This is a genomic window from Nostoc sp. PA-18-2419 (genome assembly GCF_005869855.1).
Classification (GTDB): Bacteria; Cyanobacteriota; Cyanobacteriia; order Cyanobacteriales; family Nostocaceae; genus Nostoc.
This window is the reverse complement of the sequence record NZ_SZNH01000004.1, coordinates 1-115,343: the sequence shown is the minus strand read 5'-3', so window position 1 is coordinate 115,343 and position 115,343 is coordinate 1. Positions and strand designations below refer to the sequence as shown.

Below are 115,343 nucleotides of genomic sequence, written 5' to 3'. Positions count from 1 at the left end.
AGTTTGGGATGCCGAAGTTAGTCAGGACGCTCGGATCTTAATTGTTGGTGGAGGTATTGTTGGTATTCTGATTAGCTTTGTTCTCAGTAAAGAGTATGGTATTGGGGCAGACTTTTTAGAACAGGATAAGCAGCGAATTCAATACCTAGAACAACTACCTTGGCTGCAAAATTCTCGCTTAGCAACCGACTTCAAAGAAGACAATTACAATATCGTCTTTCATACCAGCGCTTCTGCTTGTGGACTTCAAAGTGCGATTGATGCCCTGACTTTTGAAGGTCGCTGTATCGAACTGAGTTGGTACGGAACGCAATCAGTTTCCTTGCAATTGGGTGGTTCGTTTCATTATCAGCGCAAACAAATTATCGCTTCTCAAGTTTCGGCGATCGCCAAACCCATGCGAAACTTAATTGACTATCGTCAGCGCAAAGAACGGGTTTTGCAATTGCTTGGAGATGCGGCTGTAGATATTCTCCTAGAGCCTGTGATTGCTTTTAAAGACTTGCCCGAATTTATGTCACTGTTATATCAGCGTCAAGTACAGCCAGTTTCGCCGTTAGTTGAGTATTAAAAATCATGTTTTCTGTTGCAGTAAAAGACCACATCATGATTGCCCATAGCTTCCAAGGGGAAATTTTTGGCCCCGCTCAAAAGCTGCACGGAGCAACCTTTATAATCACAGCTGAATTTAAAGTACCATCATTGGATAAAGATGGCTTAGTGATTGATATCGGTCAGGCGATCGCAATTCTCAAAGAAGTTCTAGAACCTATAAATTACCAAAATCTAGATACTCTCGAACAATTTCAGGGGATAAATACAACCACAGAATACATAGGTTATTATATCCACCAGCAAATTAGCAAACACGTAAGTTCCTTTTTCAAAGGCTCTCTGAAAATCACCCTGGAGGAAAGCCATATCGCTTGGGGAAGCTATGAAGCAGAGGTATGAACTCAAATACGATCTATTTTATTCAGCCGAAACTAAGTTTCACCTCAGGAGGTTCACTCTACAATGTAGAAATTGTCAAGCGCTTAGAGCAGGAAGGTAAAGGAGAGAATTTATATTATCCCTTAGATGGATCTGTTTCTGGGCTGCTTGAACAATTGAGTGCTTTACCTTCTGATTGCATCCTTGTGATTGATGCACTCTACTTGACAATTTCCGAGTTCAATGATTCCTTGAATGAATTTCTTCCCTATGCTCAACGAACTTACTTGATGCTCCACCATCTTGAGTCATTGAATACCTACTACTCGACTCAGGAAAAGAAAGCTCTCTGGAGTGATGAAGCGCGATGGTTAAAAGCGATGAAGGGTATTATCGTTCCTAGTTTCCAATTGCGCAATTATATCTTAAGTGGTGGGATCGAAACAGACAAAATCGTGGTAGCATCACCAGGTATCGATCAGGCGCTTTACCTGCCTAATCTCAAACAGCGATCGCAAGAGCAGATAACTCTCATTAGCATCGGAACTTTCTATCGACGCAAAGGGCAACTTGAATTAGTAGAAATGTTAGCCCAGATGGAAACAAAGAATTTTAGGCTCCATTTGATTGGTGATTGCGAAGAAGAAGCTTACAAAGATAAAACTCTCGCCTTAATCAAGCGTGCGGGACTGCAAGATGCCGTCATTGTTCATGGCCGTGTTCCTCAGAAGACTATGTTGGAGTTGTTGTCTCAATCTGACCTTTATATCTCCGCATCTACCTATGAAAGTTATTCTATGTCCACTGCAGAAGCAGTTGCTAACGGGCTACCAGTATTAGCTTATGCAACTGGGGCAATTGCAGACTGGATTGAGGATGGAGTCAATGGGATACTGATTGAGTTAGGCAAGCACGAACAATTTTTCATGGCACTCAAAAAATTGCTTACAGATCGTAATCAACTTAATCAGTTAGGCAAAGAAGCTTTGAATCGCACTGCGAATCTATCCTTTAATACTTGGGAGCAAAGTTATCGAGATTTTTTACAAGTATTTACATACTAGTTAGTAATCTTAATATTTCTTCAATCGCTAGAACTACTGAATCATCAGCAGGAAAAAATTAATATGTCATCTTTATCGCAGCAGGTGGGGATTCTTCGCTCATTAATAATGTACTACGGTATTCCCTTTCGCATCCGTCAGTTATCCGGCTTTTATTCACTGTTTGTCCAACCAGGCGACCTTTGTTTTGACATTGGTTCCCATGTTGGCAATCATCTTCTTGCCTTGTCTCGCCTTGATGCCCATGTTATTGGCATCGAGCCTCAACCTCAGTGTATGCAACTGTTGAAACGCTGGTACAGCAATAATCCCCGGATAACCCTTATTGAACAAGCTGTTGGCTTAGTTCCTGGGACGCAAGACTTATTGGTGAGCCAACGTACCCCAACTGTAACCACCCTCTCCCGTGATTGGATGGAAGCTGTACAACAGGTTGATTCTTTTGCTCATGTGCGCTGGGATACAACCGTGTCTGTTTCGGTAACAACTATTGATAGCCTCATCGCTCAATATGGTAAGCCCGCTTTCTGCAAGATTGATGTTGAGGGTCACGAACTAGAAGTTCTGCGTGGCTTGTCGCAACCTATTCGTGCCCTTTCGTTTGAATACACTCCGAGTGCAATAAACATTGCTCTAGCTTGCATTGAACAATTGAATTCTTTGGGGCCTTATGAATTCAACTGGAAACCCGCAAAATTTGGTGAATCGTATCAATTGCAATCAGCTAACTGGCTTAATTCTCAGGAAATGGTCGCTCAACTTAAAAGTTTGCCTGTTGATGCAAACTCTGGTGATGTATATGCACGTTGTCTGCTTAGTCTCGATACAGTGTAAACTAGCCGTTACTTTACCCTGAAGAGTGTTAATGACTTCTAAAAAATAAATTATAGCGATTGGAGTTAAGTGAGGTACAAAAATAATGTTTTTAAACGCAGAGGGGCGCAGAGTCAAGCGCAGAGTTACGCTGCGAAAAGTTTGAGCGTCGGCTTCCGGCGTAGACACCCGGAGGGTGTCTTGACGGTTCGATAAATTAAGGTTTTCGGCAATTTTTACGTAAGTTCTATTTCAGTAAATTAATGGTTGCCAAAATTCAGCAAGTATTAAATCTACTTTTGTAGAAATTTTCTCTTTTCTTTGCAAGAAGTCCAATGAATAAAAACCAGAAATTTGCCGAATGGCTAGAATTGCGTATCCCTTATGATGCCAAGGGGCGTAACTCAACTGTGGAAGCAAGCTGCCAACAATACCTGAAAAAGCACAAAAGCGTTAAAATCGTTGATTTGGGAGCTGGTACGGGTGCTAACTGTCGCTATTACTTGAGTAAAATTTTTCAGGATCAGGAGTGGTTTTTAGTTGAACAAAATCAAGAACATTTGGAAATTGGCTTTGATAGGCTAATCGTCTGGGCACAGGAAAATGGATATGATTCACAATTGCAAGACTCAATATTAGTCATAAAAAATGAAGTCCGTAAAATTACTATTCACAGAATTGTCGGCTCTATTTTGGATCTGGAGAATCTCATAGACTTAAAGACTTTTGACTTAGCTGTGGCTAATGCAGTGTTCGATTTATTTAGCGAAAAGCAGTTTCAAACACTACTAGAATGTTTAAAAAAGTATCAATTACCCCTTCTAGCTACTGTTAACTATACTAGTACAAATTTTATTCCTCAAAGCGAGGGTGATTCTTCCTTTGTAGAATACTACAATCAGCATATGCAGCGCCCTCAAGACTTCGGCAGGGGAATGGGGCCTGACTGTGGTGACTCTATCGGAGAGGTAATGAAACGTATCGATATGAAGGTCATACAAGGAGAAAGTCCCTGGGAAATTAGTAGCAGCGATCCTGTGTTTCTTCAGTTCATGTTAAAGTTTATGGAAGAATCAATTCCAGAAATTCTTGAAGAAGCAACTTTACAGCATGAGCTAAACACCTGGTTACAAAAAAAACAACAGATGATTGCTCAAAACCAACTTAGTTGTAACGTCACACATCAAGATTTTTGGGGTTACTGGGAGTAGCTATAATTTAAGAATCAAGAATCCAGAAGCACAAATTTGATAACAAAGATGTTTTGCTAAAAATGTCTCACATCAAACAAACAAAACAACAGCATAAAATCTTCCAACAACTCAAATGGCGTGTAGGAATATTTTTTGCTGTTGTATTGGGTATCTTTTTGCTTTCCACCCCGCCAGCCATATCAGAGGAACTAGTAGTCTTGAATCTGATGATGAATGCTAGTGATGGCGAACTTTGGAAGCAAAGCATTATCAAAGATTTTGAAGCAAAAAATCCGGGCATTCATATCAATATTATTGAAGGGCCGAGTACATCAAATTTACAGGAAGACCTGCTGACTTCAGCATATATCTTAGGAGATTCTCCCTATGACATGGTATTGATGGATGTCATTTGGACGCCTAAATTTGCTGCTGCTGACTGGTTGTTAGATTTGAGCGATCGCTTACCAAAAGAAGAGTTAGCAAAATTTTTTCCCGCACATATAGAAGCCGGGCGTTACGAAGGTAAACTCTACAGAATTCCCATGTATGCTACTGCTGGAGTTCTCTACTACCGTAAAGACTTGCTCGAACAAGCAGGTTTTCAACCACCAGAAACATTCGCAGATTTATTGAGAATTTCTCAGTCATTACAAGAGCAAAGAAAAGTTAAGTGGGGTTACCTTTGGCAAGGTCGCCAGTCTGAAGGACTAGTTGCCATGTTTTTGGAAGTCTTGCAAGGTTTCGGTGGATTTTGGATGAATCCTAATAATTTAGAAGTCGGGTTAGATAGACCTGAGACATTAAAAGCGATCGCTTTTCTCAAAGATACTATTGAACAAGGAATTTCTCCGCCTGGAGTCACAACATATATTGAAGAAGATACAAGACGCATATTTCAAAGTGGTCAAGCAGCATTTTTACGCAGTTGGCCTTATGTTTGGCCTTTAGCTAATGCTGATGATTCCCCTGTAAAAGATAAAATAGCTATGAAACCAATGGTTGCTACTCCTGGTAATAGTCCAGGAGGATGTTTAGGTGGTTTTGGTTTAGGAATTAGCAAATCTTCAAAACATCCTCAAGAAGCTTGGAAAGCAATTCAATTCATTACCAGTGAAGAAACACAGCGCAAATTTATTTTTAAATCGGGTTTTGTACCAAGCCAACGTTCGCTGTTTACAGACCCACAAGTTGTTAGCAAATATCCTCATTATCCTCAAATACTCAACATAGCTGATAAAAGCATTTTACGTCCGTCCATTGCCCAATATGCTCAAGCATCTGATATTTTACAACGTTATCTGAGTGCTGCACTCACAAATCGCATGACTCCTGAAAGTGCAATGCAATCAGCCGCCAATGAGACTAGACTACTACTAAAAGTCAAAGGGTAATTGACATATTTATGTCTTACTGACACTAGCTTTTCCACTTAGTAAAGAATCGATTTCTACAACAAATTTAGCGGCTTCACTCCAATCATATGAAATCCGGATGTCTACTTACTGTTTTTATTGGTCGTGGGGTGACAGCAACGGGACTTTTTGATGTTTGCTGGGAAGCACTGCGAGCGGGTGGACGTTTGGTGGCAAATGTAGTGACGGTAGAGGGCGAACAAACTTTATTTCAATGGCACGAATGAGTTGGTGGTGATTTGATTCGTATTGCCATCCAGGGGGCGGAACCTATTGGTAAATTTTTGGGCTGGCGAGGAATGGCAGGTGTGACGCAATGGGTAGTTGTAAAGTCTGAAATTAAGTGAATGCTTTTGTAGTTTCTTTATAGCTGTTAAAACGAGATATTTAACGACAAGCCTTGAGCGCGTCTGTGCTAGTTTATCTAGGCAAAACCTGAAAAGTAGCATAAAATCTCAGTAATATTCCCCTTGCGCCCAGTTGAATTTATGGATAAGCACGCAAGACTGCCTTTTTTAGGATTGCTGAAAGTTTCTCTTTTAGGAGTTGCATTTCCCCTGTTGTTGACAAGTCATAATTGGGCGCAAGCAAATATTGAGCAAGATAATAGGCTGCTGTACGCTCAAACACCAGCGCAGTCTACACCCCAACCGAGTAAATCTGGTGAGGTAAAAAAGACAAATTCACAACCTCCAGAGAAAAAACAACAAGAAGGGGAAAAATCGGATGAAGAAAAAAAGCAGGATCTACCTTGGACTGTAAAAGCTGCTGCACTTGGGGTTGTAGTAATTTTGTATTTGGGAGTTCTTCAGTTTTTCCCCCTGTTACTGCTATGGCTACCTGCTGAATTCACGATTCCAGAAAGACTATTGGGAAAAGAGTGTAAAGTCCCACTTGGTTTTGTGATTTGGCTCAAGTACCGTCCCAAAGTACTGGATGCTTGGGTTAAAAAATACATTGATAAATTCGATCATAAATTCCAGGCGTATGAAACTGTTGATGAACGCAAGGATTATGTTTCTCTCTCAGTGCTATTAAATGATAACCCAATAGACGAACTAACAGCAGAAACCTTGAGAGAAACCTTTGCCCAAGAAAAGCGAGTACGACTGTTAATTTGGGGAGAGGGAGGTACGGGAAAAACAACGATTGCCTGTCAGATTGCTAAATGGGCAATGATGGAAGACAAAGATAAAAGACTGACTGAACACTTGATGTTACCAATTCTAATTGAACAAGAACTGAGATCACAATCAGGAGAAGGTATAAAGCCTCTGATGGAAGAAATTGTTGGAAAAATCCAGGAGATAAGCGACAGCGAACAAAAGATTGTTGATGAATTGCTAGTAGAACAACTCCTGCGACAGCGCCGCATTTTCTTGATTGTGGATCATTTCTCTGAAATGAGTCGAGAAACCCGTGATCGGATTAATCCTGAACTCATAGAGTTTGCCGTTAATGCTTTAGTTGTTACTTCACGCAATGATGAAACATTTCAAGGAATTGACCTCAAGATAAAAACTATGCCTTTTGGTGCTGTTAAGTTGGTCAATTTTACCGAACAGTACTTAAAACAGCGTCAAAAATGGCATCTTTTTGAGAACGAACAGACAGAGTTTCTGGAAGAATGCAACCAACTTGCAAAATTATTGGGCGATCAAGAAATTATAGTATTTCTGGCTAAACTATATGCAGAGCGAATGATTAATATTAAAGAAAGAAATCTTCTAGGTGAAAATCGCTCTCTTGACAACATTCCTGACTTAATAATTGACCATCTGGAGAAGCTTAATCGCCTGGGTGAAATAAGAACTAGGAATCAATATCCTACTGTCAAAGAGGATGCCAAACTGATTGCGTGGAAATGTCTGGAAAAACATTATAATGCACAACCTGTAGACAAGACTTCTGTTCTTACAGAGTTGAAGAAAGATAATACAGAAGATTCCCTTAATAATGCAAGAGCGTGCCTTGTTTATTTTGAAAATACTCTCCATCTCATTAAATCAATTGGATACAGTAACGAGCAAATCCGTTTTACCCTAGATCCATTGGCTGAGTATCTGGCTGGGCTATACCTGATAAAGCATTACAGCGACAAGGAACAATTATGGCGTGATTTTTTGACAGAAGCTAGAAATAAATCACAGCAAGAAATTAAAGGTTTTTTACTAGCACTCAGAGAATGCTCTCTTACCAAAAGCGTGGCGGTAAAGATACCAGATTTTGTGGCAGAGGATTTAGGCAAACTTGTAGGAATAAATTTAGAAGCAGAAAAACAACAAAAACTGAAGCAAAATATTAGTTACCTGATTAAGCAGCTTAAAGCTCTAAAGTTAAAAGATAAGCTCAGAGCTGTTAAACAATTACAGAAGATGGCAGCAACAGACCAATACGCCCTTGATGGTCTCCTTATGGCCCTCGAAATTGATGATATTACTGTGCGTGGCGATGCTGCAAGAGCATTGGGCAACTTAGGCAATACCTCGACGGAAGTACTTGATAAGCTATTGCTACGCTTAAAAGATGACGAACTTAATGTACGTAGTAATATCCTAGTGGCATTAGGCAAGTTATGCAACAACTTACCCAGTCCCTCTGTGAATTTAGTTGATGAGCTATTAACAATTCTGAAAGATAAAGATGAGTCTGCTTCTTTGCATGAAAATGCACTAAAGGCGTTGGTGAACTTAGGTGATGTCTCTAACCAAGTACTTAAGGAGCTATTGTTATGTCTGCAAGATAAAGACTACGATTTTAATGTGCGCCAAGCTGCCGCAGAAGCGTTGGGCAAGTTTGGTAAAGTCTTTGACGGACTATTTGATGGGCTATTGTCATGCTTAGAAGAAAAAAATGATGATGCTAATGTGCGTCAAGCTACCGCAGAAGCATTGGGCAAGTTAGGCAAGTTAGGCAAGTTAGACAAGGACGTTGAGGAAATATTGAGTAGACTATCGGCAGTCGTGGAAAATAAACATAATGATTTTAATGTGCTTCAAGCTGCCGAAGAAGCGTTGGAAGTATTGAAAAAATTTAATAATTCTCCTGAAAACATTTAGTTACAAAAATTACTATTTCCCCACAGTCAATTGCCAGAGTTGCAGCACTGCGATGTAAAACTGAACGAGTCGGTTCGGCATCAAGTTGATTAGCAATCAGTCCAGCTGCTTGAGATTCTTTCTCAAAGGCTTGTTGAGATAGCTGATTGGCTTGCTCTAGGTTACCTCTGAGTTTAACAGTGAAAGCTGCTTCGGCCAAATCCATCGCTTGTTTATGCAACTCTTGAATCTGACTCATTTTTCTACAATAAAAGATAAGGGTTTGCTGAATTCAACAGCAATAATCTAGGCAGGAAATGTGCCATCTGAAGGATTAGTTTGGTCAATTTTTTGTTTGACTCTGGCTCTAACTCTCCTATCATCTGCTTTACGTATTCCCGAAACTTCTAACCGTACTTTATTTTGAAATAGAAGTTCACCTGCTATATCTTCGCTACCTAACCAGTAGTCAAATCCTGTACCTTTACGCGATCGCTCAATCACTGTCAGCTCAGTTAATTGTCTGACAAGCATAAAGGCAATACCATAGGCTGCTTGTTCTGTGGTGAACTCTTTATCATTCCAGCAGCGAAGCATTTGCTGTGTAACAGGTTGCCAATATAGGCTGAAGATGGTATTAAAGTCCCCATTAACTGTGAGTTCTACACCCTGTAAATGACCTTGTTCCTGCAAACACACCGCACAAGCTTCTGCTAAAGCTGCTCCAAAAGATGAAGTTATAACGGGTAATCCTTCTCCTAATTTAGTTAATACTAACTCTTGGGGCTTATTCAAGCTAATGAGAGTCAAATCTTATTGTGATTAGTTTGATTGTACTCGATTGCATAGAAGGTGGTGCGATCGCAACAATTATTACTTATTTTCCTCTAATATTAATGTGGACTCAGCTGTACGTCCAAATTCTTCTGGTGCATATTGCAGATGAACTTGGGCACCAGGCCAAGAATATGTCCCAGGTGTCACAGAACGGACTAAATAATGCAGGCTGTAAACTCCTGGTTCCAAGTGGTCGGCGTAGGCGATAATGCGATCGCGATAAATATTTCTAAACCCAACTTCCCAGCTATCGGCTTTTGCTTGTAATGCAGCCGTGGTAGTTTGAAAACTCGCATCCACGGCTTCAAAACCTGCTGGTAACGGGTCTTTAATTACTATATGATCTACGGGGCGATCGGCGATGATTTCTAAACCAATATCAAATACTTGTCCAGGGGCTAAAGTCAAGGGTTTATCCAAAGCATAAAGCCCTGTTTTTTGTAAAACTTTCTCTTCATTTACTTGACTAATTTCTCGTGTTATGCGTAATCCATTAAACCTACCTGGTTGATTTCCTTGCAAGCGATAATTATAAGCAACCAAATAGTGTAAATTGCCATTACCTGATTTTTGTAGTGTTAAATCGTGACGACCACGAGGTAATTGATTCATCGGTACATTGAGCTGTAAGCTAGGATTTTTGTAACCTTCAAAGCGATTTTCTCCTAACTTTTTTCCAGCTAATTGGACTGTGGCAACAAAATTAGGTGGTATGGGTTGCAGTTGGCTATATTCTACTAAAGCTGTTAATGCTTGGGCATTATTATAGTTAGTTTGCCATGTCCCATCCCGCCGCAGTGCCAAAAGACTTTGGAATAACTTATCTATTACTTCGGGTTTGCTTTGTTTGGCAATAAATAATCGTAAAGCTTCCGCCTGTGTCGCGGTAGATGAACTCATCCATCCCCAACTAGATGGTAAACTGACAACTGCTGTGCGACCAGTTTCATAGATATTCTGTTGCAGCTTGTTTACTAGTTGCTGAGATTCGTCTTGCCATTCTGGAAATTGAGATAAATACCGCGCTAGTTTAATTTGAGTGACTAAATCAAAATTATTGCGCTGTTCGTAAATATCTCCCAGGAAAGTATTGCGTTTTTCACCTAATTCTGCTATAGCAATTAAAGCATTCAATTGCAGTTGTCTTTTACATAGTTGCTGTTTGCAAAAATCGTATTCTCCAGGGTTGGCTAAAACTTTTTGCAAATAAGTTTTGAGGCGAGACAACATTCCAGAATTAACTAAATTCGAGAATGTCTGATTTGCTTTCACCAGAGATTCAGCCGTATATGCAGAAACCCAAGGATCAGATTTTTCTTGTCCTGGAAAAGCAGCGAAACCACCATCGGCAATTTGCAGTTTTTGTAATTGTTCAATTGCTTGATTTGCTTGTTGACTGGGATTAAAATCTGCAAATGTTTGACCGTATTTTTGAGCAATAGTTGGCAGGTTGGCAGCAATTATTAACTGACTCGCTGCGGGTTCTGCAAAAGGTAAATCATTATCTTCTAAAACCTGCTTTGCTGGTGCTTTAATATCAGAAATCAAAGTACTCGCCAATTGAATATCTAAACCTCCTGCGTCAGGAAAGGTATTTTTATCAACATTCAAGGGAATTTTTATTTGTTTTACAGTTACACCAGTTTCTACAACTTGTTCGGTAATTTCAATTGGCTTAATTTCCAAAGGTACTTCAAAAGCATCTGCAGCTGTATTATTTAGTTGAGTGGTAAAGCGAACTTTCCCCATTCCGACGCTATCCGCCACCATTGGGAAGCGATAAGCGTGAGTTGCAGATTCAGCTTTGGTTTGTAAAGCAGCAGTCGTAGGGTTTTTGTCAGCAAATTTAACCGTACCGCCAAGTTCGCCATTAATTGAGAGATTTCCTGTGTTCCCAGTGTTGTTGGTGACGGATAAGCCAGCGAGAATGCGATCGCCTGGACGGGCAAACTGTGGCAAAATAGCATTAGTTAGTAGTGGTTTGGTGCTGATAAAGGTCGCATCACCATTAGCAAAACGCAGATTTCCATCAGTAGCGACAGCCATCACCCGCCATGTAGTTAAGTCATCCGGTAATTTAAAGGTTATCTGTGCATTACCATTAGCATCGGTAAGGACAGAACCGTTGTAGTAAGCTAACGCTTGAAAATCCGTGCGAGTGCGAGTATTTGCTGCACCAGTTGAGAAACCACCCCCATAACCCCAACCTTTGGGTTTCGCTACATCTTGTGGTTGTAAAATGACATCTGGTCGATTATCGCTAAAACGGGTAGAAATCAGTTGTTCTGCATAAACTGTATCTACCAAATTCGGCGGACGATAACCAGAAAGTTGTAACACCGCTTCATTCACCACCATGACTGTAAACTGTCCTTGGGCGGGATTTCCTTGATTGTCCTTTAATTCTAGTTGTACTGTTTCCTGGGCACCAGGTTCTAATGATGCTTGTAATGGCTTAACTTGTAGTTTTAAATACTTATCTTCTAAGTTAACTTTAAAAGGCGTAAAACCAATTTTCACCAAATTATCTAAACTTCCTGCTTCCACTTGGTTAATCGGTTTACCTTGCCTGACTAATACAGCTTCGATGGCTGCATTTGGCAGCATTTCTGGCGTCACTTGGAATTGAATTTGTGGTGCGCTTCCCTGAACTTTAGTAATTTGCTGATAAATAGGTTTGTCTTTGATGACAGCAAAGTATAATTCTGCATCTGGATAGGGAGATTGAATTAAAGCAGTAGCAGTTTCACCAGGTTTAAACTCTTTTTTATCTAGCTTAACTTCTAAAACATCTTTTTCTCTCGAACCCCAAAATACTGGATTTTCTCCAGTTGCCCAAATTTGTAAATCTGTGGCGCTGAATTCGCTTTTTTCATCACTAAAATTAGTTCTAATTCGGTATGAACCAGATTCAGGAGGTGTTAAATTTATCGACTGCGGATTACTCGCAGATGTAATTTCTGCTTGTTGGACTGTTTTATATTCAACTTGATTTTTTGGCGTCTGGCTACCTTCAACTAATTGGGTGACGCTGCTGTATTTAATCTGTTGTAATTCTACCCTCACCCGTTGACCTGTTATCGGTTTTCCTGTAGGGTCAGTAACAATCGCTTCAATGGGGAAAGGTTTCCCAGCATCAGCAATAAAATTACTTTTTAAGCCTATCAGGCGATTACTTGGTAAAGCTGTGAAAGTTTGAGAATTGGCGACAGATAAATTAGAAACATCTGCAACTTGTACATCTACCTGATAAGTCATAGGGTATGGTAAATCCTTCGCCACAGTTACCGTTTGACTACTTTTACCATCGGCATCTAGTTGGGCATTAGTTTGCAACACATCACTAGATACAGTGGGAGATTCTTCTGGCCAAAACCATTGCTTACCAAAAGTAAATTCGTTCCAACCTTTGGGAATAAAATTAGCTTGTTGGCGAGTGATAAAGTATTTTGCTTCTCCACCTTCTACGGGTGCGCCAAATAAATAATTGCTGCTAGCTTTAATATCAACTTTCTCATCAATCAAAGCGAATTCTTTATCTAAATTGAGTTCTACTTTAAAATTGGGTGGCTTAAACTCAGCTACGCGAAATTCTCCCGAAATCTCTTGTCCATTATTCCCTTTCGCCTGGATTGTATAATAGCCTAAACGTTGAGTTTTTGGGATGGGCAATTCTAGAGAAAACGTACCAAAGTCATTTGTAGTTTGCGTTCCTAAGTTAGTCTTTTGTCCATCAGGGTTAAGAAGAGTTAACTGGTAAACCGTATTTTTATCTTGCTGAATTGCACCATTTTGTAAATAATCGGCAAAACCAGTCAACCAAGCTTTTTCGCCTGGTTGATATAACTGTCTATCAGAGAAAATTACCCCGCGTGATTCTGGTTTGTTATCTTGCCAACCCGCATCAATACCATAGCCATAAACGCCGCTATATTCTTCGGTTCTCACAAATGCCCAATCTTGATTTTCATGGGCAATTACTAATACTTGTGGTGATTTGACAGAACTTTGATTTTCAGAATTACATCGCTGCAATTGTTCGCGATTAACTCTAAAAGTACCATTTTCATCAGTTTTTCCAATTGCACAAGGTACAGGTTCGGGACGCGATTTTGCTTGTAATTTTGATTGATAAATTTCAATAGCAGCTGCTTTTACTGGCGAACCATCAGTAAGATGATTGACACGAATTAAGCCTGATTCTGGAAACCACTGAGTAAATACGCCCAAATTTGTCAATTCAACCATGCCATAGGTTGTGGGTTCCCGCCACAATTCCTTACCATTGTCCTGATATTTATTCGTGCGGGCTTGCACTCCATAAGCTAACATTCCTGTAGCAGCATTTATTTTTTCTCGCAAAGGAACAGCAGCGTCAACTAATTGATTTTTTTTAGACGATACTTTGAAACTTTGCCACTCAGCAGGTTTTGGTAAGAAATCATTACTATAATTAAAATAAACTAAATCTGTCGGTTTAACTACTTGATAAGCTGCTTTATATTTCGATTCTGGCAGATTTACCGTACTAATATTTAACTGTAAGTCTTTACCTGTGGGGAAAATATTTAAATCAGATGGTATCCAAATATCTCCAGCTACATCTCCAGTCTCGTATTTGATTGTGACAGGTTTACCTAAAGTCTGTCCAAATTTATCTTTCAGATTTCCATTAATAGTAATTATATAAGTCTTAGCTGGTTCTAATGCATAAGGATTGATACCGATAATTCTATCTTCATCGTTTACTTGCAGAATTCTGGCAATAGCTTTTGGTGCTGGATTAATGCTAATATTTTCTTTTGCGGAATCTGCTACTAAGATGTTATTAAATTCTAACTGGGGACTACCTTTAATAAATCTTCCATAAGTTCCAGCTGCATCTGGCTGTCCATAAAAGTTAATTTGCTTAAATGCCAAAGGCGAATAAGTTGCTACCTTACTAGCAAATTCWTTATTTGTTGCTAAATTGCCATAAGCAGGAAGTATTCCAGGAGAAAATACTAAGMGATAACGGGTTGCTTTTTCGAGATTTTGTTGTGGGGTAAGGTTATAAATCCAATTGCGTGCTGAAGGATCAAATTTTTCTAAAGGTTCTTCATCCTCGGATGGTTTTTCTTCTTTGTTTAATTCGACTTGGAAACGCACACCCTGATTTTTCCCTTCAGGAGTTAATTGTAAATGTTTTTGTACAGAAGCTAAATCTAATTCTACATTGGAAGTAAATTGTAACTTTTGTTGTAAGTCAATAGGTTCAGTGTCAGCTTTTTCGATAGGATTAACACCGGGTAAATTAGTTAAGTTGATAGATTCAGTGTTGAATGTCCAAGCTAAATCTTTATCTAATCGATGATTTTTTAAATCTGCTAAACCTGCTTTCAAGGTAACTTGTAATCGTGTGGCTTTGGGAAGTGCTTTCTCGGCTTGAAATCCTACCATACGCGGTGTCAAAAAGCGAAATTGCCCAGGTAAAGGCGGCCAAAGTGCAAATTTTTCTAATAATTTCTGCTGTTCTGGGCTATCAAGACTTTCAACTGGGATTAAAGCTTCTTTGAAACGGATGCGGATTTGGTTGAGGGGTTTGGCATCTCCAATGGGACTTATTTGTTCAATCCAGTCTGGTAGTTTTGGTGGGGTGAGTGGGGAGACTGTTGGGAGTTGTTCTTTGGTTGAGGTGATACCAAAAAAGTTACATCCTGATATTCCTAGTAAAAGTGTAAAGATAAAAAGATATTGGATAAAAGTTCTGATAATCATATTTTTAGTAATTCATAATATCTGGTTTTTTCTCTGAGTCTATGTTGTTTCTACGGTTGAAAAAATCACGCAGAGACGCAGAGGCGCAGAGAGGAGTTAAAGGGGTAGTTATGAGTTTGAGCGAGGATTATATGTTTCTTTATATAGATAACTAATTCAGTATGATTGTTCCCAAAATAACTACAATTCTTAACTATTAAGAAGTATTTAAAGTTTGCAAATATTAATTTATATCTGGTAATTAAAACTCAATTATTAAGTGTTTGACATATTTGCTGATGTATATGTGATGGGTGCGTCAGAATTAAGGTAAGTTTTCTTGACCACTGATGAAACTCATTTTACGATCGCTATTCAAAATCAACCACACCAGTAAAATTATCCTGGCTGTGCTGCTAATCTGTCTGGTGGTGCGCTTAGTACCTTATTTTGCACCGATTCGTGCCGCAGATATCGCCCAAAATCAATTGGCAATGGAATTTAGCGATCGCAATAATTTACCATTAGGTACGTTGCTGACTCGTGACCAAGAGCATACATCAGTAGTTGCGCTAAATCAAGTTTCGCCGCAGTTTATCCAGGCAATTTTAGCTGCTGAAGATGGTAGCTTTTACCATCATGGCGCGTTGGATATGAAAGCAATTGTCCGCGCTATTAAAGAAGCTATTCACGCTAAACAAATTGTTTCTGGTGCTTCTACAATTACTATGCAGTTGGCGCGGATGTTAAATCCTGTCTTGCGTAGTCCCTCAGGTAAAATGCAAGAAATTTGGCTAGCTTGGCGGTTAGTAGCGGGGATGAATAAAGATGAAATTCTCACTGCATATATCAATCGGCTGCCAATGGGAGGGAATATATATGGTGTGGAAGCTGCGGCGCGGACTTATTTTTCCATCCCAGCGAGTGATTTAAATCTTGCCCAAGCTAGTTTATTAGCTGCTATTCCCAATAATCCTACTTATTTTAATCCTTACGAACATTGGGAACGACTCAAGCAACGACAAAAATATGTCCTCAATCGGATGGTACAAGAAGGGTATATTAGCGAGGCGAACGCAGCACGAACATCTAGCGAAAAAGTTGTCTTTCAATCTCGCCAACAGGGAATTATCGCCGCACCACACTTTTTATTTTGGTTAGCAAATCAGTTTGATAAAACGCAAACACCACAAACCCCGCGTCTGGAAAATTCTCCCATCCGCACAAGTATAAATCGTCCTTTACAGCAATTTGTCGAAGCACAGGTACAGCAAGTAATTTCTTCTTTAGCTGCTAATAATGTCCACGATGCAGCTGCGTTGGTAATTGACAACCACACTGGAGAAGTTTTGGCTTATGTTGGTTCACCCGATTATTTTAATCAAGCCAAACTCGGACGCAATGATGGGGTACAGGCGCTACGTCAACCAGGTTCTACCCTCAAGCCTTTTGTCTATGAACTCGCTTTAGAAAAAAATTTAATTCGCCCAAATACTATTTTGGCAGACGTACCCGCCCATTATGCCATTCCTGGCGCAAAACTTTATAGCCCAACTGATTATACTGAAAGATTTCTCGGCCCGGTGCGGGTGCGAATCGCCTTAGCAAACTCTTTAAATGTACCCGCAGTGCGCGTGTTAGAAAAAGTAGGTGTGGAAACTTTTTTACAACGTCTGCATCAACTGGGGTTTGAACACCTCAATCAAACTCCAGAATATTATGGTTTAGGTTTGACTTTGGGTAGTGGCGAAGTGAGTCTTTGGGAGCTAGCCCGTGCATACCTAACCATAGCACGTCAAGGAGATGCTATCCCTCTAATAACCACATTTTCCAATCCGCCACTGGCTACAGACGCGATTAATCGCGTCTCTACATACTCACCACTTGCCAATCAGACAATTTGGCAATTAATTACTAATATATTAAGTGACAATTATGCTCGTGCAACCGCTTTTGGTGTAGACTCGGTGTTAAATTTATCCTTTCCGGCTGCTGTTAAAACTGGCACTTCTTCTAATTTTCGCGATACTTGGACAGTTGGCTTTACGACAGATTACACCGTCGCTACTTGGGTAGGTAATTTCAACGGCGAACCGATGCGCCAGGTTTCGGGTGTTACAGGTGCAGCACCTCTGTGGAATCGAATTATGTTACATCTGCACGAACATCAAGAACCAGCAGCTTTTCCGCCTCCAGCAGGTTTAATCCAACTACCTGTTTGTGCAATTTCTGGGTTACGACCAACATCATATTGTACCTCAGTGGTACAAGAATATTTCTATCCCGAAGATAAAAATAATTACGAAGCTAAAAATCAATTTGATTTGCCGCCAGAGTATGATGAGTGGTTGGCAAAACAACAGCGATCGCATTTAATTTCTAATAATTTGAGAATTTTATCTCCCCATAATGGCGACTTATTTTTACTGTATCCAGGTGAAGCAGGACAGCAAAAATTAGAATTTAAATTAGCAGGAAATCAATCTACGTTTGTGGAATGGTGGTTGAATGGGGAAAAGTTAGATACAAACTCAGCTAATTCTTTGTTTTGGAATTTGCATCCTGGTAATTGGACTTTGGAAGCAAGAGGTGGGGAAATGAGAGATAAGGTAACTTTTCAGGTGGAGTTAGCTAGTATTAAACCTACGCGTCGAGGATTTTCTATTAGTAATTCTCAGGTCAAAGGAAATCGTCCATAATATTGTCTTTACTTTCTCGAGCAGTTTCTACTTCATGAAAATGCTCTTTTGACCACTGGCACAGTAACCTGAGTGGCTCAACTAATGTTTCTCCCAGCGATGTCAAAGAATACTCTACAGTAGGAGGATTAGTAGAATATACTTTGCGCTTCACAAGACCATCCCTCTCCAAATTACGCAGAGTACGGGTTAGCATTCGTTGTGAAACATCTCCAATTTCTCTATTTAACTCACCATAGCGTTTTGTACCTTGGGACAGAACGTAGATGATTGCTGTAACCCATTTGTCAGATACCAATTCAAGTGTCTGCCGTAAATAAGGATGTGAGTCGAGGATTTTAGGTGATTGAGGCATGTTTAGGATAGATGCTACGTACATTTGTGTTCCTACTTGTGCAATCCCTGATGTTCGTTTGAGAATGAAGTTTAGAAATCTCTAACACAATCTCAGCGATCGCTGTAGCAGACTAACAAAGCATTCAAAAAAAACGGTAGGTGTAACTCTATTTGATACAACTTCCGACTCATAGTACTAACTAATTGTATTAATGACAACAATACAGGAAAATAACATCATGAAATTTTCTGACTTCACTCAAGAAAACTCGGCCATGCTTCTAATCGATCATCAGGTTGGCACCATGAAGCTGATCAAAAATTTACCTCTAACGGAAGTAGAAAAAAATACTCTTGCACTTGCAAAAGTAGCAAAAGTGCTTAATATACCTGTGGTTTTAACAAGCAGTCAAGAAGAACGGTTTCAAGGCCTCCTAATGACTTCTCTAGCACAGAGCTTACCGAAAGCCTACGAGGCAAGAGTCAAACGTGCAGGCATTGTCAATGCTTGGGATGATGAGAATTTTGTCAAAGCAGTCAAAGATACAAATCGCACTCATTTAATTATGGCTGGCATCACCACGGATGTTTGCTTGGTTTATCCAGCTATTAGCGCAGTGCGCGAAGGCTATAGTGTTCAAGCGGTCATGGATGCTTCTGGTTCACCATTTTATCTTTCGGAAGATTTAGCACGCCAGCGGATGCGTGATGCTGGGGTTGTACTAACTGCTACCATCACTTTGATTGCTGAGTTGGTTCAGGATTGGAGCCGTCCTGAGGGCGTTGAGTTACAGCAATTATTGTTTAGTGAGGTATTACCTCCTGAATTCATCGAAGGCACTGGCACTCCATATTAATCGTTGGTGATTCTACTACGGCATTGTAAATTAATGTAGGGACAACCGGATAGGAGAATTTGGGGGTTCCTGAATCTCATTATGTCCGGTTTCAGATTTATCATATAGCCTGACGCAGGAACTCAAAGAGATTTTAATGATAAGTGATTAGCGGACATGAAATCAAATTAATCTCTTGGTTCCTTGTTCATGATTTAAAATCTTGTTCCATTTGCAGATATTTAGGAACCCCGACGAGTTCTTGAAAATCTTTAAATTTAACTAAGTTGGGCAAATTAGCTGTGGTTCCTTGTTCTTTGAGATGCTTCAAACAAGTGTTCATTACTTGTGTGACAGCTAATAAAGCTGTGAGAGGAAAAAATGCAATTTTGAAGCCTAACTTTTGTAATTCATCTGTGGAAATTTCTGGAGTTTTACCACCTTCAACGATATTAGCTACTAGTGGTACATCCGGGAAAGCAGTAGCGATCGCCTTTAACTCTTCAACAGATTGGGGAGCTTCCACAAACAGTATATCTGCTCCGGCAGCAATATAAGCTCGACCGCGAGTGATCGCTTCTGCTAAACCCAACGGCGCACGCGCATCGGTGCGAGCAATAATTACTAAACCGCTATCGCCACGCGCTTCTACTGCGGCGCGAATTTTTCCCACATGTTCGGCTTGGGAAATAACTCGCTTCCCTTCAAAGTGTCCGCACTTTTTCGGCCATTCCTGATCTTCCAAGAGTACCCCAGCAACGCCCAACTGTACGGCATCTTTAATCGTGCGAATTACATTTAAGGCGTTACCATAACCTGTATCCAAATCAGCAATCAGCGGAATATTAATTGATTGAGCAATCCGCCCCACACTATAAAGCATTTCGGTAGCCGTGAGAAAACCGTAATCTGGCAAACCCAAAACAGAAGCCGCAATTCCAAAGCCACTGCTAGCCACGACTGCAAAACCTTGTTTTTCGGCTAACTTCGCTCCCAAACAATCATAAACACCAGGAATTACAATAATTTCCGGACGCGCTAGTAATTGCCGTAGTTTTTGGGTAGCAGACATAAAGTAATAGATAAAGTAAAAGCATCCCCCTTTTGAGAATACAGCAACACGCACTCAGGACGTACAGCATATATTATTCTGGAAGCAGTATGAGTCCAGATGACGTGAAAAGTCAGAGTTTCAATAACAAGCAGTTTAAACTTTCTATATATAAAACCAACAAACTTCAACCATGACTCAGCAACCAACCAATCTAAATAATAAAGCTGTTTTTGAGCAGTTGTGGGAGATTACAAAGGAACTTTACCAAAAATTGCAGGCTCGTTTTGAGTTAAATCCAGATCCTTCAGTGGAAGATTTACAGCAATACAGCAGCCTTGATGGTAATATCAACGGTTCCCTGAGCGCATTTTCGGGAAAAGAAATTGATTGGTTAGTGCATTCATGGTTAGGAAACCCGGAAAAATCTAACTTTAGTACCATGCGGCTCACCATTTGGTTAGCATCGCATATTCAGGTTCCACATTTGGCGTTTGAGTTTGGCACCCTTCCAGACGGAAATATTTTATTTTATATAGATTACATTGCTCGGACTGAGCTTTCAACTGATTTAGCATATCTTGATCGCTACTACGAACCAGTTAACCAAAAATTTTTGAAGTTGCAAGAAGATCCGCGGCTGAAGTTATTTATTAGCAAAAGTGTCTATGTTCGCCTGTTTCAATCTCCTGTCAGTCTGTGCTACACCGCCGTACCTACTTCTGAAACCCTAGAAATAACTCGTACACTCGCACACGAAACACTAGAACGCTGGCTAACTTGGGTAGACGCAGCTGAACCAGTCTCAGAAGATGCACGGTCAGCTTTAGCTACTCGTGACTTATTATTACGCCGTATATCTGCTGAACGCGACCCAGGAAACAAATTTGCTGCTCAACTTTTCGGCACCCCATTAACAGATAAACTAGTACGAGCGCTCTGGGGTGGGGATCGTAAAATTCGTAATTCGTAATTCGTAATTCGTAATTCGTAATTATGACTCCATACCTAAAGGTAAGTAGGTCGGTGTAAATATTTATCGTTGGGATGAGGCAGGAGGTAGAAGGCAGTAGGGAAGAGGGTTTGAGTCTATTTAATTTTTCTTAACATAGTTTAGTTTTTCCACATCGTTCTACTTAGTTGCTTTGAATAATGATAATTGTTAATTTTTTAATGAAAAAACTATAGAGCTTCTACCCTCAATAAATTAATTACGAATTACGTTAGCGAAGCGTCGCAACGAGCGTCATTACGAACTACGAATTATTCTAACTTTCCATGCCCAATAATTTAGAATCATACCGTGCTTTAGCACTGCAAGTTACCTGTCACGCAGTCAATCAAGCAAGCGATCGCCACGAAGCGCGAGTGATGATGCAAAACTCTACCAATCGCTTGGGGCAACAAATTGCAGCTAGTATTGCTTTTATTGGCTTTGATTGTCGTTTAATTGTGCTGCCAGAATATTTTCTCACGGGTTTTCCGATGGGAGATACTCTAGCAGGATGGGCAGAAAAAGCTTGTGTGGAAATGGCTGGTGCTGAGTATGAAGCACTGGGAAAAATTGCCCAAAAGCATAAAATCTTTTTAGCTGGTAACGCCTACGAAGTTGACCCCAACTTTCCTGGATTATACTTTCAAACCTGCTTTGTACTTGACCCCTCCGGCTCGATTATCCTACGCTATCGACGATTGAATTCGTTATTTGCCCCTACCCCTCATGACGTTTGGGATAAATATCTCGACTGCTATGGTTTAGAGGGAGTCTTCCCCGTTGCCAAAACTGACATTGGTAATTTAGCAGCTTTAGCATCAGAAGAAATTTTGTATCCAGAAGTAGCACGGTGTCTAGCGATGCGAGGAGCAGAGATTTTTCTGCATTCTACTTCAGAAGTGTATAACAAAAACCTCACACCCAAAGACGCCGCCAAAATTACTCGTGCCGTGGAAAATCTAGCGTATGTCGTATCAGCTAACACCGCAGGTATCGCTAATATTGCTATCCCCATCGCTTCTGCTGATGGAGGCTCAAAAATCATCGACCATCGGGGAATAGTTATAGCCCAAACAGATACAGGCGAGAGCATGGCAGCATTTGCAGAGATTGACCTAGCAGCATTACGCCGCGATCGCCGCCGACCAGGGTTAAATAATTTACTTTCACGCCAACGATTTGAACTCTACGCCGAAAGTTATCGCCAGTTACACTTTTACCCCGCTAATACTATGCTGGAAAAAGAAGTAGACCGCAAACACTTCCTGCAAACCCAGCAAGCCACCATCGAACGGTTAGCGAAATTGGGGATAATTTGAATTGGGGATTGCAAATATTGTAGAGACACGATTAATCACGTCTCTACTAATGACTAATAACTAATAACTAATGACTAATACAAAACCAATAGAAGTCCGCAACCCCCGCACTGGTAAATATGACTACGTAATTATCCCGCCGCCGCCCAGGCTACTTGTACAGCAATGTAAGCGCACGCGTCGGGCGCAGGTTTATTGGCAAGAATTGGGTATAGAGGGAAGAATAGAAGCTTTACAACAGTGGAAGGAAACCATATTATCAGAACGCGATCGCTTAACGGAAGCTTTGGTAAATGATACGGGCAGACTATCAACTTCAGTATTAGAAATCGATTCCTTCCTTTCTAGCATTGACCGTTGGTGTAAGTTAGCACCGGAATTGCTGCAAGAATCTGCAAAAAATACAGCAATTCCCTTTATCGCTTTACAACAAGCATCTGTACCTTATCCTTTAGTTGGGGTGATTAGCCCGTGGAATTTTCCGCTATTACTCTCTACTATTGATACCATTCCCGCATTGTTGGCGGGTTGTGCAGCGATTGTCAAACCCAGCGAAATTGCTCCCCGCTTCGTAGCACCGTTAGTTACAGCACTCAACGCCGTGCCCAAATTGCGCGATGTCTTAACTTTTGTTGAAGGAGCAGGGGAAACCGGAGCTGCTTTAATCGAGAATGTAGATTTAGTATGTTTTACAGGCAGTGTGGCAACAGGACGAAAAGTAGCCCAGGCAGCTGCTAAACAATTTATTCCCACTTTTTTAGAATTAGGCGGAAAAGATCCAGCGATCGTTTTAGAATCAGCCAACTTAGATTTAGCAACCTCAGCAATATTGTGGGGTTCCGTCGTCAACGCCGGACAATCATGCTTATCAATTGAGCGAATTTATGTTGCCGAATCGATATTTGAAAAATTTTACCATCTACTAATAGCTAAAGCCCATCGCCTTGAATTAGCTTATCCCACACTTGAAAGCGGAGAAATTGGCCCCATCATAGCCGAAAGACAAGCAGCAATTATTAGCGACCATCTCTTAGATGCAGTGGAAAAAGGAGCAGTAATTCACTGAGGCGGTGTCATTGAAGACTTAGGAGGAGGTTGGTGGTGTCGTCCCACAGTGCTGACTCAGGTCAATCATTCCATGAAAGTGATGACTGAAGAGACTTTTGGCCCGATTATGCCAGTCATGCCTTTTGCTAAAGTTGAAGAAGCAGTATCCTTGGCAAACGATTCAATTTATGGACTGAGTGCTGCTGTTTTTGCTGAGTCCGAAGCAGAAGCTTTAGAAGTTGCCCAGCATATAGATGCGGGTGCCATCAGTATCAACGATGCTGCACTCACCGCCATCATGCACGAGGGAGAGAAAAATGCCTTCAAATTCTCCGGTCTGGGAGGGTCACGCATGGGTGCGGCAGCGCTGAAACGGTTCATGCGGAAAAAAGCATTTTTGATTAAAACTAATGTTAGTAATGACCCTTGGTGGTTTGGGAATGGGGAGTGATATCGTGTCTGGTTGAAGACTGATCGTTTAGATTGACAGGGAGACACATCGCAAAATGATCGCATTCTCATCTTGTTCAAAATATCTATTTTACTAAAGGCGATCGCCTGTGCCATAGCTTCGCCTACAATAACCAAAGCATCTGGAAGAATTTTGATGTTTTAGTCCACTACACAAGTCCATTGGTTCACAACACAAGTCTTAGCAGATTTCCGGCAAGCTTGGCACGAACCCATGACTGGGCAAACTATCCCGGTGGCTCAACTTTGGGAACGGCTAGAAAATGATTGATCGGGCTTTGATTGAAGTTGAAGCTTCCCCAATGCCCACTCCCCATCCATAATATGCGAACATAATTAAGTTGTAGCTGACCACCTGCACAGAGGTTAAAAGTGGATACCATTGCAATCCCTGCTCTGAATCGTCCAGTAGATGCCACGGTAGAGATTCCTGGTTCTAAAAGTATTACTAATCGGGCATTACTTGTCGCTGCGTTAGCCCAAGGTGACTCTATTTTAGAAAATGCCTTATTTAGTGAAGACAGCAATTATTTTGCCAAATGTTTAGAGCAATTAGGCATCCCTATTACCCTGAATCCTGACCTGGCTCAAATTCAAGTAGCAGGAAAGGGAGGCGAAATTCCCGCGAAGCAGGCAGATTTGTTTGTTGGCTTAGCAGGTACAGCAGCAAGGTTTATTTCGGCGCTGGTAGCACTAGGTAATGGCGAATATCGCTTAGATGGCGTTCCCCGAATGCGAGAACGACCGATGGGCGACTTACTAAAGGTGCTGCAAAGTAGTGGAGTAACCGTTAACTTTCAAGGAAACCCTGATTTTATGCCTTACACCATTTACGGTGGGCAATTTTTTGGGGGACATTTTCGCTTAAAAGCTAACCAAACAAGTCAGCAACTTTCGGCTTTATTAATGATTGCGCCTTATGCTCAACAAGACACAATCATTGAAGTTGAGGGGACATTGGTTTCTCAATCTTATGTGAAAATGACTTGTCGGTTGATGGCTGATTTTGGTGTGGAAGTAAACCAAATTGGCGAAAATCAATTTCAAATTCAAGCAGGCCAGCGTTACCAGCCTCGACATTACACAATAGAACCTGATGCGTCAAATGCTTCTTACTTTTTTGCCGCCGCCGCCGTCACTGGTGGACGAGTGCGGGTTAAACATTTGACTAAACAATCTTGTCAAGGTGATATTCTTTGGCTCAACGTTTTAGAACAGATGGGTTGTCAAATTCGTGAAGGTGATGATTACACCGAAGTCACAGGTCCAGAGCAATTGCAGGGTATCGATATTGACATGAATGATATCTCAGATTTGGTGCAAACCTTAGGAGCGATCGCTCCCTTCGCCACCTCACCTGTTACCATTCGGAATGTCGAACATATTCGCTATAAAGAAACCGACCGCATTCATGCCGTAGTGACCGAATTGCGTCGCTTGGGAGTTCAAGTTGAAGAATTTGCCGATAGACTGAAGATTGAACCTAGCCCGATTACCCCAGCAGCAATTGAAACTTATCACGATCATCGCATGGCAATGGCATTTGCTGTCACAGGCTTAAAAGTTCCAGGAATTGTAATTAAAGACCCAGGTTGTACAGCGAAGACCTTTCCCGATTACTTTTCTCGATTTTTTAAAATGTTAGAACAATAAAAGGTGAATAACGATGTCTAATATTAAAGAAGAAATGCCCGTGCTGGTCCGTCATGAAGGAGATTGGGTAGGCACTTATACATTAGTTGATACAACCGGAAAAATCCTCGACAGTTACGAATCTCATTTAACTTGTCAATTCCCAGAAAACGGCGCTCATCCCTATTACCAAATCAACCGCTACAACTGGGCTGATGGCAAAAAAGAAGAATACGAATTTCCCGGAATCTATAAAGATAATAAACTTTGGTTCGACACTGATCGCATTGAAGGCAAAGCCTGGGAAGCCGACGATTCTATTGTGATTTTGTGGTTTGTTTATAAGACAAACCCAGAAATGAGTTTATATGAAATGATTTACATTAGTCCAGACAATAACAATCGTGCCCGAACTTGGCATTGGTTTAAGAACGGTCAAATTTTTCAACGCACTCTCATTCAAGAACAACGGCTAAAATAAAACAATCGAGCAGAATTCAGAATTGAGAATTTAGCTTTAATTTGGTAGGGTGCGTTATGGACGTAAGTCCTAACGCAGCGAAAATCTCAAATCGTGCGTTAGCCTACGGCATAACACACCCTAGTGCGACAATATGATTCAGGGTTGGTTTAACGATGATGATTCCCAATCCAAAATCAATCTTGAAAAGTTTTTAAAGCCTATGTCTTGCTGCCCTATGCGCGTCTAGGCAGGAAACCTCCGCTCAAACTTTTCGCAAAATCTCAAATCTAAAATAGTATCAAGTATGGCAAAAGGTGACAAAATAAACTTTTCTACTCCCAGCGGTTTCCCAGAATTTCTGCCTAGCGAAAAGCGCTTAGAATTATATCTCCTAGACACTATCCGTAGAGTTTTTGAAAGCTATGGATTTACGCCCATTGAAACCCCAGCAGTAGAACGTTTAGAAGTCTTACAAGCGAAAGGAAACCAAGGTGACAATATCATTTATGGAATCGATCCCATTTTGCCACCAAATCGCCAAGCTGAAAAAGATAAATCTAGCGAAACTGGTTCAGAAGCAAGGGCATTAAAGTTTGACCAAACAGTACCATTAGCAGCTTATATTGCTCGTCACCTCAATGAGTTAACTTTTCCCTTTGCCCGTTATCAAATGGATGTAGTTTTTCGGGGGGAACGGGCAAAAGATGGGCGTTTTCGTCAATTCCGCCAATGCGATATTGATGTAGTTGCGCGTCGCGAACTGAGCTTACTTTATGATGCTCAAATGCCTGCAATTATTACTGAAATATTTGAAGCGATTAATATCGGTGATTTTATTATCCGCATTAATAACCGCAAAGTTCTTACAGGTTTCTTTAAATCATTAGGAATTGCCGAAAACCAAATTAAATCTTGTATCAATGTTGTTGATACCCTCGAAAAAATTGGTGAAAATAAAGTCAAACAGGATTTAGAAAAAGAAGGAATTTCAGTAGAGCAAGCGGAAAAAATTATTGAATTTATTAAAATACATGGTTTAGTCGATGAAGTATTAGATAAGCTCAAACACCTGGCAAATCTTCCAGAAACCGAGCAATTTAGCCTGGGAGTTAGTGAATTAGAAACAGTAATTACAGGTGTGCGTAATCTGGGAGTTGCCGAAAATCGTTTTTGTATTGATTTATCAATTGCCCGTGGACTTGATTATTATACTGGTACAGTTTATGAAACAACTTTATTAGGACATGAAGCCTTGGGTAGCATTTGTTCTGGCGGCAGATATGAAGAATTAGTAGGGGTGTTTTTGGGTGAAAAGATGCCTGGTGTTGGCATTTCTATTGGCTTGACTCGCTTAATTAGTCGATTGCTCAAAGCAGGTATTCTCAGTACCTTAGCTGCAACACCAGCGCAAGTTATGGTAGTAAATATGCAAGATGATTTAATGCCTACTTATTTAAAAGTTTCTCAACAACTGCGTCAAGCGGGAATTAATGTTATCACTAACTTTGATAAGCGTCCTTTAGGTAAACAATTTCAGTTAGCAGACAAACAGGGAATTCAATTGTGTGTAATTATTGGTTCTGAGGAAGCCGCAGCACAAAAATCCTCTCTTAAAGATTTGAAAACAGGCGAGCAAGTAGAAGTATTATTGGCAAATTTGGCAGAAGAAGTTAAAAGCAGACTTACTTAAAAATTAGTTTATAAACCAATACGCTTCGATTAAGGTATCAAACGTGATAAATCGCCGTTTCTAYAATAATCAATCTCTTATAGAGACGGCGATTTATCGCGTCTTTATTGCGATTAATAAGTCGATTTAGCTAAAATATAAAAATCGAATTTTTTCAACATCTCTAAAAATGTAAATACCGCAGGTACTTGTAAACCATTAGATAAAATTGCAGTTGCAATTACTCGCTCAATCGGTGCAGGTAAACTGTATACCTGTACTTTTGGCGGAATGGGTACAGCTGCTAAACGAGGCATAATAGCAGCTCTCAGTCCTTGATTTACCATACTTACAACTGTGGAATCTTCTTGAATATCGGTAGCAGTACTTATGGGAATTGCTAAATTCTTGAGATGGTTGTGAACAATACGTCCACATGGTGTACAAGGAAGTAAAACTGGTGGATAGGCTGCTATGTCTTCCCAAGTAATATCTTTGCTGTTAATTTTGCTCTGTGGTGGTAGTAAAGCCAAATATTCATCCCGAAAAATTTCCCAAGTCTCAAACTCATCACTAGTTGGTAGACAGGTAATACCAATATCAGTACGTCCGTCACGCAAACATTGTTCTACATCTGTGAAAGTAGCACACTCGATAATGGTGACAGCAACTTCTGGGAATCCATCGTGAAATTGAGCGATCGCTTTTGGTAATAAATGAGTAGCAACGCTGCGAAAAGCCGCAATCCGCACATGTCCACCATGTAAACCTTTATGTAGGTTTGCTTCGTGTTGCATCATCTCTAGATGTTGCATTGCCTGACGTGCATGATCTAGTATACGCTCGCCAGCAGGTGTCAGCACTGCACCGTGACGACCTCTGGCAAATAAAGGTACACCTAATTCTTCTTCTAAGGTGGCGATCGCATGACTAATTGCAGGCTGCGAAAGCTGCAATTCTAAAGCTGCCTCACTAAAGTTACCACGTTCTGCGACTGCAACGATGGCTCGAAGTTGGGAGAGTTTCATGGGCAATTCATGAGAACAAGGGTACACGCATCCTAATTTAATTGTGACAAAAACCTGGGATTAATGATTTCTCATATCTATAAATCATATTTATAGAACCTATACAAGCCATGATTTGATTCCTGAGTGCGACGTTGCTACTGTTTTATTTGTAGAGCTTTCAAGAATAATTTTATGAACAATAGCATTAAATGCTTACAACTAAAAAAAATAAATTCTAGCACCTTATTCCCTAAAAAAGTTAACTCCAACTTTTGGGAATCTCTGCATAGTATCTGGAAAAAATTTCTCAATCAACTCTTAGCAGACCCTAAGGAATTACAAGTAACACAAAAGGTTGACCGTCACGGTAATATTTATTGGCAAGCTTACGACCCTGTAACTGGAAAATCTTTTGCTTCCGGTTCGGAAGTAGATGTGTCTATATGGATTGAACAACTTTACAGGTACTAAAAATATGACACAATTAACTTTAGTAATTGGCAATAAAAATTATTCATCTTGGTCGCTTCGTCCTTGGCTGGCGATGAAACAATTTAGTTTAGAATTCGATGAAATTCGGATTCCACTTTACGGTTCGGATTCTTCAGCAAAAACTCGGCAATACTCTCCTTCAGGAAAAGTACCTGTACTATTACACGATACGGTAACTGTGTGGGATTCTCTTGCTATTTGTGAATACCTAGCAGAAACATTTCCKATGCAATGGTGGCCAGAAGATAAAACAGCAAGAGCATTTGCCCGTTCTATCACTGCCGAAATGCATTCTGGTTTTCAAAATTTGCGTCAGAATATGCCAATGAATTGCCGGACTAAATACCCTGGCAAAGGTTTAGCATCTGGCGTACAACAAGATATTGATCGCATTACGAGTATTTGGAAAGAATCACGTCAAAAATTTGGGTCTACTGGCAATTTATTATTTGGCAATTTCACAATTGCGGATGCGTTTTTTGCTCCAGTCGTCTTACGATTTGTAGCTTATAATGTGCAATTGGATACTGTTGCTAAAAATTATGTAGCAGCTATTCTGGCATTAAGCACAATCCAAGAGTGGATAAATGCAGCAAAAAATGAAACAGAAATTCTTCCCCAATTTGAGTTGTCATGAAATAGGAAGCACAAATATTTTAAGAAAAATCAATTTTCATCTTCAAAGAAATTCCGCCAACTCGGTTGATTGTTTCGCTACCGGGGACGACTGCAAAACCTAATCTTTGATATAAAGCAAAGGCGGGATTTGTCGCTCTAATGCTGAGAGATATTGATGGATAGGATGTTTTTGCTGCTGCTAATAAATACTTGAGTAGCTGCGTTCCTATGCCTTGATTTTGATATTCAGGGAGAATTGCGATCGCTAATTCAGGAGTGCGATCGCTAATATAACCATATCCTTTATTTTCACCCGTTAATAAACGCAGCCATGCTGCTCCTACTGGCTGATTACTACTTACTAAAATAGCAACAAAGCCACTATCATCTTTATGTCCCCAATTTTTCACATATTTTGCTAAGTCAGGATGATTCATGAGATCCTGCACTGTCAAATTACCTTCTCTTTCCAAATGTGCTGCTTCGTAAAGCATTTGCCATAGAAAAGGCTCATCTTTCGCTATAAGCGAACAAATAGAATAATTCATAAATTGCTATTATACCAAGTTGTCAAAGTTAATATTATTAAAAATCAAAGCAGCTATGTAATACTAATTTGAATGGTGATTGCCATACCAAAAGCTTGCCCTGTAACTTTCTCACACTCCAAAATCAATCCCAAATTTAAAATTATAAATAGGATAACTGCTTTTGAAGTAAATATTATCTCAGTCAACTTAGTATAAATCCTGTATAAAATCCTGCTTTTGTAAAACTTAAAATAATTTACTGAGTGGAGTCGATAAACCATCAAGGCTGACGATATTTTTCTGCTGTTGATATTCTCTAACTCCCTCTTCACCTTTTTTACTAGCCCAGTTTACTAGAGTCTGGCGCTGACCTTGATATTCATAGAGTGGTACGCCAAAACCACAGGAAGTCTGTACTTCTTGGATATCGGCGACGATAATTTGACGAGTTCCAGGTATTTCTGGAAATAAAGAGTACAGTGAGTTCCAGTCTGGAGAAGTCGGTAAAATCGTCTTTCCTTGACCATAAAGACGCAGAATACAAGCAGGTTCCTTAAAGGCGCAAAACATGAAAGTAATTCGTCCATTTTCTTGTAAATGGGCGGAAGTTTCGTTACTACTGCCTGTAAGATCTACATAAGCTACTTGATTGGGAGAGAGGATGCGAAAGCAATCCAAACCTTTAGGAGACACGTTAATATGACCTGTAGGACTCAAGGGTGCAGAACCAACAAAAAAAAGGTGTTGGGCACTAATAAAGCCTTGCAGTTCCTCAGTAATACAGTCAAAAAATTTAGCCATAGACTGTCTGATTTGTGTTAGTTTCCCTTCTTCTCAGCCTATGTCCTAGCTAAGAATCTAGCAAGGCCTATTTGCCGATGTCTAATGACAAGCGGCTTATTCTGGGGAGTGGAGAGTGTGGGGATGTGGTTCAACTTCTCTACCAGACGCTCCGCCTTGCTTAAGAGTAGGGGTACGCTCACCAAGCAGGGGATGAGGAGTGGGGAGAAGTATTATTGTCTTATGTAACGACTGGCCATTTGCAAGGCGTCGGCAATATCAACATCACCATCACCGTCAGCATCTAAGAAGGAATTTAGTACAGAATTACCGCCAGTTTGGGGATTTTGACTATTGGCACCTGATTGCAAAAAATTGAGTACTAAAGGTACAGCTAAAGGGAGCAATTGTTGAATCATACCAGGAGCTAACCCAGTACGCAGGGCAGCAATTTCAGCTATCTGCTGTTGTATACCAGGAGAAAATAGCGAATCGACTGCTTGGGGGTTAGGAGAAGTACCAGCGTATTGATTCACTATAGTTTGTGCGGCTTCATTACCATCTGTGACTTGCTTGTGTTGTAAAGCCGAGCGAACTTGACTACCGACAATTGATAAAACGGATTGGATGGTAGAAGGGTCAGCACCAGTACGATCGCTCAGTTGGTTCACACTATTGATAATACTTCCTAGTTGACCTAAGCTGCCCTGTTGATTGGGATTAGTAACAGCACCGAGAATTTGATCAAAAAGTCCCATAAGTTTCTTTTTCCGTTTGTTGTGAACAAGCCTGCCAAAGCTAGCTTTAAATTCTTTGATCTCAGCGAACTTTCGTAAGTCCACCAAGAAATTTTGACACACAAGCTTTTACTTGTTGCCAATCATTATGAAAAAATCAACTTCCAAACGCTAGTATCCCAAGGTGGAAGTTAAAAGAAAATTTAGAATTTAGAATTTTCCAGTTTGACGTTAAATTGACACTAATGTACAGCTAGCTGTACGGCCTTATAACCAATTCATGTATTGCAAAGGTTTTTCTTAATGGTATTTGAGCCTCAGAAGGTGAAACTTGAGCCTCAGAAGGTGAAACTTGAGCCTCAGAAGGTGAAACTTGAGCCTCAGAAGGTCAAAAATTTATTTCCCTAACATCTCGTAGCACTATACCAATTTTTTAAAAGACGGCTACAGATAATGATGCGGTGAGGCGAAGATTAAACTGTTGCCAGATTATAGAGAACAGTGTTAGTAAAATTAATTCTAGTTTGAAAAATATTTTCAGGATGTAGAGAGACTTTTAACTTTTGATTCGCTTACTACTCTGGTAAAAAATACTGAAACTATTAAGATTAAAAGCATGTGCCTACTTCATATCTACTAACCTTTGCCAGCCATGCCTCTGTCACGTATCGTAACGCTGATTGTTGGTCTAATTGTCATTTTGGGGCTAGCTTTATGGCTAATTGATTCGCTATCACGGCTTTATTGGCAATTGTCCTATTCGCCGTTGTTAGGCAATTTGCTGCTGTTGCTGCTGATTGTGCTGATTGGAGCGTTGGTTGCCGCTTTTGTTTATTATGTATTAGTGCTTCAAGCTGGGGAAAAGCGATCGCGTCGCACTCGTTCTCGTGTGACTCCAGCCCAAATCCCAGCCGGCAAGTCTGACGCAGCTTCTACGACTCTGGAAGCTGTGCGCCAACAAGTAGCCCAAATTCAAGATGAAGTCGCACGCCAAGCTTTATTAAGCAAATCGCGGGAAATTGAAGCCAACCTAGCACGAGGTGAAATTCAAGTGGTGGTATTTGGTACCGGGAGTGCTGGTAAAACTTCCTTAGTAAATGCCATCATGGGGCGCATGGTCGGTCAGGTGGATGCACCGATGGGTACAACCCAAGTTGGGGAAACTTATTGTTTGCGGTTGAAGGGATTGGAACGCAAGATTTTAATTACGGATACGCCGGGAATTTTAGAAGCGGGTGTGGCGGGGACGGAACGGGAACAAATGGCGCGAGAACTGGCGACAGAAGCAGATTTACTGTTGTTTGTGGTGGATAATGATTTACGACGCTCGGAATATGAGCCGTTAAAGGGATTAGCAGAAATTGGTAAGCGATCGCTCTTAGTTCTCAACAAAACTGATTTATATACAGATGAAGATAAAGAAGCCATCCTCGCCAGGTTACGTCAGCGGGTGCTGGGATTTATTGCTACTAATGATGTAGTAGCGATCGCTGCTAATCCTCAATCAGCACAACTAGAAACTGGCGAAACCTTTCAGCCAGAAGCAGATATTGTTCCTTTGMTGCGGCGCATGGCTGCGATTTTACGCGCCGAAGGTGAAGATTTGGTAGCAGATAACATTCTTTTGCAATCTCTACGCTTAGGTGACGAGGCGCGAAAACTCATTGATGGCCAGCGCCGTCGTCAAGCTGACAAAATTGTAGAACGGTTTCAATGGATTGGGGCTGGCGTAGTCTCAGTGACTCCTGTACCAGTGGTAGATTTATTAGCAACCGCCGCCGTCAATGCTCAAATGGTCGTCGAAATTGGGCGAGTATATGGTTGTGAATTGAATATGGAAAGGGGACGAGAATTAGCCCTTTCTTTAGCCAAAACTATTGCCAGTTTGGGCATTGTCAAAGGCGCGATTCAATTATTATCTACAGCTTTGCAACTCAATGTTGCCACCTTTATTATTGGTAGAGCAATTCAAGGTGTTACCGCAGCTTATTTAACGCGAATTGCTGGTAAAAGCTTTATTGAATATTTTCGTCATGACCAAGATTGGGGTGATGGCGGGATGACAGAAGTTGTACAGCGACAGTTTCAAATCAATCGCAGAGATGAATTTATTAAAGCTTTTGTTCAGGAAGCGATCGCCAGAGTAGTCAAGCCGCTACAAAATAAAAGTGAGGTGATGGAGGAACAAGAGAATGTAGAAGAATCTCGCTAATTAAGTAAACGGACATAATTAAATTCAGAATACTTTGTTGCTTGTAATTGACGCTTAAGCGCCAACTACAAATTTGAAGCTATACAGTTTAAGACGCTTTTCGTTTGCGTAACCACAAACCTGCAACACCAGCAACCACTACGCCGCCAAGGAGATCGGGTTCTGGAACCGTGGCTGAATCAACATTTAGCACAAGTTTTGCAAACGTACCATCACCACTTTCCGAGAACAGATAATCGTCTGAAAGTTCAATATTACTTAGAAGCGCACCTCCGATTGAGAAAAATTTCCCACTTCTAGTGTTAATATCTGCAATAGCGTCGGAGTTAAGAGCAAAATTCAAAATCTCGTTTGAATCGCCAGAACTACTGACATTGAAAGTTCCATAGTTTTTACCGCTTCCCAAATCGTTATAAATAGCGTCATTGGGACTATTCTCTTTCTGAGAGAGTACATTATTAGGTGTTGAAACATCAAACAAACCTAAAGTCTTTACTCCACTTTCTGAACCCACAAATCGTTGAACTTGCAGGGTTGCTGAGGAGACTTGTGCTACATTATCAAGATTGAATGTAAAATAGTCACGTAAATCTGTAGCGCTGATATTTCCAGTTATGTAGTTAGTATTGTCATTAGAATTTCCTCCAATAAATCCGCCTTCAGCAGCCCACGAACCTTGGTCTGAGGCACTCACACTCAAAGTTGCTGCTTGCGCTGTACTCAGCGTTCCTAATCCAAATCCAACAACAGCAACCGTAATTGCCAATTTATAATACTTTTGCATTGGTTATTTACCTTTGACTTAAACCTGTTTACTTTAAACCCACAAAACTTTTCTCTATACTAATCATTCCTTGTTTAAGGAGGCGCTTTGTTTAATATTTAAAAGTGACTAAGCTTAGTAAACAATTTCGTGTTGACTAGCGTTTTATTAACACTGAAAACTTTGTATTAAATTAAAAAATATTGTTAACAACCTCATATATTCTACTAAAAACCTAAATTGTTAAGTATAAATACACAAAATTTATATAAATTTTACACTATTTTCATATAGCTAAGATTTATCTATTGTTCTCCCACTCCCTACTTTGCCAAAGTGAAAGTTATAGCTAAGATGTGCAGATTGATATCAGTTCATGTATTCATGAACGAACTGCGATATTGACTAGCATAAATCCCCAAATAATTGCAGAATAAATGCAATTCGTCATTATTACTACTTAGAAATGCCGACTACACTTGCTGACGCCCAAAATTTGCTTTCGGATCTGATTGCCCGTTACTCAAAGCGTGTAGATTATTTAATGATTCGCCTTGAAGAAGCAGAAGGGACTGATATCTTATTGCGTGGCGACAAGATAGAAACCCTCAGTGAAGGCATCTCGATTGGTGGACATATTCGCGCTTGCTATAAGGGTGGATGGGGCTTGAGCTGCTTTAATCAACTTTCCACAATTAAGGATCGTATAGAAGAAGCGATCGCTGCGGCGCGGATGGTTGGTGATGAAGAAACTTTACTCGCACCCATTGACCCAGTGCAAGTAGTATGCAAATTGCCCCTTGTCGGCACCGATCCTCGAAAAATTCCACTTTCGCAGAAAAAACAATTATGCGATCGCTACACGGAATTACTCAAAAGCGTTGATCGCCAGATTACCACTACCTCAGTGCGCTATGGAGACAGCGCTCAAAGAGCAATCATTGCTACCTCTGAAGGCACTTTCATCGATCAATCTTGGGTAGATATGGAAATGCGCTTTGCCGCCACCGCCAAAAATGGCGAAACTGTACAAACTGGAAGGGAAACTACTGGTTCTCGCAAAGCCTACGAAGATTTAACCCATTTGGATCGACAAGTCGAAAGTGCCGCTCAAAGAGCAGTCGCAGCTTTATCTCTGCCATCAGTTAAAGGCAATACCTACACCGTAGTCATCGATCCAGTTCTCACTGGTTTGTTTGTCCACGAAGCCTTCGGACACCTTTCTGAAGCTGATATGGCTTATGAAAACCCCGATTTGCTGGAAGTGATGACCATTGGAAGGCGGTTTGGCCCAGAAGAACTGCAAATTTTTGATGGTGCTGCTCCACAAGGACATCGTGGTAGCTATTTTTACGATGATGAAGGCACTCCTGCCACTACTACTCAATTAATTCAAGACGGAGTTTTAGTTGGACGTTTGCATTCTCGTGAAACCGCAGGCAAATTAGAGGAAACGCCTACGGGTAATGCTCGCTGTTTGAGCTATCACTTTACCCCAATTGTGCGGATGACAAATACCTGGATTGAACGGGGTAAAACACCAGTAGAAGATTTATTTATCGGTATCACAGAAGGAGTCTATGCCCGCAATTGGTTGGGTGGAATGACGAATGGGGAAATGTTTACCTTCAGTGCTGGGGAAGCATGGATGATTAGAAACGGCAAAATTGCTGAACCTGTAAGGGATGTGACACTTTCAGGAAATGTATTTCAAACTTTAGCTGATATAGAAGCAATTGGTGATGACTTTTATTGGGATGAATCTGGTGGTTGTGGTAAGGGAGGGCAAAACGGCTTATCAGTGGGTTGTGGTGGCCCAAGTCTACGAATTCGAGATGTAGTCGTTGGTGGAGAAATATAAAAATTATGAGGTGACAAAAATGGTGCGTTGCGCTGCGCTATAACGCACCCTACAAGGACAAATGACAAACACCATCACAAGAATTTTCACTTGATCCTGCAAGGATTGCTATCGGATTATATTTATTAAACTACTTGCTTGAGTAAAGCTATCCACATATCAGACGGATAGGAGTAGTAATCAATTTCCTCAATTTGATATTGATAAGATTCAGTACCTTGTCGTAAAATGATGCGATCACTAGCTTTAATCCCGTTGCCTACTCCAGTCATGTAGCCTATCGTTCCTTCATTTACTCGCTCAAATATGTAGTCACTTCCCCAAACTTGTCGGCTGTAATCGTGTATTTTCTTCTTCTTTTTTAATTCTTTGGCTGGAGAGTTAACTAAAGCCAACTTATTGAAAAAGCTTAAACTTAAGTTCATAACTATGATGCTAAAAATAAGATAAAAATATTGTTTCCAAATAATTCTTAATTATTAATTAAGTTTTTTGATAACTTAATTGCTAGCAATGCTTACTTGCCTTACATTTTGCTCAAATACTTATATTATCTCAATTTTTTCTGCCGAGCCTAATATTGATTACTTTATTTTCTGCAATCTTGAGCATTTAGTACAACACCAGAGATGATAGTGACTATTTGTTTACTAACTATTTAAATTTATAGTACTACTAACCTTAGTCTCAACTGTAAAATCACCGAATTATTAAACAACTTTGGCTCAAATATGAAGACTTTTTACTGAATTTATAAAAATTAATTTATCAAAATATTATGTCTTCAGAATGTCGTATATATGTCTTTTTTAAGATAAATATGCTTTCCCTTATAGTAAAGTTTTTAGGGCTACATCTATCTGTTTGAGTAATACTTCTAGAGTAGAAGAGTTATCTAAAACCACATCTGCACGAGCCACTTTTTTTGTCAGAGATAATTGACTATCTATGCGAGCTTGTGCTTGTTCTGTATTTAAATAGTTTCGTTGGATCAATCTTTGTAGTTGTTGTTCTTGGGAACAACATACTACCCAAATTTCTGTAACCAAATCAGTCATTCCAGCCTCAAATAAAAGAGGCACAACTAACACCAGTGTTTGTGAGGAAGATTGAGCAATTGCTTTCATAAAGCGATCGCGTACATCAGGATGAATCAAATTTTCTACCCAGTTGCGCTCATCTTGACGATTAAAGATAATTTCACCTAGCTTTTGGCGGTTGAGGCTACCATCAGCTAGTAAAATTTGTTGCCCATAACGTTGAGCGATCGCACTAAGAATAGGCGAACGTAAAGATACTGCCTCTCTAGCATAAATATCTGCATCCAAAATCGGCAGATTATAAGTGCTAGCTAAATAATTTGTGACAGTAGTTTTGCCTGTAGCAATTCCTCCGGTTAAGCCGATTATGCGTTTTGTCATTAGTCATTAGTCATTAGTCATTGGTTATTCCCCATCTCCTGGCTGGTGAGCGTACCCCTTGCTCTTAAGCAAGGCTGGGCGTAGCGTCCGGTAGAGAAGTCGAACCACATCCCCTCACTACCTCACCTAAGAACTTGTCGCCCAGATTATCAATGCTTCGGTTAAACCATCCAAAGTATATTCTTGGGCTTCAACATCTACACGTCCGAATAAGGAATGACAAGTTTTAGAGGTTTGAGGCCCAATAGAGGCAATAGAAACACCATCTAAGAATTCACTAGTATGAAAGTTACTCTCAAATATGTTGTTAGTAAGTTGGTAGAAAAATTGTACAGTTTTAGAACTGGCAAAAGTGATTACATCTATCTTGCGGTTTTGGAGAGCTAATTTGGCCGCAGCTGGGATACTACTGGGACAACAAGATTGATATGCGGCAACTTCTATTACCTCAGCTCGTTTGGCAGTTAATTCTTTAACCAAAACTTCTCTGCCGCCGCTTTCAACTCTGGGAAATAAAACCTTTTTACTATATAATTCTTCAGGGAAATTTTCTACTAAAGAATCGGCAACAAAGTTGGGGGGAATAAAATCTGGTTGTAGAGAATATTGTTTGAGACTTTGGGCTGTTTTTTCACCAACAACAGCAATTTTCACGCCAGCCAAAGCACGGATATCTTTACCTTGGGCAATTAGTCTTGTAAAAAAGTAGTCTACCCCATTGCAAGAAGTGAGAATTAACCAGTCAAAGTCAGATAAAGTAGTGATCGCATGATCTAAATCTTCCCAACTTGAAGGCGGGCAAATTTCTAAGGTAGGCATTTCGATGACAGTTGCGCCTAAGGCCATGAGGCGATGGCTAAATTGATTCGACTGTCCGACTGAACGTGTTACCAAAATTGTTTTACCAGTGAGGGGAGATGAGGGAGAGGGGGGAAGGTTGGTTGACATAGGTTGGCGTGTGGGAGTACTGGCGTGCTTTTCTCTATATATATTCTCAGGTTGCAAGTACTTGCACAGCCCAACAACTTCGCCAATCACAATTACTGCTGGAGAAAGGGATAATCCGGTGACTTGTTGAGAAATATTGCCCAGTTGTGCTGTCCAAATTTGTTGCTTAGGAGTTCCTGCCCAACGGATGATGGCTATGGGTGTTAAATGCGATCGCCCATATCGCAACAGCTGATGTACAATTTCCGGTAGATGTTGCCCTCCCATCAAAATTACTAGTGTCTCTAACCGCGATAGCGCCTCCCAGTCTAAAGCCTCTGGTTCGTGAGCTGTAAATACTGCAAAACAACGGCTTAAAACCGGATCTGTGAGCGGAATTCCTGCCAATAACGGTGCTGCAAGGGCTGAAGAAATTCCTGGTACGAGTTCAAAATCACAACCAGATGCTTTCAGGGCTTCAATTTCTGAAGTGCAGCGCCCAAAAATCAAAGGATCGCCTGATTTGAGGCGTACAACTTGTTTCCCTTGTTGGCAATACTTTATTAGTAACTTGTTAATTTCTACTTGGCTTGTACTGGCTTTACCACCGCGTTTGCCAACATCTAATTTCAAGCAATTAGGTGGTACACACTCCAATAATTGAGTATCTACCAAAGCATCATAGATTAAGACCTCAGCAATAGCCAAGAGATTGTAAGCTTTTACGGTTAAGTATGCAACATCTCCAGGCCCAGCACCTACTAGGTAGACTTTGCCTCTGTCATTTGTCATTTGTCACAAAAGATATAGAAGTATAAGAGTAGGGGAAAAATCATAATTTTTAACTATTAACTCGTAACTTCTTTTTTTAATTCGTTTGCGTATTAATTTTTTGAATAAGCTGATCGATTCGCTCAACCATCTCATTGTTCTCCTCGGCTTGGAATAATTCTCTGGCTTTTTTGAAATTGACGATCGCTTCTTCTATTTGTTGTTCTCTTCCCAGAGTGATGGCTAAATTATAGTAAGCGTATGCATAATCGGGTACGAGGCTAATGGCTTTTTTGTAATGGGCGATCGCTTCTTGAGGCTTACCTCGATCGTCCATCGCATTCCCTAAACCAGTGTAAGCTTGTGCGTGTTTGGGATTGAGGCGAATGGCTTCGGTATAGTCGGCGACTGCTTCGGCTAACTTGCCTTGAGCATAGAAAGCACTTGCTAAATTATAGTGAGCATCTGCATCTTGGGAATCGATGCTAATGGCTTGTTGATACTGGGGGATGGCTTCTTCTAGTTTGCCTTGGGCATAAAAAACATTTCCCAAGGCATTATAACTTGCACTATTTTTGGGTTCGAGACGAATCGCTGTTGTATACTCTGCAATTGCTTCTGGCGGCTTTCCTAGAGCATAGAAGGCGTTCCCTAAGTAATAGTGAGCTTCTGCGTCTTGGGGATCGAGGTTAATAGCTTGTTTGTATTCGGCGATGGCTTGTGGAAAATTGCTTTGAACATAGAAAGAATTTCCTAAGTAATAGTGAGCTTTGGCAGATTTAGGATCGAGGCTGATGGCTTTTTGATATTGGGCGATCGCTTCTTGTGGTTTACCTAGTTCGTTGAGAGTATTTCCCAAACCAATATAAGCTTGAATAAACTTTGGTTCTAGTTCAATTGCTTTGCGAAAAGCCGCCTCTGCTCCTTTGAAATCTCCTTGTTTGTAGAGATTGGTTCCTTGCTCAAAGTTAGTAATTGCCTTTTTGTTCTCAGGAACTGCGGCTTGGGGTGAGTTTTCGAATTTTGCTAAAACAAGGCCAACATCTTTACCAAAAGCAGCATTCGCACCGCTCAAACACCAGCAGATAATGGCTGTAGCTAGTATATTATTTATTTTCAGCATTTTTATTACTCGACTGGAATTATTCAGAACTTAGGAATCATAAGTCAGAATGAATTGAAGCACGACTGGGTAATAGCAAGTCCGCAAGCATCTAAGTATTGCTTTAAAATCTTGCCTATTATGTATGGGCAAAAAACTATCTATTAAATACTAATATTATAAAACTTTCTCCTTTCATGGGTAAATAATTCTAAATTCTGAATTTCGACTCCTTATTATCATGATTTTGCATTCATCTTATCCAGAAGTTTAGCGATTTTTGCAGCTTTTTCCGGTTGGCGTTGTTTTTGCAATAATTCTTTAGCTTGTAGGAGATTATTTTTCGCTTCATCTCGTCTGTCTTGTTGCATGAAAACATTTGCTAGACGCAGGTAAGCATCAGGGTTTTTTGGGCTGCGGCGAATTACCTCACAAAATAATTCTTTTGCCTCCTCTACTCGGTTTTGCCGATTTAAAACATCTCCCAGAAATAAACGCACCATATCGTTTGTTGAATTGAGAGAAATAACTTTGCGAAAAGCTGCTTCTGCACCTTTGTAATCTTCTGATTGAGCCAGATTGATTCCTTTTTGAAATAAATCTGAGGTAATCAAAGTTTTCCAAGCGAAATATCCCAAGATTACCAAACTGAAAGCAACTATGCCGCCAGCAATAATAGAATTAATTGGCAAGGTTTCTAACATTGTCTAAGCCAAAAGACAGGCGATAGGGAAAATCAGATATTCGATAAAAAAGAGTTTCCAGATAAATTGATAAAACTGAGCGATCGCACTTTTCTCTTCTAAGTCTACCGTTAAACTCCGCAACCACATCCAAACGAGCAATCCTAAATGAGTAACTACTACAAATATAGGGTTAACCGAGGCGAGGTGTAGCACACTAACTACAATTATGCCCAAATAGCAGACAGTTATCGTCCAAAGAGCGAGATTAAACACAGCTTTAGCGCCGAGTTCGATAGTGAAAGTAGAGATATTGTAAAGGCGATCACCTTCCATATCTGGGATATCTTTAAAAATGGCGATCGCAAACGTAAACACCAAAATAAATAACGTCAACGCCCACACCGTAGGTACAATAGCTTGGCTTTGCTGCAATGACCAACTGTAATGTAAATACAATCCCAAATTCACAATCGTACCGCGCACCGAAAAAATACACAGCGCTGCCCAAACAGGAAATTGCTTCAAACGAATTGGCGGTAAAGAATAAGCAGTACCAATCGTTAAACTAATTGCCACCATCCCAAACAAAAAGGGCCCGGTTAGCCACGCCACAATTAGGGCCAAAATGCCAGTACAAGCAACAATTAATTGCCCAGTTTTATGAGAAAATTCCCCAGAAGCTAAGGGTAAATGAGGCTTATTAATCTTGTCAATTTCAACATCCTCTAATTGATTCAGCCCCACAATATAGACATTCCCACACAAACAAGAAATCCACGCCCCCAACAGAGATAGCAGGGAACTTGTAGAGAGGCGATTTATCGCCTCTCCACTAACCGCAATCGCAATTAAATACAAACCCAGCACACTCAGACTTGTACCAATAATCGTGTGCGGGCGAGAGAATTTCCAGAAAGCATATAACCAATCAAAAGAAAATGGAACGGGTTTGCTTGACAAAGAACTGTTTTGAGAATGGCTCATGAGTAGCTTGGATTCACTATTCCGGCTTACTCTTAACCATTGTCACAGAATTTGGGCATTGGTCATTATCGAAAACTGGGAAAAGCAGGATGAATCTGAGCATTTGCGGACGATACATCATCGGATTTGTTGGGATAAGCACAGTGTTAGCAAGTTGCTAAGACTATATCAGCAGATTTACCGCAGGGAGAAATTACAGCAGATGATAGTGCTGAGCAAATGAAATTGCAATTATCGGGTTTAGTATTTAAACACCAGGGTAAGCTAAGAGTTTTTAACCGTATTTACGAGCTTGTGTTTAATCAAGCCTGGGTTGAAAGAGAGTTAGGGAAAGCAGATTTTTAGTAAGTTTCTCGTTCTCCCCCACTACAAGCTAAAATTGTAATTGGGTCATTTTCATCATTCTGAATATTGAGCCATTCAATAAAACTTGAATAATCAGGACGCGATCGCGAAGTTCATCAAGTGTGTTCAATACCTGACCGTCAATGTAAGATTTAACAAACAGCCAGAATCTTTCAATGGGGTTAAGTTGTGGAGAATGGGCAGGTTGACATAGGGGAATAATATTTTCAGGTCATTTCAAGTTATAAGACAAATGTGCTGCGGCTTGGTCTATTTGAAGGAGTGCAATATCTTCTCCAAGTTGAGAGTCAAGCGCATCTAAAAACTCTTGAAAATGTTGTCCAGAAAGCTAAAATAAGAACTTAAGCAAACTATCAGCCATTTTCTTCTGGAACCCTTGGGTACGCCGAATTTTGGGTATCAGCTATGTAGGCTTTCTCCTCGCCTAGGTTCCGTTCTTGCGCCGCAAACTTTTTGAGCCCTTCCAACCTTCTCTATTAGCAGATGCAGGCTTAGATAACTTTATATAGACTTCTTGCAAAAGTAGTTTTTTCGCATTCTTCTTTGCACCTTTGCCTCAGGCAAAAAAATATTTATGTATAGCCGTAGTCACACCCTTTAGGACATTTTGAAAGGATGAATTCTAGGAATAGTAATAGTTTTACCTCCTGCCCCCTGCCCCCTGCCCCCTGCCTCCTGCTATAAGAGGTCTAATTTTGATGGTGCGTTTGACGCGATAACGCACCCTACTAGCGTGACCGGGCTAAAATAGTGCATTAGCTTGACTCTTGTGGGATGGGCGTCTCGCCCGTCCAGTGCGGGCTAGAAGCCGACACTACAAGAAAATTTATTGCAACATTTTAGCCTTGCCACGCCACTACTCCTGAAAATTACGAATTACTCGCTTCTTGTACGCGATTCATCCCGTCTCATGTCTTTTCCCTACTTATTCCCGCACAACAAACCAAACCGAATCAACCCCCGCTGATAACCGCGACGCATCAATCCCAACGACAATGCCCCTTGAATAGTACTCCAACCAGCATTTAGCAAACCCCAAAGCGCTTGGGGAGTAAATGCCGAATCAATCACTACATTCCAAAATGGGGCGACAGCTTGCGACCAGTCAGCAGTGCGGAGATTATTTAATGGAAGTTGACGCGCTATGCTTGCATACTCTGGCAAAGAAATCACATAAGGCAAAAAATACACCCGATAAATATCCTCTAAGTGCTTTTCCTCATCCGTTGTCAGTGGTGACTCCTCAGTTGCTCGATGACACCAAGTCACCATAATAAAAGTACCACCAGGTTTCAATACCCGATAGCACTCCTGCATAAACTTGGTTTTATCTGGCATGTGTTCGCCACTTTCTAACGACCAAACCAAGTCAAAAGAATTATCAGCAAAAGGCATTGCTTGAGCATCTGCTACCTGAAACTGTGTTCTTTGACTCAAATTTGCCTCTAAGGCACGTTCTGTTGCTCTAGCGGCTTGCACAGGACTCAATGTAATCCCTGTAGCTTGAGCATTAAACTTTTCTGCTAAGTATAAAGAACTGCCGCCAATCCCACAACCTACATCCAGAATATTTGATGCTGCCTCTACCCCAGCCCAAATCAGTAATTCTTCAATCAAATCAATTTGCGCTTGACGACGGTCTTTTTTCTGACTACCATCAGTCCCATAGTAGCCGTGATGCATGTGTTCCCCCCAAATCTGTTCCCATAGACCAGAGGAAGCATCGTAAAATCGTTGAATTCGTTGATAAAGTGTTGCACTCATGAAAAGGCAGTCTCAAAAAGCATAGTTTAAAATTAATTTCTAATTGGTATGAATTGCAAAGAAATCTATTCACTTTAGTTGTACGTGATTATATCGTACAAAATTTTACTAATACTTGTCATGATTAGTAAATATGAATGACTGTTTTCTGTTTCATGCAACAAAGCCATTACTATGTACTACTACCGACTATGGAAGAGGTTCTATTGCAATTAAGAGATAGCTCTAGCTCAAAACCCGTGTCATAATTTCTTTTTTAGAGGTAAACACAAAGGTGTTCCTACCACCGGGTCTGGTACAATTCGACAAGCTAATTCAAACACCTCCTGGACCATTTCTTCTGTCATCACATCTGCTGGAGTTCCATGAGCCATAACAGCACCATCACGTAAAGCTACTAGCTGATCAGCATAACGACACGCCTGATTTAGATCATGCAACACCATGACAATTGTTCTTCCTTCAAGTTGATTCAAATCCCACAGCAACTCCAGCACCTCCACTTGATGAGCTAAATCTAAGAAAGTTGTCGGCTCATCCAATAGTAAAATCTGCGTATCTTGCGCTAAAGTCATGGCTATCCAAGCACGTTGCTTTTGTCCACCAGAAAGGGTATCTACAGTTCTATGGGCTAATTCATTGAGGTCTGTAGTTGTTAGTGCTTTGCAGACTTGACGTTCATCTTCAGGTGTCCAAGATTGCAGCCAACTTTTTTGATATGGATAACGACCAAGTACAACCAAATCTCGCACAGTCATTCCTTCTGGTGCAACTGGCCCTTGAGGAAGAATACCGAGTTGTTGTGCAACTTTGGTCGTTGACTGTCGAAAGATATCAGCACCATTGAGATATACATTGCCAATATGGGGCTTGAGTAGTCTGGCTAAACCTCGCAGTAGAGTAGATTTCCCACAACCATTGGGGCCAACTAGAGCAGTAATTTGTCCTGTGGAAATTAATAGGTTAAGACCGGATATAATCTGTTTGCCATCGTAAGCCAGGCTCAGATGTTGAGTTTTAAGGGCTGTATTTTCCATAGGGCTTTGGGAGCGCAAGCTTAGGATATAAGTATTTAGTTTGTCTACAGTATGATTTCATTTGATGCAGTGCAAGCGATCGCCTAACACGGCAGTGTATTGTTACAATTGCTAGAGGGTTGAACTTTTGAGTCATCACATACTAAGCTTTTCCTTAAAAACCGCGATTGCCCTTCAGTGTAAATATTTAAATATTTTAAATCATATTGTTATATCATTACCAACAATATTGGCTAATAAGTGCTGGACTTGGTAAAGATACCCTGATCAAAGATTGGGATCGACTTAACAAAATTTGAATTTTTCTAAGACGGCTAAAACTCAGTATATGCAAAGGTTTGTCGCTTTAAAGAATAAGGTATATAGTTAATTACCATGATAGTTGGTAAAATTTTATAAAACTGTTCAAATGATTACATTTATCGTTGCAAGTACATGATAAGTTTAACAGCAATTTATAATACCTAGCCTTAAAAAGGCTACTTAATGCCTGCTAACAAAACTTTTAACTTTCAAAAGTTTTTAATATGTTTTTGCAATTCGATTTAAATTGCAATTTTTGATGTGCTTGTATTTATTATTGAAAACCTTATTATACCAATTCTCTATGAAGATGCACATAATCAAGACCCCCCTGTAGTCCTCCTAAGGCATCGGGGGGACGACGTAGCCGGGGGATATATGCAGCTTCATAAAGAAACAGTATTAGATAGTTGCTGATGACATTAATCCCATCATCATCCGACTATTGGAAATTATTTTATGAAACAGAGCTAATTGAGCAAAAAGGGAATTGCGATCACTACCAATTTAAACTAATTTTAGTAACATGACACTTATCCTCTCGTACGCAGATTACGTAGAACTACTATACCAAGCAGAAATAATTCAGAATCATGATAGTTCAGATAATTTTGATATTACCAGAAAGTATCAATTTGGCGAAGGATATTGGCGACAGATTCAGCTACGAGATAGCATATCTTTAGATATTTCCTATTATCAACAACCAAAATCATTCATTTTAAAACTTCATGAGCGAAAGCATCCATTAGAATTTCGATTCCTTATTTTGTTAGAGAGCGAATTTAAAAACCTTGAGTTCAAGACAGGAGAATACTTTTTAAGTGGTAGTGGTATGGCATCTGAGTGCGCTGTATTAGAGCCATTAGCGCGAGTAGTAGAAGTAGCTATTCACATACATCCAAATGTGTTTCATAGCTTTGGAGAAAATACATCTGGTAAACTCCCAAAAGAATTACAACATCTAATTAGACGTTGGGATCAACCAACTTATGAACGCAATGGAACTCAAACTCCTGCAATGCTTTTAGCGGTGCAGCAAATTCTTCAATGTCCGTACCAAGGCTTTACTAAACAAATTTATCTTGAAGGTAAGGTTTGGGAACTGGTAGCAATGCTAGTCGAGCAAGAGCTACAAATAAACCAAGGTTGCTTTCAGATTAATAAACTCAAGCCATCAGATATTGACCGCATTTATCATGTTAGAGAAATTGTGTTGAAACATCTAGACAACCCACCATCTCTTATTGAACTAGCACGACAAGTAGGTTTAAATGATTGCACAATGAAGCAAGGCTTTAAGCAGGTTTTTGGGACTACGGTGTTTGGCTATCTGCATCACTACCGAATGCAACTAGCTTATAAACTGCTTATTGAAAGAAATATGAATGTCACAGAAGTAGCTAGAACAGTAGGTTATGCTAGCTTACCTTCATTTAGTAATGCTTTTCGTAAGAAGTTTGGAATAAGTCCTAAGTCCTGTCAGAGATAAAAATTCCCGATGGAATAAAAAAAATTCCGGCTCGAATAAGACGCAAACACTGAAAAGTTATATATTTTTACAATAATTAAGTTGGTATAAATATATTTTTTACCAATTTAGTCAGTAATAATTGGGAGCTATGGACTGAAAGGAAAATTATACTTAATTCTCAATTTTAATACTTAGTGTTCACTTAATGATGTGTATAAAAATGTTTATCAGACTACCATACCCTGCTGTTTGCTGGTTAATATCTGTCGTTTCTCTAACTTTAGCCAATCCAGCATATTCTGAACAACCGTTAGTCAAAAAAACTTTAGTACGCTCAGGCGAAGTTTTTAAAGAAATTCAAACATTGAATCAGTTACAGCTTCCTAAAACTAATGCTTCATATTTATGGAGAGTACCCAGACAGAATAAATTTCCTGAACTTAGTCAAGCAACTACAGATGTGGTATTAGTTACGGATGTTCAGGTGAACTCTACCGATAAAGGGATAGAGTTAATTTTAGTTACAGCTAATTCTCTGAAATTACAAGTTATACCGAAAACTGAAGGTAATTCCTATATTGCAGATATTCCTAACGCCAAGTTGCAACTAAGAAGTGGGGATTTTAGACAATCAAAGCCAGTAGCCGGAATTGCATTAATTACAGTTACAAATTTAGATGGGAAAACCTTGCGAGTAACAGTGACTGGGGAAATGGGTGCGCCTGCGGTGGAGTTGTTTGATAGTACGAAAGAGGGTTTAGTTTTTGGAGTGACCCCTAGTACTTCTACTGCTCAACAGCCAACAACAGAACCAGAAAAGCCTATTGAGTTAAATGTGACTGCTCCACCAGATACAAATTATCGGGTACCAGATGCAACTACTGCAACGAAAACAGATACACCATTGCGTGATGTTCCTGCTTCGGTTCAGGTGATTCCTCAACAAGTTATCGAAGAGCAACAACCGCGTAACTTAATTGGGATACTCTCAAATGCTGGCGTTGTCCAAAATAATTTTTCATCTCGAATTGCAGACACTTTTTCTATTCGAGGTTTTAGAGCCAGAAACGTTTATAGAAACGGTGTCAAAGACCGCTTTGCAGATGTTGCTGCTTTATCAAGTTCGCTGACAAATATAGATAGAGTAGAAGTTGTAAGAGGCCCAAACTCTGTAATTTATGGTCAAGTCAATCCAGGTGGGATCATTAATATAGTTACTAAAAAGCCTTTGAGTCAACCTTACTATGCCTTAGAGGTAAGGCGTGGTGCTTATGAACTTTTTGAACCTTCACTTGACCTTTCTGGTCCTGTGACAAAAGATGGCAGTCTGTCGTATCGTTTAAACACTTCTTACAGAACCACAGAAGACTTTACTGATTTTTATCATGAAAAGCGTTTTTTCGTTTCGCCTGTTGTTAATTGGCGTATCGGGAAAAATACAAATCTAACTTTTGATACAGAATATGAAGACATCCAACAGTCGCTAGGTACTGGTTTGGAGCAGATTGCTAGTGCAACTATACTTCCTAACCCAAATGGCAAAATCCCTATTAACCGTTATTTAGGGGAACCGACTGATTTCTATAACCGCCAGCTTCATAGATATAATTACAATCTAGAACATCGCTTTAACGATAACTGGTCTATTAGTAATTCATTTCAAGCTGCATTTTTAACCCTTGATTTACGTGAAACAGGTGTTACCAGTCTGCTGGAAGCAGACAACCGCACTGTCGAAAGAGATCTGACTACTTTTCCAAAGCCAACAGAGTATGAAGCTTATACTTTAGATACTCATGTTATTGGTGATTTTAACACTGGTAATATAAAACATAAACTTTTGGTGGGGTTTGACTTATTTAGACAAACCCGAAGAACTAGTGTACTTAGAACAGCTGCCGCCCCTCTTGATGTCTTTAACCCAGTGTATGGTCAACCACTAGGTGATACTCTTGGAGGAGTTGATGTCTTCTTTAGAGATGATGCTTTAGGCTTTTATCTTCAAGACCAAGTGACAGTTGCCAATAACCTCAAATTGCTTGTGGGTGGACGTTATGACTTAGTAGAGAATGAGTTTGCTAATCGGATTGCTTCAACCTCAAGTGTCCAGTCTGATTCTGCCTTTAGTCCAAGAGTAGGCATCGTTTATCAACCCATAGCGCCTGTCTCACTCTACGCCAGCTACAGCCGCTCTTTTGAACAAGTAACGGGTGCAGATAAAAATGACAACCTTTTTAGACCACAACTAGGTACTCAGTATGAAGTGGGCGTTAAGACTGATTTATTTGATAACAAACTCTCAGCAACACTTGCTTTATATGATCTGATACTAACTAACATTTTGACTACCGATCCTACCGATTCCGATTATAGTGTGCAAACAGGAGAACAAAGAAGTCGGGGAGTAGAACTGAGTGTCACCGGAGAGATTCTTCCCGGTTGGAATGTGATTGGCTTCTACGGTTATACAGATGCACGCATTACCAAAGACAATGATCTTCCAGTCGGGAATCGAGTAGAAGGAATACCACAGCATGTCGCTAGTTTGTGGACAACTTACACTTTTGGTGCTGGCTCTCTCAAAGGTTTTGGAGGTGGAATTGGCTTTAACTACGTTGGAGATCAAATGCCAGATAATTTGGATACATATACAGTCCCAAGCTACTTTCTCACTAATGCAGCTCTGTACTATCGTCAGAATAACTTTAGCATTGGACTCAACTTGAATAACATATTTAATGTTCGATATTATGAAGCAAGCTTTGACTATCTCCAAAGAATTATTCCTGGTCGTCCCTATACAGCAGAGTTGTCAGTGAAGTGGGAATTTTAATGAGAACAACTCATTGGTTAGCCAAGTGTTTTGTCCTATTCCTGCCCCTTTTAGGATTGCTTGCTGTGGTAGTGTGGCTAAACGGTTATTTCTTTTTTAATTACCCAAAAGTTAGCGATTCTAAGAGTGTTTCTTCTTTAAGTCAGGTTCGAATAGTTCAGCACTTTATGGGTAAGACAATAGTTCCTGCTCATCCTCAACGAGTTGTTGTGCTTAGTGGTGATTGTTTAGAAAATGCTTTGGCGTTGGGGATCAAACCTATAGCTGCTTCAAAGTCATTTGTCTCACAATTGCAGCGATTAGTAGGCCCGCTATCAGGTATTGAAGATGTAGATTGGCTCTCTCCTAGTATCGAAAAAGTCTTGTTTCTCAAACCAGACCTAATTCTTGGTATGCATTTTCATCAAGATATTTATCCACTGTTATCACACATTGCGCCCACTGTTTTGGCTCCTCCTGGAACCACTGGAGCTTGGAAAGAATCTTTTGCTTTCACAGCCCGTGTTCTGGGTAAAACTAAAATAGCCCAGCAGGTAATGGATAATTATTATGCACGTTTGGCACGGTTCAAAGCAAAAATGGGCGTTCGCCTGAACACAACTTTAGTCTCGGTTGCCGAATTGCGTACTGATGCACTTTGGCTGTGGGCGAAGGCAAGTTTTTCAGGAGTTATTCTCAAAGATGCGGGTATTGCACGTCCTTACTCTCAAACTTTGGATAGTCAAGCAACTCTGAGTATAGGGGGTGGCCCTGCTGCATACGCTTTATCAGAGGAACTCCTAAGTAAGTTAGATGGGGATATTTTATTTCTAGTATCAGAAGACGCACTGGGCAAAAGGGATTTACACCCAATACTTGAGCAACTGAAAGCAGAACCGTTGTGGTCGAAGTTGAAAGTTGTCCAACAGGAAAAAGTTCATAACGTGGGGTTTTACTGGGTTCAGTTTGGCCCCCTTGCAGCCAATCGGATGATAGACGATTTGGAGCGATATTTAGTTAAACAGCAATAGACTATTTGAAAGTTTTTTAAGAGGCATCATGTTGAACTTAAGTGCAATTAGTAATGCAACTATGCAGTCAATTCCTTATAAATGGATTGTATTTGAAAACTTGCTTGACACTTCAGTACAATCTGAATTAGCAAATAGTTTTGCTACTACAAACTATAAAGAATATCATGCTAGAGACTTCGAGCCAGATGGATACCCGGAATATACATATGATGACTACAGGTTTTTTGCACGCTGCATTCTGGATGAAAGTAAGTACAAAGGTATACAAGATATCAGCGATTTGAGTCTTAATTGGCAAAAATTGATTGAAGAACTTCTTACTCCTGATTATCGAGAGGCAATGGAGCATCTTACTAATTTGGATTTAAAAAACCATTCATTAACAATTTATTTAACAAGACATGATTTAGGGTTCTGGAACCGTCCTCATACAGATATCCCGCGTAAACATGTAACTCAACTTTTCTATTTCAATGAGGGATGGAACCTAGAGTGGGGAGGGCATTTCCGAGTTCTTAAAGATAATCAGACTACTTCTGTAGTTAAAGAAGTTCCACCATTGCCGCAATATTCAGTTGCTATTGTACGTTGCGATCGCTCTTGGCACATGGTTTCTCCTATTTCCTTGAATGCAACTCAACACCGTTTGCATCTACAGACTTGCTTTTGGCTGCCAGAGTCTTAGGTTTTTGTTGAGCAAATTTTGACATTTATACTAAAGCTTCATCACCGCCGCCTTTGATAGAGTAAATAGATAAAATAAGGCGCTCCCAAAGCAGCAGTCAGCAAACCACAGGGTAATTCTGTGGGAGAAAATAAAGTTCTACCCAAAAAATCTGCTGCTGCTACTAATAGTCCTCCAATCAAGGCAGCGACTGGTAGTAAATTTTGATGTATTGAGCCGACAAGTCTGCGTGCTAAATGGGGAGCCATTAATCCCACGAAACCAATTGTACCGGCGATCGCCACACTTGACCCAGCCAGTGCCACACTCACTAACAATAATTTGCTTCTTTGCCATGTGACTCGGCTACCGAGTCCTTTAGCCACTAAGTCACCCAATTGCAGAGTATCCAGTTCCCGCGCTAGCAGTAAAGCTAAGGGAACGAAGACAACTATCCAAGGTAGCAGTTGCCAAAGTTGCTCCCAACTTTTACCAGCAACACTACCCGCCAACCATACCAATGCTCTAGTAACGTCATTAATTTCGCCAAAAGTCAACATCAAGGTAGTAAAAGCTCCCATAATTGCTGCGAGTGCTACTCCCACCAACACTAAGCGCAGAGGTGATTTTTCTCCCGTACCAGCCAGTAAGTAAATTAAACAGCCCACAATAAAAGCACCACCAAAGGCAGCAAAGGGCAAATACATAGTGGGTACAGCCGGAAATACTACGATTAAGGTAACAGCTGCAAAAGCTGCACCTGCATTTACCCCAACAATGCCAGGGTCAGCTAAAGGATTACGTGTCAATCCTTGTAAAATTGCACCAGCAATTGCCAAACCGACTCCTACCAACCAGGAGATTAACACTCTCGGTAAACGCAAGGTGACAACAACAAAGGGAGATTCTGGATCTTGAGTTGGTAAACCAACAACAGCTTTCACTATATCTGCTGGCGGGACAGGATAATCTCCCAAACTGAGGCTCATCCCTAAAACAGCGAGGGTAAATAATAGCAGTAATAACAATACTCTAGTTACAGACTCCTTACCAAGTATTAAATTTTGAATTTTGAATTTTGAATTTTGAATTGTTATCATCCTCTTTTTACCTGCCAACGGACTAAATACAACAAAAAGGGCGCTCCTAACAGTGCTGTCATCACGCCAACAGGCAATTCTTGGGGTCTAATTAACCAACGGGCTGCTAAATCTGCCCATACCAGTAAACCTGCACCAAACACAGCTGCACCAGGCAATATCCAACGATAATCAACACCCATTACCCCCCGCGCCAGATGGGGAACTAGCAGACCAACAAAGCCTATAGGTCCTGCTAATGCGACAGCGCTTCCTGCCAAGATGACAACGCTCGATGCTGTTGCCAACTTGATCCAACCTGTTTGCTGACCTAAGCCTGTGGCTATTGATTCTCCTAAACTGAGGACGTTGATTTGTCTACTCAAGGCAAAAGCTGTTAATAATCCTACTACCATCCAAGGCAGTACAGTCAGGAATAGATTGAAATCTCGTCCGGCTAAAGAACCTGCTAACCAGAAGCGGACTTCTTCTAAAGTGCGATCGCTTAAAATTAATATACCTGTGGTAATTGAAGATAACAAAGCAGTTAAAGCTGCACCAGCAATAGTCAGATTCAATGATGTTGAGCCTCCTTGCCCTAAAGAACCGAGGGAATAAACTGCTAAGGCTGCTATTAAGGCTCCGATAAATGCTACAAGAGTAATTAGAGGTGCTGAAGATGTACCTAAGCCAAAGACCACTGTCACCACTGCTAAAGCTGCACCTGCATTGATCCCTAAGATTCCTGGTGCGGCTAGGGGATTTTGAGTCAGTCCTTGCATTAACGCTCCGGCTATAGCCAAACTAGCACCAACCATACTTGCAATCAGTGTACGCGGTAGGCGCATCGAGCGGATAATTATATGTTCGGTAGAGTCATCATAGTTAATAAATGCAGTGAGTATTTTGGCAATGGGAATGTCAGCTGCACCGTAAGAAATGCTGGCAAAAATACCCAATAATACTATTAATATCCCGATGCCTAAACTGAAAATCCGAATGTAGTATTTTTCCGAGTTAGAAATATTTATATTCATGGATTTGTGACAAGAGTTAACTTCGTACCTCTGCTTTGACTAAATTTTAAGCATAATTACTAATTAATCATAATAACTCTGCCAATTTACGAGAGTGAGTTGATATATGAACTCCCATTTTTCTTAAGTTAGGCAAAAATAATAGTCCTAAATTACTTCCAGGTTTCTCACAAGGCTTTTTTAACGTACTTCACATAAGATAAAGGTTTGAAAGTCCAAACTACCTTATAAGCTGAACGTTTATATATGAGTGATTTTGTCATTTTTGCTAAAATTTTTGTAGGCTATTATTTTGGCAAAGGTATTGAATAAATATAAGTATTATCAAAGGTGTCTCACGGCTATGGAGCTTATTTTACAAATATCCTAGCCTTTTTTTCTCTCCGCCAGTTGAATATTACCAAATTAGTAAGTAAAATAATAGATAAATTTTTGATACAAATCTTAAAATAGTATTCATTGGCTTGCTGCTGTGCTGGGGAAAACTCATTATTGAACTACTCAAGTTGAGAACTGATGCACTTTTTAATTAAAATCTTTGGGAAAGTGCTGTTAGGTTGTTCCAGTTTTTTGTCAGAGTATGTTTACCAAGTGCAAGAATGATTAGTTAGTATTGATGACACGCCCTAGAAAAATATCGGCAATGCCGGACTTAAGAGAAAATTAATTAAATCATTATTAAGTTAGTTAACTATTGCCTTTGTGAGCAAAATACTCCTCTGGGCGAAGGTATTGCGAACCTACTTAGTAATTTGTGGGGCAATCTGACTCTTAACTGAAAAACAGTTAACTAATTAGTTGAATTCACACTAATTTATTCTGACTGCCGAATTCTTCTTTATTGTCCAGAGTTAATTGAACTGGACTGTGGTTCGACTGAAACAGGCACATTATTGGGACTGGCGGGCGTTTGGGTAGGAGTTTCGGGTTGATTTTGCGTTTGTGGCACAGCAGTTTGTTCTACATTACTTGTAGAATTTGGAGTCTGGGAAGGAGTAGCAGTTTGATTGGCTGGATGTTGGTGTTGCTCTTTGTTGTGAGCAATTTGCTGCATTAGCTGTTCAATTTTCTGCACTTGTTCGATATTACCTTGCTGGCGATATTCGTTATGGGCACGTTTCAATGCTCCATTGGCTTTTTTGATTTCGCCCTGATTATATAAAGTTACTCCCAAGTTATAGTAAGCTGAGGCATTTTTAGGATTTTGGCGAATCGCTTGCTGATAAACGGAAATCGCCTCAGCAGCTTGACCATGAATTGCCAGCAAACTTGCCATGTTGTTGTAAGCTGTGGCATTTTTGGGGTCTAGCTGTAAAGCTTGGCGATAACTAGCGATCGCAGCTTCTATATTTCCTTGTTGTTGTAAAGTGATCGCCAAGTTAAAATAAGCTTTGGTGTTACTGCTATCGAGATTAATTGCTTGCTGATATGCAGCGATCGCTTGTTGTAGCTGCCCTTGTTCATACAATACCAAACCCAAATTATACAAGGTGGCAGCGTTTGTCGGATTGATAACCAGGCTTTGGCGATAAGCAATAATCGCTGCTTGCTTTTCTCCTTGTCGGTGCAACACGAATCCCAAATTGTAATAAGCTTCACTAAAATTAGGATTAATTTTTATCGCCTCTGCATATTCTTGCACAGCCATATCCAGGCGATTTTGCTGTAAGAAGATATTACCCAGATAGTTCCGTGCTGTACTCAGATTAGGATCTTTCTGCAATGCTTGACGAAACGCATATTCTGCACCCTCTAAATCATTGCGGTTGTAGCGTATGACTCCCTGTTGAAAAAAGCTTGCTGCTTCCAAGTCCTGAGAAATGGCGTTATCTGCTAGCAGCTTACTTCCTGGGTAATTAATAGTTGTTGATGCAGCTAAGACCAAAAATACAGAAAAAGCAAATAGAAATCTCAACAAAGGCTTTCGCTCAGCAGAACTCCTATAAAATGCCACTTTCAATAACTGATGTAACCACTGATGAGATTGATTATTTTTAGACAGGAGTGGCATATTTGTACTTACACTTATATGTTTATAAGTCAGAGTACCCACCAGAGCATGAAAAATTACGAATCAAAAATTAAGAATTTTTTACTCTTCCAACATTCGACAAAAACAATTCCTAATTTGTAATTAAAACAACTATAGCAATCCTAAATGATTCATTAGAAAATACCATATTCATGTAGCTTAGGAAAATCAAAAGTTTGACAATCGATTAGCCACTTTATTATAGATAAGCGTTGCTCTGGGCTTAATAGCCCAACACTTCCTCAATGAGCGAGTTTTAAACCTATTTAAAGAAAAACCACAAATAATTACAGTGTACAGATGAGAATTTCAGCCAACAGTATTGCYTTTACTCCTGAGTTGGGGCTGTTGTCGCTTCCGGTAAAATTAGCATGGCATCACCGAAGGAATAGAAACGGTACTGAGAAGCGATCGCTTCATTATATATATTCAATAACCTTTGTCTGCCAATGAGCGCACTCACCAACATCAGCAAACTAGAACGTGGTAGGTGAAAGTTTGTAATTAAACCATCAACCACCCGCCATCGGTAACCTGGATAAATAAACAAGTCTGTCTTACCACAAAATGGTTCTAAATGACCAGCTTGAGCTGCCCCTTCTAAAGCACGTACTGCTGTTGTCCCCACAGCAATAATTCGACCGCCAGCCGCTTTAGTGGCGCGGATTTGCTCTACTGTAGTGGCGGGAACTTCAATCCATTCTTCATGCATTTGATGGGTAGTTACGTCCTCGACTTCTACAGGGCGAAATGTACCTACACCAACATGTAGCGTTATAAAAGCTTGATTAATTTGGCGATCGCCCAACTTTTGTAACAGTTCTGGAGTAAAGTGTAATCCTGCCGTAGGAGCTGCGATCGCTCCTGGCTTTTGGGCATATACTGTTTGATACTGCTCGCCAGCAGCTTTGGAAGTAGTAATGTATGGTGGTAGCGGTACTTCACCAAATACCTCTAACAGTTGCACCAAAGATTTTCCCTGTGGCACATCAAATTGTAACAAACGCCCTCCAGTTGCAGGGTCTATTTCCAAAACTGTAGCCGTGAGTTGGGGACTAGTGGGTAGGAAAGAATCTTTCCAATCGCTAATCCCTAATTGCCTCACTTCAAAAATAATCCTCGCTCCCTGTTTAAGGCGTTTTCCTGGCTTGACTAAAGCTAACCAACAGTTATACTGCCTCTCTTCCAACAGCAACACCTCGATTTCGGCACCAGTGGATTTATGACCATAAAGCCGCGCTGGAATAACTTTTGTATTATTCATTACTAGTAAGTCCCCAGATTGCAGCAGTGTAGGCAAATCAGAGAAAATGTGGTTTAAGGGTGCTGTTTCGGCGCCTGTAGCGGGAGAATCAACCACCAATAACCGAGACCTATCTCTCGGAACTACTGGATTTTGAGCAATCAGTTTTGGAGGTAGTTCATAGTCATACACAGCTACCGAACAATCTAATTCCAAATCTTTGGCTTGTGAACTCAAGCTGTTGTGAAAATTTAATTGTGTTATTTTTTTTTGCATTTTTTAGTATTTATACTGATTACAAAAGATTAATTTGAGCTTATGTAAAAGCAACTCTAAGACATTCCTACTCAATTTTATTTTTAGACCAAAAGATAGATATTATTAGGTAACACGCAAAAATCAACATAAAATTTGGGTAAACCTCCCCATCTAAAAACGGGGGCTTTTACCCTACCGAGAACAGGCATAAATTTACGAATATAGATATGTAGGATTGGCTTTGATCCCAAGCACCAACAAACATGGAATACTTGTATTATTTGGCTAATGCCAGTCTAACTCTGAGGGTCGTTCAATACCTGCACGCCAGACCCCAGACAACTGTTTCGTTCGTCACCGTAATTCATCAAATTGATGGCTGGGTGGTTAGGATTAAACTTAAAGGTCAAGTCTCGCCTCAACAAGATGGTGACTTTCGCGCTTTTCTAAATGAATTAGGAATTAGCTACGAGCCACCAATGAGGGTGCAAATGGCACTTTGGAGTTTGGAAGCGGGACAGTGCCCCGTGGATGTTATGCGTCGTTATCAGGTAGCGATCGTCTCTCATGGTAGCCCAGAGAAAGATGAAATTGAGGCTTTTCGGCAACAGTTTGTCCGAGGCTTAGGCTACTGTCCAGAAACTTTGGCATAATCTAATTTGGTTGTCACGCTAGTACAATTATATTGGTTATTGGTAATTAAAATATTTTATCTATTACTGATTAACCATTGTCATTATCGATTAAACAGTCGAAAGCTGCCGGAATGTATTCTTGCAGCCTAAACTGATATCCGGCAGCCGATGAAGTAGCGAGAGCTTCTTGAGCTGTAACCCCAGTCATTTTTTTTGATTCTTGATAGTAGACAATGGCAACATCAAATCGGCAGGAATAATCTGCTTTTTCAGGATACTGGGCTAAAAATATTCCTGCTGTACGCGAAATTTTGGCTTGCTTTTGTGGCGTGATTGCACTTCTTCCCCCTGCATCCCAACTGCCCAAACTGCGGGTTTTGACTTCAACAAATGTCAGTATTGAGTGGGCATGGGCCATTGGAAGTGTGGGGTAATGGGGTGGTAGGTTGGTAGGGGTAGTTTCGCCTATCTCTCCATCTCCCCATCTCCTTATCTCCTCGCCTCCTCCAGCATGTTCAGCGATAATATCAATTTCTCCCCAACGGCAACAAAAGCGACGATGTATAATTACCCAACCTGTAGATTGCAACCATTGGGCTACTAGGTCTTCTCCAAGAGAACCAATATTTGGATAATGAGATGGAGGAAGGTTAGTCATTGACCAAAAACATCATGAATTCCACGAATTCTAGGTTAAGCGATCACATAATAGTTTCTAAACTCAACTCATTCCATAATCAGTTGAGATTAGAGCATAAAACAAGTTATTGGATTTGGGCAACTATATTCAGCTTATTCCTTTGGGGAATAGTCGGCATTACCGCAACCGTGGGTTTTGCTCCCACAGCTTTGGCACTCGAATACAATAAAGAAATTTTGGTCGAGGCTGATTTTTCAGGACGTGATTTAACAGACTCCAGCTTTACTAAAGCTAATCTTCGCCAAAGTAACTTCAGCAATACTAATTTACGCGGTGTCAGTTTCTTTGCAGCAAATTTGGAGTCTGCTGATTTGTCAGGATCTGACTTGACAAATGCTACTTTAGACTCAGCTCGCCTGATCAAAACAAATTTGACAAATGCAGTTTTGGATGGGGCGTTTGCTGCTAACACCAAATTTGATGGTGCAATCATTGATGGAGCAGATTTTACCAATGTGCTGCTACGTCCGGATGAGCAAAAAAAATTGTGCAAAGTTGCTAAAGGGACTAATCCAATTACAGGACGAGATACGCGTGACACCTTATTTTGTCCATAAGGAGTAGGGAATAACCAGTAAGGAGTAGGGGAACAATTTTAACTTCTAACTCCTTACTCACTTACCAACCACGAGCGCCAATCTTTTCACAGACAAATTGCATTCCTTTGCCTGGTGAAGAATCTGCGACAAAAGGTATTTCTCCTTTTTCCTTATCTTCTTGAAGTAGCTCTCCCCCCGAACTGTAAATTGCTATGTGATTAAGAAAAAGCCGCGATTCTGTACACGATGCATTGAATGTAGTCTCGAAGATGCCATCTCCATACATGCCGTAAAGTTTGTATGTCGTACCTTTAATAGTTTTTGTGTCTAAAGCTATACTGTTTCCTAACTTATCGTGCCCTACAGTAACATACCTTTGTGAATCTTCGGCGAACGCTGCGCCACTGCCCAACAAAATAGTGATCGCTCCTACAATAGGACCTATTTTAAAAGACATAGACTTTAAATATACACATTTTATCTATTTCTACTCGTAGTCCTAKGGATTTTGGCACTGTACAAGCACTGAAATCCAGATATAGCAAGGTGTTGTACTAGCTCGTAATACCTTATAGGAAGCGTAAAGCACTACATAAATTTGTCATTAAGACAAGCATGAGTGGAACACTTGCTAATATTGCCATACCGCCTCAATTTCCCGATCGCACTACAGAAGTCAAACAGCTTGAACAAAGACTTATGGCAATATTAAGCAGGAACTAGGTAAAAAATAGCGATCGCACTCCACCAAATACAATCAGGGTAGAACTCTAGTTGTAGCTTTATTATTTAACACTCCTAAACCACTCAGTAATCCCCTGAGCGATCGCATTTGCCATTTTCTTCTGTTCTTCTGGATTCACCACCTGCTCAAATTCATCGGGATTGCTCATAAAACCCAATTCCAACAACACTGATGGCGCGGCGGCTGGACGTGTCAGCGCTAGGTTATCCCAAAATACACCATAGTCAGGTCTGCCGAGGTTTTTGACCACATAGTTTTGTAAAAATACTGCCAGGCTATGGGCTTGGGGTTGATACCAAAAAGCGGCGAATCCCTTGGTTTTTTCGGCATCGCCATCATCGGGTAGGGAATTGTGATGTATGGAAATAGCGATCGCTGGTTCTTCTTGACTAATTATTGCTTGACGTTGTGCTAATGAAACTTCCTTGTCGTCCTCCCGCGTCATCACTACCGTCGCCCCTCGCTTCACTAACTCGTCTCGGAGCAACTTGGATACTACCAAATTGACATCTTTTTCTAAATATCCAGTTGGGCCACTGGCACCAGATTCTTTACCTCCATGCCCTGGATCGAGTAGAATCTTGAGATTAGCTAAAGGCTTTCGTCTTGTGTTGCCGATTTCAGGCGGATGACGCAAAGCCAAAACCAGGGTTGTACCGTCGTATTTCAGCTTATATCCCCACTGTTGAGTTTTTTTGAGATTAAAGGTGTATTTTACTCGTTCTGGTGTCTCTTGCTGCCAATCTAGGCGAGCAATTAGGGGGTCATCGTCTAGGCGAATGATGTCAGTTTGGGCAGTAGTATTGTAGAGAGTGAGAGTAAAAGCGCGATCGCTCTGTTGCACGCTCACAGGTACGGGGACTTGTAAGGGGAAAACTATCTCTGTCGCACCAGGGAGTTGACGGTATCCGACACTGCGAATTATTGTTTGTGGCGGAACTGCACCAGGTAAAGTGCGGGTTTCCTGACTATTAATCCAAGCTCCATAGTCTAGGCGCAACCATTCACCTTCCTTCCCTGTAACTGTTGCTCGTGTGCCTTTGGGCAGTGGTGTGAGTCGAGAATAGTCGGTACTAGGGCCAGTGCGTGCTACACCTGCGTCTACCGTCACCTCAGCAACTGGTAACTCTGCTTTTGAGAGGATTTGAATTTTACCATTTCCTGGTTGAGTTATCGTCTTGCCATTGAGCGTCAGTTGAAACTGGGGTTGTCCCAAATTGCCAGGAGTCGCTACTGTGGTGCAACCTTCGTAGTTGCCTACGCTAGACTGGCCATGAGGCTGATTTTGCCCCGTCAAAGCTGCCAAATTATTTGGCAGTTCGGCTTGCTGGGGTTGAGACGAAAGGGTAATAGTTTGATTAGCTAGGTGAACAGATACACTGGCGTTAGGGGGTGCGATCGCGCTAAAACAAATAAGTTCTCCCGGTAGTCTGGCAATGTCAGCACCGGGAGTGAGGGAATCTTTTACAAAGGCTAACCCCTGTGGAAGTTCGGGTTGAGTGGCAAGCCTTGTCACCTTAATCTGGAGTTCTTGATCGCGCTGACGTACAGTAAACAGATTCTCTCCCAAGTGCAAGGGTAAACTCGGAGAAAAATGACCAGCTTTGCTGCGGCTAATTGGCTTACCATTGATCGAGACTTCTCCATCGGGAGATGCTGTGCCCAGAAAAAAGATTTTTTGGGCATTTGTTTGGTAGTTCGTTTGGGGAAAAACTACTACAAGAGATGGCTCTGCCAAGGCTACAGAGGAGGTGACAATACAGCCTAATATTACTAATCCTAAGAGGTTTTTCACGGCAAGATCGCGGAAGATTTGACCACAGTGACTATGGCACAATGACGGGATGTATTTTTAGAAGTTGTTAGAAATTCAAACTACTATGACTAAGTTTATCTTTGTAACTGGAGGCGTAGTTTCCAGTATTGGCAAAGGCATTGTAGCAGCAAGTCTGGGGCGTTTGCTCAAGTCGCGGGAATATTCGGTGTCGATTCTCAAACTTGACCCTTATATCAATATAGATCCTGGGACGATGAGTCCTTTTCAGCATGGCGAAGTGTTTGTTACCCAGGATGGTGCGGAGACAGATTTAGATTTGGGACATTACGAACGCTTTACCGATACTTCGATGTCGCGATTGAACAGCGTGACTACTGGCTCGATTTACCAAGCAGTCATCAATAAAGAACGGCGTGGAGACTATGAAGGTGGCACAGTACAGGTAATTCCTCACATTACCAATGAAATAAAAGAGCGAATTCTCCGAGTTGCTAAAAGTACAAATCCATCTGTAGTGATTACAGAAATTGGCGGTACGGTGGGAGATATTGAATCGCTGCCATTTTTGGAAGCAATTCGTCAGTTCCGCAAAGAGGTGGGACGGCAAAATGTCTTGTACATGCACGTAACCCTAGTGCCGTGGATTGCTTCTGCGGGTGAAATGAAAACGAAGCCAACACAGCATTCAGTCAAAGAACTGAKATCCATTGGCATTCAACCAGATATTTTAGTTTGTCGCAGCGATCGCCCCCTACCCACAAAATTAAAGCAGAAATTGTCTGGATTTTGTGATGTGCCAGAAGAATGTGTCATCACTTCTCAAGATGCCAAAAGTATCTATGAAGTACCCCTGAATCTGGAATGGGAAGGACTGGCAGAACAAGTGCTAGATTTGCTGCAAATGGAACAACGTACACCAGATTTGACCCAGTGGCAAACCCTAGTCAAGCGATTACATAGTCCCAAACACGAAGTAGAAATTGCTATTGTCGGTAAATATGTGCAGTTAAGTGATGCTTACTTATCTGTAGTCGAAGCACTCAATCATGCTGCAATCTCGACCTATGGCAAATTGCGCCTGCGTTGGGTGAACTCAGAAATTTTGGAAACAGAACCAGCCGAAACCCACCTTGAAGGTGTTGACGGCATAGTTGTTCCAGGAGGTTTTGGACTTAGAGGAGTGGATGGAAAAATTGCTGCCATTAAATATGCGCGTCATCGCCAAATCCCCTTCTTAGGCCTATGCCTGGGAATGCAATGTTCTGTAATTGAATGGGCAAGGAATGTAGTGGGATTAACAGACGCCAATAGTGCTGAATTTGACGCTTATACAACCGATCCGGTAATTAATTTATTGCCAGAACAGCAAGAAGTAGTCGATTTAGGGGGTACAATGCGCTTGGGACTATATCCTTGTCATGTTCTCCCTGATACTTTAGCTTTTAAGCTCTATCAAGAAGACGTGATTTATGAACGACATCGACATCGCTATGAGTTCAACAATGCTTACCGCGATTTGTTGTTGAAATCTGGCTATGCAATCAGTGGGACTTCTCCCGATGGACGCTTAGTTGAAATTGTGGAATTACCCAAGCATCCATTTTTTCTCGCTTGCCAATTTCATCCAGAATTTCAATCACGCCCCAGTAACCCTCATCCTTTATTTAAAGGGTTTATTCAAGCAGCGATTTCTCTGTCAACTTCTGTTACCCCAACACCATTGGAGGTGTGATAAAAAATCATAATTCATAATTGAAAAAATAATTTAATTTTCAATTAGTGCATAGCAACATTAACTTAGGGCTTGGGTAGATTTGAAATACAGGGTGCATTATTCGTAAGTTTCAGAGTTGAGGAGATGTTGTGACGTACTGGGTGAAAATCCTTTACGAGAGGAAAGAATATGTAGTAAATTTTGAGCGTGTCCATGCTTTTTGTTATGAACGAAATGGCAGGGTTACTTTTTGGTTACCCGATAGTGCTATCCCGATAGTGATTAACCCGCAAAGTAACCTAGAAGACTATCAAAAGGTTCTCAATTATTTAGAATGCGTCACGGAGTTGGAATTAAACTACTCTCACTGGGTAAAAATTATTTACGAAAAAAATGAATATATAATAAACCTCGATTGCATCAGTTCCTTTTGTCATGAGCCAAACGGTAGGATAACTTTTTGGTTGCCAGATGCTACTATTCCCATCATCATCAGCTCTCTAAGTAATCCAGAATCATATCAAAAAGTTGTGAAATACGTTGAGAAAGCAACAGGATATTTTTTATCTTGAAATTATTGTGCAGCAGAACAAAGCAACAATAAATTTAAAAAAATTTAGTAAGTAGAACGGTGTGAAAAAACAAAACTATGTTAATAAAAATTAAATAAGCTTAAACCCTCTTCGCTCCTACTCTCTGCCGACGCTCTCTAGGAGACGCGCAAGGGATGCGGACATGGCTTAGCTGCGCTATCCTGCCTCATCCCAACGATAAATATTCACACGAACCTACTTATTTGCTTTAGTTTGACTGGCTCAATATTGCTAATTTCTTTATTTATTTTGTAAATAAGTTGGTGTCTGTAGCAAGCTCCAAACCAAATTTTTTTAATCAGTAAAGACTGATTTCTCTAGCTAAGATTTTTTGAACCATAATCTAATATTCTGAATAGTGTTGCCATGCTAACTTTGCTGCACCTACCATCCCAGCAAATTTTCCTAACTGAGCTGGCAAAATTTCTAAACCCTCTCGTGATAAAGGCTGCACTCGCTTCTCAATTTCTGCCTTTACTGCTGGAAAGAAAAATTCAAAGCTACCACTGATACCGCCGCCGATGATGATCGCTTCTGGTGTCAGCACATAAACCAAGCTTGTCAAACCAATACCCAAACATTTACCGTATTCTTGCCAAAAGGTCAAGGCGGCTGGATCTCCTTGTTGGGCAAGCAAACCCAATTCGATGGGTTCCTTGAGAGTACGACGACGAATGGCAGTCGCAGAGGCATATTGTTCCAAAGAGCCTTGATTGCCGCTATTGCACATTGGCCCGTCAGGGTTGAATGAAATTAAACCGAGTTCACCAGCAGCTCCTTGATGTCCAACGAACAATTTGCCATTGAGGATAATTGCGCCACCAACCCCAGTTCCTAAAGTTAGGAGAATCAAATTTTGAAAGTCGCAACCGGCTCCCAACCAAGCTTCTCCCAAAAGAGCGCAATTAGCATCATTACCAATTACAGTCGGTTTGCCAGTTTTACTTTCCAACCAGTCTGCGAAAGGTACATCGATCCATCCAGGCAAGTTGATAGCAATTTTTGCAATCCGCGCTGCCGCATCGGCTGGGCCAGGAGTCCCTACACCAATACCAACACTTTGATTATCTGGATCGATTTGAGCGATCGCATCTACCAACACCGCTAGCACCGCCTGTGGCGTTGTTGGTTGGGGAGCTGTCAAAGTCAAAGATTGCAGGCAAGTACCATCAAGTGTAAAACGCCCCAACTTGATTGCTGTTCCCCCCACATCAATGCCAATTACGTAATTAGTCATTAGTCATTAGTCATTAGTCATTAGTCTTTGGGCATGGGGGAGGCAGTGCTGTCTTGGAGTCTCCCCAAGTGGAGCAACTGCCCTCATTGGGCATTGATTATTCCCTGCGTCCACACGTCTCTCCATCTCCCCACTCTCTAGTCTCCAGTTCAAAATCAACAATTCCTCAGGGTTTTAGGATTTTGGTACGAAAAAATTCTAAATTTTCTGTCTTATTGGGTATGAGTCGTAAATCAGCAACAGTCATGGTGCGAATACTTGATTGCTCTTGCCAAGCTGTGACTGGAGTACCTCTTAAGATACCAGCAAGGGCAACAGAAAGCATAAACCCGCCAGTAGCGGCGGCAATTAATGTCAGGTTATCTTTCACACAAATCTCTCTACTATTTGTTATTTGTCAATTGTCCTATCTTACAAAGTTCCGATCGCCGCAAGCCGGCGCTCAGACTTTGCGCTTTGTCAGTTGTCCTTTATCCTTTGCCAATGACTAATGACTACTTTCGGATTCTATTCTCTCTTCGTAAACGAGGATTGACAAATTCATTTAACCCTTCACCAAGTAGTGATAACCCTACTACCATACATGTCATTGTCAAACCAGGGAAAAGAGTAGTCCACCAAATGCCAGTGGGTAAAGCTTCTAGTGCTTGTTTTAAATCGTGTCCCCATTCTGGCACTTCTTCTGGAAGTCCTAGTCCTAAAAAGCCCAAGCCGCCCAACACTAAAATTGCATCAGCGGCATTGAGAGTGAATAGTACAGGTACACTTTGAATGACGTTGAAAAATAGATATCGAAAAAGCACAGTCAAAGTGGAAGCCCCCATTGCTTGAGCCGCTTCGATGAACACTTCAGTTTTAACGCTTACAGTGTGGTTGCGAACAACGCGGTAATATTGGGGAATGTAAGCAATGCTAATGGCGATCGCTGCATTCAATATCCCACGCCCCACCACAAAAGCCAGCGTCACAGATAACAGTAGCCCTGGTAAAGTGTAGATGCTATCCATAATAAACAGCAATACTTTATCCAATTTCCCACCGAGATAACCACTCAGCATCCCCAAAGGTACGCCAATAATCATACTCAACGCGGTTGCCAAAATCACCACTTGCAAAGCAGCTTGAGCGCCGAACAGCGTGCGGGAGAAGACATCGTAACCCAGGCGACTAGTACCAAACCAATATTTAGCTGACGGTGGCTGGTGAATTGGATTGGAGAGAAAATCTTTAGGGTTTTGTAGCCATCCCCAAGCCTGGAATACGGGAGCAAAGAATGCCAGGAAGATGAATAATAGGGTAATGGCTAACCCTACGAGCATGAGTTTTTGGGAAAGATTGGGATTTTTAGGAAACAGGAAAAATATTGGCAATTGCCGTTTTGTAATGGCCATAAAGCGATCGCCCGGATCAAGCAAGATACGCTGACCATTTTACATATCAAAGTGGACATTGGGTATTGGGAAGCCGCAGACGCTCCCTCTCCGGTTAAGAGTTCACAGTTAGTAATATATTCTTTCCCTGTTCCTCATCTCCATACCCCATGCCCTATTCCCCATTCCCTAAAGATTACTCTCAATCAACTGCCGATATTCGCTCTTTTGCTTCACGCCTTTGACTTCCTTCACTAGTTCCTTGTTTTTAAACAATTGAACCGTTGGTGTTCCTGTAACATTAGCATTTTCAGCAATATCTCGGTCTTTGTCGATGTCAATTTCCACAAAGTGAATTTTGCTGTCAAATTCATCCACCACTTTGTTTAAAATTGGCTTCAGGGTATGACAAGGGCCGCAGCCAGGAGAGACATATTTAACAAGGAGTAGGCGATCGCTTTCATGGAACAATTTCCGTAAAGCATAACCTCCCTGATGGCGGGTTGTATCCAAATTAAATCCAGCTTCTTCTTCGGCTTCAGTTTTCTTGGCAGCTGGCTGATGTTCTAATTCGTTATCTGCTGTTTCTGTCTGCTGATGGAATTCCTGAATCAAGCCAGTGGATGATAACCAACGTTCTGCCAACATCGCCGCCATACACCCAGTACCCGCAGCAGTAATTGCTTGGCGAAACTCATGATCTTGTACGTCACCAGCAGCAAAAACGCCTTCTACACTGGTTTCTACAGAACCAGGCTTAGTGACAACGTAACCTACCTCATCCAGTTCTAACTGACTTTTAAATAAAGAAGTGTTAGGAGTATGACCAACCGCGTAAAATAAACCTTTAGCGTGTAATTGGCTCTCTTCACCAGTTTTGGTATTGCGGACTTTCACGCCTTCCATGTGACCATTACCGTATATATCCACGGCTTCTGTGTTCCAATGCACCTGGATTTTCGGGTTACTCAAAACGCGGTCTTGCATGGCCTTAGAAGCCCGCATCTTATCGGTGCGTACCAACATATTTACCTTAGAACCGTATTTGGTAAGGTAAATTGACTCTTCTGCTGCCGAGTCGCCAGCACCAATTACAGCCAATTCTGCACCGTGAAAAATCGGTGTTGCACCATCACAAATTGCACAAGCGGAGATACCGCGACTCCAAAACTCGTGTTCGTTAGGTAAACCTAAACGTTTTGCTGTCGCACCAGTAGCAATAACTATACTGTTAGTTTTGATTTCTCTTTCTTGCGATCGCACTGTAAAGGGACGCTGACTCAAGTCAACTGATGTAACGTCTTCAGTATATAGCTCTGCCCCCCAACGCTCTGCTTGCGCCTTCATTTGATCCATCAGTTCCGGCCCGGTAATACCTCGAGGAAACCCAGGAAAGTTCTCAACTTCGGTCGTTGTCATTAATTGCCCACCAGGCAAACCCCCGGTTTGGAAACCTTCAAATACAATGGGTTTCAGGTTAGCACGTCCAGCATAGATGGCGGCTGTATAACCTGCTGGACCAGAACCGATAATTACTAAGTTTTCTACTGTGGGGTTAGTCATGAATATATCCGAACTCATAACGACTACGTTTAATATAGCATAACAAATTGGGATTGGCTAGTCGCGCAAGCTGGGACGTGTAACTGGTTCTAGCGGTGGGTTTATTCTGCCAAGTATAGAAGAGGAGTCTTTCGTAGGCTAGCACAGAGCTATGCTACCCTCCCGTGTATGGTATCCGAACTAAAACCACTATATTTATTTGGTCAAAAAATTTTTAGCTGGTGTGATAAAAAAGCGATCGCAACTGGGTAAGTTACATATAGAACACCCAAGCACTTCCTACCCCAGGGAAAACACTTATGAAAAGCGAATTGAAAGCAAAGTTTCTTCAACACATCCTTGATAAAAAAAAGGGAGATGAAGGTTTTACACTTATAGAATTACTAGTAGTAATTATTATTATCGGCATTTTATCGGCTATTGCTCTACCTTCTTTCTTGAACCAAGCTAACAAAGCTAAGCAGTCAGAAGCCAAGCAAAACGTTGGTGCTATGAACCGACAACAGCAAGCCTATTATTTGGAGAAGAATACTTTTACAAGTAGCTTGGCAGATTTGGGTCTTGGTATTAAAACAGCAAGTACGAACTATCAGTTTACAATTTCTTCAGTCGCTAGTGGTGGTACGGTAGGTGTAACCAACCAAGCACAACGAGTGACTTCAGCTGCTCCCCTAAAAGCTTATGTTGGTGGTGCAAACGTAGGTACTGTGTCAGCAACGAGTGAAGCAACCACATTAACTGTGTTATGTGAAGCAACTAATCCTGGTACGGTATCAGGTGCTGCAACTGGATCGGAAACAGTTAGTTATGCTGCTGCTGGTCCTACCTGTCCTAGTGGATACACAGCTCTTAACTAGAATTTATTAAAGAAGTTTGGGATTTGCACGAGGAATGACAAACTACCTCAAGTTGTCAAAATTTAATTCCTAACTTCTATCAATGGCCAGTTACAAATAAGTGGATAGATTGTTCTATCCACTTATTATATTTTTTAGGTAATTTATTTGTATGAATCATCAATCTTCTTTGTCTGAGATGCTTAACTATCAAGAGCAAGCCTTTCAATATCTTGTAGAAAATCAGTATACAAAAGCTGCTAGTTTATATGAACAATTAATAAATACAGAACCAGAAGTAAGTTCTCACTACTGGTATTTGGGGCTTGTACTACTTTTACAAGGTGAAGAATCAGAAGCCCAAATGACTTGGCTACTGAGAATCGGAAAAGCCCCATTAGAAGAGGTAGATCTATGGACAATTGAACTGATACAAATCCTGCAAATAGAAGCAACCAGACAAGAGACTCTGGCAAATTATTCTGTAGCTTGGGCAATTCGTCAGTACATCAAACAAATTAATCCTAATGAAGTTAATAATCTTTTAAATATTCTTAAACTTCAAATAAAACTAGAAAATTTTACAGATGATGATTTAAGTGATTTAGGAATAATTGAAATATTTAAAACAGAACAAGATATAGAGCTTGACTGTCAATTATTATTGCAAGTAGTGCAGGAATTATTAGAATCTGCACCCTTAGAGCCAGGGACTTTAGAGTTATTAGAGTTATGTTTACCGTACTTTTCAGATAATCAATCTATTCTTAATATTTTACTGCCTGCATCTATGAAAATTGCTTATAATTTAAAGCAACCTCATATAGCAGCAGACATTTTAGAGTTTTATTTGCGTTTAGATGCCGAAAATAGAGAAGTATTGCTATGTCTAGCAGCATTTTATCAAAACTCAGGCAATTATTTAAAAGGAATTAAAACTGCTAAAATCGGATACTCATTAGCAGAAAAATTAACAGATAAAATTTTTGGTATTTTTGTGATATTGCGGGGTTTATTAAGTGCAGGTGGTTACTGGGAAGAGGTTAAAAGTGCTTGCCAAGATTTAGAAAATCTCATGCTTACACTCATAGATAATCAAAGTTTAGCACTATTTGAAGAACTAAGTTTTCGCTTAATTACTTCTTTCTTTTGTGTAACTCATGTTAAAGATGACCCAGCTATTGTTAGACATATTTTAAATAAATTATCCCAAATTATAGAAGTGCATACTCAATCTAAAGCTGGTGATACAAGTAAGCGATATTATCAACAAAATCTCAAGGTTAAAAAGACTAAAAAAACTCAAAAAAAATTAAGAATTGGATATTTATCTCACTGTCTAAGAAGACATTCTGTAGGTTGGCTTGCTCGTTGGCTAATTCAGCATCACAAGCAAGAAAAATTTGAAGTATATCTGTATTTTGTTAATTATAACTTACTAGAGGATCATCTTCAAAATTGGTATGAAAATCAAACCTTATATTCTCGCCGATTAGGCACAAATAGCTGGGATATTGCCGAACAAATACATCAAGATGAAATTGATATTTTAATCGATCTTGATAGTGTAACTCTAGATATAACCTGTGAAGTAATGGCACTCAAGCCAGCACCACTTCAATTAACTTGGCTGGGTTGGGATGCATCCGGAATACCGAATATTGATTACTTTATTGCTGACCCTTATGTATTACCAGATTTGGCGCAGAATTATTATACAGAGAAAATTTGGCGATTGCCACATACTTATATAGCTGTTGATGGATTCGAGATAGGAGTTCCTAACTTACGGCGAACAGATTTAGAGATTCCTAACGATGCTGTTGTATATTTAAGCGCTCAACGGGGATATAAACGTCATCCTGAAACCACAAGGTGGCAAATGAAAATCATCAAAGAAGTCCCAAATAGCTACTTTTTGATTAAGGGCGATGCTGAAGAAGAAGCTATTAGAGAGTTTTTCTATACAATAGCAGCAGCAGAGGGTGTAGAGTCCGATCGCCTGCGGTTTTTACCCTTAGATCTCACTGAAGCGATTCATAGAGCTAATTTAGCGATTGCTGATATTGTATTAGATACTTATCCATATAATGGAGCGACAACAACTCTAGAAACATTGTGGATGGGTATCCCCTTGGTGACACGAGTCGGTGAACAGTTTGCGGCTCGTAATAGCTACACCATGATGATAAATGCAGGTATCACAGAAGGTATCGCGTGGACTGATGAAGAATACATAGAGTGGGGTGTGCGCTTGGGTAAAAATGAAGCTTTACGCCAGCAGGTGGCTTGGAAACTGAAATCATCTCGACAAACAGCGCCCCTGTGGAATGGTAAACAATTTACTCAGGAAATGGAGAAGGCCTACGAGCAGATGTGGCACAAGTATATTGAGGATAAATAAGCTTATAGTGAGGGTTTCAACCTTCACTATAGATGTTAATAGCTTACTACACAATACATCCAGTTAAGATTAGAAACTAATCCTACACAGGTTGAATTTTACGTAGTGAAACGCAACAAAATTCCGAAAATGTTGGGTTGAAGAACGAAACCCAACCTACTTTTGATTTTAACTATTAAAAGGAGAATTTAACCTTGTAAAACATAGGCTTTAGTCTGAAATGTATCGAGTTGAAAATATTGCAAATTTTCTACGGGCAGTTCTGCTATAGCTTCTTTGTTTTCATGTTCTAAAATAATTCTGGCAGAGATGCTAGATAACAGAACTTTCCACTGAATATTAGCCAAGGGTAAAATTATGGAAATTTCTATTGTTTCGCTGATATCTAATTCTTCTTCTATTAACAAGTTCATAGTCACCGTGGAGAGCAAAAGTTCGACATAATCAGTATCAATATTACTGACATATATTAGTAGAGTCATTTGTTGACTTTCAGGTTGAATCGCCAACATTTTAATTACATTTGCTAATTCTTCACATAATAAATCTTCTAGCTGATTCCAATCTGGAAAAATAATTAAGTTAGTATCTCTTAAGTTAAGATTTTCATTGAGATGCTCAGCCTGCTTCTTAATGAAAAGATTTTGTAATAACACTTCTATATCAGCAGAGTAAGAGCGACTATCCAGAAATCTAGGGAGTAACTGTATTTGCTTATAAATTTGATTCTTTTTATCTTGGCTGAATTCTGGTTTCGTTCCCAAGGTAATTGCTAGCTGAAGATATGATTCTTCTGTGTCAGCAATTAAATCAAAGATATTAATTTCTTGCAGCAGCGATGAACTAACTTTAGAATCAGCAGTATCACCTGCCATCACTACAGTTGGTAAGCCTATTTCCAAAGCGGCAATTAAAGAAGTTTTATCAGAACATGGATAAGTATCTAAATAAATATTTGCAAGCTTTAAGCAAGCTTTTAACTCAGTACGGTTTTGAATAGGTTCAAGAATTATTACTCTATCTTCAGTCAGATTGTATTTTTCAAAGGTAGCTGCTAAACGCTGCTTGAAAGCCTGAAATGGATAGGAGGATGAAGAAAATTTAAGATTAAATAGGTAAAGTACCAGTTTTGAGTTAGGAACACTAGCAATAACTTTTGCCCAAGTTGCTTCTACTTCAGGAAGAATCGTGTCAGCACCAGAAGCACAGATATAGACAATATCATTTTCATCAATACCTATACTTTGACGGCTGATACTTGTTGTACTAATCCCCTGTGCTTCTGTGGCAAAATCCCAACAAATCCCAGAACCACTCAAGGTCATTAATTTTTCAGTATAATGCTGGGTTGCTGGCCTTTCTAACTCACTCAATTTCCCAGAAATATAATAATCAACATTGCGTATTCCTGTTGTGACTAATGAATTAATATCGGCAATCTGGACTCTTGCCAGCCGATGTAAAGCCATGAAACTAATCTGAGTAGTTTTTAGGGTGATATTGTCAGCTATGTAGAGTATATCTAAGTCGTCGTCTCGGATAGTTTTAACCTGATTTTCTAAATCTGCAGGAAGTTGAATTCCAGCATCTGCATGACCAGAACAATAACGTTCCAAACGATGGCCGTTAGACCAGAAAGAATAAATAACGATTTCAAATATATCTCTATTCAAGTATTTATATAGAGGTAGAGTGGTGAAAGTTTCTGGACGTAGACCAAAACTTTCAGTCAGTATCCCTAAGCGAATTTTATTTCGTCCTGGCATTCTTTGGGGGAAATTATAATCTATTTCATAACCCTGATATTTTAGGGCAAACTCCATAATTTCGGCACGCTTAACACAAAGATATTTTAAATTTACTTGTGCTAAATAAAAAGGTATAAAACTAATCTGTTTTGTAAACACTATAGCAACTGTTTGCCAAAACTCAGAATTTGGTTGATTAAAAATTTGATTATGTAAATAATTTACCCATCGTTCCAGATACTGAGCAGATTTATTTACCTGTCCTATTTCTTGAAATAAGTAGGGATGCTCGAAGGTAAATTTCAAATAATCATCCAGGAGCCAATTAGGAATCTTTGTGAGGTCATACTGCAATGGTAATTGATATGGATAACAATACAGCATACTAGCTAGTAAATGCTGAATTGCCTTAGTGTCATCATATTTTGTATGCATTAGTGTGATTAATTCCTTTTGAATTAGTGTTTCAAGTGCAATAAAATTTTCATCTTTAATGCTACTATTGAGAAGATTTGTAATATATGTTTGGTTATATTGACTCGCTAAATTATCTTCAGTAAGATTAGACCACCAATGAGCAAGTCTTTTTCTTAATTCTGCTGTATCCCCACCAAACATTACTTTTTTGGTAAAATTATCAGCTTCGGCATCTCGAATTACAAATTCTGGGTGTTGTAATGGATAACTCATTGCCTTCACAGGTGTGTTAGCAAATGGACTTCTATTATCTTTGGTATGAACAGCATCTGCATTAAAGCCAATATTAGAAACTAAATTAGTACTGGGAATAATAGTTAAACCACTCTGAATCCAGCAAGCTAGTTTCCAGCGATAAGCCCAAGAGTTTATATATCCATCATAAGTATTTTGAAAAACATGTGTCCAATACTCTACTTCTTCAGAGTCTTGTAGTATATCAAAAAGCCAATTATTTTCTCTAATTTCTGGCCACTGTTTCATTTCAAAGTCATAATGTTGCCATGCTCGCTTCCAAGTTGCCCATCCCCAACAATCTATGTAGCGAGAAAAATAGTAACTATATTCCGTTTGCTGTAGCCCAAACTGGAAGTTAGTACCAGTAATTAACATAACTCGGTTATCATGGCGATAGTATTCTAGTAAATCTTCACAAAAACGAAAAAAAGTTGGTTCTGGCAAACAATCATCTTCTAGAATTATCGCTTCTTCAACGTTATTAAAAACCCAATCTAGTCCAGTGGAGACTCTTCGCTTAAGTCCCATATTTACATCAGAAAAGTTCTTGAGAACTTGACATTCCCAATCTACTTCGTCAATAATTGCACGGACAGCAGCACACTTTTCTACCTCACCTAATTTGTCAATTCGAGGCCCGTCTGAAACCACTAATAGTATGGGTGGTTTTACTTGGCGAATTGTCTGAAATACTTTTTCAGTAGTATCAGGTCTATTAAAAACAATTAAGCAGACAGGGGTTTTGATTTCCAAATTAATCATTGATAACTCTTAAGTAGAAAATGTTTGTTATTTTGTTAAAATTCAATTTTTAGGCAAATCAGTAAAAAAAGCTATATTTTTTGGGCATCTAATATTAGTGAAGTGTAATTAAGCTTGCCATTTATATTTCTTTCATCAAACCTGCTCGATCTATGTATCATCCCATCATCAGGATTCCAATCTCTAAAATAAAATTCTCCTTGCTCATCAAAATATTCAAGCAAATTGACTTTAAAACCTGCTATTTCAAAAATCTCTTTTAAGGAAATATAATTATAGAGAATTTTGTGATCTAGGGCACCAGCACCTACTCCTCCTGGTTTAACCCAGCTAATATATTCAGAATTTGGATGAAAACCATCTGGAACTGCAACTCTTATGTATCCACCAGATTTTAGGTATAGATAACAGTTTTGTGCTGCAATGATAGCCTCATTTTTAGTTAAATGTTCCCAAACGTGTTCGGCAAGAATTACATCTATTACCGATTTTGAGAACATATTTTGCCAATCTTCTGGTCGGAGCATATTTAGGTTATCAATATCTGTAGAGATCCAGCCAGTTTGGTTAACTCCAGCAGAACCAATAATAATTTTTAGTGCAGATGATGTATATTGATAACTATATTTAACTATATAGTTGGTTTGTTTTATAATAAAATTTAGTATTTCTTGTGTAGGAACAAAAGCAATGTAATTTTGATAAAAAGAATGTGAGTCTGTTACAATTTCACCTATTTCTCCATTGACCGTTATCTGATGGCACTCATAATCATGGTTTATAAGAATATCAAATGTATCTTTTGCTCTCCGAGACATACCTTCTAACATTTTTTGAGAAATTTCAAACTGGAGAAAGCGAATAGCTTTTTTTTGTAATAGTTGAATTGCCCCCTGTAAAACATCACTTTCTGCTCCTTCTACATCAATTTTGATAAAGTCTATATTTTGGATATTATTTTCTTGACAAAAAGTATCAATAGTCATACCTTCTATTTTCATACTTTTTGCTAGCGGTACATAATTTGATAATGTTGTTGGATCGATCATTTGAGGCTTACCTAAACTATTCCATGATGAGTACTCATCAGAAAATAAATTTATTTCCATTGGTTTATTTTCAGAATATACTACTCTTTGGTAAACATTGACGTTGATGCAATTATAAGCATCAAGGTTATTTTTCAGCTTTTTGAATGTGTTTGGTGTTGGCTCAAATGAATATACTTTGCCTGTATTGCCTACAAGTTTGCTTAACAAAATTGAATAACTGCCAATGTGAGCGCCAACATCAAAAACTGTCATACCAGGTTGCACTAATTTTTGCACTAGCAATTGTTCAGCTTTTTCATGAGCTAATAGAAAATCAGCTTTTGTAGGTAACTGGATTGGTGCATATCTATTAGTTTTACTATCTGAATGAATTTGGTATTGATCGTTGGCAGCTGTAATTGTTGTGCCTCGAATACTATTATGCAGAGAGACTTCAGGAAATAAAGGTGATACTTGTGCAGTTACATCTGTTAACGTGCGAATATATACTCCAAAAATATCTCTGAATATCACACTATGGCTAATCCGTTGGCACTGAAAACCTGGGTTAAGATAATAGTTCCAAGGTCTTATTTTATCAAAACTATGAAAATGATAGAAAATTAGGTATTTTTCATCAATCCACACATGATTGTTGTGTGCATTGACTTGGTATTGATCGATATTCCAACTTGCAACATTAGCTCCTTTATGCTGCAAAACAACAACATTTTCAAAACGAATAGTCCAGTCATCCAAGTATTTTTGATCGGCAAATCGATTGTCTTCTACTCGGTCATAACACCATTCAAGACAACGTTCCCGATACCAACGTAGGCATGATAATCCAGAATCATCGCGTCTGAAAGAAAGCCAACCCACATTGTAAATACCAAACTTGACTAAGTGTTGTAGTTCAGGGGAGAAACGATGCTCGATAATTGCTATAGAGTTATTACTAATTTCTTGATAAAGTGGGGCTGGACTTGAATAAAAATATAAATCAGCATCTAAATATGTAATTAAGTTTACCTCTGAACAGTTATTGAGAATGTATAATGGCAAAATTGGGGTGCAGGTAAAATAATATTCAATTAATGTTCGGTTTTGCTTGGCTATGAGAAGTTGGTTATCATGTTTTTCCAAATCTTCTAAAGAAATTAAATAAATGTCTGGTAAATTTAGTTCTGTAAGAATGTTATAGCAAGTCTGGTTTAAGCATAAAACCCAAAGTTTAAATTCAGGGCAATACTCTTTTAAAGAACGATAAAGAGCTAATCCTCTTGGTAAGTAGCGATGATCGAAGTAGGTGCAAAAATAGTACATTAATTTGTCTCCAGTTTCTGGTTGTGCCAGAGAGCAATGACTTCACTGATGTATTCAGCTTGTTCAGCATTTATATAAGGATGCATTGGTAAGCTTAAAATTTCGCGGCTAATTTGTTCAGTATTGTTGAGTTCTTGTTTGGCTATCAGTACGCGGCTTTGATAGGCTGGCTGTAAGTGAACTGGGACTGGGTAGTGAATTAGTGTACCGATCGCGTATTCTTTGAGAAATGCTTTAATATCATCTCGCTTTTGGCTACGGACAACGTACTGATGATAAACATGCTCTACTTCACTCTGTTGCTCAGGTAAAACTAAGGATGTAGTAGCAAGTAGTTGATTGTATGTATTAGCTAGTTGGTGACGTTGGGCGTTTTCTCCATCGAGATATCGCAGTTTTACTCGTAAAATAGTGGCTTGGAGTTCATCTAATCGAGTATTCATTCCTGGGATTTTGCTGATATATCGCTCATGCCAACCATATTCCCGTAGGGATCGTACTTTTTGTGCCAAGTTCAGATCGTTTGTCACTACTGCTCCACCATCACCTAAAGCACCTAGATTTTTGGTAGGATAAAAACTAAATGCAGCTAAGTCTCCCCAAGTGCCAGTTTTACGCCCCTTATACTCGGCACCGTGAGATTGGGCACAATCTTCAACTACATACAATTCATAACGTCTGGCTAGTTCTGTGATCGCTTGAATATTAGCTGGATGACCATAAAGATGAACCGGAATAATCGCCTTGAGCAAAGCTTTTGGCGATTTTGTATTTAATATCTCGACAATGGTTTCTTCTAGACAATTGATATCAAGGTTGTAAGTTTGGGGATCGATATCTACTAAAACAGGGGTAGCTCCAACCAGTTCAATCGCCGCTACAGTGGCCACAGCTGTATGAGATACAGTAATCACAGCGTCACCTACTCCAATACCCAAGCTGCGTAAGGCTATTGCTAATGCATCAGTACCATTAGCAACACCAATTGCATTTTTAACATTAAGATAAGAGGCGAACTCTTGCTCAAAAGCTTCTACTTGCTGACCTAGTATGTACCAACCGCTATTTAATACCTGATGGATAGCGGCATCAATTTCGGACTGATGGGCTTGATAACTAGCTTGAGGATCTGTTTGGTGAATCGGAGTTTGGCGTTGGACGATCATAGATATTGCATTAAATTTTGACGGTAAAAACTTAAGGTTTTTGCTAATCCCTCATGCAGAGGCACTTTTATCTGCCATCCCAGCACAGAGTGAATTAGGCTGTAATCGGCATAGTAATCTCCAATATCAATCCGTTGGCGCTCTGCTGGAAATGAACGCACTGAGTACTCTCCACCGCCATTAATTTTTATTAACAAGTCTGATAATGCCTTTAAGCTAATCGCACAATCTCCACCCAAATTAAAAACTTTACCCTTAGCTTCTGGACTAGAAGCCGCTAGCAAAAGAGCATCTACTGCGTCATCTACATAAGTGAAATCTCGCAACTGCTCTCCGTCCCAAACTTCAAAAGGCTTGCCTTCAACCAAACAGCGAATCCAGATGCCTAAAAAGGTTTGGCGAGTGTCTTTGATTCGCATATGTGGGCCATAAGTATTAGTCAAACGCAATGCACAACTACGAATGTTGTAGACATTGTTATAGAGAATGTGATACCACTCACCCGCCATCTTATTGATACCGTTCACGTCTACTGGACGCAGGGGGTGCTTTTCATCTACAGGAAGGTAATCAGGTTTGCCATATATTTGACGAGTACTGGCAAAAACAATTTCAATTTCTGGGTTGTATTTGCGGCAGGCTTCTAAAATTGCAAGTTGCGATCTGCAGTTAATTTCTAAATCCGTTTCTGGATCTTTCATCGAATCCAAGTGGCTGGTTTGCCCTGCAAGGTTAAATAAGTAATTCTGCCCATTTAGTAAATAGCGCATACTATGTGGATCCCGCACATCAGAAATATTAACTTGTACTTTGTCTTTTAACCCAGCAATATTTAACAAATTACCACCATATTCTGGAATCAAGCTATCAATGAGAGAAACTTCAGATCCCAGTTCCACTAATCGTCGAGCTAAGTTACTGCCGATAAAACCTAAACCCCCTGTAATCAGAGCCTTACGCCCTTTAAAAATATTATTCATATTTTTGAACTATCCATTTGTGGACGAAAAAGAAACCCACGACATTCGCCTGCTTCTGGTGCGTCGTGTACCACAAATCTTTCTTCAATCAGGAACTCTCTGACTAACTTCATCTGTAAATTAATTACATAATTTAAAAACTCTTCCCGATTCAGGAACCACCCCATATATTCGGTATGATATCCATATATATAAGGTCTTTGAACAACTACAAACGATGCTGCTCGATGAACGATTGGCATCCGAGTAATATACAAATAAGAACGACTGACAGCAGCAAGTTTTTTAGCAATTTGCTGCCAAAATTCTGAGTATTGTAAGGACGAGCTTGCTAATACTAAATCATAACTTTGCTCAAAGCAATCTTCTTCGTCATCAAAAAATTTTACTTGTGGTAATACTTCTCGACCGCCTTTACAAATAACAGGTAATTCTTTGCAGTAATAATCTATTTCTAAATGAGGCATTAGTATTTTACTAATTAGGTAATAATTTCCTATACCTCCGCCCCAATCAAGGATAGAAATGCGATCTTTTTGATGTGCAGCTAAAGCCAGAACATACGCATAAATTATATAGGTGTTATGCACTGAATAGCTATTTGTCAATGGACTAGAAGTTTCAAGTAGTTTCAAAAGTTCACAAAAATTTTGGCGACGGATTTGCAATATGCTTTCAACATCCCAGCCTTTTATATGAAAGTCTTTAGTCGCCCAACCATTTGGTAAATACTCCCAATCTCGGGGTGTAACACACTCATACTGCATTGCGACTATTTCATCCACAAAGGCTTGTTCTACTTTTGTTAAAAATTCACTCTTAATATTATTTTTTAATAAAAACTTATATAATTTTCCTTGAGTATCTGAATAGTTATTCTTGAGGTTATTTTCTGATGTATTTAACCAATTACTGGCAATTTCATTACGTAATAATTGTAATTTATTTAATCCTAAATTATAATTTTCTAATTGCTGATATTGTTCAAAACTTTCGGCTAGATTTTCTATTGTAATCATATAAATTATAATTATTTAAATGTTTAATTTTTATCTAGTTGGAAATATGTTTGTTATTTAGTTAATACTGTTTAATCTATCTATACTTACAACTAAAAAATATGAGTTTTTCAAGTTAGATACTTAAAAATGGTACTGAAAGAGGAATTAATTATCGCTCTTTCCTTGTTGCTTCTTAATCTGCTCTAATACAACTTTGTAATCTTCTCTTTCTGGATGTAACTTTACTAGCTTCTCCAAAAGTTCCATCGCACCTTTAGCATCCTTTAATTGCAACCGCAACAACGATAGTTTTTCTAAGGCAAGTTGATTTTCTGGTTCCCGTTGTAAAACCAACTCGTAGCCCCGTACCTGATGCTGTAACGCTGACTCAGCAGAAACAGACGCACTTGCCGACTTGGGACTTTCAATAGCCTGTTGGATTGCTGGAATAGCAGCAAACGCCGTAGAACCAACAAACGACACTATCGACACTATCGTTAAAATTCTTTGTCGCCGCTCAATCTGCTTTTTGCGGGAAATTAAGTATTCTTCCCCCTTCCCTGGCATGTCTTAATAATTGCTGTGGTAAATACTTAGGTATCAGCAAGCCTCCCGTTATGAGGATACCCACCTGTTCAATAGAAACTAACATTTTGGCTGAAAATTTTTCACACAAAATTCAAAAGCCAGCTTGGAATCCAACCGAAGTTTATGGTAAAACAATATTCCACAGAGAATTGCCCCTTCAGATTCAAAGCAAAACACTTTCCTGTACGTAAATAGGGGAACCCTACAGGTTTTTTTTCTAGCCTAAATATTAAGATTATATGAAGATTTGCTATAAATTTGCCTAATGATAGATGTTTGCGATATTGTAAATAACGTCTAAATTAAGATAGACAGCAGACATTCTTACTCAATTGCAAACTTCACAGTTCAGTCAAAACTTTGAAATTAGCCTGTTGAGCGTTCCATCGCTAATTCGACAAGCACACCTATTTTTTGTGACTAAAATAAATAAACTTTTCCCAGTCGTCCTCACTCAGGCTAGCAGTGCAACTTCCCCTTTATCCCCCTCATCTATTAACCCTTGCTCAATTTATGCAATAAGTTCAAGGTGTGCATAGCATAATTAGAGTATTCTGGTGGTGATTACCGTACAAAAAGGAATTTATCAGTAACTTAGTAGAGTTTGTTATGGTATAGTTAGAGAGTTAAGACTAGCTTTACCAAATTACACCACTCTACGAGCCGGCAACAATTGCAGAATGGAAAGCAGTTTTAATTAAGCATTTACCAAATAAAATCTGAATTCAATCGAGGTTATGATTCAGCAAGTAATTCACCCAATGGTGAAATTGCAGCGTAACGTGCAATCACTCATAGAATCGAATATTATCAAGCCTAGCGATAGTATCTGGAAAATAGCTTTGCTCTACGGCAACGAATGGCAGCATTGGAAGCAAGAACTGCTTGACTTTGGCTTTAGTATGCAAGACCCAATTAGTGAATTGTTAGCTGTAGAAGCTTGGGATGAAGAGTAGGGATTCAGAAGTTGGGATTGGGGATTAGAAAACTATTTAATCCTTGTCCTCAGTCTCCAGTCTCTAATCCCTAGTCAGCAGTCCCCACAATTAACTGCTAATAGTTCAGTGCTTAATCCCCACTAGTCAGTAACTAGTCCCAAGTCCCTTTATTGACAAGCAGCCAGGGCCGTAGCTAATTCCTTGGCAGTCTGATAGCGATCGCGTGGCAATGGTTCGGTAACGCGGTCAATAACATCTCTTAATTGCGAACTAATGGTGGGAACTTTTGCCACATCAAACCTGAAGTGTCGTCCTCGTTGGCGGTAATACTTGAAGGGGTTTTCGCTTGTGAGCAGAAAAATCAGCGTTGGGCCAATTGCATACAAATCAGATTGCGTCAAAGGTTGTCCTCGCTCTTGTTCGGGAGCGCAGTAACCTTCCGCCCCAATACGAGTACCGGGCGCTGTGCCAATTTCCTTAACTGCGCCAAAATCCAGCACCACTATCCTATTTTGAAAACTTCGCACCATTAAATTGGCGGGTTTAATATCGCGGTGAATCAGCGGAGGCTCTTGGGTATGAAGATAGTCTAGGATATCGCAGGTTTGGATCATCCAAGCGATCGCTTGGCTTGGGGTTACCGGGCCAGTGGTAAAAATACATTTCTCTAAATCTTGTCCGTGGATTAGTTCCATTGCCAAGTATTTTTTTCCGCCTTCCACAAAGAAGTCATAATACTTGGGAATTCCAGGATGTTTCAGAGATTTAAGAGTATACGCCTCTCGCTCAAATAATTCTTGAGCTTTGGCAATTCTCACCATATCAGCATTCATTTCCTTCAACACCAGCAGTTGTGGCGTACCTGCAATCAAACCAGCCGCATCCCAAGCGAGATATGTAGTACCCATTCCTCCTTGTCCCAGAGTTCGCAACACCTGATAATGGCGAATCGTCTGTTGCACTGAGAGGGGTTGACCGCAGTGGATGCAAAAAAGATTGTTCGGAGAGTTTCCCTCGTGGGTGCACGTGTAAGGTAAAATCCCTGGATTTTTTGCTGAAGAGACTGTTGGAGCTACGTTTTCTACCGTCCCTTGCATCTGATGCCAAGGCAACCAAACCTCCGGTTGTGTTACCTCCTGGATTTGGAATTGGAGTATTGGGCCTCCCTGTGCCAGTTGCAAAAGCGAATTATCTAGTAGCGGACTTTGAATCACTAGGACACCATTGAGGAAAGTCCCATTTGTACCCTGGCTAATCAGTTGCCAATCACCGCCATTGTTGACAGAATCGACTTGTCTAAGTTCTAGATGATGCCGAGAAACCAAGCTATCAGTTAAAACAACATGATTGTCTGCTGCTCGGCCAATCCGAATGATGGAAGAGTTTTCAAAGCACCACTGATGGAGCGGTGTTTTCTGTTGCGGTTCTAACAGGGTCAGAATAACCACAATACAACCTACAAGGTAAGAGGACTGGGGAAGGTGGGGCCCCTGAAGGGGATAAGGGGTAATGGGGAAGGTGGGTCCCCTTCAGGGGATAAGGGGTAATGGGGAAGGTGGGGGGCCCCTGAAGGGGATAAGGGGTAATGGGGATTGGGTATAAATAATTTTATCCTAGTCCCCACCCATCACTACCTAGTCCCTAGTCCCCAATACCTAGTTCCCAGCCACTTTTTTAACTTTCGAGATTTGGGCGCACTTTTGCCCGAATCAGTATAGCAGTAATGTTGTCATGACCATTGTGTTGGTTGGCTAAATCAATTAACTCTGTGACGCCGCGTTCTAAGTTAGCACCAGAACTAAGCAAGGGTTCTAAGTGAGTTTGCCAATGGGTTTCTAGTAAATCATTGTCTGATAGACCGTCCGATGCCAACACTAGAAGCGTGTCTTCGTTGATCTCGAAAAAGCCCACATCAGGATTAATCGAGTTTTCATCACGGGGTCCTAAGGCTTGGGTCAGTTGGTAGGCATCGGGTCGGGCATAAGCTATACTTGCTTCCACTCCCCTAGTAATTTCCCGTTGTCCAACTTCGTGATCTACTGTGACTTGTTTTAATCCGTGCTTGCGAGTCAGGCGATAAAGACGGCTATCTCCCACATGAGCAACTGCTACTTGAGTGTCTTGAATTAACAGCATTACCAGAGTTGTACCCATGCGCCCAACTCCAGAACGAGCATCTTGTTGATTGAGTTTGTAAATCGCCTCATTGGCTAAATAAACTGCCTCACGAATGGTATTTTCTGTTGGCAGCTGATTAGCAATCCAGTGTTCTTGGAAATATTGCCTGAGAGTGTTGACTGCCAACTCGCTGGCTACTTCACCACCAGCGTGTCCACCCATACCATCACAGAGGATATACAAACCATGCCCTTGAAGGATTCGAGTTTTGGGTAACTCCACTTTATCAATTTTAGTTTCAATACCAAAGTAGTCTTCATTATGGTGACGTTGACGCCCTACATCTGTGCGTCCTGCATCTTCCAAGCTACTTAATTGCATCGCCAGCACAACAGTTGGCATATCATCAGTTTTACTAATGATATCTTCTGGTTCATCTGATTGCAGGATAGTAGGCACAACAGTATGTTTCTCCTCTATTGGGGGCAAAGTTGCGCTTCCTAGTGCTTCCAGTTCTACGGAGATTTCCTGCAAACGCGATCGCAACTGGGCGATCATTTCAATTTTACCTGCCTCTAAATCCCCTAACATCTGCACTACAGAGCCAAACTGAGTGCGTTGTGTCTGTCTAAATAGTGTTTGCCAAATCCGTCCCAAAGCTTGGATAGTTAACGGTTGTTTTGGAATAGCAGATATTTGGGCTTGGCCATCTTCTGATGAGTTGGCACTAAGCTGACTATTTCCTGATTCCACATACAATCTTCGTAGTGCCAACGTTTGGTCTTCATCCAATCGCAAATTCGACAATTCCAACAGACTTTGACAACAATTTACTGGTTCCAATGCCACCCAAAGTTGGGTCATTTGATAACACCAGTGTAAAATTTTTAACGAACTAGTTGTCTCTTCTTGCCATAAATCAAGTAAAAGCTGCCAATCCGAGCGGTCTTCGATTAGTAGTACCTGTATATCATCTTGCTGCCATGCATCGTGAATCAGCGGTATTCCTGGCTGACCTTGATATTGTAAGGCAATATAAACTTGAGCAAGGCTAGGAATCGCATCTGCTGCCACTGATGGCATTAATAGATCTGATCGCTGATTTTCTAATATTGCTTCAATTGGTGATATTTGATACGGCTGACAATCTAGAACTCTCGCCTCTACCTCAGTAATATTTTCTAGACTAGGTAACGTGTCTAACAATTGATAGCGCTGCTGAGGATCTAAATAGGAGCCTAATGTAATTTCAGGACTAAGCGGCGAAGAAGATGAGGGGGATGAGGAGGATGAGGGAGATAACAGAGAATTTACTTCCCCTACTTCCCCTACTTCCCCTGCTTCCCCTGCTTCCCCATTTGTCCGATCTCCAGTTACTTGCTGAGCAATAATTGCCCAAAATACTGTTCCACATTGCGTACCACAGTTGTGACAACGTAGTGCATTCAAAGGAACATCAGTACTGCATTCAGGACAGACTCTGTGAGTCAGGGATGTGCCACATTTTTGACAAAATTTATTAGCATTAGGGTTTTCAAATTTACACTGAGGGCAAATCAGCATAGTGGAAGTTCCTTAATTCCCGTTCTAAGGTGGTTCTAGCCACTAAGATCCAAGGTGCCACAATTGGCTGCCCCTGACTACAGTAGACTTACAATAGATTGTAATTTTAACAGTGAATTTTAGTGGCAGTATTAATTCTGACGCATAAAATATTTTAGATATTAGCAGTTAATTCTGGCAATTAGCGACTAGGAACTAAGGACTGGGGATTAGGAACTAGGATAAAATTCTTTATACTTAATATCCAAATACCCAGTACACAATTCCCTAGATCCAAGATTCTGGCAATTGTGGAGGTTCAGCATTAAACCATTTTTGATAAATTTGCTTGTAAGTGCCGTTGGATAACGAAGTGGCTATGGCTTTATTAATTGTATTTAGGTAGGGGGAATCTTTAGGTGTGGCAATGCCATAGTATTCTTGGGTGAGTAAGTCGGCAACAACTTTGATGCCTTTGAGTTTGCCATTTTTAATCGCATACAAAGTAGCGAAAGCATCGCTAACCACAGCATCAACATTGCCATTGAGCAAGTCTTGGAAAAATTCTGGTCCAGAATTAAAAGTGCTAATTTTGGCGTTGGGGATGGTTTTAGCAAAATCTGCCCCAGTGGAACCTATTTGTACAGCAATTTTTTGACCCTGGAGAGTTTTGAAGTCTTTAATATTGTGGTTATCTTGGCGTACAGCGATCGCTAGTCCGGCTTTAAAATAAGGTCGGGAAAAAGCAATTGTTTTCAGGCGTTCTGTGGTAATTGTAATCCCACTAATTGCAGCATCAACTCTTTTGGCTTGCAAAGTCGATATCATGCCATCAAAGGGCAGATTTTCAAACTTAACTCTAAAACCTGCAATTTGAGCGATCGCATTCATCAAATCAATATCAAAGCCATCTAACTTACCACTAGCTGTTTGGATTTCAAAAGGGATAAAGGTAGGATCTGTAGCAACCTTGAGAAATTTAGCATCTTGGTTGGTACTGGGTTTTAAACTGTTACAAGCAAGAATCAGTAGCAGACACCCTAAACTCAGAATTAGCTGTTGCCACTTGCACTTAATCAATTTCACTGTAGTAATTCTGTTGTATCAGTTTCATTTGGTGTTAATTGCCACAAAATATTAGTGCCAAAGTAGTAAAAAGTGCTTGTGCAGAACATGGCATGGCTGGAAATACATATCAGTGGGCTGCCGTCTCCTGGATCTGATGAGTGGAGACGGAGCCTCCTAAATATACGCTCCTATCCAGAGCATGGGAACAAATTAGAAAAGTCAGGCTCAGTACCAATTAGTGCGGGTGACGACGGTTCCGGTGCCGCAGACTAGGGCCGCGCGGGAGAGGCGACCACCGAGGTTATTGCCGACCTTTGTGTAGGCAAAGTTAATGCCCGGATCGACGGTCTCACCAACATAGTCCCAGCTACTCGGGTTGGGATTACTACTTCGGGTGCGATCAAGGTAGACTCGGCAGTAGGGCGGTGCGTTCTCGATTCGTGCAAATGAACCACATTTGCCGTTGTAAAAGTACTTCAGTGTGATAGTGCTTCCAGTCCAAGTTGCCTTCTTGGTCTGCAACAGGCTATAACGGCAGGGCGTAGACTCCGGGTATTTACCTTCGTAGGTATAATTCGGATAGCCTGGACTGTTGAACGGCGCAGCCTGAGCGTCGCTTGCAAACGCTAACGACGTGGAAACGAGCAGGCCAACAACGCTGGTGATTGTCCTGATTCGCATGAGTAGTTTTCAAATTAGATTTTAAATTTATTCATTAGATTAACTGTTTCTAGTAAGTAGGCAAAAAAATTTTTCCAGTATTTAACAAAAATTAAATTAAAGTAATTAACTCTATTTATTTACTCTGAAAAAATAAAAATAAAAGCCTATTTTTTAACTATAAATTCAGCGAAAATGAAGCGTTTATTTGATAAAATAATTCTGAATCAAGGTTTTTAATAAAAGTTTTATACTCAAAACCAGTCGTTTCAAGATGTAATCATAAAATCTTAGTTCTCACACTTAAATCTGTGCTTTCCTCTCTATGGTCACTTTGACGCCAGTTGCTTCTCGTATCAAAGACGGTACGCGAACAAGTCAACAAACCCCCAACTACTGGCTCCTGAAGTTTGAAACGCGTCTATGCAACTGTCTTCCTCGTATCTATATGATTGAGAAAGTATTTTATTTAATTTATTAAATATACATAACACAAAGATGAAAAGAATTATTGTCTAAAAATTTTACCTACTTTGAAAGGGTTATTCCTAAATCCTTAAAAAATTTGTTCTAAGCGCTGGAAATCTCGTTGCACTTCATACCACAAACTTTTATTGTGGGGGTCTGTCTTCAAGGCTTTTTTGAGATAAATTCTGGCTTTGAGCAGCTGATTTTCAGAAATCAATGCCCGTCCCCAAATTTGATAGGCAACTGCTAGCCATTGGCGGACTTCTGCATCCCCTGATAACCGATCTGATAAAGCTTCTGCCAGAGCGATCGCTTGAGGAAATCGTCTTTCTTGCAAAAATCGCTGCAACTGCTCATAAGTCTTCCACTTTAGCCGCTGTTCTATTTCCACCAAATTAGGCGGCTTTGGTGTCGCCGGTGGGTGAGTTGTCACCTTTGTTGCTGGTGTTTTCTCCCGATAGGTTGCCCTGGGGCGATCGCGTCCAGATGTTGACACCTGATTTGCATGTGCGGCTGTTTCCTCTGGCAGTACTACCGTCAGCAGGAGTTTGTAAGCCTCTGTCAAGGCAATAAATTTATCTTTGGCTTTGTTGTCATCTGGGTTGATATCAGGATGATATTGCTGCGCCAGTCGTCGATAAGACGCTTTGATGTCAGCAAAAGAGGCTCCTGACCTTAAACCCAATAGACGGTAGCAATCTCCAAGATCCATCTTGAGCTATGAGCTATCGAATATTTAGCTAGCGGCTATCAGCTATGAAGCTCAAAGCCTGAGATTTTAATCATAAAGGTTAATTTACTATTTTAAAGTTCAATTTTGACAGTTTTTTGGGGACTGGAGAGTAGGGAGTGGGAAGTCGGGAGTTAGGGGTTAGGAATTATTTCTCCCTTATCTTCCGGTTAGTGAGCGTAGCGTCTCGTAGAGAAGTCGAACCACATCTTTCCCTATTCCCTATTCCTCATTCTTACGGTCTCTCTTCAATCACACGGTCAATTAAACCGTATTCTTTAGCTTCTTGGGCAGACATGAAAAAGTCACGATCCATGTCTTTTTCTATTTTTGCTATGGTTTGACCAGTGTTGTCAGCATAAATTTGATTTAGCTGGTTACGAATCCGGAGAATCTCTTTAGCTTCAATTTCAATATCAGTTGCTTGCCCACGGGTACCACCAGAAGGTTGGTGAATCATAATCCGTGAGTGAGGTAATGCTAGGCGTTTACCTTTGGCTCCACCTGCTAAAAGAAAAGACCCCATAGAGGCTGCAAGACCCGTGCATATAGTTACCACATCTGATTTGATGTGTTGCATGGTGTCATAAATTGCCAGCCCAGAGGTGACCATACCACCAGGGGAATTGATGTATATGTAAATATCTTTACCCGGATCTTCTGAATCCAGATATAGTAAGAAGGCTATAATTTCGTTGGCAATTTTATCATCAATTTCTTCTCCCAAAAAAATAATTCGTTCCAGGGAAAGACGAGTATAAATGTGAACCCATTCTTCCATCTGTCCCCCTGGCAACCGATAGGGAACGCTAGGGTAACCAATAGGCATAATTTGCTCCGTTATTACAATGATTTATATGAAAGATGAAGCCTGGTAACTCCTGTGGGTAGAGTGAGTTGAAATTCCAACAAATCAGACTCACTTCATTTTTTAAAGGACACTAGCAGGTAATGGGGGATTGGCTAGTTCTTCTTTTTCAAAAACTCGGTCAATCAAACCGTATTCTTTAGCTTGATAAGGAGTCATATATAATAGACGATCCATATCTTTGCTAATTTTTTCTGGTGCCTGTTCAGTGTTGCGAGACAGAATGTCAATCATTGCTGTCTTGTTGACTAAAACTTCCTTTGCCCGGATTTGGATGTCCGTTGCTTGACCTTGGGCGAAACTCTTAGGTTGGTGCAGAATAATCGAAGCATGGGGTAAGCTAGCACGGCAACCTTTTGTACCAGCACTGAGGAGCATCGCTGCCATACCCATCGCGGAGCCAATGCAGATGGTGTGGATCGGAGGCTTGATATATTTCATTGTGTCATAGATGGCAAAGGCTTCGGTTTCAAAGCCAATCGGTTCGCCACTATAACCAGAAGTGCCTGTAGAGTTGATGTAAATTTTAATTGGTTTGTCTGGGTCATCGGACTGCAAATACAGGAGTTCGGCGATGATCAGTTTGGTGATTTGGGGAACTAAAGGAGTTCCTAAGTAGACAATTCGCTCTTTTAATAATAGAGACGGTAAATCTGGCGGCGGTTTCCGGTAAAATCGATCGCCGTAATAAGGGGATTGAACAGCCTTGATGGCGGAAATGTCCATAGCAACTGATCACCTGAAATTATGCCGTTAACTGTAATACATCCTAGCGTGATGCCAACTCTGTTCAAGGTGTGGATTTCTCCCTAGTGCCGAACGGGGGCTGGCATCTGCCAATGTTTGGCTTCTAAGATATTCTGATTATATTAATGTATTGGATAGGTTTTCCGTAGCGCTAAAGTAGTGCTTTGAAGTTATTTACAAATATCTATATCCCGGATAGGAACTTTGAGTTATGAGGGTTAGCTTACAGCCTGCCTTGAATGATAGTCATTTAGACGCCAATCAACTGAACAGTCAACGTCAGTTGGGAATTTCGATTTCAGCGATCGCCGAAACTCAAGACCGTAATGTGCCACTGAATTTGTGCTTAATTCTCGATCATAGCGGATCGATGAATGGTCGACCGCTAGAAACGGTGAAAAATGCGGCGAATCGTCTGGTGGATAGATTAAATCCCGGCGATCGCCTGAGTATTGTAGTTTTTAATCATCGTGCTAAAGTCTTAATCCCTAGTCAAGCGATCGAAGAACCAGAAAAAATTAAACAGCAAATTAACCGCCTAGCTGCTGATGGTGGGACTTCGATCGATGAGGGATTGCGCTTGGGGATTGAGGAGTTGGCAAAAGGAAAAAAAGATAGTGTTTCCCAAGCCTTCTTATTAACCGATGGCGAAAATGAACATGGTGATAATAATCGCTGTTTGAAATTTGCCCAATTGGCTGCCAGCTATAATTTGACTTTAAATACTTTGGGATTTGGTGATAATTGGAACCAAGATATTTTAGAAAAAATTGCTGATGCTGGTTTGGGTACTTTGTCTTATATCCAAAAACCTGATCGCGTACTCGATGAATTTAGCCGTTTGTTCAGTCGCGTTCAAGCAGTAGCTTTGACTAATGCTTATCTGCTATTCTCCTTGATGCCCAATGTCCGGCTAGCGGAACTCAAACCCGTCGCCCAAGTTTCTCCGGACACGATTGAGTTACCACTGCAACAAGAATCTGACGGACGTTTTTCTGTGCGCTTAGGAGATTTAATGAAAGATGCAGAACGGATGATTTTAGCTAATATTTATTTGGGACAATTACCAGCAGGGAAACAAGCGATCGCTAATGTCCAAGTCCGCTACGATGACCCAGCTACCAACGAAACAAGTTTATTTACCCCAAATATCCCAGTTTACGCCAATATAGTCGGAGATTACCAACCAAACCCCAATCCCCAGGTGCAACAATCTATTTTGGCATTAGCCAAGTATCGCCAAACTCAGTTAGCTGAGACGAAATTACAACAAGGCGATCGCACTGGTGCGGCGACAATGCTGCAAACGGCTGCCAAAACTGCCCTACAAATGGGAGATACTAGTGCGGCGACAGTGTTGCAAACTTCTGCCACCCAGCTTCAATCTGGACAAGATTTATCCGAAAGCGATCGCAAGAAAACCAGAATTGTCTCCAAAACAGTTTTGCAAGATACCCCTCCCCAATGAAAGTTAAATTGCTATCGGCGCTAAATGATAATTATGTTGATGTGGCTCAAACTAGTAGTCAACGTCAATTGGCAATGACAATTTCGGCGAGCGTTAGTGAGTTTGACCAAAATCTGCCCCTTAACCTCTGCTTGATTCTAGACAAAAGTGGTTCCATGCATGGACAACCAATTAAAACGGTGATTCAAGCAGTAGAAGGATTAATCGACCGATTGAAAGTTGGCGATCGCATCTCTGTTGTGGCTTTTGCGGGTTCTGCGGAAGTCATTATCCCTAACCAAGCGATTGAAGACCCCGAAAGTATCAAATCTGAAATTAAAAAGAAACTGAGTGCTAGCGGCGGTACGGTAATTGCCGAAGGTTTAGAACTGGGAATTACAGAACTGATGAAGGGCACAAGAGGTGCTGTTTCCCAAGCCTTTTTACTGACGGATGGGCAGGGTGAAAGCAGTTTGCGGATTTGGAAGTGGGATATTGGCCCGGATGACAACAAACGTTGTTTAGAACTCGCACTAAAAGCCGCCAAGCTCAACTTAACTATCAGCACTCTTGGATTTGGTAATAAATGGAATCAGGATTTGTTAGAAAAAATTGCTGATATCGGTGGTGGTACTTTAGCTTATATTGAGCGTGCCGAACAAGTTGTAGAGCAGTTTAGTCGTTTATTTGGACGCATTCAATCTGTAGGGCTAACCAATGCCTATTTATTGTTTTCTTTAGTACCAAATGTCCGACTAGCAGAATTTAAACCGATTGCCCAAGTTTCTCCAGACACAATTGAGTTGCCAGTGGAACCAGAAGCTGATGGTAGTTTTGCTGTGCGTTTGGGAGATTTAATGCAGGATGTAGAAAGAATAGTTTTAGCTAATATTTATTTAGGACAGTTGCCACAGGGAAAACAGGTAATTGGGCATCTGCAAATCCGCTATGATGACCCCTTAGTTAACCAGCAAGKCTTACTTTCTCCCATCGTCCCGGTGTATGCAGATGTGGTGAGGGCGTATCAACCAGTATCTAATCCTCAGGTGCAGCAATCGATTTTAGCATTAGCCAAGTATCGCCAAACCCAGTTAGCTGAAGCGAAATTGCAACAAGGTGATCGCACTGGTGCAGCTACAATGCTACAAACAGCTGCCAAAACCGCCTTACAAATCGGAGATAAAGGAGCAGCGACAGTATTGCAAACTTCCGCTACTCGCCTGCAAGCTGGGGAACAACTTTCGGAAGCTGACTTGAAGAAGACTAGGATTGTGTCAAAGACCGTTTTACAGGAATAGTAAAAAATCCAGCGTTGCTGATTAACTACACAAATGCGTCGTCCTAGAGTTGAGCCTCGCTTCTTCAAAGGTGTAGCTGTCGCTTGTTTGACAGGTAGTAGATTACTTCGATACCTATGGCTACTCCTACCATAAACACTAAAACCCAGACGGTTTGTGGATCTGTTTGCAAAGCAAACCAAATTAATATTCCTAGTGCCACTAAACATATTCCAGCACCTAGAAGTGAAATCCACTGCTTGCTTTTCGTATAACGATGCATACGAGCATTAGCTAAATTAACCGCAGCAAATATCAGCAGAAATCCAGCACTACCCATTGTTGAGATCCGATTTATGTCAAATAAATTGGCAATTATCAGAGTAATACCGCTAGTAATAAATAAGCCAATTGAAGATTGGTTAGAGTCATTTACTTGGATGCCAGAGTCAAAGCCCTTAGATTTAGCAATAATAGAACTAAAACGAGCTGAACCGTAGAGTGTTGCGTTACTAGCTGAGATAGTTGATAACAAAGCAGCAATAGTAATCAAAACAGATCCAAATTGCCCCATAATTGGTTTGGCAACTTCAGCTAAAGTATAGTCTTTTGCTGCTAAAATCTGTTCTATTGGTTCTGCTCCTAATGTGACGAGTGCTATCAAAACGTAAAGCAAAATAACGAACCCAATTACTGAGTAATAAACTCGTGGCAAAGTATGCTTAGGATTGACAAGATCCTCTGCTGCATTGGCGATTAGCTCAAAGCCTTCATAAGACAAGAAGATTACCATTGCTCCTGCGAAAATTGACTGTAGCGACGATACTGAGACTGGTTCTAGATGGGAGATGTCGATATGACTACTTCCTATAGTAATGAACAGTATCAAAATTCCCAATTTGAAGCTGACAATCCAGATTTGAGATTTCCCAACATAATTGGCAGTTAGTAGATTTAATCCAGTTGTCCCTAAAATTGCCAAGCTAATCAGTAAATGCTTCCAAATAGGTTGAGTAGACTCAGCGAACAGGCTAACTCCATAACTACCAAAAGCCTGCAAGTAAAACGAAAGCATGACTACATAGCTAAACCATAGTAGAAGATTCAGTGTCCCACTAAACAGCCCTGAACCAAAAGCCTGGTTTAAGAAGGTGACTGTCCCGCCTCGACATGGATGAGCTACCGAAAGTTTTGCATAAGCATAAGTAGTTATCAAAGCTATTGTCCCGGCAATCGCAAATGCTAGTGGTGCACCTGTATCAGCTATTTGAATTGCAACTCCCAGCGCTGGAAAAAGTCCACCAACAATGCCTCCTACACCCAATGCCCACACAGACCAGAAACCTATTTTTTTGCGTGACACCTGTAACCTCTTTAGCGATAGATAGTCTTATAGTAGTTGACCACGTACGCAGATAATCAAGCTGAATAATGTTAGGCTGTCGTGCATTAACGCAGCATATCTTTTCGTGTTGGTTGTTGACGGTTGAGAGTTAACCGTCAACAGTCAACGAACCTCATCAACCAGTGTGGAATTTAAAAGCTACTACTGCATACAGCTTGTCTTGTCAAAACTAGCAAAACTCTGTTAAAAGTGCTACAGGTAAATAATTGGTACGTTGATAATTACACATGAAAACCACTGGTATTCATCATATAGCTATTATTTGTTCGGACTACGATCGCTCTAAAAAATTCTATGTCGAAACTTTAGGCTTTGCGATTATTGTAGAGACTTTTCGTACCGAGAGAAATTCTTATAAATTAGATTTACAAGTAGGAGAAAATACTCAAATAGAGTTATTCTCTTTCCCAAATCCTCCCCAAAGATTTAGTAGCCCAGAAGCTTGTGGTTTAAGGCATTTGGCTTTTAAGGTTGATGATGTCGAGGAAACTGTTGATTATTTAAATTCACAAGGTGTTGAAACAGAAAATATTAGGATAGACGAACTTACAGGTAAAAAATTTACTTTTTTTAAAGACCCAGATAATTTGCCGTTAGAGATTTATGAAACTTGAGGTTCAATATGTTGTCAATCAGGGAATATAGATTATCTGATACCAAGGCGATCGTGAAATTGTTTTACGATACAGTTCATGAAATTAATATTAGTGACTACACCCAAGAACAAGTCGATGCTTGGGCACCAAAAAATATGGATTATGAAGTTTGGCACAAAAGGTTACAAACCAAGCTTCCCTACATCGCTGAAGATAATGGGGAGATAGTTGGGTTTGGAGAATTAGAAGCAGATGGTCATATTGATTGTTTTTATTGTCATAGTAAATACCAAAGAAAAGGTATTGGTTCAAAACTTTTAACTCATTTAGAAAATACTGCTAAATCACAAGGAATTAAACAGCTTTATACAGAAGCGAGTATTACTGCAAAGCCATTTTTTCAAAACAAGGGATTTAGCGTAGTTAGCGAACAGCAAGTAGAACGGCGGGGAGTTTGGTTTAAAAACTATGTAATGGAAAAATATTTATGACTTTACTTTAGGGAAAATAAAAAAATACTCAGTTGTTGTAGCGAAAAGCAAAAGTAGAAAAAGCCAATACTATTTTCTAAAGTTACTAAATGTTTGATAATATTTGCAAATTTTTAGCTGAAAATTTTTCCAGCGACTTCGCCACTTGGTTATTAGGCGAACCGATTACTTTAACCGAACTAAGTCCAAAGGAATTATCTCTCGAACCTATTCGTGCTGATGCCTTAATTTTGCTACAGTCAGAACAAAGCGTATTACATTTGGAATTTTAAACTCAAGTCAATGCAGAAATTCCCTTTCGGATGATTGACTATCGGTTACGAGGATATCGGCGCTTTCCACATAAAGCAATGCATCAAGTTGTAATTTACCTCAAGCAGACAAACTCAGATTTGGTGCAGCAAAATACATTTATAATTCCTGGAACACGCCATGAATTTGGAGTTATCAGACTTTGGGAAGAACCAACTGAAGTCTTTTTGAGAACGCCTGGACTTTTACCTTTAGTGGTATTGAGTAGTTCGCTTGAGCAGAAGTTATACTTAACGAAGTGGCACGGAAAATTAACGATATTACAGAATCAAAAACTCAAAGTAATATTGCTGCTTCTACGGCAATTTTAGCTGGTTTAGTATTAGATAAAGAAGTTATCAGACGAGTTTTGAGGTCAGATATTATGCGCGAGTCACCAATTTATCAAGATATTTTACAAGAAGGTAAAGCCGAAGGTAAAGCTGAAGGTAAAGCTGAAGCTTTAGTTGAAGTGGCAAGAAATTTATTTAATACTGGTATGCCATTAGAACAGATAGCAACAGTGACAGGGTTAGCAATTGAACAGTTAAAGTATTTCCAGGCAAGTGAGTCTAGTGAGTCTAATTAACAAATAATCGGTGCAGGTTGACTGCACCGATCGCACAATTTAATTCTAATTACAACGAACATTTCCCTCACGCCAATGCAGAAGCTTGGGGTTTGGCAAAAATCATCCTTCCTGCTGTAGTTTGTAAAGCACTAGTGACTACCACCCGCACTTCAGCACCTACATAACTGCTACCTTCTTCAACGACTACCATTGTCCCGTCATCCAGGTAACCAATGCCTTGGCTGGGTTCTTTACCTTCTTTGAGAATTTTCAAATCCAGGTTGTCACCAGGTAAATAACTGGGACGAACCGCGTTCACCAAATCATTCACATTTAAAACAGGTACTTTCTGAACGCTGGCGACTTTAGACAAATTGTAGTCGTTGGTTAGCAGTGTACCGCTGATTTCTTGGGCGAAGCGGACTAACTTTGCATCGACTGTGGCAATATCTTCGTAGTCAACTGGGTTGATCAGGATGCGATCGGGGTAATTTTCCTTAATGCGGTTGAGAATTTCTAGTCCTCGCCTTCCGCGCACCCGCTTTTGATCTTTGCTTGCATCGGCCACTTGTTGGAGTTCCTGCAAAACAAACTGCGGTACAATAATTTGTCCTTCGAGAAACCCTGTTTCTAGGAGTGCTTCAATGCGCCCATCAATAATGCAGCTAGTGTCTAAAACTTTGGTGTTGGCGGGTTTTAACGTTCCTTCCACAACCAACGATTCTACGGGGTTGGGATTAATGAACCGCAATAAGCCTCGTCCGTGGGTATCTGCCAAATTCATGCCAGTGACGGCAAGGATAATACTACCGACAACTGCTACCAGTGGCTTAATAAAGCCAAAATCTGCCGGGATGGGTAACAAAAATAACGGCGCCAGCATGAGGTTTGCTAGCAATAGCCCAATCACTAGTCCGATCGCACGAGTTAAGATCGCTTCTAGAGGCATTTCTTTGACTTGTGCCTCTAGGCGACGATATGCCGTCTGGAAACTCAGTCCAATCGCACCACCAATAATGGCGGCAAAAACAGCAATAATTAAGCGTAAAGCTTCTAGATTTGTCACCTTATCTAAGGTGCCATTGGGTAGCAGTTCTATGCTGTAGAACCCTATTCCCGATGCTGCCAGAATGAATGAGAAAATGATAATGGCGTCAAGCATGGTTATCTTGTTTTCCTGCAACTGTGTTAACCGATAAAGTTAAGTATTTTTTATTTCATCGGTAAGATAAACTAATTAATATTGACTTACACTAAGGGTTTAGGCAAACAATATCTGCAATTATTATAACCAAAGCCTTTTATCTTCATATTTTTCATTGTTTCGTTGTAAAACGATAAAAACTTGTAAAAAAACTACTCATTTTCATGATTTCTAATTCGCAGTTAGGCTAACTTAATTGTTTCTCAAAATGAGTCAAAAATTTAGTGTTTCTGAAATTGTAAGTTCTGCTTATGTACATATTCCCTTTTGCAGACGGCGGTGTTTTTATTGTGATTTCCCGGTATCTGTTGTAGGCGATCGCTTGCGGGGCGAAACATCTGGTACTATCTCTCAATATGTTGAGGTGCTATGTCAAGAAATTGCCATCACCCCAGTATTTGGTCAATCCCTGAAGACAATTTTCTTCGGTGGTGGTACTCCTTCACTACTATCAATAGAGCAGTTACAACGTATACTGACAATGCTGGAGCAGCGTTTCGGTATTGCTTCTGGGGTAGAAATTTCTATGGAAATGGATCCAGCTACCTTTGATTTACAACATTTAGCAGGTTATCGTAGTGCAGGGGTGAACCGCGTAAGTTTGGGTGTACAAGCCTTTAATGAAGAATTATTGCAAATTGCAGGGCGATCGCACTCGGTCGAAGATATTTTTGCAGCTGTGGAATTGCTCCACCAAGTCGAGATTCCCGAATTTAGCTTAGACTTAATTTCTGGGTTACCGCATCAGTCTTTGGATCAATGGCATGATTCTCTAAATAAAGCCTTGGCGCTTTTACCAACTCACATATCTATCTACGATCTTACCATCGAACCGGGTACAGCCTTTGGTCGTTACTACAAACCTGGTGAGGGTTCTTTACCGACAGATGAAACCACAGTCAAAATGTACCAAATGGCGCAGCAGGTTTTGACTGATGCAGGTTATGAACATTATGAAATTTCTAATTATGCCCAACCCGGTCATCAATGTCGGCATAATCGAGTGTATTGGGAAAACCGCCCTTATTATGGTTTTGGTATGGGTGCGGCGAGTTATCTTCAAGGCAAACGCTTCACTCGTCCGCGTAAGACTAAGGAATATTACCAATGGGTGCAAGCTGGCGGTGTGATTGATTGTCAAGTGACTCCCCCAAAAGAAGTATTGTTAGAAACATTAATGTTGGGGTTGCGTTTAGCGGAGGGTGTGAATTTAACGGCATTTGGAGAACAGAAGGTAGAGGAAATTTGTAAGTATTTGCGATCGTATTTTGATAAAGGTTGGGTGGAAGTTGCAGCAGGAAGGTTGCGTTTGAGCGATCCCCAAGGATTTTTATTTTCTAATGTGGTATTGGCAAAGTTGTTTGAAAAGTTGGGGTAACGAACTGTTCCAGATGCAAAGAGTACAGACACAGCAGAGATTAATATTATTGAATTTAGGGATGAATTATTCTTTAAACCTTTGCGCTTTTGTTTTGGAAAGTCTAAGGTGAGGAAACCTCTGCCGCAACTTTGCATGAAGCAACACTAGGAGATTTTAAGCGATGAGGATTGATAATTTATGCAAAAAGATAAAGTTAAGAAAGCTGTGATTCCGGTAGCTGGTTTCGGTACTCGTTTATTTCCAGCTACGAAAGTTGTCAAAAAAGAACTTTTCCCAATTATCGACAGAGATGGTAGAGCAAAACCTGTGATTTTAGCAATTATTGAAGAGGCAATTAGTGCTGGAATTACAGAAGTGGGAATAGTCGTACAGCCAGATGACAAAGAAATATTTGAAAATTTATTGAAAAAACCACCCAAAAAAGAACTTTTAGCCAAACTTTCCCCGCAAAATCAAGAATACAGCCGATATTTAGAAGATTTAGGTAGCACAATCACTATCTTATTGCAAGAGGAGCAATTAGGCTATGGTCATGCAGTCTTTTGTGCTAATGATTGGGTACAAAATGAACCGTTTCTGTTAATGTTGGGTGACCACATTTATGCATCTAATTTGGAAAAATCTTGTGCTAATCAAGTTTTAGATATTTACGACCAAGTTAATCAAAGTATTGTTGGTTTAACTGCAATGCCAGCAGAAATTATTCATAAAGCAGGATGTGTAACGGGAGTTTGGCAGGAGTTAAACTCGATTTTAAAAGTTACACAATTATATGAAAAACCTACGGTTGAATATGCACAAAACCATTTGCATATCAAAGGAATGCCAGAAAATGAGTTTTTGGGTATATTTGGCTTGTATTTACTGAGTCCGAAAATTTTTGACTTTCTAGCAGAACACATCAACCAAAATTTTCGAGAACGAGGTGAATTTCAGTTAACATCATGTCTTGAAAGATTGCGTCAAGAAGAAGGAATGACAGGATATGTTGTTAAAGGTAAGTGTTTTGATACAGGTTTGCCAGAGGCTTATCGCCAAACAATGATTGATTTTCCAAGTGTTTCTTAGCTAAAATAAACTATTAGTTAAGCTTCTAGAAAAATTTTTGCTCTGCTGATAGCAACATCTAAGAGGATATTTAAAAAGTGGGCAACTAGTGTAAAAATCCTCATAAGGCTAATGCTGGAATTTATAGATAGCAGCACCTTGGGAGTTTATTTATAAGGCTGGTTCAGTAGAATCAGGTTTAGTTTGCCAAACTAATACAAGGGCAATTAGAGCTGGAACAGTTTGAATGATTAAAGTAGTAGGTTTTAAGGTAATTGCTCCAAAAATACCTGCAACAATAACACAAACTAAAAAAAAGATACGTAATGGCTTTTGATTAGTAGTGTCGAAAGCTGACCATAATAACCCTGCTGCAATAAAACTATTGTAAATACCTGCATTTTTAACAATTGGTTCTGCTTGAATAGCTATTTCTGCTGGAAAACAAAACCTCGTTTGCAGAAAAAATGCTGCAAAAAAAATCTCTACAAATGCTAAACTTACATGGATAATACCAATGATTACAACTAATATTTGCGTTATTTTGGGATTGAGTTTCATGTTAATTTTTCCTAGTCAGTTTCAATCAATAGTAAAAGGTATTGATACAACCATATTTGTGACTTATCTAAAAAGCAATACTAGGGTGGGCTACGTCAACGCTACTAAACTTGAGCACTGACAGCCGATTCTAACATTTGTATTGTTCCCAGATTAGCATTTATCTCTACTTCCACACCAATTGGTATAGTAAATTTATCTTTAATATGACCAATCATTGAACCGTACCAAGCAGGAATACGCAAAGGAACTATATGGTCTTGCAATACTTGCATTAAGGTAAATGATGGTTCATCTCCAAGACTACAATTAGTACATTGTCCAAAGATAAAACCAGTAATTTGGTTAAGTATTCCAGCAGTTTTTAACTGGGTTAACATCCTATCCACACGGTAAATATCCTCACCAATTTCTTCTACAAATAAAATACTTTTGTTCCAGGAAGGTAGATAAGGCGATCCTACCATCGCTGACAAAACTGATAAGTTTCCACCCACAAATTTACCCCTGGCTTTTCCTGGCGCTATTATCTCCACTCGCACTTCCTTAGTGTTGGAATTTTGCATGGTTACGGCTTCACCATTAAATAGGATGTGCTGGAAGTAATCCACTGTAAACTGATTCCAGGTAGACATGGCTACGGGCCCGTGAAAAGTAATTACCTGACTACGAGCATTAATTGCCAACAATAAAGTAGTAATATCGCTGTACCCGATGAGGATTTTGGGATGGGAGCGAATCAGTGAATAATTTAGTAAGGGTAAAATCCGATTACAACCCCAACCACCACGCATGGCAATTATTGCTTTGATGGAGCGATCGCTAAACATTAAGTTTACATCCTGGGCGCGATCGCTATCTCTACCTGCTAAATAACCATAACGGTCTAAGATATGCTTACCTTGCTTGACTTTTAACCCTAATTGTGTAACTGATTTTTGCGCTGCTTCGATATCTTTAGCGTCAACGATACCCGCAGGCGCGATTAATCCTACAGTGTCACCCACTTGTAGGCGTGGTGGCTTGAGGACAGTATTTAAGGATAGCTTACCTTGAGCAGTAAGTAGCGGTACGTGGGTAGCTAAGGTAGCGAGTCCACAAGTTGTAAGAAATTGTCGGCGTTTAATAGTCATAAGTTGGCGACTTGGGATTGAGTACTGGATATTGATCGGGTTAAGAAAGTTCTTCTTTAGTCGCTAGTCTCTAATCTCCAGTATCCAGTTTTGTACAGAGTAGTTATAGCAAGCGTAAATCATTTGTCAATAAAAATATTCCCGACTTCTTTAAGGAGTCAGGAATCTAAACCTTTCAATTTTCACAAATCAAATAGCATTGCTATATATTAATGTTAAACCCCCTGTACTCCATCAACTAAACCGTCTGAAATCGCAAATCCATTGGTAGCAAATCTACGATCATTTTCTAATAAATCAGAGGTAAAATAGATAAATTCTGTATCTCCAATTACAGGTAAAAAATAGTCAGATAGTTGCATCGCTTGTAAACAAAGATTGATACTAGAAGCAGCTGAATTATATGTCTCAATATTTTCTACTAGAACATTTAATAATCGTCGATTAGTGGCAATTTTGGCTTCAGCTTCTTGTTCTAGCGTTTTCTCTAAAAAAGCACGTGCTTGTGGGTACTGTTGCAAAATATCATCTGCTTGTCGATCCGCCATTGGTAATAACTGAGTTTTCAGGATTTGGTTGATGGTTTGACGGAAAGATTTACGAATAGTTTGGGAAACCTTTGGTTCAAAATCTAATTTCAATAACTGCCTAATTGCTGGTTCTGCTTCGACGATACTTTCAGCGTCGTAAGTTTGGGAAGTTTGTAATAAAGTCTGGCGAAATTGATATATAGAAAAAGTGCCTTCGTCATAAAATCTGGGACTTTCTCGGACAAAGCGATCGCACTCTACACTAGCTGCACTCACTACTGCTTGAGTCACTTGTTTTTCTAAATTTCTAATTTCTTGTTCTATGCCGCCATCATTATCTAATAAGCGATACAATTGGCGATAATATTCTGATTTGCGAATTTTTTCGAGCAACCGTTGGAAAAAATTTGTAACTATTTGTTGAGAAGATTCGATTAAAATATCTTCTAATTGATTTGCTAAGTAATAAAACGCCTCTACTAAAATCGCCAGTAAAGGTGCTGTCGCATTGCGAGGGTGACTGATTGTTGCACGTCGATAAGCATAACTTACGGAAAAACTATCTAGTAACTCATCTAGACGGCGAATCATTCTGGATTGCAATTGCTTAAAATCACTTTCAAAAGTATTACAAGAATTATTAATTATTAAGTTAACTTCTTCTGCAATCTGCTGACTAAAATCTTTACCAATCTGCTGAAGTTGCTGATTTAGGCGTTGTAATTCTTGCGCCTTCATTGCCTGTATTTCTTGGGGCTGACTCTCCAAATTGCGTTGTACGCTTTGGTAATGTTTCTTCAGTTCGATACAAACATCTCCCAAGTCGTTTGCAAGAGTCTTAAATAATTGGGGACGCTTTTCTTCAGTCAAATAACGAGTAATCGCTATACGAAAATCCTCAATTCCACTATCTTCAATTAGCTGTTCTATCAGTTCATTTCCCCAATCTTCCAGAATCCGCACATAATTTTGATTTGGCGTTTCAAACCCGTTCACAGAAACACGAAATTTTGTGGAAGATAGCTTCCCTGAATTTACACAATAGTTGTTAAAGGCATAGACAAATTGTGGTGTTTCTTCTTTACCATCCAAACTTTTGACGCTTTCAGCAAAACAAGAATCTAAACCAAATCTATCCTTTTGACTTGTTTGTTTAATCTGACTGCCATAAAATCCTAGTAAGCCACTGGTTTTATAAACCCTAGTTGTATCCCGAAATTGCCCACTAATTAAATCATCTAATCGTTGGCGTAGCTGAGTATTGTACCAAGTCTCATCGATGCGGTTGAAGATGTAGAAAACGCGATCGCGTACTCCCCCATTCTCCCGCATTAATTCCAAAAGTTCTGTTTCTTCTTTTGTCATGTCACCCGCCGAAGCAGGTTTCAACACGCATACCACCGCCGAAGTATCGGGATGTTGAATTTTTGCATAAGTTAGCTGTGCATCCTTCTCCACTGGCGCATCGATACCCGGCGTATCAATAATGACATTTCCATCTTCTAGCAAAGGATGGTTGCAGTAATATTCTATCCGCTTCAATACCGCACTATTACTACCACGACGCGCATATCCCGCAGCTTCCTTGAGATTAGAAAAGTTAAATTGCTCCATTGAATATGTAGCATTAATCACCGTATTGATGCGATCGCGGTTTGCTATATATCCCTCTAGCAATAAGATTAACGCCTTCGCCTGTTTTGCACGTTCTGATTTACTCTCACCACCCTCCTGTTGAATAATAGCTTCGCAGCCTTGATGTAGCAAATTAATTACATCACCTTGGTTGATATTCGCTACCGTCTTAAATCCTAATTGCTGACATAAAAAAACTGCTTGTTCCCGAATTTCCGCTTCACTTAAAAAAGTTAAAACAACGCGTTCTTTATCTAGTTCTGCATACTCGATTTTACATTCTGTACCTGTAGCGTGTCCCTCTGCACTATACAATAATTCTCTCTCCAAAAGTGCATTAATTAGCATTGATTTACCAGCACTAAAAGCACCTGCAAATACAATCTCGAATTTTGGAGAAATCGCTTTATTTAAAGAAGTTTGTACAGATGTAATATCTTGAGAACGTAGCGTTGGTTCTTGCTGTAAAAGTTGTAATATAAATTCAACTTGCTCTTTCAACTTTTTGCACTGAAGCGGTAGATCTGGCATATTCAGCATCCTAATAATATTTATGTATATATTAGTTATATTATTTTTTAAATGGCTCAGTAAAAATCCTGATAATATTCCTGTTGTCTAGTTGCTGGATATTACTTAAATGACTAATTAATCACTATTGAATAATCAAAGTATTTTCCTATCAAATTAAAACCCCACAACCATTTAAAATAAAGCTGAAGGAACTTGATACAGTATCAACAGAAAAATTTGAAATCATTGATCTTAATGTTAAAATAGTAATTAAAGGTATACATTTGTATACCGCTCTATCAGAGCGAGAAGGCAAAACTATCAGCGGACATCTCGACTATGAATGAATTATTTATACAACTGCTAAAATAGTCGTTGGTGCGAGTGAGGAATTTACCTTTAATATAACTTTTGAGCAAAAAATAGGTTTTTAAGGACTATAAATTATTCTCACTTATTGATAAATATAGTTACATCAAAATAAAGTAAAGATAACATTTAACACTGTTTAATTAACCATTTTTATGAATGTATTGAGAATAATAATTATTCACTTGATTTGAGTAACAAATGCTTGCTGTTATATTCTCAACACCTTACAAATAGTAACATTAGACAAAGTACTATAGAGATACAATATAAAATAGTCAAAAGCTATTGTTATCTATAAGATTGCTGGACTTTTGGCTAAAGTCAAAAATCTTTAAGCATTCTATATTTTACGTCAGCACTGTTGTTAGACAAAATTAAAATGTCAGTTATGCAACCTTCTCTGGCTCTTGATAGCTTAAATATTCTCGTAGTTGAAGATGATGATGATATTCGCTTTTTTATTAGTACAGTGTTGGAAGCAGATGGAGCTAGCATTGTAGCAGTTCCATCAGCAGCAGCAGCACTGGAAGTTTTACCCCAATTGCTACCTGATGTCTTAGTTTGTGATATAGGTATGCCTGGAGAAGATGGTTATACCTTGATCCGCAAAATACGCGCGCTTAAGCCAGACATGGGTGGAAAAGTTATCGCTATCGCTTTAACTGCCTTTGGCGATAGCGAAAGTCGTATTCGCGCTTTAGAAGCTGGCTTTCATACTCATGTATCTAAACCAGTCTTTCCAGAAGAATTAGTTGAGATAGTCGCTAATTTGGTTGCTTGTTGTAATTGGTAATAAATTGTATTTTTACCTCTTTTGAGGCACTAGTACAGGTAGTTGACGAACACCTGCTACGGACTTGGCGTGTTGTCCAACAGTCAAAACATTGAACTGACTCGATATAAATTCTAAACTTTTGTTTACCACTGCTAGCTTTTTGTAGGTGGGAACGCTCATACCAGGAAAAAATGATAACTCTGGTACATCTTCTTGACTTAAAAAGTCTGTGGGATGGAGTAGCAAAGAAGGCTGTGTGCGTGTAACTTTACATAGCCACAAAGCAATTCTCAAGTAAAATAATGCCAAATCACTCGAAAATGTACTCAGATACATGATGTAACTAAAGTGAATTGGCACTTTGAAAATTGGCATGGTGGTAACAGGAATTTCAGTGAGTTTATCCTTACCCATGTGCCACTGGTAGGGATTTAGAGGCTGCAAACCATCTTTAAAACTGCCAAACAAAGCTTCCCGTTTTTTGCGTTCTTCTTTGCTGAGCTTACAAGTCATTAAATAATAAGCTCGTGCTATAGGCCCCAAAATTGTTGGAAAAGTTGAAGCATCATATTCGTACCCGCGTCGTGCTAAGACTTTTAGCACCGCTGGCGAAAAACTGTATCCAGGCCCCCGGAAGCCTATAGGGTGTTGATAGGTGACGCGCTTGATATGTTCTTCGGCCATGGCCACTTCTTCTTCAATCTCATTTTCCGAATACAGATGTAGCCAAGGATCGTGGTAGAATGAATGATTGCCGATTTCATGACCAGCGTTGGCGATCGCTTGTATTGCCTTGCGATTCTTTTCCAGTGCTGCATCCTGACCGACAATAAAGACTGTAATTCTCAAATTCCATTGCTGGAGAATTTCTAGAAAACGCGGTACTGCAATATCCAAGTATGACGGGAAACTCTCCCAACCCGGAGCGCCTTGATTTTTCAGATAAGACCAAATATTATCTAAGTCCAGAGAAAGACTGGCTATTGGTTTTTTTGCTTTTGCTTTGGTTTTCATTATTAGTTCTATTTGATAATTTTAAGATTAATATTTAGTTTAAAATCAGCATTATTTAGGCAATTTAGCCATAGATATCGCCCAAACGAGATATTAACGCTTATTGAATTTGACCATTTTTTCCTGTTTAAAAATATATTATTAGTTAAATCAAAAATCGGTACTTTTATATCTTTATAATCTCGACTTTATCAAACATTAAAATAACTTTTTATCCTAATCTTTAATTATTGGTAGTTAATGTATCATCAAAATACATTTAAATCTATACAAGTAAGTATTATAAGTCTTAGCATTATAAAAATAGTGTAAATTTTAGATGAAGTTTTTGTGTTTATACTTAAAAACTAACTTTCTGATAGCCGATGGGGCGACAAAATACCCAAAAAAGCTGATGAGGTAGAGTGTGTAACAAATTTTCATCCAAAAAGTAAAGATAATTTTGTCAATTAGACCTACTTTTTCAAAAAGTTACCTTAATTTGACGAAACATACCCCCAAAATCATCTTATTCATACAGAATATTTATTGCTTTATATTTTAATTTATCTCCTACAATCCATTAAAAAAGTTAGTATACAAATGGCTGATACTTTACTATTTTCTCTATTTAAAATTTTAAATAGAGAAAATATAGAATATTTGGTCATTGCCAAACTCAAAAATCTAAACAGTTTAATTTTAATTATTCCGAAATGGTTAGAAACATATTTGATATCTGAGAAAATAATTTATGTAGGAATTTGGACAAACTACTATCTGACAAATCTCTTGATAACGATAAAAGAGTTATAAAGTTAAAGTAGTCTTCAAGTTGCTGCCCTTAGCTAAGGCTAATGGTATATGTATTCTACGCTCCTAGCATTGAGAAAATTTGAGCGATCACCAAAACAAGTGCAAACCTTTTATTGTTGAAAAGTAACCCACTACATATATCTCAACAATCTACGTTACAATATACTACAGATAGTGCATCTTACTACATCTGACAAAACTTAGCTATTCCAGTAGTCAACACTGCTACGGCTAAAAACCCATTTATCTTGAAGACATTGGAAATTCTCACGGATAATAGTGAGAATTAGACTCCTATATTCCTTGTGACATCAGCACCGTGACAGAAACTAAAAGCTACAAAGATACTGTAAACTTACCCAAGACTAACTTTGAGATGCGGGCAAACGCTATCAAGCGTGAGCCAGAAATCCAAAAATTTTGGTTAGAAAATAAAATTTACGATCGCCTTTCACAAAACAACCCCGGCGAATTATTTATACTGCACGATGGGCCTCCCTACGCTAATGGCTCACTCCATATCGGTCATGCTTTAAATAAAATTCTTAAAGATATTATTAATCGCTACCAACTGCTACAAGGGCGTAAAGTTCGCTACGTGCCTGGTTGGGATTGTCACGGTTTACCAATTGAGTTGAAAGTTTTGCAAAACATGAAGTCAGCAGAACGGCAAAACTTAACGCCTTTGCAACTACGACAAAAAGCTAAAGAATATGCCCTAGCTGCGGTAGATGACCAGTGCCAAAGTTTTAAAAGCTACGGTGTTTGGGGTGATTGGGATCATCCTTATTTAACGCTGAAGCCGGAATATGAAGCGGCGCAAATTGGTGTATTTGGTCAGATGTTCTTGAAAGGCTACATCTATCGTGGTTTGAAGCCTGTTCACTGGAGTCCTAGCTCTAAAACTGCTTTGGCGGAAGCTGAGTTGGAATATCCAGAAGGTCATGTTTCCCGGAGTATCTATGCGGCGTTCCCTGTCACCAGTCTTGGAGAAGGGGCGAAATCGCTGCTAGGAGAATATTTGCCGGATTTGGGTGTGGCTGTGTGGACGACTACACCTTGGACGATTCCGGGAAATTTAGCGGTGGCGGTAAATGGGGATTTGAATTATGCGGTGGTGGAGGTGTCACACAAAGACGCCGAAGCCCAAAGTAATTTCAAATACTTAATTGTGGCCGCGGAGTTGGTGGAAAGGTTAGCTGCGACGTTGGGTGTTGAGTTAACGCTAAAAGGTACAGTTAAAGGGAGTGATTTAGAACATACTAGTTATCGTCATCCTTTGTTTGACCGAGAAAGTCCGGTAGTTGTGGGTGGGGATTATATTACTACTGAGTCCGGTACTGGGTTGGTACATACTGCTCCCGGTCATGGTCAAGAAGACTACATTGTTGGTCAGCGCTATGGTTTGCCTATCCTTGCACCTGTGGATGATAATGGGAATTTTACCCAAGAGGCGGGAGAGTTTGCGGGGTTAAATGTGCTGGGTGATGGGAATCAGGCGGTGATTGATGCCTTAAGTGCAGCTGGTTCTTTGTTGAAGGAAGAACCTTATCAACATAAGTATCCTTACGATTGGCGAACCAAAAAGCCAACGATTTTCCGCGCTACCGAACAATGGTTTGCTTCAGTGGAAGGATTTAGAGAAGAAGCATTAAAGGCGATCGCTTCGATAAAATGGATTCCAGCCCAAGGTGAAAATCGCATCACGCCAATGGTGGCGGAACGTTCTGACTGGTGTATCTCTCGTCAGCGTGCTTGGGGTGTACCGATTCCGGTTTTCTACGATGAAAAAACGGGAGAACCACTGCTGAACGAAGAAACTATCAACCACGTGCAAGCAATTATCGCCGAGCAAGGTTCTGACGCTTGGTGGGAACTTTCAGTTGAGGAGTTATTGCCAGCATCCTATCGCCAAAATGGCAAGTCTTACCGCAAAGGTACAGACACAATGGATGTATGGTTTGATTCTGGCTCATCTTGGGCAGCTGTAGCCAAACAGCGTCCAGAGTTACGCTACCCCGCTGATATGTACTTGGAAGGTTCCGACCAACATCGTGGCTGGTTCCAATCAAGTTTGCTCACCAGTGTGGCAGTAAATGGTATTGCACCTTACAAAACTGTGTTGACTCACGGCTTTGTTTTAGATGAACAAGGCCGGAAAATGAGTAAGTCAATAGGGAATGTAGTCGATCCCCAGGTACTAATTCAAGGAGGTAGCAACCAAAAGAAAGACCCTGCTTACGGTGCTGATGTCCTGCGATTGTGGGTATCTTCAGTAGATTACACCTCTGATGTGCGTCTGGGTAGCAATATCATCAAGCAGTTGAACGATGTTAGAGGTAAGATTCGCAATACGGCGCGGTTTTTGTTGGGTAGCCTCGATGATTTCGACCCAGAAACAGACGCAGTATCCTTTGAAGAATTGCCAGACCTTGACCGCTATATGCTACATCGCATCCTGGAAGTGTTTGAGGAAGTAACAGCAGCTTTTGACAGTTTCCAATTCTTCCGCTTCTTCCAAACGGTACAAAATTTCTGCGTTGTGGATTTATCCAACTTTTATTTAGACGTTGCCAAAGATAGACTGTACATCAGTGCTACTAATGCTTTCCGCCGTCGCAGTTGTCAAACAGTGCTAAAGATAGCTCTAGAGAATTTAGCACGAGCGATCGCTCCAGTATTATGCCACACTGCCGAAGATATCTGGCAATATCTCCCCTACAAAACACCTTACAAATCAGTGTTTGAAGCTGGTTGGGTGCAGGTAGACGAAAAGTGGCGTAATCCAGAATTAGCCGAATTTTGGGAAGCGTTGCGACAACTCCGCACTGATGTTAACAAGGTCTTAGAACAAGCTAGAATCGAAAAACTGATTGGTTCTTCCTTAGAGGCAAAAGCTTTGATTCATATACCTCACAAACAATTAGGGGATGCAATCAAAGCCTTTAACTCAGTTAACGGTAACGGTATTGATGAACTGCGGTATTTATTACTGACTTCCCAAGTAGAATTATTAGATTCTGCTGATGCAATGCAAGGATTAAAATATACAGCGCAGACGGAAGATTGGATAATTGGTGTAGTAAATGCTGACGGGGAAAAGTGCGATCGCTGTTGGAACTATTCCATTCACGTGGGAGAATCAGCAGAGCATCCGCTAATTTGCGAACGGTGTGTTGCAGCCTTAGCAGGAAAGTTTTAAACGGACATTTGAAAAGTTGCTTGTGTTGGGGGGATAATTTAACAACTTCCTTTAATTCCCCCTTGCTTATGTTGACTAAGACAGCTTGCCCGTCATTGCGAGTGATTAGCCGAACATGATATGACTAATGACTAATCAGCATCGATATATTATTTTTTACAAACCTTATGGAGTTCTCAGCCAATTTACAAAAGAGACTCCCACACATAGCACTCTCAAAGATTATATTGATGTGCCTGATGTGTATCCTGTGGGACGCTTAGATTGGGACAGTGAAGGTTTGCTGTTGTTAACCAACGATGGGCAATTGCAACATCGCCTCGCCCATCCGCGTTTTGCTCATCAACGCACTTATTGGGTACAGGTAGAACGAATTCCTGATACAGAGGCAATAAAAAGGTTGCAAACAGGTGTGGAAATTCAAGATTACCGGACTCAACCAGCAGAAGTTAGGCTGTTACTAGAAGAACCACAGCTACCTGAACGCAACCCACCGATTAGATTTCGCAAAAATGTACCAACAGCTTGGCTGGAAATGACTTTGACAGAGGGAAAAAACCGCCAAGTACGCCGGATGACTGCGGCTGTAGGATTTGGGACTTTGCGATTGGTCAGAGTCAGCATCGCCCACTTACAATTAAATGACTTACGACCAGGTCAATGGCGTGACCTTACTGGATCTGAACTGAAATCTCTGCCTAATTTTGGTAAATCAAAAAGTTTTCCCTAAAGGTAAAGCTCAATTCCCGAAAATAAAACAAAGTATACCAATTCCAAATTCAAAATGACGCTTTCTACGAGACGCGCAAGGGACACGGCTTAGCTGCGCTAACAAAATTCACGCATTAAGAAAGCCAGACAGAACAAAGATATGTCCGTATGTATCTGTCGCATTCTTTTTTCAAATTAGTATTAAACTTGAGTTTTAGCGTAAAATACACTAAGTCTATCTACTTACAGTATTTAATAACCAGTAGTTTCTGAAGCTAGGCAGTAATGGTAGCAACTTACAATTAATATACGTATGCAAACTATTCATAACCGTAAAGTTAAAGGCAGAAACTAACGTTGGCAAAATTGCAAGCACAACCTCTGGCTTTGTCAAGCTCTCAAAAAAATTGGGTTTTAGTTGGTGTGGGACTTGGGGTGTTCATGTCTACCCTGGATGTAGGCATTATCAATGTTGCTTTACCCACCTTGGTAGAAGCCTTTGACACCACTTTTCCCATAACCCAATGGGCTGTATTAAGTTATCAGTTGGTTAGTTCCGGTTTAGTGTTGGGAGCAACGCGCTTGGGGGATATGTGGGGCAAGAAGTCCTTATACCAAGGCGGACTAGTTTTGTTTACTTTCAGTTCGCTGTTGTGTAGTCTTGCACCTGGTATCGAGTGGTTAATCGGCTTTCGGGCACTTCAAGGACTCGGTGCCGTGTTCATCTCTGGCCTTGGTTTGGCAATCATCACAGAAGTTTTTCCCTCTTCCGAACGAGGTCGAGCTGTAGGCATCATCGGTAGTGTAGTATCGCTCGGTATTGCTTTTGGCCCATCGGCTGGCGGACTACTGCTGAGTTGGTCAGGCTGGCATAGTATTTTCTCGATTAATGTACCACTGGGGATCGTAGCTAGTTTCTTAGTAGCTCGCGTAGTGCCACCTTCTGTACGCGTTGAGGGAAAACAGAAATTCGATCCTTTTGGAGCAATATTGGCTTTATTAACTTTGGGTAGTTTTGGGCTAGGTATGACACTAGGACAAAGCCAAGGCTTTACTAGTGTCAATGCATTGATATTACTAGCGCTCGCCGCCCTCAGTTTGACAATTTTTTTGGTAGTTGAAACGATGCTTGAGCAGCCACTACTAGAACTACACTTATTTCGCAATCTTCAGTTGAGTATGAGTTTGCTCAGTGGTTGGCTAGCATTCAGTGTGATTGGTGGTTCACTACTGATCGTGCCATTCTTTTTGGAGGGAGTAAAGCAATATTCGACGGTAAAAGTAGGATTACTACTAGCAGTATCACCTGTACTTAGTGGTTTCATCGCTCCCTTAGCGGGAACACTTGCAGACCGCTTTGGCACTCAACTGATTAGCTCAATTGGCTTAGGGTTGATGATTGGCGGCTGTTTAGGGATTAGCACCTTTGATGCTCAAATCACAGAGTTAGGCTATGTGTGCCGCTATTTTATTTACGGTATTGGACTGGGTTTATTTCAATCCCCCAACAACAGCGCTGTTATGGGATCAGTGCCTCGGGAGCGGCTAGGCATTGCCTCTGGGTTGCTGTCTTTGTCACGCACCTCAGGTAACACCGTAGGAGTTTCTCTGTTCGGGGCAGTATTTGGAGGCTTAATCGCGACTATAGCCGGGGGTGCAGATGTATCTGTTGCTCCAGCAGAGGCAATTGTTGTTGGCTTCCAAGAAACTTTTCGCTTTGCAGCTCTAATACTGTGTGTGGCAGCAGTTGCATCTGTTTTGAGGTTGCAAAAGAGGTAGGGGAGCAGGGAGATGTGGTTCGACTTCTCTACCAGACCTACGCGTAGCTTGCTTAAGAGCAGGGGAATGCTCACCAACTGGGGATGGGGAGATGGGGAAGAATAACTCTTAACTCCTTACTCAGTACTCCGAATGACCAATGACTAATGATAAAGGATAAAGGACAAATGACACATGACAAATAAATTAAAAGAAAAAGTAGCAATTATTACTGGCGCTTCATCAGGAATTGGAGAAGCAACAGCGATCGCTTTGGCGGCAGAAGGAGCAAAAGTAGTTATTGCTGCTAGGCGTGGCGAGCTTCTTGATGCGTTGGCAGAACGCATCAAAGCTAGTGGTGGTGAGGTACTGCCCATTGTGACTGATATTACCGATGAAAATCAGGTAAATAACTTAGTGAGCAAGGCGAATGCAGAGTTAGGTCGGATAGATATTGTAGTTAATAATGCTGGTATTGCTTTGCTGGGTACTATTGAAACAGGAAATCCCGCAGACTGGCGGCGGTCGTTTGATATCAATGTTTTAGGGGTGCTGTATGTTACTCAGGCAGCTTTGCCAATTTTGAAACACCAACAATCAGGACATATAGTTAATATTTCCTCAGTTGCAGGCCGGACAGCACGGGCCGGTGTAGGTGTTTACAACGCTACTAAATGGGGTGTAAATGCTCTCTCAGAAGCATTACGCCAAGAAGTCTACAAAGATAATATTCGCGTCACCATTATCGAACCTGGCTTAGTTGACACAGGTATTGATGACCATATTACCGATCCGGTTAGCAAACAACGTATCCAAGAACGACGCAAGTCAATCACACCTTTGCAAAGCGAAGACATTGCTGCTGCGATCGTCTATGCTGTTACTCAACCACCGCGCGTTAATGTCAATGAAATCCTCATCCGACCAACCGGACAAGAACACTAAGTCTTGACCATAGGGGCACAGAGGAAATTATTTATATCTTTGATTTGCTGAAATGTTATTAAGGTAGTACATAAATACTACCTTAGTCTCATACTTAACTATTTAGGATTAATAATTAAGCATTTACCTGTAAGCATATCTTTGAGAATTACTAAATATTCACTCAATGAAATATATACTGTTTTGTCTGGTAGAACATTTGTTTGAGGAAATGGTCGAGTATAAATATTAGACATAGAGTGATGTAATGAATGCTCTAGACAATGATTATGAGTAATAAACAGAAAAAATCTTTCTAAAATTCCACAAGCTTTTAAGTTTCTTGTATTTAAATTACGCTCTTTTAAATCACCTTCTACAATTAGGTTTCCATGTTCGATAAGTTCACAATGATGAACTATAAAAGATCCCATCCAACAGGTGATAAGATAAGAAATTATAATTTTACCAGTAGTAACTCCTAATACTAAATGTGAAGCATAACCAATTCCACCCCAAATAATAATCCGCATCAAAATAGAAATTGCTAATTTTCTAGAACAGTACTGTTTTTTTAGTTTTGGATGTTGCAATATTTGGAAATTTGCCATAAGTAAGACAAAAATATTTCCCAAACCTATTTGTAGAAAATTATAGATAATTCGCAACGATTTATTCTTGATTTCTCCGAATGGATGAAACTCTATATCGTTGTAAGTATTTACTTGAGCATGATGATACGGATGTACTATTTCAAATATTTGCGGGTCAAGAAAAATCATCCAAGATAATATTAAGTAAAAAAGTTTATTGTCGAGATGCGGTAAATACCCATGCCAACATTCATGCATTAACTGTGCTAACAAACAAAGAAGATAAACTCCTGGAAAAATTATAAAAAAGAGTGAAAAAATATTTAACAGAGTATAAACATAAGGCAAAAAAAACAGATATATTACCCAAAGTATTAAGCTTAATAAAAGCTTTACACTTTCTTTTTTTACTATTTTAAGATTAGTAATAGCCGTCATAGTTTAATTCTCTCAAGTGTCTATTCAAGAATAATTAACGCTTGATGAATAAAAGTTTTTTGGTTTTAAGCGCTTATTTGATATTACTCATAAAATTTAAACTTATGCTACATTCATTCAACAAGACTTGAAAATTATTAGACAAAATACTTAATTTAAAATTGAGAAAATCTTAGCCATAATTTTGACAACATCTGATTTTTACAAACATAACTTCTACTCGTAAGTAGAACCCAGTAAATCTTCTCAAGCTGAAGGGGTGACAAAGGGGCTGAAACAAAGCAAATAAAAGAGCGTGACCGTTTTGAGGTAAAAAAAGATAGGTCAGGTATTCTCAACAAGACCTATCAAATGATAATGTTACCTAAATTCTACCAAACTTGCTTTGAAAATGTACTGACACCTACGCAGTACAAGATGCTAGAAATCTTGCTGATGCTATTGCAATTTCATAAAACTGTGACAATTGAGAAGCTAGCAACAGTATTTCCGCAACCCATAAGATTTGAAAGTCGGCGAAGGAGTATTCAAAGATTTTTACTACATTCAAAGATTTTTACTACTACCC

90 protein-coding genes and 4 pseudogenes (1 of these 94 running past the window's edge) are annotated in these 115,343 nt (G+C 40.1%); 44 read left to right on the top strand and 50 right to left on the bottom strand.

What is annotated here, in order from left to right; genetic code table 11:
- The 8 genes and pseudogenes from FCR06_RS06075 to FCR06_RS06040 form a co-directional block, all read left to right on the top strand.
- On the top strand, positions 1-571 hold the 3' portion of the coding sequence (locus FCR06_RS06075; RefSeq protein ID WP_138497947.1) for a zinc-dependent alcohol dehydrogenase. It extends 410 nt beyond the left edge of the window; 571 of the gene's 981 nt are visible here — the last part of the coding sequence; its start codon lies off the left edge, out of view; it ends in the stop codon at positions 569-571.
- A gap of 5 nt (positions 572-576) precedes the next feature.
- Positions 577-954, top strand: coding sequence for a 6-pyruvoyl trahydropterin synthase family protein (locus FCR06_RS06070; RefSeq protein WP_138497946.1), 378 nt, complete (start codon positions 577-579; stop codon positions 952-954).
- Complete coding sequence (locus tag FCR06_RS06065; RefSeq protein WP_138497945.1) at positions 951-1,997, top strand: glycosyltransferase family 4 protein; 1,047 nt, start codon at positions 951-953, stop codon at positions 1,995-1,997. The genes FCR06_RS06070 and FCR06_RS06065 overlap by 4 nt, the downstream gene beginning before the upstream one ends.
- A gap of 63 nt (positions 1,998-2,060) precedes the next feature.
- Positions 2,061-2,831 (top strand): FkbM family methyltransferase, encoded by a 771-nt coding sequence (locus FCR06_RS06060; protein WP_223280046.1) that lies wholly within the window; start codon positions 2,061-2,063, stop codon positions 2,829-2,831.
- Positions 2,832-3,145: 314 nt separating this feature from the next.
- Complete coding sequence (locus tag FCR06_RS06055) at positions 3,146-4,021, top strand: class I SAM-dependent methyltransferase (protein WP_138497944.1); 876 nt, start codon at positions 3,146-3,148, stop codon at positions 4,019-4,021.
- Between the two features lie 62 nt (positions 4,022-4,083).
- A complete protein-coding gene (locus FCR06_RS06050; RefSeq protein ID WP_138497943.1) occupies positions 4,084-5,397 on the top strand; it encodes an ABC transporter substrate-binding protein in 1,314 nt (437 codons plus the stop codon).
- Between the two features lie 113 nt (positions 5,398-5,510).
- Positions 5,511-5,765: pseudogene (locus FCR06_RS06045) on the top strand (cobalamin biosynthesis bifunctional protein CbiET); the annotation flags it as partial.
- A gap of 141 nt (positions 5,766-5,906) precedes the next feature.
- Complete coding sequence (locus FCR06_RS06040) at positions 5,907-8,477, top strand: HEAT repeat domain-containing protein (RefSeq protein ID WP_138497942.1); 2,571 nt, start codon at positions 5,907-5,909, stop codon at positions 8,475-8,477.
- On the opposite strand, the gene FCR06_RS06035 is transcribed toward FCR06_RS06040, so the two are convergent.
- The 3 genes from FCR06_RS06035 to FCR06_RS06025 form a co-directional block, all read right to left on the bottom strand.
- A complete protein-coding gene (locus FCR06_RS06035; protein WP_223280045.1) occupies positions 8,452-8,715 on the bottom strand; it encodes a hypothetical protein in 264 nt (87 codons plus the stop codon). The two genes, FCR06_RS06040 and FCR06_RS06035, sit on opposite strands and share 26 nt — an antisense overlap.
- Positions 8,716-8,762: 47 nt before the next feature.
- Entirely contained in the window at positions 8,763-9,266 is a 504-nt protein-coding gene (locus tag FCR06_RS06030; RefSeq protein ID WP_223280044.1) for a hypothetical protein, read from the bottom strand.
- A gap of 63 nt (positions 9,267-9,329) precedes the next feature.
- Entirely contained in the window at positions 9,330-15,050 is a 5,721-nt protein-coding gene (locus FCR06_RS06025; RefSeq protein WP_138497941.1) for an alpha-2-macroglobulin family protein, read from the bottom strand.
- Between the two features lie 329 nt (positions 15,051-15,379).
- Here FCR06_RS06025 and pbpC point away from each other — a divergent pair, with 329 nt between their 5' ends.
- Positions 15,380-17,728, top strand: a complete 2,349-nt coding sequence (gene pbpC, locus FCR06_RS06020; protein WP_138497940.1) for a penicillin-binding protein 1C — start codon at positions 15,380-15,382, stop codon at positions 17,726-17,728.
- On the opposite strand, the gene FCR06_RS06015 is transcribed toward pbpC, so the two are convergent.
- Entirely contained in the window at positions 17,709-18,083 is a 375-nt protein-coding gene (locus tag FCR06_RS06015; RefSeq protein WP_138497939.1) for a winged helix-turn-helix transcriptional regulator, read from the bottom strand. The two genes, pbpC and FCR06_RS06015, sit on opposite strands and share 20 nt — an antisense overlap.
- A gap of 220 nt (positions 18,084-18,303) precedes the next feature.
- Between FCR06_RS06015 and FCR06_RS06010 the strand changes: the two genes are divergently transcribed.
- A complete protein-coding gene (locus tag FCR06_RS06010; protein WP_138497938.1) occupies positions 18,304-18,921 on the top strand; it encodes an isochorismatase family protein in 618 nt (205 codons plus the stop codon).
- Positions 18,922-19,108: 187 nt separating this feature from the next.
- On the opposite strand, the gene FCR06_RS06005 is transcribed toward FCR06_RS06010, so the two are convergent.
- On the bottom strand, positions 19,109-19,972 hold the full coding sequence (locus FCR06_RS06005) for an oxaloacetate decarboxylase (RefSeq protein WP_138497937.1): 864 nt from the start codon (positions 19,970-19,972) through the stop codon (positions 19,109-19,111).
- Positions 19,973-20,144: 172 nt separating this feature from the next.
- Here FCR06_RS06005 and FCR06_RS06000 point away from each other — a divergent pair, with 172 nt between their 5' ends.
- From FCR06_RS06000 to FCR06_RS05990, 3 genes and pseudogenes are all read left to right on the top strand, one after another.
- Positions 20,145-20,924: a red chlorophyll catabolite reductase gene (locus FCR06_RS06000; protein WP_138497936.1), complete on the top strand. Its 780-nt coding sequence runs from the start codon at positions 20,145-20,147 to the stop codon at positions 20,922-20,924.
- Between the two features lie 305 nt (positions 20,925-21,229).
- Positions 21,230-22,264 carry a nitrilase-related carbon-nitrogen hydrolase gene (locus tag FCR06_RS05995; RefSeq protein WP_138497935.1) on the top strand — a complete coding sequence of 345 codons (1,035 nt, stop codon included), beginning with the start codon at positions 21,230-21,232 and terminating at the stop codon, positions 22,262-22,264.
- Positions 22,265-22,334: 70 nt separating this feature from the next.
- Positions 22,335-23,762, top strand: a pseudogene (locus FCR06_RS05990) (aldehyde dehydrogenase family protein).
- A 247-nt stretch (positions 23,763-24,009) separates the two neighbouring features.
- Here the strand turns inward: FCR06_RS05990 and FCR06_RS32430 are convergent.
- Entirely contained in the window at positions 24,010-24,165 is a 156-nt protein-coding gene (locus tag FCR06_RS32430) for a hypothetical protein (protein ID WP_189523335.1), read from the bottom strand.
- Here FCR06_RS32430 and aroA point away from each other — a divergent pair.
- The 3 genes from aroA to hisS all read left to right on the top strand — a co-directional run bounded on the left by aroA (position 24,155) and on the right by hisS (position 27,567).
- Entirely contained in the window at positions 24,155-25,435 is a 1,281-nt protein-coding gene (gene aroA, locus FCR06_RS05985) for a 3-phosphoshikimate 1-carboxyvinyltransferase (RefSeq protein ID WP_138497934.1), read from the top strand. The genes FCR06_RS32430 and aroA overlap by 11 nt on opposite strands.
- Before the next feature lie 13 nt (positions 25,436-25,448).
- The gene (locus tag FCR06_RS05980; protein ID WP_138497933.1) at positions 25,449-25,895 is read left to right on the top strand and encodes a DUF3598 family protein; all 447 of its coding nucleotides are present in this window, start codon (positions 25,449-25,451) and stop codon (positions 25,893-25,895) included.
- 286 nt (positions 25,896-26,181) lie between these two features.
- Positions 26,182-27,567 carry a histidine--tRNA ligase gene (gene hisS / locus FCR06_RS05975; protein WP_138497932.1) on the top strand — a complete coding sequence of 462 codons (1,386 nt, stop codon included), beginning with the start codon at positions 26,182-26,184 and terminating at the stop codon, positions 27,565-27,567.
- Positions 27,568-27,680: 113 nt separating this feature from the next.
- Here the strand turns inward: hisS and FCR06_RS05970 are convergent, their stop codons facing one another.
- Positions 27,681-28,574, bottom strand: coding sequence for a LysR family transcriptional regulator (locus FCR06_RS05970; protein WP_138497931.1), 894 nt, complete (start codon positions 28,572-28,574; stop codon positions 27,681-27,683).
- 174 nt (positions 28,575-28,748) lie between these two features.
- Between FCR06_RS05970 and FCR06_RS05965 the strand changes: the two genes are divergently transcribed.
- On the top strand, positions 28,749-29,027 hold the full coding sequence (locus FCR06_RS05965; protein ID WP_223280043.1) for a hypothetical protein: 279 nt from the start codon (positions 28,749-28,751) through the stop codon (positions 29,025-29,027).
- Positions 29,028-29,031: 4 nt separating this feature from the next.
- The gene (locus FCR06_RS05960) at positions 29,032-29,685 is read left to right on the top strand and encodes a glutathione S-transferase family protein (protein ID WP_138497930.1); all 654 of its coding nucleotides are present in this window, start codon (positions 29,032-29,034) and stop codon (positions 29,683-29,685) included.
- Between the two features lie 19 nt (positions 29,686-29,704).
- Here the strand turns inward: FCR06_RS05960 and FCR06_RS05955 are convergent, their stop codons facing one another.
- The 3 genes from FCR06_RS05955 to FCR06_RS05945 form a co-directional block, all read right to left on the bottom strand.
- Entirely contained in the window at positions 29,705-30,214 is a 510-nt protein-coding gene (locus tag FCR06_RS05955) for a GNAT family N-acetyltransferase (RefSeq protein WP_138497929.1), read from the bottom strand.
- Positions 30,215-30,442: 228 nt separating this feature from the next.
- A complete protein-coding gene (locus FCR06_RS05950; RefSeq protein WP_138497928.1) occupies positions 30,443-30,997 on the bottom strand; it encodes a pyridoxamine 5'-phosphate oxidase family protein in 555 nt (184 codons plus the stop codon).
- A 212-nt stretch (positions 30,998-31,209) separates the two neighbouring features.
- The gene (locus FCR06_RS05945) at positions 31,210-31,734 is read right to left on the bottom strand and encodes a DUF937 domain-containing protein (protein ID WP_138497927.1); all 525 of its coding nucleotides are present in this window, start codon (positions 31,732-31,734) and stop codon (positions 31,210-31,212) included.
- 631 nt (positions 31,735-32,365) lie between these two features.
- On the opposite strand from FCR06_RS05945, the gene FCR06_RS05940 reads away from it, so the two are divergent.
- A complete protein-coding gene (locus FCR06_RS05940; RefSeq protein WP_138497926.1) occupies positions 32,366-33,925 on the top strand; it encodes a YcjF family protein in 1,560 nt (519 codons plus the stop codon).
- An 88-nt stretch (positions 33,926-34,013) separates the two neighbouring features.
- On the opposite strand, the gene FCR06_RS05935 is transcribed toward FCR06_RS05940, so the two are convergent.
- Complete coding sequence (locus FCR06_RS05935) at positions 34,014-34,709, bottom strand: hypothetical protein (RefSeq protein ID WP_138497925.1); 696 nt, start codon at positions 34,707-34,709, stop codon at positions 34,014-34,016.
- Between the two features lie 445 nt (positions 34,710-35,154).
- Here FCR06_RS05935 and FCR06_RS05930 point away from each other — a divergent pair, with 445 nt between their 5' ends.
- Positions 35,155-36,549: a TldD/PmbA family protein gene (locus FCR06_RS05930; protein WP_138497924.1), complete on the top strand. Its 1,395-nt coding sequence runs from the start codon at positions 35,155-35,157 to the stop codon at positions 36,547-36,549.
- Positions 36,550-36,674: 125 nt separating this feature from the next.
- On the opposite strand, the gene FCR06_RS05925 is transcribed toward FCR06_RS05930, so the two are convergent.
- From FCR06_RS05925 to FCR06_RS05890, 7 genes are all read right to left on the bottom strand, one after another.
- Positions 36,675-36,974 (bottom strand): hypothetical protein, encoded by a 300-nt coding sequence (locus FCR06_RS05925; protein WP_138497923.1) that lies wholly within the window; start codon positions 36,972-36,974, stop codon positions 36,675-36,677.
- Between the two features lie 405 nt (positions 36,975-37,379).
- Positions 37,380-37,970 carry a dephospho-CoA kinase gene (coaE, locus tag FCR06_RS05920; protein WP_138497922.1) on the bottom strand — a complete coding sequence of 197 codons (591 nt, stop codon included), beginning with the start codon at positions 37,968-37,970 and terminating at the stop codon, positions 37,380-37,382.
- Between the two features lie 126 nt (positions 37,971-38,096).
- The gene (gene cobA, locus FCR06_RS05915; RefSeq protein ID WP_138497921.1) at positions 38,097-39,689 is read right to left on the bottom strand and encodes a uroporphyrinogen-III C-methyltransferase; all 1,593 of its coding nucleotides are present in this window, start codon (positions 39,687-39,689) and stop codon (positions 38,097-38,099) included.
- A 76-nt stretch (positions 39,690-39,765) separates the two neighbouring features.
- On the bottom strand, positions 39,766-40,791 hold the full coding sequence (locus FCR06_RS05910) for a tetratricopeptide repeat protein (RefSeq protein ID WP_138497920.1): 1,026 nt from the start codon (positions 40,789-40,791) through the stop codon (positions 39,766-39,768).
- Positions 40,792-41,009: 218 nt separating this feature from the next.
- Positions 41,010-41,474, bottom strand: a complete 465-nt coding sequence (locus FCR06_RS05905) for a tetratricopeptide repeat protein (RefSeq protein WP_138497919.1) — start codon at positions 41,472-41,474, stop codon at positions 41,010-41,012.
- Positions 41,475-41,477: 3 nt separating this feature from the next.
- Positions 41,478-42,440, bottom strand: coding sequence for a homogentisate phytyltransferase (locus FCR06_RS05900; RefSeq protein WP_138497918.1), 963 nt, complete (start codon positions 42,438-42,440; stop codon positions 41,478-41,480).
- 1,287 nt (positions 42,441-43,727) lie between these two features.
- On the bottom strand, positions 43,728-44,570 hold the full coding sequence (locus FCR06_RS05890; RefSeq protein ID WP_138497917.1) for a methyltransferase domain-containing protein: 843 nt from the start codon (positions 44,568-44,570) through the stop codon (positions 43,728-43,730).
- Between the two features lie 14 nt (positions 44,571-44,584).
- On the opposite strand from FCR06_RS05890, the pseudogene FCR06_RS34755 reads away from it, so the two are divergent.
- Positions 44,585-44,698 (top strand): annotated as a pseudogene (locus tag FCR06_RS34755) (IS701 family transposase); the annotation flags it as partial.
- A 114-nt stretch (positions 44,699-44,812) separates the two neighbouring features.
- Here the strand turns inward: FCR06_RS34755 and FCR06_RS05885 are convergent.
- Positions 44,813-45,607 carry an ABC transporter ATP-binding protein gene (locus FCR06_RS05885; protein WP_138497916.1) on the bottom strand — a complete coding sequence of 265 codons (795 nt, stop codon included), beginning with the start codon at positions 45,605-45,607 and terminating at the stop codon, positions 44,813-44,815.
- Positions 45,608-46,436: 829 nt separating this feature from the next.
- Between FCR06_RS05885 and FCR06_RS05880 the strand changes: the two genes are divergently transcribed.
- From FCR06_RS05880 to FCR06_RS05865, 4 genes are all read left to right on the top strand, one after another.
- On the top strand, positions 46,437-47,402 hold the full coding sequence (locus tag FCR06_RS05880; RefSeq protein ID WP_138497915.1) for a helix-turn-helix transcriptional regulator: 966 nt from the start codon (positions 46,437-46,439) through the stop codon (positions 47,400-47,402).
- A 202-nt stretch (positions 47,403-47,604) separates the two neighbouring features.
- The gene (locus FCR06_RS05875) at positions 47,605-50,217 is read left to right on the top strand and encodes a TonB-dependent siderophore receptor (protein WP_189523334.1); all 2,613 of its coding nucleotides are present in this window, start codon (positions 47,605-47,607) and stop codon (positions 50,215-50,217) included.
- 167 nt (positions 50,218-50,384) lie between these two features.
- Positions 50,385-51,227: an iron-siderophore ABC transporter substrate-binding protein gene (locus FCR06_RS05870; protein ID WP_189523333.1), complete on the top strand. Its 843-nt coding sequence runs from the start codon at positions 50,385-50,387 to the stop codon at positions 51,225-51,227.
- 28 nt (positions 51,228-51,255) lie between these two features.
- Entirely contained in the window at positions 51,256-51,915 is a 660-nt protein-coding gene (locus FCR06_RS05865) for a 2OG-Fe(II) oxygenase (RefSeq protein WP_138497912.1), read from the top strand.
- A 41-nt stretch (positions 51,916-51,956) separates the two neighbouring features.
- Here FCR06_RS05865 and FCR06_RS05860 read toward each other — a convergent pair whose 3' ends face one another.
- The 4 genes from FCR06_RS05860 to queA form a co-directional block, all read right to left on the bottom strand.
- Positions 51,957-52,994, bottom strand: coding sequence for a FecCD family ABC transporter permease (locus tag FCR06_RS05860; RefSeq protein ID WP_138497911.1), 1,038 nt, complete (start codon positions 52,992-52,994; stop codon positions 51,957-51,959).
- On the bottom strand, positions 52,991-54,010 hold the full coding sequence (locus tag FCR06_RS05855) for a FecCD family ABC transporter permease (protein ID WP_138497910.1): 1,020 nt from the start codon (positions 54,008-54,010) through the stop codon (positions 52,991-52,993). Before FCR06_RS05855 ends, FCR06_RS05860 begins: the two co-directional genes overlap by 4 nt.
- Positions 54,011-54,848: 838 nt before the next feature.
- Complete coding sequence (locus FCR06_RS05850) at positions 54,849-56,012, bottom strand: tetratricopeptide repeat protein (RefSeq protein ID WP_223280055.1); 1,164 nt, start codon at positions 56,010-56,012, stop codon at positions 54,849-54,851.
- Positions 56,013-56,370: 358 nt separating this feature from the next.
- Positions 56,371-57,561 carry a tRNA preQ1(34) S-adenosylmethionine ribosyltransferase-isomerase QueA gene (gene queA / locus FCR06_RS05845; RefSeq protein ID WP_138497908.1) on the bottom strand — a complete coding sequence of 397 codons (1,191 nt, stop codon included), beginning with the start codon at positions 57,559-57,561 and terminating at the stop codon, positions 56,371-56,373.
- A gap of 245 nt (positions 57,562-57,806) precedes the next feature.
- Between queA and FCR06_RS05840 the strand changes: the two genes are divergently transcribed.
- Positions 57,807-58,196 carry a hypothetical protein gene (locus FCR06_RS05840; RefSeq protein WP_138497907.1) on the top strand — a complete coding sequence of 130 codons (390 nt, stop codon included), beginning with the start codon at positions 57,807-57,809 and terminating at the stop codon, positions 58,194-58,196.
- Between the two features lie 70 nt (positions 58,197-58,266).
- Here FCR06_RS05840 and FCR06_RS05835 read toward each other — a convergent pair whose 3' ends face one another.
- Positions 58,267-58,836: a YraN family protein gene (locus FCR06_RS05835; protein WP_138497906.1), complete on the bottom strand. Its 570-nt coding sequence runs from the start codon at positions 58,834-58,836 to the stop codon at positions 58,267-58,269.
- A 14-nt stretch (positions 58,837-58,850) separates the two neighbouring features.
- On the opposite strand from FCR06_RS05835, the gene FCR06_RS05830 reads away from it, so the two are divergent.
- Positions 58,851-59,435: a pentapeptide repeat-containing protein gene (locus tag FCR06_RS05830; protein ID WP_138497905.1), complete on the top strand. Its 585-nt coding sequence runs from the start codon at positions 58,851-58,853 to the stop codon at positions 59,433-59,435.
- A 61-nt stretch (positions 59,436-59,496) separates the two neighbouring features.
- On the opposite strand, the gene FCR06_RS05825 is transcribed toward FCR06_RS05830, so the two are convergent.
- Positions 59,497-59,874 carry a hypothetical protein gene (locus FCR06_RS05825; RefSeq protein WP_138497904.1) on the bottom strand — a complete coding sequence of 126 codons (378 nt, stop codon included), beginning with the start codon at positions 59,872-59,874 and terminating at the stop codon, positions 59,497-59,499.
- A 328-nt stretch (positions 59,875-60,202) separates the two neighbouring features.
- Positions 60,203-61,957 carry an N-acetylmuramoyl-L-alanine amidase gene (locus tag FCR06_RS05820; protein WP_138497903.1) on the bottom strand — a complete coding sequence of 585 codons (1,755 nt, stop codon included), beginning with the start codon at positions 61,955-61,957 and terminating at the stop codon, positions 60,203-60,205.
- An 85-nt stretch (positions 61,958-62,042) separates the two neighbouring features.
- Here FCR06_RS05820 and FCR06_RS05815 point away from each other — a divergent pair, with 85 nt between their 5' ends.
- The gene (locus tag FCR06_RS05815) at positions 62,043-63,671 is read left to right on the top strand and encodes a CTP synthase (RefSeq protein WP_138497902.1); all 1,629 of its coding nucleotides are present in this window, start codon (positions 62,043-62,045) and stop codon (positions 63,669-63,671) included.
- A 131-nt stretch (positions 63,672-63,802) separates the two neighbouring features.
- Positions 63,803-64,225 carry a hypothetical protein gene (locus tag FCR06_RS05810; RefSeq protein ID WP_138497901.1) on the top strand — a complete coding sequence of 141 codons (423 nt, stop codon included), beginning with the start codon at positions 63,803-63,805 and terminating at the stop codon, positions 64,223-64,225.
- Positions 64,226-64,589: 364 nt separating this feature from the next.
- On the opposite strand, the gene FCR06_RS05805 is transcribed toward FCR06_RS05810, so the two are convergent.
- From FCR06_RS05805 to trxB, 4 genes are all read right to left on the bottom strand, one after another.
- Positions 64,590-65,483, bottom strand: a complete 894-nt coding sequence (locus FCR06_RS05805; protein WP_138497900.1) for an ROK family protein — start codon at positions 65,481-65,483, stop codon at positions 64,590-64,592.
- Between the two features lie 166 nt (positions 65,484-65,649).
- Positions 65,650-65,853, bottom strand: coding sequence for a hypothetical protein (locus FCR06_RS05800; protein WP_138497899.1), 204 nt, complete (start codon positions 65,851-65,853; stop codon positions 65,650-65,652).
- A gap of 124 nt (positions 65,854-65,977) precedes the next feature.
- Positions 65,978-66,874 carry an ABC transporter permease gene (locus tag FCR06_RS05795; protein WP_138497898.1) on the bottom strand — a complete coding sequence of 299 codons (897 nt, stop codon included), beginning with the start codon at positions 66,872-66,874 and terminating at the stop codon, positions 65,978-65,980.
- 168 nt (positions 66,875-67,042) lie between these two features.
- Positions 67,043-68,416: a thioredoxin-disulfide reductase gene (gene trxB, locus FCR06_RS05790; RefSeq protein ID WP_138497897.1), complete on the bottom strand. Its 1,374-nt coding sequence runs from the start codon at positions 68,414-68,416 to the stop codon at positions 67,043-67,045.
- 299 nt (positions 68,417-68,715) lie between these two features.
- Between trxB and FCR06_RS05785 the strand changes: the two genes are divergently transcribed.
- Both FCR06_RS05785 and FCR06_RS05780 read left to right on the top strand, forming a co-directional pair.
- Entirely contained in the window at positions 68,716-69,273 is a 558-nt protein-coding gene (locus FCR06_RS05785; RefSeq protein WP_138497896.1) for a type IV pilin-like G/H family protein, read from the top strand.
- A 151-nt stretch (positions 69,274-69,424) separates the two neighbouring features.
- A complete protein-coding gene (locus FCR06_RS05780; RefSeq protein WP_138497895.1) occupies positions 69,425-71,656 on the top strand; it encodes an O-linked N-acetylglucosamine transferase, SPINDLY family protein in 2,232 nt (743 codons plus the stop codon).
- Positions 71,657-71,844: 188 nt separating this feature from the next.
- Here the strand turns inward: FCR06_RS05780 and FCR06_RS32425 are convergent, their stop codons facing one another.
- The 6 genes from FCR06_RS32425 to FCR06_RS05750 all read right to left on the bottom strand — a co-directional run bounded on the left by FCR06_RS32425 (position 71,845) and on the right by FCR06_RS05750 (position 80,951).
- Positions 71,845-74,880, bottom strand: coding sequence for a hypothetical protein (locus FCR06_RS32425; protein ID WP_189523332.1), 3,036 nt, complete (start codon positions 74,878-74,880; stop codon positions 71,845-71,847).
- A 71-nt stretch (positions 74,881-74,951) separates the two neighbouring features.
- Positions 74,952-77,237, bottom strand: a complete 2,286-nt coding sequence (locus FCR06_RS05770; RefSeq protein ID WP_138497894.1) for an FkbM family methyltransferase — start codon at positions 77,235-77,237, stop codon at positions 74,952-74,954.
- Positions 77,237-78,403: a DegT/DnrJ/EryC1/StrS family aminotransferase gene (locus FCR06_RS05765; RefSeq protein WP_138497893.1), complete on the bottom strand. Its 1,167-nt coding sequence runs from the start codon at positions 78,401-78,403 to the stop codon at positions 77,237-77,239. Before FCR06_RS05765 ends, FCR06_RS05770 begins: the two co-directional genes overlap by 1 nt.
- A complete protein-coding gene (locus FCR06_RS05760; RefSeq protein WP_138497892.1) occupies positions 78,400-79,383 on the bottom strand; it encodes an NAD-dependent epimerase/dehydratase family protein in 984 nt (327 codons plus the stop codon). The genes FCR06_RS05765 and FCR06_RS05760 overlap by 4 nt, the downstream gene beginning before the upstream one ends.
- On the bottom strand, positions 79,380-80,402 hold the full coding sequence (locus FCR06_RS05755) for a methyltransferase, TIGR04325 family (RefSeq protein WP_138497891.1): 1,023 nt from the start codon (positions 80,400-80,402) through the stop codon (positions 79,380-79,382). The genes FCR06_RS05760 and FCR06_RS05755 overlap by 4 nt, the downstream gene beginning before the upstream one ends.
- Positions 80,403-80,549: 147 nt before the next feature.
- The gene (locus FCR06_RS05750; RefSeq protein WP_138497890.1) at positions 80,550-80,951 is read right to left on the bottom strand and encodes a tetratricopeptide repeat protein; all 402 of its coding nucleotides are present in this window, start codon (positions 80,949-80,951) and stop codon (positions 80,550-80,552) included.
- Between the two features lie 758 nt (positions 80,952-81,709).
- Here FCR06_RS05750 and FCR06_RS05745 point away from each other — a divergent pair.
- The gene (locus FCR06_RS05745; RefSeq protein WP_138497889.1) at positions 81,710-81,928 is read left to right on the top strand and encodes a DUF4327 family protein; all 219 of its coding nucleotides are present in this window, start codon (positions 81,710-81,712) and stop codon (positions 81,926-81,928) included.
- Between the two features lie 149 nt (positions 81,929-82,077).
- Here the strand turns inward: FCR06_RS05745 and FCR06_RS05740 are convergent, their stop codons facing one another.
- The 7 genes from FCR06_RS05740 to FCR06_RS05710 form a co-directional block, all read right to left on the bottom strand.
- The gene (locus tag FCR06_RS05740) at positions 82,078-83,358 is read right to left on the bottom strand and encodes a protein kinase domain-containing protein (RefSeq protein ID WP_138497888.1); all 1,281 of its coding nucleotides are present in this window, start codon (positions 83,356-83,358) and stop codon (positions 82,078-82,080) included.
- 226 nt (positions 83,359-83,584) lie between these two features.
- Positions 83,585-85,591: a serine/threonine phosphatase gene (locus FCR06_RS05735; RefSeq protein WP_138497887.1), complete on the bottom strand. Its 2,007-nt coding sequence runs from the start codon at positions 85,589-85,591 to the stop codon at positions 83,585-83,587.
- A gap of 267 nt (positions 85,592-85,858) precedes the next feature.
- The gene (locus FCR06_RS05730) at positions 85,859-86,656 is read right to left on the bottom strand and encodes a basic amino acid ABC transporter substrate-binding protein (RefSeq protein ID WP_138497886.1); all 798 of its coding nucleotides are present in this window, start codon (positions 86,654-86,656) and stop codon (positions 85,859-85,861) included.
- A gap of 207 nt (positions 86,657-86,863) precedes the next feature.
- A complete protein-coding gene (locus FCR06_RS05725) occupies positions 86,864-87,319 on the bottom strand; it encodes a hypothetical protein (protein ID WP_138497885.1) in 456 nt (151 codons plus the stop codon).
- Between the two features lie 535 nt (positions 87,320-87,854).
- Positions 87,855-88,478, bottom strand: coding sequence for a J domain-containing protein (locus FCR06_RS05720; protein ID WP_138497884.1), 624 nt, complete (start codon positions 88,476-88,478; stop codon positions 87,855-87,857).
- Positions 88,479-88,731: 253 nt separating this feature from the next.
- On the bottom strand, positions 88,732-89,325 hold the full coding sequence (locus tag FCR06_RS05715) for an ATP-dependent Clp protease proteolytic subunit (protein WP_138497883.1): 594 nt from the start codon (positions 89,323-89,325) through the stop codon (positions 88,732-88,734).
- 102 nt (positions 89,326-89,427) lie between these two features.
- Positions 89,428-90,090 (bottom strand): ATP-dependent Clp protease proteolytic subunit, encoded by a 663-nt coding sequence (locus FCR06_RS05710; RefSeq protein WP_138497882.1) that lies wholly within the window; start codon positions 90,088-90,090, stop codon positions 89,428-89,430.
- A gap of 232 nt (positions 90,091-90,322) precedes the next feature.
- Between FCR06_RS05710 and FCR06_RS05705 the strand changes: the two genes are divergently transcribed.
- Both FCR06_RS05705 and FCR06_RS05700 read left to right on the top strand, forming a co-directional pair.
- Positions 90,323-91,579, top strand: coding sequence for a vWA domain-containing protein (locus FCR06_RS05705; RefSeq protein ID WP_138497881.1), 1,257 nt, complete (start codon positions 90,323-90,325; stop codon positions 91,577-91,579).
- Positions 91,576-92,856 carry a vWA domain-containing protein gene (locus tag FCR06_RS05700; protein WP_138497880.1) on the top strand — a complete coding sequence of 427 codons (1,281 nt, stop codon included), beginning with the start codon at positions 91,576-91,578 and terminating at the stop codon, positions 92,854-92,856. Before FCR06_RS05705 ends, FCR06_RS05700 begins: the two co-directional genes overlap by 4 nt.
- A 64-nt stretch (positions 92,857-92,920) precedes the next feature.
- Here the strand turns inward: FCR06_RS05700 and FCR06_RS05695 are convergent, their stop codons facing one another.
- Positions 92,921-94,198, bottom strand: coding sequence for an APC family permease (locus tag FCR06_RS05695; RefSeq protein ID WP_138497879.1), 1,278 nt, complete (start codon positions 94,196-94,198; stop codon positions 92,921-92,923).
- 269 nt (positions 94,199-94,467) lie between these two features.
- On the opposite strand from FCR06_RS05695, the gene FCR06_RS05690 reads away from it, so the two are divergent.
- The 3 genes and pseudogenes from FCR06_RS05690 to FCR06_RS05680 all read left to right on the top strand — a co-directional run bounded on the left by FCR06_RS05690 (position 94,468) and on the right by FCR06_RS05680 (position 96,207).
- The gene (locus tag FCR06_RS05690; RefSeq protein WP_138497878.1) at positions 94,468-94,854 is read left to right on the top strand and encodes a VOC family protein; all 387 of its coding nucleotides are present in this window, start codon (positions 94,468-94,470) and stop codon (positions 94,852-94,854) included.
- Positions 94,855-94,865: 11 nt separating this feature from the next.
- Positions 94,866-95,327 carry a GNAT family N-acetyltransferase gene (locus FCR06_RS05685; protein WP_138498097.1) on the top strand — a complete coding sequence of 154 codons (462 nt, stop codon included), beginning with the start codon at positions 94,866-94,868 and terminating at the stop codon, positions 95,325-95,327.
- Positions 95,328-95,416: 89 nt separating this feature from the next.
- Positions 95,417-96,207 (top strand): annotated as a pseudogene (locus tag FCR06_RS05680) (Rpn family recombination-promoting nuclease/putative transposase).
- 67 nt (positions 96,208-96,274) lie between these two features.
- Here the strand turns inward: FCR06_RS05680 and FCR06_RS05675 are convergent.
- Entirely contained in the window at positions 96,275-97,351 is a 1,077-nt protein-coding gene (locus FCR06_RS05675) for a PIN/TRAM domain-containing protein (RefSeq protein ID WP_138497877.1), read from the bottom strand.
- A gap of 250 nt (positions 97,352-97,601) precedes the next feature.
- On the opposite strand from FCR06_RS05675, the gene hemW reads away from it, so the two are divergent.
- Together hemW and FCR06_RS05665 are read left to right on the top strand one after the other, a co-directional pair.
- Positions 97,602-98,771, top strand: a complete 1,170-nt coding sequence (gene hemW / locus FCR06_RS05670; RefSeq protein ID WP_138497876.1) for a radical SAM family heme chaperone HemW — start codon at positions 97,602-97,604, stop codon at positions 98,769-98,771.
- 180 nt (positions 98,772-98,951) lie between these two features.
- Positions 98,952-99,842: a UTP--glucose-1-phosphate uridylyltransferase gene (locus FCR06_RS05665; RefSeq protein ID WP_138497875.1), complete on the top strand. Its 891-nt coding sequence runs from the start codon at positions 98,952-98,954 to the stop codon at positions 99,840-99,842.
- 150 nt (positions 99,843-99,992) lie between these two features.
- Here FCR06_RS05665 and FCR06_RS05660 read toward each other — a convergent pair whose 3' ends face one another.
- From FCR06_RS05660 to FCR06_RS05650, 3 genes are all read right to left on the bottom strand, one after another.
- A complete protein-coding gene (locus FCR06_RS05660; protein WP_138497874.1) occupies positions 99,993-100,382 on the bottom strand; it encodes a DUF1304 domain-containing protein in 390 nt (129 codons plus the stop codon).
- Between the two features lie 104 nt (positions 100,383-100,486).
- Positions 100,487-101,515 (bottom strand): LD-carboxypeptidase, encoded by a 1,029-nt coding sequence (locus FCR06_RS05655; protein WP_138497873.1) that lies wholly within the window; start codon positions 101,513-101,515, stop codon positions 100,487-100,489.
- Positions 101,516-101,730: 215 nt separating this feature from the next.
- On the bottom strand, positions 101,731-104,211 hold the full coding sequence (locus FCR06_RS05650; RefSeq protein WP_138497872.1) for a dynamin-like GTPase family protein: 2,481 nt from the start codon (positions 104,209-104,211) through the stop codon (positions 101,731-101,733).
- A 742-nt stretch (positions 104,212-104,953) separates the two neighbouring features.
- On the opposite strand from FCR06_RS05650, the gene FCR06_RS05645 reads away from it, so the two are divergent.
- A complete protein-coding gene (locus FCR06_RS05645) occupies positions 104,954-105,358 on the top strand; it encodes a response regulator (RefSeq protein WP_138498096.1) in 405 nt (134 codons plus the stop codon).
- Between the two features lie 12 nt (positions 105,359-105,370).
- Here FCR06_RS05645 and FCR06_RS05640 read toward each other — a convergent pair whose 3' ends face one another.
- Entirely contained in the window at positions 105,371-106,354 is a 984-nt protein-coding gene (locus tag FCR06_RS05640; protein ID WP_138497871.1) for a polysaccharide deacetylase family protein, read from the bottom strand.
- 1,114 nt (positions 106,355-107,468) lie between these two features.
- Between FCR06_RS05640 and ileS the strand changes: the two genes are divergently transcribed.
- From ileS to FCR06_RS05620, 4 genes are all read left to right on the top strand, one after another.
- On the top strand, positions 107,469-110,351 hold the full coding sequence (ileS, locus tag FCR06_RS05635; protein ID WP_138497870.1) for an isoleucine--tRNA ligase: 2,883 nt from the start codon (positions 107,469-107,471) through the stop codon (positions 110,349-110,351).
- 127 nt (positions 110,352-110,478) lie between these two features.
- Positions 110,479-111,081, top strand: coding sequence for an rRNA large subunit pseudouridine synthase E (locus tag FCR06_RS05630; protein ID WP_138497869.1), 603 nt, complete (start codon positions 110,479-110,481; stop codon positions 111,079-111,081).
- A 338-nt stretch (positions 111,082-111,419) separates the two neighbouring features.
- On the top strand, positions 111,420-112,841 hold the full coding sequence (locus FCR06_RS05625; RefSeq protein ID WP_138497868.1) for an MFS transporter: 1,422 nt from the start codon (positions 111,420-111,422) through the stop codon (positions 112,839-112,841).
- 174 nt (positions 112,842-113,015) lie between these two features.
- Positions 113,016-113,765 carry an SDR family NAD(P)-dependent oxidoreductase gene (locus FCR06_RS05620; protein ID WP_138497867.1) on the top strand — a complete coding sequence of 250 codons (750 nt, stop codon included), beginning with the start codon at positions 113,016-113,018 and terminating at the stop codon, positions 113,763-113,765.
- Between the two features lie 98 nt (positions 113,766-113,863).
- Here FCR06_RS05620 and FCR06_RS05615 read toward each other — a convergent pair whose 3' ends face one another.
- Positions 113,864-114,775 carry a fatty acid desaturase gene (locus FCR06_RS05615; RefSeq protein ID WP_138497866.1) on the bottom strand — a complete coding sequence of 304 codons (912 nt, stop codon included), beginning with the start codon at positions 114,773-114,775 and terminating at the stop codon, positions 113,864-113,866.
- Between the last annotated feature and the right edge of the window lie 568 nt (positions 114,776-115,343).

What these genes read in the sequence shown, in the direction of transcription:
- FCR06_RS05950 (WP_138497928.1), bottom strand. Translation starts at nt 30,997, where the DNA reads ATGGCTAAATTTTTTGACTGTATTACTGAGGAACTGCAAGGCTTTATT.
- FCR06_RS06070 (WP_138497946.1), top strand. Translation starts at nt 577, where the DNA reads ATGTTTTCTGTTGCAGTAAAAGACCACATCATGATTGCCCATAGCTTC.
- FCR06_RS06065 (WP_138497945.1), top strand. Translation starts at nt 951, where the DNA reads ATGAACTCAAATACGATCTATTTTATTCAGCCGAAACTAAGTTTCACC.
- FCR06_RS05830 (WP_138497905.1), top strand. Translation starts at nt 58,851, where the DNA reads ATGAATTCCACGAATTCTAGGTTAAGCGATCACATAATAGTTTCTAAA.
- FCR06_RS05880 (WP_138497915.1), top strand. Translation starts at nt 46,437, where the DNA reads ATGACACTTATCCTCTCGTACGCAGATTACGTAGAACTACTATACCAA.
- FCR06_RS06060 (WP_223280046.1), top strand. Translation starts at nt 2,061, where the DNA reads ATGTCATCTTTATCGCAGCAGGTGGGGATTCTTCGCTCATTAATAATG.
- FCR06_RS05860 (WP_138497911.1), bottom strand. Translation starts at nt 52,994, where the DNA reads ATGATAACAATTCAAAATTCAAAATTCAAAATTCAAAATTTAATACTT.
- FCR06_RS05905 (WP_138497919.1), bottom strand. Translation starts at nt 41,474, where the DNA reads ATGTTAGAAACCTTGCCAATTAATTCTATTATTGCTGGCGGCATAGTT.
- FCR06_RS05935 (WP_138497925.1), bottom strand. Translation starts at nt 34,709, where the DNA reads ATGCAAAAGTATTATAAATTGGCAATTACGGTTGCTGTTGTTGGATTT.
- FCR06_RS06040 (WP_138497942.1), top strand. Translation starts at nt 5,907, where the DNA reads ATGGATAAGCACGCAAGACTGCCTTTTTTAGGATTGCTGAAAGTTTCT.
- FCR06_RS05645 (WP_138498096.1), top strand. Translation starts at nt 104,954, where the DNA reads ATGCAACCTTCTCTGGCTCTTGATAGCTTAAATATTCTCGTAGTTGAA.
- cobA (WP_138497921.1), bottom strand. Translation starts at nt 39,689, where the DNA reads ATGACAAATGACAGAGGCAAAGTCTACCTAGTAGGTGCTGGGCCTGGA.
- FCR06_RS05840 (WP_138497907.1), top strand. Translation starts at nt 57,807, where the DNA reads ATGGAATACTTGTATTATTTGGCTAATGCCAGTCTAACTCTGAGGGTC.
- FCR06_RS05760 (WP_138497892.1), bottom strand. Translation starts at nt 79,383, where the DNA reads ATGAATAATATTTTTAAAGGGCGTAAGGCTCTGATTACAGGGGGTTTA.
- FCR06_RS05785 (WP_138497896.1), top strand. Translation starts at nt 68,716, where the DNA reads ATGAAAAGCGAATTGAAAGCAAAGTTTCTTCAACACATCCTTGATAAA.
- FCR06_RS06010 (WP_138497938.1), top strand. Translation starts at nt 18,304, where the DNA reads ATGAAATTTTCTGACTTCACTCAAGAAAACTCGGCCATGCTTCTAATC.
- FCR06_RS05825 (WP_138497904.1), bottom strand. Translation starts at nt 59,874, where the DNA reads ATGTCTTTTAAAATAGGTCCTATTGTAGGAGCGATCACTATTTTGTTG.
- pbpC (WP_138497940.1), top strand. Translation starts at nt 15,380, where the DNA reads ATGAAACTCATTTTACGATCGCTATTCAAAATCAACCACACCAGTAAA.
- hisS (WP_138497932.1), top strand. Translation starts at nt 26,182, where the DNA reads ATGGCAAAAGGTGACAAAATAAACTTTTCTACTCCCAGCGGTTTCCCA.
- FCR06_RS05630 (WP_138497869.1), top strand. Translation starts at nt 110,479, where the DNA reads ATGACTAATCAGCATCGATATATTATTTTTTACAAACCTTATGGAGTT.
- FCR06_RS05615 (WP_138497866.1), bottom strand. Translation starts at nt 114,775, where the DNA reads ATGACGGCTATTACTAATCTTAAAATAGTAAAAAAAGAAAGTGTAAAG.
- FCR06_RS05650 (WP_138497872.1), bottom strand. Translation starts at nt 104,211, where the DNA reads ATGCCAGATCTACCGCTTCAGTGCAAAAAGTTGAAAGAGCAAGTTGAA.
- FCR06_RS05770 (WP_138497894.1), bottom strand. Translation starts at nt 77,237, where the DNA reads ATGTACTATTTTTGCACCTACTTCGATCATCGCTACTTACCAAGAGGA.
- FCR06_RS05660 (WP_138497874.1), bottom strand. Translation starts at nt 100,382, where the DNA reads ATGAAACTCAATCCCAAAATAACGCAAATATTAGTTGTAATCATTGGT.
- FCR06_RS05930 (WP_138497924.1), top strand. Translation starts at nt 35,155, where the DNA reads ATGCCGACTACACTTGCTGACGCCCAAAATTTGCTTTCGGATCTGATT.
- FCR06_RS05970 (WP_138497931.1), bottom strand. Translation starts at nt 28,574, where the DNA reads ATGAAACTCTCCCAACTTCGAGCCATCGTTGCAGTCGCAGAACGTGGT.
- FCR06_RS05925 (WP_138497923.1), bottom strand. Translation starts at nt 36,974, where the DNA reads ATGAACTTAAGTTTAAGCTTTTTCAATAAGTTGGCTTTAGTTAACTCT.
- FCR06_RS05980 (WP_138497933.1), top strand. Translation starts at nt 25,449, where the DNA reads ATGTCTAATATTAAAGAAGAAATGCCCGTGCTGGTCCGTCATGAAGGA.
- FCR06_RS05900 (WP_138497918.1), bottom strand. Translation starts at nt 42,440, where the DNA reads ATGAGCCATTCTCAAAACAGTTCTTTGTCAAGCAAACCCGTTCCATTT.
- FCR06_RS05995 (WP_138497935.1), top strand. Translation starts at nt 21,230, where the DNA reads ATGCCCAATAATTTAGAATCATACCGTGCTTTAGCACTGCAAGTTACC.
- FCR06_RS06050 (WP_138497943.1), top strand. Translation starts at nt 4,084, where the DNA reads ATGTCTCACATCAAACAAACAAAACAACAGCATAAAATCTTCCAACAA.
- FCR06_RS05755 (WP_138497891.1), bottom strand. Translation starts at nt 80,402, where the DNA reads ATGATTACAATAGAAAATCTAGCCGAAAGTTTTGAACAATATCAGCAA.
- FCR06_RS05885 (WP_138497916.1), bottom strand. Translation starts at nt 45,607, where the DNA reads ATGGAAAATACAGCCCTTAAAACTCAACATCTGAGCCTGGCTTACGAT.
- FCR06_RS06005 (WP_138497937.1), bottom strand. Translation starts at nt 19,972, where the DNA reads ATGTCTGCTACCCAAAAACTACGGCAATTACTAGCGCGTCCGGAAATT.
- FCR06_RS05805 (WP_138497900.1), bottom strand. Translation starts at nt 65,483, where the DNA reads ATGACTAATTACGTAATTGGCATTGATGTGGGGGGAACAGCAATCAAG.
- FCR06_RS05965 (WP_223280043.1), top strand. Translation starts at nt 28,749, where the DNA reads ATGAACAATAGCATTAAATGCTTACAACTAAAAAAAATAAATTCTAGC.
- FCR06_RS05710 (WP_138497882.1), bottom strand. Translation starts at nt 90,090, where the DNA reads ATGGACATTTCCGCCATCAAGGCTGTTCAATCCCCTTATTACGGCGAT.
- FCR06_RS05720 (WP_138497884.1), bottom strand. Translation starts at nt 88,478, where the DNA reads ATGGATCTTGGAGATTGCTACCGTCTATTGGGTTTAAGGTCAGGAGCC.
- FCR06_RS05725 (WP_138497885.1), bottom strand. Translation starts at nt 87,319, where the DNA reads ATGCGAATCAGGACAATCACCAGCGTTGTTGGCCTGCTCGTTTCCACG.
- FCR06_RS05870 (WP_189523333.1), top strand. Translation starts at nt 50,385, where the DNA reads ATGGGTAAGACAATAGTTCCTGCTCATCCTCAACGAGTTGTTGTGCTT.
- FCR06_RS05750 (WP_138497890.1), bottom strand. Translation starts at nt 80,951, where the DNA reads ATGCCAGGGAAGGGGGAAGAATACTTAATTTCCCGCAAAAAGCAGATT.
- FCR06_RS05890 (WP_138497917.1), bottom strand. Translation starts at nt 44,570, where the DNA reads ATGAGTGCAACACTTTATCAACGAATTCAACGATTTTACGATGCTTCC.
- hemW (WP_138497876.1), top strand. Translation starts at nt 97,602, where the DNA reads ATGAGTCAAAAATTTAGTGTTTCTGAAATTGTAAGTTCTGCTTATGTA.
- FCR06_RS06015 (WP_138497939.1), bottom strand. Translation starts at nt 18,083, where the DNA reads ATGCCTCAATCACCTAAAATCCTCGACTCACATCCTTATTTACGGCAG.
- FCR06_RS32430 (WP_189523335.1), bottom strand. Translation starts at nt 24,165, where the DNA reads ATGGTATCCACTTTTAACCTCTGTGCAGGTGGTCAGCTACAACTTAAT.
- FCR06_RS05835 (WP_138497906.1), bottom strand. Translation starts at nt 58,836, where the DNA reads ATGACTAACCTTCCTCCATCTCATTATCCAAATATTGGTTCTCTTGGA.
- FCR06_RS32425 (WP_189523332.1), bottom strand. Translation starts at nt 74,880, where the DNA reads ATGATTAATTTGGAAATCAAAACCCCTGTCTGCTTAATTGTTTTTAAT.
- FCR06_RS05690 (WP_138497878.1), top strand. Translation starts at nt 94,468, where the DNA reads ATGAAAACCACTGGTATTCATCATATAGCTATTATTTGTTCGGACTAC.
- FCR06_RS05665 (WP_138497875.1), top strand. Translation starts at nt 98,952, where the DNA reads ATGCAAAAAGATAAAGTTAAGAAAGCTGTGATTCCGGTAGCTGGTTTC.
- FCR06_RS05795 (WP_138497898.1), bottom strand. Translation starts at nt 66,874, where the DNA reads ATGGCCATTACAAAACGGCAATTGCCAATATTTTTCCTGTTTCCTAAA.
- FCR06_RS05640 (WP_138497871.1), bottom strand. Translation starts at nt 106,354, where the DNA reads ATGAAAACCAAAGCAAAAGCAAAAAAACCAATAGCCAGTCTTTCTCTG.
- FCR06_RS05705 (WP_138497881.1), top strand. Translation starts at nt 90,323, where the DNA reads ATGAGGGTTAGCTTACAGCCTGCCTTGAATGATAGTCATTTAGACGCC.
- FCR06_RS06055 (WP_138497944.1), top strand. Translation starts at nt 3,146, where the DNA reads ATGAATAAAAACCAGAAATTTGCCGAATGGCTAGAATTGCGTATCCCT.
- FCR06_RS06000 (WP_138497936.1), top strand. Translation starts at nt 20,145, where the DNA reads ATGACTCAGCAACCAACCAATCTAAATAATAAAGCTGTTTTTGAGCAG.
- FCR06_RS05955 (WP_138497929.1), bottom strand. Translation starts at nt 30,214, where the DNA reads ATGAATTATTCTATTTGTTCGCTTATAGCGAAAGATGAGCCTTTTCTA.
- FCR06_RS05675 (WP_138497877.1), bottom strand. Translation starts at nt 97,351, where the DNA reads ATGCTTGACGCCATTATCATTTTCTCATTCATTCTGGCAGCATCGGGA.
- FCR06_RS05910 (WP_138497920.1), bottom strand. Translation starts at nt 40,791, where the DNA reads ATGCTGAAAATAAATAATATACTAGCTACAGCCATTATCTGCTGGTGT.
- FCR06_RS05715 (WP_138497883.1), bottom strand. Translation starts at nt 89,325, where the DNA reads ATGCCTATTGGTTACCCTAGCGTTCCCTATCGGTTGCCAGGGGGACAG.
- FCR06_RS05855 (WP_138497910.1), bottom strand. Translation starts at nt 54,010, where the DNA reads ATGAATATAAATATTTCTAACTCGGAAAAATACTACATTCGGATTTTC.
- queA (WP_138497908.1), bottom strand. Translation starts at nt 57,561, where the DNA reads ATGCAAAAAAAAATAACACAATTAAATTTTCACAACAGCTTGAGTTCA.
- FCR06_RS05620 (WP_138497867.1), top strand. Translation starts at nt 113,016, where the DNA reads ATGACAAATAAATTAAAAGAAAAAGTAGCAATTATTACTGGCGCTTCA.
- coaE (WP_138497922.1), bottom strand. Translation starts at nt 37,970, where the DNA reads ATGACAAAACGCATAATCGGCTTAACCGGAGGAATTGCTACAGGCAAA.
- FCR06_RS05735 (WP_138497887.1), bottom strand. Translation starts at nt 85,591, where the DNA reads ATGCTGATTTGCCCTCAGTGTAAATTTGAAAACCCTAATGCTAATAAA.
- FCR06_RS06035 (WP_223280045.1), bottom strand. Translation starts at nt 8,715, where the DNA reads ATGAGTCAGATTCAAGAGTTGCATAAACAAGCGATGGATTTGGCCGAA.
- FCR06_RS05780 (WP_138497895.1), top strand. Translation starts at nt 69,425, where the DNA reads ATGAATCATCAATCTTCTTTGTCTGAGATGCTTAACTATCAAGAGCAA.
- FCR06_RS05865 (WP_138497912.1), top strand. Translation starts at nt 51,256, where the DNA reads ATGTTGAACTTAAGTGCAATTAGTAATGCAACTATGCAGTCAATTCCT.
- FCR06_RS05655 (WP_138497873.1), bottom strand. Translation starts at nt 101,515, where the DNA reads ATGACTATTAAACGCCGACAATTTCTTACAACTTGTGGACTCGCTACC.
- FCR06_RS05945 (WP_138497927.1), bottom strand. Translation starts at nt 31,734, where the DNA reads ATGGGACTTTTTGATCAAATTCTCGGTGCTGTTACTAATCCCAATCAA.
- FCR06_RS05745 (WP_138497889.1), top strand. Translation starts at nt 81,710, where the DNA reads ATGATTCAGCAAGTAATTCACCCAATGGTGAAATTGCAGCGTAACGTG.
- FCR06_RS05875 (WP_189523334.1), top strand. Translation starts at nt 47,605, where the DNA reads ATGTTTATCAGACTACCATACCCTGCTGTTTGCTGGTTAATATCTGTC.
- trxB (WP_138497897.1), bottom strand. Translation starts at nt 68,416, where the DNA reads ATGACTAACCCCACAGTAGAAAACTTAGTAATTATCGGTTCTGGTCCA.
- FCR06_RS05765 (WP_138497893.1), bottom strand. Translation starts at nt 78,403, where the DNA reads ATGATCGTCCAACGCCAAACTCCGATTCACCAAACAGATCCTCAAGCT.